This window comes from Pseudomonas synxantha BG33R (assembly GCF_000263715.2).
Lineage (GTDB): Bacteria > Pseudomonadota > Gammaproteobacteria > Pseudomonadales > Pseudomonadaceae > Aquipseudomonas > Aquipseudomonas synxantha_A.
Genome location: NZ_CM001514.1, coordinates 286467 through 401809, shown reverse-complemented (window position 1 = coordinate 401809; position 115343 = coordinate 286467). Strand labels below are relative to the sequence as shown.

102 protein-coding genes and 2 tRNA genes (2 of these 104 cut by a window edge) are annotated in these 115343 nt (G+C 59.4%); 63 read left to right on the top strand and 41 right to left on the bottom strand.

The window, feature by feature from the left end; genetic code table 11:
* From mutY to PSEBG33_RS25130, 5 genes are all read left to right on the top strand, one after another.
* A protein-coding gene (gene mutY / locus PSEBG33_RS25110) for an A/G-specific adenine glycosylase (RefSeq protein WP_005783907.1) crosses the window boundary here: on the top strand, positions 1-947 show its 3' portion. Its footprint begins 121 nt before the window's first position; the window shows 947 of its 1068 coding nt (coding positions 122-1068); its start codon lies off the left edge, out of view; it ends in the stop codon at positions 945-947.
* A complete protein-coding gene (locus PSEBG33_RS25115; protein WP_005783905.1) occupies positions 944-1216 on the top strand; it encodes an oxidative damage protection protein in 273 nt (90 codons plus the stop codon). Before mutY ends, PSEBG33_RS25115 begins: the two co-directional genes overlap by 4 nt.
* A gap of 103 nt (positions 1217-1319) precedes the next feature.
* A tRNA-Phe gene (locus tag PSEBG33_RS25120) sits at positions 1320-1395 on the top strand.
* A 232-nt stretch (positions 1396-1627) separates the two neighbouring features.
* Positions 1628-2026 (top strand): energy transducer TonB, encoded by a 399-nt coding sequence (locus PSEBG33_RS25125; protein ID WP_232289402.1) that lies wholly within the window; start codon positions 1628-1630, stop codon positions 2024-2026.
* A gap of 86 nt (positions 2027-2112) precedes the next feature.
* Entirely contained in the window at positions 2113-2784 is a 672-nt protein-coding gene (locus PSEBG33_RS25130) for a hypothetical protein (RefSeq protein ID WP_005783902.1), read from the top strand.
* Positions 2785-2820: 36 nt separating this feature from the next.
* Here PSEBG33_RS25130 and PSEBG33_RS25135 read toward each other — a convergent pair whose 3' ends face one another.
* Both PSEBG33_RS25135 and PSEBG33_RS25140 read right to left on the bottom strand, forming a co-directional pair.
* Complete coding sequence (locus tag PSEBG33_RS25135) at positions 2821-4428, bottom strand: membrane protein (RefSeq protein WP_005783901.1); 1608 nt, start codon at positions 4426-4428, stop codon at positions 2821-2823.
* 87 nt (positions 4429-4515) lie between these two features.
* A complete protein-coding gene (locus PSEBG33_RS25140) occupies positions 4516-5481 on the bottom strand; it encodes an arsenic resistance protein (RefSeq protein ID WP_005783899.1) in 966 nt (321 codons plus the stop codon).
* A 157-nt stretch (positions 5482-5638) separates the two neighbouring features.
* Here PSEBG33_RS25140 and PSEBG33_RS25145 point away from each other — a divergent pair, with 157 nt between their 5' ends.
* Complete coding sequence (locus PSEBG33_RS25145) at positions 5639-6052, top strand: hypothetical protein (RefSeq protein ID WP_005783897.1); 414 nt, start codon at positions 5639-5641, stop codon at positions 6050-6052.
* A 117-nt stretch (positions 6053-6169) separates the two neighbouring features.
* On the opposite strand, the gene gabP is transcribed toward PSEBG33_RS25145, so the two are convergent.
* Positions 6170-7561, bottom strand: a complete 1392-nt coding sequence (gene gabP, locus PSEBG33_RS25150) for a GABA permease (RefSeq protein WP_005783895.1) — start codon at positions 7559-7561, stop codon at positions 6170-6172.
* A 556-nt stretch (positions 7562-8117) separates the two neighbouring features.
* Here gabP and PSEBG33_RS25155 point away from each other — a divergent pair.
* The 7 genes from PSEBG33_RS25155 to PSEBG33_RS25185 all read left to right on the top strand — a co-directional run bounded on the left by PSEBG33_RS25155 (position 8118) and on the right by PSEBG33_RS25185 (position 14211).
* On the top strand, positions 8118-8891 hold the full coding sequence (locus tag PSEBG33_RS25155) for an ABC transporter ATP-binding protein (RefSeq protein ID WP_003187760.1): 774 nt from the start codon (positions 8118-8120) through the stop codon (positions 8889-8891).
* A gap of 13 nt (positions 8892-8904) precedes the next feature.
* Complete coding sequence (locus tag PSEBG33_RS25160; protein WP_005783892.1) at positions 8905-9657, top strand: ABC transporter substrate-binding protein; 753 nt, start codon at positions 8905-8907, stop codon at positions 9655-9657.
* 74 nt (positions 9658-9731) lie between these two features.
* Positions 9732-10427 carry an ABC transporter permease gene (locus PSEBG33_RS25165; protein WP_005783890.1) on the top strand — a complete coding sequence of 232 codons (696 nt, stop codon included), beginning with the start codon at positions 9732-9734 and terminating at the stop codon, positions 10425-10427.
* A gap of 38 nt (positions 10428-10465) precedes the next feature.
* A complete protein-coding gene (locus PSEBG33_RS25170) occupies positions 10466-11155 on the top strand; it encodes an ABC transporter permease (RefSeq protein WP_032803763.1) in 690 nt (229 codons plus the stop codon).
* Positions 11136-12323 (top strand): methyltransferase, encoded by a 1188-nt coding sequence (locus PSEBG33_RS25175; RefSeq protein WP_005783887.1) that lies wholly within the window; start codon positions 11136-11138, stop codon positions 12321-12323. The genes PSEBG33_RS25170 and PSEBG33_RS25175 overlap by 20 nt, the downstream gene beginning before the upstream one ends.
* Before the next feature lie 464 nt (positions 12324-12787).
* Positions 12788-12863, top strand: a tRNA-Thr gene (locus PSEBG33_RS25180).
* A 190-nt stretch (positions 12864-13053) separates the two neighbouring features.
* Entirely contained in the window at positions 13054-14211 is a 1158-nt protein-coding gene (locus tag PSEBG33_RS25185; RefSeq protein WP_005783885.1) for an AAA family ATPase, read from the top strand.
* A gap of 356 nt (positions 14212-14567) precedes the next feature.
* Here the strand turns inward: PSEBG33_RS25185 and PSEBG33_RS25190 are convergent, their stop codons facing one another.
* Both PSEBG33_RS25190 and PSEBG33_RS25195 read right to left on the bottom strand, forming a co-directional pair.
* Positions 14568-15521 (bottom strand): DUF2971 domain-containing protein, encoded by a 954-nt coding sequence (locus PSEBG33_RS25190; protein ID WP_005783883.1) that lies wholly within the window; start codon positions 15519-15521, stop codon positions 14568-14570.
* Between the two features lie 706 nt (positions 15522-16227).
* Positions 16228-16869, bottom strand: coding sequence for a BRCT domain-containing protein (locus PSEBG33_RS25195; RefSeq protein ID WP_005783881.1), 642 nt, complete (start codon positions 16867-16869; stop codon positions 16228-16230).
* 543 nt (positions 16870-17412) lie between these two features.
* On the opposite strand from PSEBG33_RS25195, the gene PSEBG33_RS25200 reads away from it, so the two are divergent.
* The 4 genes from PSEBG33_RS25200 (at position 17413) to PSEBG33_RS25215 (ending at position 21407) form a co-directional block, all read left to right on the top strand.
* Positions 17413-17697, top strand: a complete 285-nt coding sequence (locus PSEBG33_RS25200) for a DUF3077 domain-containing protein (protein WP_005783879.1) — start codon at positions 17413-17415, stop codon at positions 17695-17697.
* A gap of 372 nt (positions 17698-18069) precedes the next feature.
* A complete protein-coding gene (locus PSEBG33_RS25205; protein ID WP_005783877.1) occupies positions 18070-19413 on the top strand; it encodes a CHASE2 domain-containing protein in 1344 nt (447 codons plus the stop codon).
* Positions 19414-19450: 37 nt separating this feature from the next.
* Positions 19451-19816 (top strand): hypothetical protein, encoded by a 366-nt coding sequence (locus PSEBG33_RS25210; protein WP_005783876.1) that lies wholly within the window; start codon positions 19451-19453, stop codon positions 19814-19816.
* Between the two features lie 13 nt (positions 19817-19829).
* On the top strand, positions 19830-21407 hold the full coding sequence (locus tag PSEBG33_RS25215) for a M48 family metallopeptidase (RefSeq protein WP_005783874.1): 1578 nt from the start codon (positions 19830-19832) through the stop codon (positions 21405-21407).
* Between the two features lie 85 nt (positions 21408-21492).
* On the opposite strand, the gene PSEBG33_RS25220 is transcribed toward PSEBG33_RS25215, so the two are convergent.
* Positions 21493-22779 carry an OprD family porin gene (locus PSEBG33_RS25220; protein WP_005783872.1) on the bottom strand — a complete coding sequence of 429 codons (1287 nt, stop codon included), beginning with the start codon at positions 22777-22779 and terminating at the stop codon, positions 21493-21495.
* Between the two features lie 408 nt (positions 22780-23187).
* Between PSEBG33_RS25220 and PSEBG33_RS25225 the strand changes: the two genes are divergently transcribed.
* Positions 23188-25263 (top strand): TonB-dependent receptor, encoded by a 2076-nt coding sequence (locus tag PSEBG33_RS25225; protein ID WP_005783869.1) that lies wholly within the window; start codon positions 23188-23190, stop codon positions 25261-25263.
* Between the two features lie 33 nt (positions 25264-25296).
* Here the strand turns inward: PSEBG33_RS25225 and PSEBG33_RS25230 are convergent, their stop codons facing one another.
* The 3 genes from PSEBG33_RS25230 to PSEBG33_RS25240 all read right to left on the bottom strand — a co-directional run bounded on the left by PSEBG33_RS25230 (position 25297) and on the right by PSEBG33_RS25240 (position 29883).
* Complete coding sequence (locus tag PSEBG33_RS25230) at positions 25297-25512, bottom strand: hypothetical protein (protein ID WP_005783867.1); 216 nt, start codon at positions 25510-25512, stop codon at positions 25297-25299.
* Between the two features lie 234 nt (positions 25513-25746).
* Entirely contained in the window at positions 25747-26853 is a 1107-nt protein-coding gene (aguA, locus tag PSEBG33_RS25235; RefSeq protein WP_005783865.1) for an agmatine deiminase, read from the bottom strand.
* 120 nt (positions 26854-26973) lie between these two features.
* Complete coding sequence (locus PSEBG33_RS25240) at positions 26974-29883, bottom strand: aminotransferase (protein WP_005783863.1); 2910 nt, start codon at positions 29881-29883, stop codon at positions 26974-26976.
* Between the two features lie 153 nt (positions 29884-30036).
* Between PSEBG33_RS25240 and rfbB the strand changes: the two genes are divergently transcribed.
* From rfbB to PSEBG33_RS25275, 7 genes are read left to right on the top strand one after another with little or no spacing between them, the layout of a single operon-like run.
* Entirely contained in the window at positions 30037-31119 is a 1083-nt protein-coding gene (rfbB, locus tag PSEBG33_RS25245) for a dTDP-glucose 4,6-dehydratase (protein WP_005783861.1), read from the top strand.
* Positions 31116-31991, top strand: a complete 876-nt coding sequence (rfbA, locus tag PSEBG33_RS25250) for a glucose-1-phosphate thymidylyltransferase RfbA (protein WP_005783860.1) — start codon at positions 31116-31118, stop codon at positions 31989-31991. Before rfbB ends, rfbA begins: the two co-directional genes overlap by 4 nt.
* A complete protein-coding gene (gene rfbC / locus PSEBG33_RS25255) occupies positions 31988-32533 on the top strand; it encodes a dTDP-4-dehydrorhamnose 3,5-epimerase (protein WP_005783858.1) in 546 nt (181 codons plus the stop codon). The genes rfbA and rfbC overlap by 4 nt, the downstream gene beginning before the upstream one ends.
* Positions 32530-33399 carry a dTDP-4-dehydrorhamnose reductase gene (gene rfbD, locus PSEBG33_RS25260; protein WP_005783856.1) on the top strand — a complete coding sequence of 290 codons (870 nt, stop codon included), beginning with the start codon at positions 32530-32532 and terminating at the stop codon, positions 33397-33399. The genes rfbC and rfbD overlap by 4 nt, the downstream gene beginning before the upstream one ends.
* A 36-nt stretch (positions 33400-33435) precedes the next feature.
* Positions 33436-35244 (top strand): sensor histidine kinase, encoded by a 1809-nt coding sequence (locus PSEBG33_RS25265; protein WP_005783854.1) that lies wholly within the window; start codon positions 33436-33438, stop codon positions 35242-35244.
* Positions 35241-36626: a sigma-54-dependent transcriptional regulator gene (locus PSEBG33_RS25270; RefSeq protein WP_005783852.1), complete on the top strand. Its 1386-nt coding sequence runs from the start codon at positions 35241-35243 to the stop codon at positions 36624-36626. The genes PSEBG33_RS25265 and PSEBG33_RS25270 overlap by 4 nt, the downstream gene beginning before the upstream one ends.
* A gap of 25 nt (positions 36627-36651) precedes the next feature.
* Positions 36652-37107 (top strand): thioesterase domain-containing protein, encoded by a 456-nt coding sequence (locus tag PSEBG33_RS25275; RefSeq protein WP_005783849.1) that lies wholly within the window; start codon positions 36652-36654, stop codon positions 37105-37107.
* Between the two features lie 128 nt (positions 37108-37235).
* Here the strand turns inward: PSEBG33_RS25275 and cysQ are convergent, their stop codons facing one another.
* Both cysQ and nudE read right to left on the bottom strand, forming a co-directional pair.
* Positions 37236-38072 (bottom strand): 3'(2'),5'-bisphosphate nucleotidase CysQ, encoded by an 837-nt coding sequence (cysQ, locus tag PSEBG33_RS25280; protein ID WP_005783847.1) that lies wholly within the window; start codon positions 38070-38072, stop codon positions 37236-37238.
* The gene (nudE, locus tag PSEBG33_RS25285) at positions 38069-38635 is read right to left on the bottom strand and encodes an ADP compounds hydrolase NudE (RefSeq protein ID WP_005783845.1); all 567 of its coding nucleotides are present in this window, start codon (positions 38633-38635) and stop codon (positions 38069-38071) included. The genes cysQ and nudE overlap by 4 nt, the downstream gene beginning before the upstream one ends.
* An 87-nt stretch (positions 38636-38722) precedes the next feature.
* On the opposite strand from nudE, the gene yrfG reads away from it, so the two are divergent.
* The gene (gene yrfG, locus PSEBG33_RS25290) at positions 38723-39385 is read left to right on the top strand and encodes a GMP/IMP nucleotidase (RefSeq protein WP_005783843.1); all 663 of its coding nucleotides are present in this window, start codon (positions 38723-38725) and stop codon (positions 39383-39385) included.
* A 108-nt stretch (positions 39386-39493) separates the two neighbouring features.
* On the opposite strand, the gene lysM is transcribed toward yrfG, so the two are convergent.
* Positions 39494-39934 carry a peptidoglycan-binding protein LysM gene (gene lysM, locus PSEBG33_RS25295; RefSeq protein ID WP_005783841.1) on the bottom strand — a complete coding sequence of 147 codons (441 nt, stop codon included), beginning with the start codon at positions 39932-39934 and terminating at the stop codon, positions 39494-39496.
* Between the two features lie 243 nt (positions 39935-40177).
* Here lysM and fdhD point away from each other — a divergent pair, with 243 nt between their 5' ends.
* From fdhD to PSEBG33_RS25310, 3 genes are all read left to right on the top strand, one after another.
* Entirely contained in the window at positions 40178-41017 is an 840-nt protein-coding gene (gene fdhD / locus PSEBG33_RS25300) for a formate dehydrogenase accessory sulfurtransferase FdhD (RefSeq protein WP_005783839.1), read from the top strand.
* On the top strand, positions 41014-43362 hold the full coding sequence (locus tag PSEBG33_RS25305) for an FdhF/YdeP family oxidoreductase (protein WP_005783838.1): 2349 nt from the start codon (positions 41014-41016) through the stop codon (positions 43360-43362). The genes fdhD and PSEBG33_RS25305 overlap by 4 nt, the downstream gene beginning before the upstream one ends.
* Positions 43363-43711: 349 nt before the next feature.
* Positions 43712-44197, top strand: a complete 486-nt coding sequence (locus PSEBG33_RS25310; RefSeq protein WP_005783837.1) for a glycine zipper domain-containing protein — start codon at positions 43712-43714, stop codon at positions 44195-44197.
* A gap of 67 nt (positions 44198-44264) precedes the next feature.
* On the opposite strand, the gene PSEBG33_RS25315 is transcribed toward PSEBG33_RS25310, so the two are convergent.
* Together PSEBG33_RS25315 and PSEBG33_RS25320 are read right to left on the bottom strand one after the other, a co-directional pair.
* A complete protein-coding gene (locus tag PSEBG33_RS25315; RefSeq protein WP_005783835.1) occupies positions 44265-44696 on the bottom strand; it encodes an acyl-CoA thioesterase in 432 nt (143 codons plus the stop codon).
* Positions 44697-44708: 12 nt separating this feature from the next.
* On the bottom strand, positions 44709-46646 hold the full coding sequence (locus tag PSEBG33_RS25320; RefSeq protein WP_005783833.1) for a RecQ family ATP-dependent DNA helicase: 1938 nt from the start codon (positions 46644-46646) through the stop codon (positions 44709-44711).
* 267 nt (positions 46647-46913) lie between these two features.
* Here PSEBG33_RS25320 and PSEBG33_RS28330 point away from each other — a divergent pair, with 267 nt between their 5' ends.
* The 4 genes from PSEBG33_RS28330 to PSEBG33_RS25335 all read left to right on the top strand — a co-directional run bounded on the left by PSEBG33_RS28330 (position 46914) and on the right by PSEBG33_RS25335 (position 49174).
* Positions 46914-47084 carry a YhfG family protein gene (locus PSEBG33_RS28330; RefSeq protein WP_005783831.1) on the top strand — a complete coding sequence of 57 codons (171 nt, stop codon included), beginning with the start codon at positions 46914-46916 and terminating at the stop codon, positions 47082-47084.
* Positions 47084-47683: a Fic/DOC family protein gene (locus tag PSEBG33_RS25325; protein WP_005783830.1), complete on the top strand. Its 600-nt coding sequence runs from the start codon at positions 47084-47086 to the stop codon at positions 47681-47683. The genes PSEBG33_RS28330 and PSEBG33_RS25325 overlap by 1 nt, the downstream gene beginning before the upstream one ends.
* 110 nt (positions 47684-47793) lie before the next feature.
* Positions 47794-48150, top strand: a complete 357-nt coding sequence (locus tag PSEBG33_RS25330) for a DUF1493 family protein (protein ID WP_005783828.1) — start codon at positions 47794-47796, stop codon at positions 48148-48150.
* Between the two features lie 160 nt (positions 48151-48310).
* The gene (locus tag PSEBG33_RS25335) at positions 48311-49174 is read left to right on the top strand and encodes a DMT family transporter (protein WP_005783826.1); all 864 of its coding nucleotides are present in this window, start codon (positions 48311-48313) and stop codon (positions 49172-49174) included.
* A gap of 57 nt (positions 49175-49231) precedes the next feature.
* Here the strand turns inward: PSEBG33_RS25335 and PSEBG33_RS25340 are convergent, their stop codons facing one another.
* Together PSEBG33_RS25340 and hslO are read right to left on the bottom strand one after the other, a co-directional pair.
* A complete protein-coding gene (locus PSEBG33_RS25340; protein WP_005783824.1) occupies positions 49232-50773 on the bottom strand; it encodes a phosphoenolpyruvate carboxykinase in 1542 nt (513 codons plus the stop codon).
* Between the two features lie 179 nt (positions 50774-50952).
* On the bottom strand, positions 50953-51855 hold the full coding sequence (hslO, locus tag PSEBG33_RS25345) for an Hsp33 family molecular chaperone HslO (RefSeq protein WP_005783822.1): 903 nt from the start codon (positions 51853-51855) through the stop codon (positions 50953-50955).
* A gap of 124 nt (positions 51856-51979) precedes the next feature.
* Here hslO and PSEBG33_RS25350 point away from each other — a divergent pair, with 124 nt between their 5' ends.
* Positions 51980-52783, top strand: coding sequence for a phosphatase PAP2 family protein (locus tag PSEBG33_RS25350; protein ID WP_005783821.1), 804 nt, complete (start codon positions 51980-51982; stop codon positions 52781-52783).
* A gap of 193 nt (positions 52784-52976) precedes the next feature.
* Here PSEBG33_RS25350 and PSEBG33_RS25355 read toward each other — a convergent pair whose 3' ends face one another.
* The gene (locus tag PSEBG33_RS25355; RefSeq protein WP_005783819.1) at positions 52977-53384 is read right to left on the bottom strand and encodes an RNA-binding S4 domain-containing protein; all 408 of its coding nucleotides are present in this window, start codon (positions 53382-53384) and stop codon (positions 52977-52979) included.
* A gap of 116 nt (positions 53385-53500) precedes the next feature.
* Here PSEBG33_RS25355 and PSEBG33_RS25360 point away from each other — a divergent pair, with 116 nt between their 5' ends.
* From PSEBG33_RS25360 to rimK, 3 genes are read left to right on the top strand one after another with little or no spacing between them, the layout of a single operon-like run.
* Positions 53501-54280, top strand: a complete 780-nt coding sequence (locus PSEBG33_RS25360) for an EAL domain-containing protein (protein ID WP_005783817.1) — start codon at positions 53501-53503, stop codon at positions 54278-54280.
* Positions 54281-54310: 30 nt separating this feature from the next.
* Positions 54311-54775: an ATP-dependent zinc protease gene (locus PSEBG33_RS25365; protein ID WP_169986753.1), complete on the top strand. Its 465-nt coding sequence runs from the start codon at positions 54311-54313 to the stop codon at positions 54773-54775.
* Complete coding sequence (rimK, locus tag PSEBG33_RS25370; protein WP_003187674.1) at positions 54772-55677, top strand: 30S ribosomal protein S6--L-glutamate ligase; 906 nt, start codon at positions 54772-54774, stop codon at positions 55675-55677. The genes PSEBG33_RS25365 and rimK overlap by 4 nt, the downstream gene beginning before the upstream one ends.
* A 140-nt stretch (positions 55678-55817) precedes the next feature.
* Here rimK and PSEBG33_RS25375 read toward each other — a convergent pair whose 3' ends face one another.
* The gene (locus PSEBG33_RS25375; protein WP_005783812.1) at positions 55818-57131 is read right to left on the bottom strand and encodes an ATP-binding protein; all 1314 of its coding nucleotides are present in this window, start codon (positions 57129-57131) and stop codon (positions 55818-55820) included.
* A 116-nt stretch (positions 57132-57247) separates the two neighbouring features.
* Positions 57248-57988: a two-component system response regulator OmpR gene (gene ompR, locus PSEBG33_RS25380; protein ID WP_003187669.1), complete on the bottom strand. Its 741-nt coding sequence runs from the start codon at positions 57986-57988 to the stop codon at positions 57248-57250.
* A 357-nt stretch (positions 57989-58345) separates the two neighbouring features.
* Between ompR and PSEBG33_RS25385 the strand changes: the two genes are divergently transcribed.
* The 7 genes from PSEBG33_RS25385 to tauD all read left to right on the top strand — a co-directional run bounded on the left by PSEBG33_RS25385 (position 58346) and on the right by tauD (position 66563).
* Positions 58346-60670 carry a Tex family protein gene (locus PSEBG33_RS25385; protein ID WP_005783808.1) on the top strand — a complete coding sequence of 775 codons (2325 nt, stop codon included), beginning with the start codon at positions 58346-58348 and terminating at the stop codon, positions 60668-60670.
* On the top strand, positions 60670-61053 hold the full coding sequence (locus PSEBG33_RS26810) for a PaaI family thioesterase (protein ID WP_005783806.1): 384 nt from the start codon (positions 60670-60672) through the stop codon (positions 61051-61053). The genes PSEBG33_RS25385 and PSEBG33_RS26810 overlap by 1 nt, the downstream gene beginning before the upstream one ends.
* Before the next feature lie 214 nt (positions 61054-61267).
* Entirely contained in the window at positions 61268-62851 is a 1584-nt protein-coding gene (gshA, locus tag PSEBG33_RS25390) for a glutamate--cysteine ligase (protein WP_005783805.1), read from the top strand.
* 252 nt (positions 62852-63103) lie between these two features.
* Positions 63104-64081 (top strand): taurine ABC transporter substrate-binding protein, encoded by a 978-nt coding sequence (gene tauA / locus PSEBG33_RS25395; protein WP_005783803.1) that lies wholly within the window; start codon positions 63104-63106, stop codon positions 64079-64081.
* 18 nt (positions 64082-64099) lie between these two features.
* The gene (gene tauB, locus PSEBG33_RS25400) at positions 64100-64879 is read left to right on the top strand and encodes a taurine ABC transporter ATP-binding subunit (protein ID WP_005783801.1); all 780 of its coding nucleotides are present in this window, start codon (positions 64100-64102) and stop codon (positions 64877-64879) included.
* A complete protein-coding gene (gene tauC, locus PSEBG33_RS25405; protein ID WP_005783800.1) occupies positions 64876-65712 on the top strand; it encodes a taurine ABC transporter permease TauC in 837 nt (278 codons plus the stop codon). Before tauB ends, tauC begins: the two co-directional genes overlap by 4 nt.
* 14 nt (positions 65713-65726) lie before the next feature.
* Positions 65727-66563 (top strand): taurine dioxygenase, encoded by an 837-nt coding sequence (gene tauD / locus PSEBG33_RS25410; RefSeq protein WP_005783798.1) that lies wholly within the window; start codon positions 65727-65729, stop codon positions 66561-66563.
* Positions 66564-66693: 130 nt separating this feature from the next.
* Here tauD and mgrA read toward each other — a convergent pair whose 3' ends face one another.
* From mgrA to epsC, 3 genes are all read right to left on the bottom strand, one after another.
* On the bottom strand, positions 66694-67731 hold the full coding sequence (gene mgrA / locus PSEBG33_RS25415; protein WP_005783797.1) for an L-glyceraldehyde 3-phosphate reductase: 1038 nt from the start codon (positions 67729-67731) through the stop codon (positions 66694-66696).
* Between the two features lie 126 nt (positions 67732-67857).
* Positions 67858-69819, bottom strand: coding sequence for a choline BCCT transporter BetT (gene betT / locus PSEBG33_RS25420; RefSeq protein WP_198287283.1), 1962 nt, complete (start codon positions 69817-69819; stop codon positions 67858-67860).
* A gap of 308 nt (positions 69820-70127) precedes the next feature.
* The gene (epsC, locus tag PSEBG33_RS25425) at positions 70128-71054 is read right to left on the bottom strand and encodes a serine O-acetyltransferase EpsC (RefSeq protein ID WP_005783794.1); all 927 of its coding nucleotides are present in this window, start codon (positions 71052-71054) and stop codon (positions 70128-70130) included.
* A gap of 167 nt (positions 71055-71221) precedes the next feature.
* Between epsC and PSEBG33_RS25430 the strand changes: the two genes are divergently transcribed.
* The 11 genes from PSEBG33_RS25430 (at position 71222) to PSEBG33_RS25480 (ending at position 82423) form a co-directional block, all read left to right on the top strand.
* Positions 71222-72217, top strand: coding sequence for a D-cysteine desulfhydrase (locus tag PSEBG33_RS25430; protein ID WP_005783793.1), 996 nt, complete (start codon positions 71222-71224; stop codon positions 72215-72217).
* Positions 72218-72389: 172 nt separating this feature from the next.
* The gene (gene tcyJ / locus PSEBG33_RS25435) at positions 72390-73184 is read left to right on the top strand and encodes a cystine ABC transporter substrate-binding protein (RefSeq protein ID WP_005783791.1); all 795 of its coding nucleotides are present in this window, start codon (positions 72390-72392) and stop codon (positions 73182-73184) included.
* On the top strand, positions 73184-73849 hold the full coding sequence (tcyL, locus tag PSEBG33_RS25440; protein WP_005783790.1) for a cystine ABC transporter permease: 666 nt from the start codon (positions 73184-73186) through the stop codon (positions 73847-73849). Before tcyJ ends, tcyL begins: the two co-directional genes overlap by 1 nt.
* Before the next feature lie 3 nt (positions 73850-73852).
* A complete protein-coding gene (gene tcyN, locus PSEBG33_RS25445; RefSeq protein ID WP_005783788.1) occupies positions 73853-74599 on the top strand; it encodes an L-cystine ABC transporter ATP-binding protein TcyN in 747 nt (248 codons plus the stop codon).
* A 370-nt stretch (positions 74600-74969) separates the two neighbouring features.
* Positions 74970-75764 carry a hypothetical protein gene (locus PSEBG33_RS25450; protein ID WP_005783786.1) on the top strand — a complete coding sequence of 265 codons (795 nt, stop codon included), beginning with the start codon at positions 74970-74972 and terminating at the stop codon, positions 75762-75764.
* A gap of 187 nt (positions 75765-75951) precedes the next feature.
* Entirely contained in the window at positions 75952-77193 is a 1242-nt protein-coding gene (locus tag PSEBG33_RS25455; RefSeq protein ID WP_032803216.1) for an SfnB family sulfur acquisition oxidoreductase, read from the top strand.
* A 40-nt stretch (positions 77194-77233) separates the two neighbouring features.
* Positions 77234-78427 carry an SfnB family sulfur acquisition oxidoreductase gene (locus tag PSEBG33_RS25460; protein ID WP_005783783.1) on the top strand — a complete coding sequence of 398 codons (1194 nt, stop codon included), beginning with the start codon at positions 77234-77236 and terminating at the stop codon, positions 78425-78427.
* Positions 78427-79779 (top strand): LLM class flavin-dependent oxidoreductase, encoded by a 1353-nt coding sequence (locus PSEBG33_RS25465; protein ID WP_005783782.1) that lies wholly within the window; start codon positions 78427-78429, stop codon positions 79777-79779. Before PSEBG33_RS25460 ends, PSEBG33_RS25465 begins: the two co-directional genes overlap by 1 nt.
* Before the next feature lie 82 nt (positions 79780-79861).
* Positions 79862-80677, top strand: a complete 816-nt coding sequence (locus PSEBG33_RS25470; protein ID WP_005783780.1) for a MetQ/NlpA family ABC transporter substrate-binding protein — start codon at positions 79862-79864, stop codon at positions 80675-80677.
* Positions 80674-81789 (top strand): methionine ABC transporter ATP-binding protein, encoded by a 1116-nt coding sequence (locus PSEBG33_RS25475; RefSeq protein ID WP_005783779.1) that lies wholly within the window; start codon positions 80674-80676, stop codon positions 81787-81789. The genes PSEBG33_RS25470 and PSEBG33_RS25475 overlap by 4 nt, the downstream gene beginning before the upstream one ends.
* Positions 81779-82423 carry a methionine ABC transporter permease gene (locus PSEBG33_RS25480; RefSeq protein ID WP_003187635.1) on the top strand — a complete coding sequence of 215 codons (645 nt, stop codon included), beginning with the start codon at positions 81779-81781 and terminating at the stop codon, positions 82421-82423. The genes PSEBG33_RS25475 and PSEBG33_RS25480 overlap by 11 nt, the downstream gene beginning before the upstream one ends.
* 2 nt (positions 82424-82425) lie before the next feature.
* Here the strand turns inward: PSEBG33_RS25480 and PSEBG33_RS25485 are convergent, their stop codons facing one another.
* The gene (locus tag PSEBG33_RS25485; protein ID WP_005783776.1) at positions 82426-83529 is read right to left on the bottom strand and encodes a hypothetical protein; all 1104 of its coding nucleotides are present in this window, start codon (positions 83527-83529) and stop codon (positions 82426-82428) included.
* A 179-nt stretch (positions 83530-83708) separates the two neighbouring features.
* On the opposite strand from PSEBG33_RS25485, the gene PSEBG33_RS25490 reads away from it, so the two are divergent.
* Complete coding sequence (locus tag PSEBG33_RS25490) at positions 83709-84335, top strand: class I SAM-dependent methyltransferase (protein WP_005783774.1); 627 nt, start codon at positions 83709-83711, stop codon at positions 84333-84335.
* Between the two features lie 109 nt (positions 84336-84444).
* On the opposite strand, the gene PSEBG33_RS25495 is transcribed toward PSEBG33_RS25490, so the two are convergent.
* From PSEBG33_RS25495 to PSEBG33_RS25510, 4 genes are all read right to left on the bottom strand, one after another.
* Positions 84445-86634 (bottom strand): glycoside hydrolase, encoded by a 2190-nt coding sequence (locus tag PSEBG33_RS25495; protein ID WP_005783773.1) that lies wholly within the window; start codon positions 86632-86634, stop codon positions 84445-84447.
* 211 nt (positions 86635-86845) lie between these two features.
* Positions 86846-89911: an efflux RND transporter permease subunit gene (locus PSEBG33_RS25500; RefSeq protein WP_005783771.1), complete on the bottom strand. Its 3066-nt coding sequence runs from the start codon at positions 89909-89911 to the stop codon at positions 86846-86848.
* Entirely contained in the window at positions 89908-90978 is a 1071-nt protein-coding gene (locus PSEBG33_RS25505; RefSeq protein ID WP_005783770.1) for an efflux RND transporter periplasmic adaptor subunit, read from the bottom strand. The genes PSEBG33_RS25500 and PSEBG33_RS25505 overlap by 4 nt, the downstream gene beginning before the upstream one ends.
* Positions 90975-92057 (bottom strand): efflux RND transporter periplasmic adaptor subunit, encoded by a 1083-nt coding sequence (locus PSEBG33_RS25510; RefSeq protein WP_005783768.1) that lies wholly within the window; start codon positions 92055-92057, stop codon positions 90975-90977. Before PSEBG33_RS25510 ends, PSEBG33_RS25505 begins: the two co-directional genes overlap by 4 nt.
* Positions 92058-92177: 120 nt before the next feature.
* On the opposite strand from PSEBG33_RS25510, the gene PSEBG33_RS25515 reads away from it, so the two are divergent.
* Entirely contained in the window at positions 92178-93338 is a 1161-nt protein-coding gene (locus tag PSEBG33_RS25515) for an AAA family ATPase (protein WP_005783766.1), read from the top strand.
* Positions 93339-93411: 73 nt separating this feature from the next.
* Here the strand turns inward: PSEBG33_RS25515 and PSEBG33_RS25520 are convergent, their stop codons facing one another.
* The 12 genes from PSEBG33_RS25520 to PSEBG33_RS25575 all read right to left on the bottom strand — a co-directional run bounded on the left by PSEBG33_RS25520 (position 93412) and on the right by PSEBG33_RS25575 (position 105514).
* Positions 93412-94260 carry a transporter substrate-binding domain-containing protein gene (locus tag PSEBG33_RS25520; RefSeq protein ID WP_005783765.1) on the bottom strand — a complete coding sequence of 283 codons (849 nt, stop codon included), beginning with the start codon at positions 94258-94260 and terminating at the stop codon, positions 93412-93414.
* The gene (locus tag PSEBG33_RS25525) at positions 94257-95033 is read right to left on the bottom strand and encodes an amino acid ABC transporter ATP-binding protein (RefSeq protein ID WP_005783763.1); all 777 of its coding nucleotides are present in this window, start codon (positions 95031-95033) and stop codon (positions 94257-94259) included. Before PSEBG33_RS25525 ends, PSEBG33_RS25520 begins: the two co-directional genes overlap by 4 nt.
* Positions 95030-95689, bottom strand: a complete 660-nt coding sequence (locus PSEBG33_RS25530; protein WP_005783761.1) for an amino acid ABC transporter permease — start codon at positions 95687-95689, stop codon at positions 95030-95032. The genes PSEBG33_RS25525 and PSEBG33_RS25530 overlap by 4 nt, the downstream gene beginning before the upstream one ends.
* Positions 95670-96335 (bottom strand): amino acid ABC transporter permease, encoded by a 666-nt coding sequence (locus tag PSEBG33_RS25535; RefSeq protein WP_005783759.1) that lies wholly within the window; start codon positions 96333-96335, stop codon positions 95670-95672. The genes PSEBG33_RS25530 and PSEBG33_RS25535 overlap by 20 nt, the downstream gene beginning before the upstream one ends.
* 317 nt (positions 96336-96652) lie before the next feature.
* Complete coding sequence (locus PSEBG33_RS25540) at positions 96653-97435, bottom strand: MetQ/NlpA family ABC transporter substrate-binding protein (RefSeq protein WP_005783758.1); 783 nt, start codon at positions 97433-97435, stop codon at positions 96653-96655.
* 109 nt (positions 97436-97544) lie between these two features.
* Positions 97545-98471, bottom strand: a complete 927-nt coding sequence (locus PSEBG33_RS25545; protein ID WP_005783756.1) for a sigma 54-interacting transcriptional regulator — start codon at positions 98469-98471, stop codon at positions 97545-97547.
* Positions 98472-98519: 48 nt separating this feature from the next.
* Positions 98520-99101: an alpha/beta hydrolase gene (locus PSEBG33_RS25550; protein ID WP_005783755.1), complete on the bottom strand. Its 582-nt coding sequence runs from the start codon at positions 99099-99101 to the stop codon at positions 98520-98522.
* 257 nt (positions 99102-99358) lie between these two features.
* On the bottom strand, positions 99359-102247 hold the full coding sequence (locus PSEBG33_RS25555) for a glycosyltransferase family 32 protein (RefSeq protein ID WP_005783753.1): 2889 nt from the start codon (positions 102245-102247) through the stop codon (positions 99359-99361).
* Positions 102248-102434: 187 nt separating this feature from the next.
* Complete coding sequence (locus tag PSEBG33_RS25560) at positions 102435-102836, bottom strand: ExbD/TolR family protein (RefSeq protein WP_005783751.1); 402 nt, start codon at positions 102834-102836, stop codon at positions 102435-102437.
* A 1-nt stretch (position 102837) separates the two neighbouring features.
* Positions 102838-103560 carry a MotA/TolQ/ExbB proton channel family protein gene (locus PSEBG33_RS25565; protein ID WP_087945271.1) on the bottom strand — a complete coding sequence of 241 codons (723 nt, stop codon included), beginning with the start codon at positions 103558-103560 and terminating at the stop codon, positions 102838-102840.
* Positions 103561-103609: 49 nt separating this feature from the next.
* Positions 103610-104428, bottom strand: coding sequence for an energy transducer TonB (locus tag PSEBG33_RS25570; protein WP_005783747.1), 819 nt, complete (start codon positions 104426-104428; stop codon positions 103610-103612).
* Positions 104429-104662: 234 nt separating this feature from the next.
* Complete coding sequence (locus PSEBG33_RS25575; RefSeq protein ID WP_005783745.1) at positions 104663-105514, bottom strand: LysR family transcriptional regulator; 852 nt, start codon at positions 105512-105514, stop codon at positions 104663-104665.
* Positions 105515-105618: 104 nt separating this feature from the next.
* On the opposite strand from PSEBG33_RS25575, the gene PSEBG33_RS25580 reads away from it, so the two are divergent.
* Both PSEBG33_RS25580 and PSEBG33_RS25585 read left to right on the top strand, forming a co-directional pair.
* Positions 105619-106080, top strand: a complete 462-nt coding sequence (locus PSEBG33_RS25580) for a nucleoside deaminase (protein WP_005783742.1) — start codon at positions 105619-105621, stop codon at positions 106078-106080.
* Positions 106067-107254 (top strand): CynX/NimT family MFS transporter, encoded by a 1188-nt coding sequence (locus PSEBG33_RS25585; RefSeq protein ID WP_005783740.1) that lies wholly within the window; start codon positions 106067-106069, stop codon positions 107252-107254. The genes PSEBG33_RS25580 and PSEBG33_RS25585 overlap by 14 nt, the downstream gene beginning before the upstream one ends.
* Here PSEBG33_RS25585 and PSEBG33_RS25590 read toward each other — a convergent pair.
* Positions 107225-109540, bottom strand: a complete 2316-nt coding sequence (locus PSEBG33_RS25590) for a TonB-dependent receptor (RefSeq protein WP_005783739.1) — start codon at positions 109538-109540, stop codon at positions 107225-107227. The two genes, PSEBG33_RS25585 and PSEBG33_RS25590, sit on opposite strands and share 30 nt — an antisense overlap.
* Positions 109541-109695: 155 nt before the next feature.
* On the opposite strand from PSEBG33_RS25590, the gene PSEBG33_RS25595 reads away from it, so the two are divergent.
* From PSEBG33_RS25595 to PSEBG33_RS25605, 4 genes are all read left to right on the top strand, one after another.
* A complete protein-coding gene (locus PSEBG33_RS25595) occupies positions 109696-110640 on the top strand; it encodes a LysR family transcriptional regulator (protein WP_005783737.1) in 945 nt (314 codons plus the stop codon).
* 610 nt (positions 110641-111250) lie between these two features.
* A complete protein-coding gene (locus PSEBG33_RS28325) occupies positions 111251-112240 on the top strand; it encodes a HesA/MoeB/ThiF family protein (protein ID WP_087945214.1) in 990 nt (329 codons plus the stop codon).
* Positions 112240-112701: an HIT family protein gene (locus PSEBG33_RS25600; protein WP_005783736.1), complete on the top strand. Its 462-nt coding sequence runs from the start codon at positions 112240-112242 to the stop codon at positions 112699-112701. Before PSEBG33_RS28325 ends, PSEBG33_RS25600 begins: the two co-directional genes overlap by 1 nt.
* Before the next feature lie 225 nt (positions 112702-112926).
* The gene (locus PSEBG33_RS25605; RefSeq protein WP_005783734.1) at positions 112927-114534 is read left to right on the top strand and encodes an alkaline phosphatase family protein; all 1608 of its coding nucleotides are present in this window, start codon (positions 112927-112929) and stop codon (positions 114532-114534) included.
* A gap of 63 nt (positions 114535-114597) precedes the next feature.
* Here PSEBG33_RS25605 and PSEBG33_RS25610 read toward each other — a convergent pair whose 3' ends face one another.
* A protein-coding gene (locus tag PSEBG33_RS25610; RefSeq protein WP_005783732.1) for a TauD/TfdA dioxygenase family protein crosses the window boundary here: on the bottom strand, positions 114598-115343 show its 3' portion. 160 nt of this gene lie beyond the right edge of the window; 746 of the gene's 906 nt are visible here — the last part of the coding sequence; its start codon lies off the right edge, out of view; the stop codon is at positions 114598-114600.

Below are 115343 nucleotides of genomic sequence, written 5' to 3'. Positions count from 1 at the left end.
AACAGACCCAGGTCAGCACGGTGCTCAATTACTTCGACCGGTTCATGGCGTCCCTGCCGACGGTCGAAGCCCTGGCCGCCGCGCCGGAAGACGAAGTGCTGCACCTGTGGACCGGCCTGGGCTACTACACCCGCGCGCGCAACCTGCAAAAGACCGCCAGGATCGTGGTGAACGAGTACGGCGGCGAGTTTCCCCGCGATGTGGAAAAACTCACCGAGCTGCCCGGCATCGGCCTGTCCACCGCTGGCGCGATTGCCAGCCTGAGCATGGGCCTGCGCGCGCCGATCCTCGACGGCAACGTCAAGCGCGTGCTGGCGCGCTTTACCGCCCAAGAGGGTTACCCGGGCGAGCCCAAGGTGGCCAAGCAGCTGTGGGCCACCGCAGAGCGCTTTACCCCCCATACCCGCGTCAACGCCTACACCCAGGCGATGATGGACATGGGCGCCACGCTTTGCACCCGCAGCAAACCCAGCTGCCTGCTGTGTCCGCTGGAAAAAGGCTGCGAAGCCCACATGCTCGGCCTGGAGACGCGTTACCCGATCCCCAAACCGCGCAAGACCATCCCGCAAAAGCGCACGCTGATGCCCATGCTGGCGAACGCCGAGGGCGCGATCCTGCTTTACCGTCGCCCCTCCACGGGCCTGTGGGGCGGTTTGTGGAGCTTGCCGGAGCTGGATGACCTGAGCGACCTCGACCACCTGGCCAACCAGCACGCACTCGCACTGGGCAAGCATCAGGAACTGCCGGGGTTGATCCACACCTTCAGCCACTTCCAGCTGGCTATCGAACCCTGGCTGGTCCAGGTCGAGGAATCCGCCCATCACGTGGCCGAGGCCGACTGGCTCTGGTATAACCTCGCCACCCCGCCGCGCCTGGGCCTTGCCGCCCCGGTGAAAAAACTGCTGAAGCACGCGGCGCAAGCATTGAACGCAGGAGTTTCGTCATGACCCGCACCGTTATCTGCCGCAAGTACAAAGAAGAACTGCCAGCCCTGGAGCGCCCTCCGTACCCAGGTGCCAAGGGCCAGGACATTTACGACCACGTCTCCGCCAAAGCCTGGGGTGACTGGCTGAAACACCAGACTCTGCTGATCAACGAAAAACGCCTGAACATGATGAACGCCGAAGACCGCAAATACCTGGCCGGCGAAATGGACAAGTTCTTTTCCGGCGAGGAATACGCCCAGGCCGAAGGCTACGTGCCACCTGCTCAATAATTGATCAAAAACCGGGGTCGGCACGTAAGCGACGGTAATAATTAAATATTTTTTGAAAACTTGCTTGACGCCCCCCTGAAAAACCCGTTTAATGCGCCCCGTTGCCCAGATAGCTCAGTCGGTAGAGCAGGGGATTGAAAATCCCCGTGTCGGCGGTTCGATTCCGTCTCTGGGCACCAAAATACCGAGAAACCCCAAGGAACAATGTGTCCTTGGGGTTTTTTATTGCCTGCGATTTAATGGGCTCTGGATCACCCTGAACCCGGATGCCGAGCAGGAGCGCCTTGAATCAGGCAATCAGGATACCGGCACCGATCAAGTCAATCGGCAAAGCCGTCGAGGGAGTGAGCCTTCCAAGCGCCTGGATTTGAAATACTCTGTGGCGCCAGCCAGATAGTACGGACGCAAAAAATGCTCAAGGAAATATGTATGAAGTATTGCTGGATCGCACTTGCCCTGCTGCTTGGCGCCTGCGCAAGAACCCCTTCCCCAGAGCAACTGGCAGAACAGCAGCTATGGGAACAACAGTTGATAAGCCATATACAACTGTTCAAATTTTACCCGGCAAACGCTCAGGCGCAGGGGCTGGAAGGCCAGGTCAATATTGAATTCATCATCGATGCCCACGGCAATTTGTTGCGTCAGCGCGTGATCAGTCACTCAGGCTCTGAGCTTTTTGTTGCTGCCGTGCAGGCCTCTCTTCCAGCCGCATCGCCAATGCCTGCTCCGCCTGCGTCAGTTCTCAAGGATGGTGAAGTCGAGGTGCGCGCACCCTTTGTGTTTTGCCTGACCCTATCCTGCGCAGGCTAAGCTAAGCCCCAGAGCGATTGAGGCTTGTTTTTCACTGGCGTCAATCGTTCACCCTTTACCCAATTCACAGCTGTAAGGTTTCTTTCATGACACGCCTCTTGCTCTGCTCGCTATTACTGCTGACTGCACTACTCAGTGGATGCGCCACGCAAATGGACGTAGCGATCAACGCGACACCCGATCCGGACTATCACTTCGACCGCCAGGCAACCGTACTGGTGACGTCTGTCGGGGGCAGCGATGAAAACGCACTCAATGCCCGCTACTACCTGCGCGACATGGTCAGCGCCATGAAGGACCAGGGCTTTCGCAATGTCTTTACCGACACCACGCTTCCCAAGAACCATGCACCGATCAAAATGACCATCACCCTTGACGTCGAAAGCAAGCAGGTCACTTACCGCTACACCGCTACCGAGTATGGCCAGGTGGCAAACAGCACCACCACGCAGTGCAAGAAGAACAAGAAAAAGACCGATCAACTGACCTGCACCAGCACCCCGAACACCTCCTATGGCCCGGTAGGCACATCGGAACGCACCGGTTACACCACCCTCACCACCTTCCGGGCTACCGCGCGGGACGAGGCGAGCAGGCGCGCCGTGTATGTGCTTCGAGTATCGTCCTATAACGACGATTGCCAGGCGGCCAAGGTCGAAGCCTTCCTGGTGCAGCAGGGCCTGCAGAACCTGAACTTCCAGGACCGCGTGCAGCGCAATTACACGGTGACGATGCCTGAGGGGTATCGCTGCAAATAGCCAGTAGTTCAATAGGCCCTCTGTGCGAGGGCCTCTTCACCTGAGCAAAAACACCATCAACGGATTGTCATTCAACCGCCCCGCAAAGCTTGGCGCCAATTGCTCCACCGGCGAGCCCTTCAACAGCGCAGTCTCCTTGCGCGACACAATCACCCAGCATGGCCGGGGCAGCTCACTCAGTTTCTCAAGCTGGTGACGCCCGACAAACAGTGGCTGCTCATCGTGATTCAGATTCATCATGTAGCGCACCGCCCAGGTGTCCCGGGCCAGGTCGACAAATACCAAAGGGCCCGGCTGTGATTCCCGCAGCGCCTCCACCTGGCTGACAAACCGTCGGGTGTCGAATTGCAGGTCCTTGGCCGGCTCTATCACCGATACCAGCAACAACCATTGCGCCGCCAGTGCGATCACGCTGAGCCATACCAAACGCAACGGCCGGCGCCAGGCAATCAACGCCGCGAGTTGCAACACCGCCAACACACCAATCATCAGCGGCAGGGAAATATCCGGCCAGTGGCCCTGCTTGTGCCAGGCGTTGCGACACACAAACAACACAACCACGCACAACGCCGGTAACGCTGCGACAAGCCCTTCGTAACAACGGCGCACGCCCAGCAGCCAACCTTGCGCCTGGAGCAGCCCATAGGCCGCGACAGCCGCAAACATCGGCACCATCGGCAAGATGTAATAAGCGCGCTTGAAGTGCGGCACCGACAACCCGAGCAGAATCATCAAGCCACACGCCCCGAGGCGCACCAGCAGTTGCAGCTGCCCGTCGACCCAGCGCTCCGGCCAGCGATGGCGCAGCGCGACCAGGGTGGCCAACGCCAGCGGCACCACAGGGAAGTAACGGTACAAACTCAGCCGGAAATAGAAATAGAACGGCTCACCGGACTCATCCAAGCGCCCGCCGACCTGCATCTTGAACACTTCATCAGCAAAGGCATCACCGCCACTCAATCGCGCGAGCTTCATCAGCAGCCACCAGCACACTGCGAGCAGCACCAGGCCGATAACGCCGTGGATCAGCACTTGCCGGACGCGTTCGCCCGGCCTGCCCAGCGCCCAATACACGCACACCACTCCACACACCTCGATCAACCCCAGCGGGCCACGAATGGCAAAGGCCAGGACGAACAACGGGAACACCGCCAGTTGCCGCAGCCGCGACCCCAGGCGCTCACCACTGTGCAGCAGATAGAAGCTGCCGACACACAGCAGCGCAATCATCTGGTCCAGGCAGACCGAACGCGATTTTTCGAGCAACTGGGCGGTGAGCAGCGTCAGCAGCACCGTCAAAAATGCCCATGGGCGACTGAACGGCGCCAGCAGGCGGTACATCAGCGCGATCACACCGGCCGATGCAAGCGCGGTGGGCAGCACATTCGCCAGATGGTTCGGCGCATCAAACCAGCGGGCGAATACAAAACTAAAGAAGGTCGCAGTGCCTGGGTAGTCCGCGTAAGGCTGACCGTAAGTGGTGGGGAAAAAACTTGCGCCGTGGCGAAACATTTCCTGCATGAACAGCGCCCAGCGCCCATCAAAGCCCTGGGGCTGCTGATCCCAGATCCCCAACGTGAACAACAACAGGGCGATCAGAAAGAGGCCCAAGGACTCCAGGCGAAAACGATTGCGATGATCCATCGGGTGACCTGTCAGGTGGGAAGCGCTGGCGTATGGTGCCGAGCACTGCCCTGAATAGCGCCTGAACGAACCTGAACATTCACGCTTTTATCGACTTGCGGGCCACACCACTGCCGGGATCAGGCGAACGTAGACCAACTCGGCCACCAGCTCGACCAGGGTTTGCAGGATCACCGCCGCGGCAGCCAACCCGCGCATGTCCTCCGACAAGGCCAGCGCCAATGGCAATACCACCAGCGAGTTGCGCGTCGAAGCACTGAACGTCACCGCCCGTGCGCTTGGTGCAGGCAGCGCAAAAAATCGCGCAGCCAGGATCCCCATCAACGGCGCCAGCAGTACGAAGCCCAGGTAGATCGCAAGCACCGGCAGCAACAGGTCGAAGTCGCGCATCACCGATGTGATTTGCGACCCGATCACCACGAACAGCACCAGGGCCATCGCCGGCACCGGCAACCACGCCCACGCACTGCTCCATTTGTCGACCAGCCTTGATCGTCGCGCCAGGTAGGCCGTCAGCACAGCCAGCAGCATCGGCACCACGATCAACAACAGGAATGCCTCGATAAACGGGCCGATCTCAACCACCACACCCGAGTGCGCCCCCAGCATAAAACCCAGGTACACCGGCAGCAGTGCCAACTGCAACAGCAACAGCAACGGTGTGGCCGCCAGCATCAACCGCGAATCGCCCTTGCCGATGTGGGTGAACACCACCACGTAATCAATACAGGGCGTCAACAACACCAGCAAGGCCCCCACCAACAGCGCAGGATGCCCCAACAGGCCACGGGTCAGCGCCCACACCAGCAATGGCACCAGAATAAAATTGGCCAGCAACAACGCCGAGACAAAGCGAATATTGCCCAAACCCTGGCGCAGATCGAGGAAAGGAATTTGCAGGAACATCGCGTACATCAATACCGCGATGGCGGGCGTGATCAATACGCTCAAGCCGTGAGCCACTAGAGGCGCGAACACACCACAGGCAGCGGCCAGCAGGATGGCGACAAAATAGAAGGGGATCTGGTTATGCTCAAGGGCATCGCGGGTCATGAAGACGCTCTGGCAGATGACAAAGGCATAGCCTATTGATCTATGGCCTGGTGGTCGAGCGCGATCAACGACCAAACCCGCCCGGATTTCCTTGGGATTTACCCCAACCTGCGCTTCAATACTCCACCCCGATCCAGAACCCAAGGATGTTGAGCCCATGGCTTCGCCGAACAAGCAGCAAAAACGCGCCCAGCGGGCAAAGACCAAGGCCAAGCAAAACCGCACCCAGCGCGCCGTCGCGGCCAAGCCGGATGCGTTCGCCGGCGACGACAGCCGCATCGATCTTGAATCGGTGGACTTGACCGAACTGTTCGTCGAGATGCGCACCGCAGGCGAGATCAGCCAGCAGGCACTGTGCGCGGTATTCCTCGCACACCCACTGTTGGCGTTGGTACTGGAGCAGGAAGGCGAAGAGGAAGCGACCGACTTTATCCTGGCGGCGCTGATTGAATATCGGCAGTGGGCCACTGACAGCGATGACGAGGCCGCTGCGTTGGCGTGGATCGAATCGCCGCAATTCCAGGCGGACTATGTAGCAGCATCCCAGGCGCTGACAGCCTCAACAGACTGACACATATCAAAATGTGGGAGGGGGCTTGCTCCCGATGGCAGAGTCTCAGTCAACATCCAAGTGACTGACACACCGCCATCGGGGGCAAGCCCCCTCCCACATTTGCGTCACATTCCGTCAGTTGAGCACTGCTGCGCCTACCTTCTGGGCCTTGCGGCGGCTCGCCACGAACAACCCAGCCAGCACCACCAGCAAGCTCAACACTCCCGTCGCGATGATCTCGACCCGGTGCGCTTCCTGGAACAGCATGATGGTCAACGTACCGACGATAAACACCATCACGGCGTACGTCAGGCCAGGAAACAGCCACATTTTGAACACGATCTTCTCGCCCGCCGCCGCACGCTTTTGACGCATGCGCAGTTGCGACACGGCAATCACCAGATACACCAGCAACGCAATGGCGCCGGAGCTGGCCAGCAGGAATTCGAACACGGCCGCCGGGGCCACGTAGTTGGCAAATACCGCCAGGAACGCCGCACCGGTGGACAGCAACACCGCCCAATAAGGTGTACCACTTTTGTTGGTGCGCTTGGCCACCGCTGGTGCATCACCGCGACGCCCGAGGGAGAACAACATACGCGAGGCGGTGTAGAGCGCCGAGTTGAGGCAACTGGTAACAGCCACCAGCACCACCAGGTCGACGATCAGCTTGGCATTCGGGATGCCCATGCGCTCAAGTACCGTCTGGTAGGAACCTACGGCGGCCAGGGTCGGATCGTTCCAAGGCACCAGCGACACGACAATGAAGATCGACAGCAGGTAAAACAAACCAATCCGCCAGATGACCGAGTTGGTGGCCTTGGTGATTTGCTGGCCGGGGTTCTTGGATTCCGCTGCAGCGATGGTGACGATCTCAGTGCCCATGAACGAGAACATGGTGGTCAGGATCGCTGCCAGAACCGCGCCCATCCCATTAGGCATAAAGCCCTGGGTATCGAACAGGTGCGAAACACCGCTGACCTGGCTGGTGGGCAAAAAGCCGAAGATCGCGGCCAGGCCGAGGATTACAAAGCCGACGATGGCCACGACTTTAATCAACGCAAACCAGAACTCGAACTCACCGTAGTTCTTCACGCTGAACAGGTTGGTTGCAGTCAGCAACAACGTAATGACCAGGGTAAACACCCAAATCGCCACGTCGGGGAACCAGGCGTGCAGGATAGTCGCCGCCGCGTTGGCTTCCAACGGAATCACCAGCACCCAGAACCACCAGTACAACCAACCAATGGTAAACCCAGCCCAGTGACCAATTGCGCGGTCGGCATAGGTAGAGAACGAACCGGTATCGGGTGACGCCACAGCCATCTCGGCCAGCATCCGCATCACCAGCACCACCAACGTACCGGCGGCCGCGTAGGCCAGCAGCACGGCGGGGCCGGCGGCAGCAATCGCATGGCCAGAGCCGACAAACAAACCTGCGCCGATTACGCCGGCAATCGACAGCATGGTGACATGCCGCGGCTTGAGCCCCTGTTCGAGGTCATTGGAGCTTTGAGTACTACTCATTGACACACCTTTGCGAGGAATTGCGAAAACGGGTTCGCCCGGCCTGCAGCCTTTCTCGTGAAAAGAATCCAACAGGGCGTTCTTTATTTTTTACGCAAGATTTGCGCCAAAATGTAACAGAGCCGCCATTGACGCGGGCTGTAGGACAATTCATCGGCGCTCGCAAGTCTTTGAGAATCATGGCATTCCGCTATAGCGTTACCGTGCGACTCACCTTCAAGCCAATCAGACGCACCAAAAACACACACAAAAAGTACGTGACGCCCCATAAACGGGCTGATGTGGACCGTTTGCCCGGTTAACCCTTCCAACACCCGGCCAAAGCTGGCACCATCGCGCCCTTTTTTACGCGAAGCCTGTGGATCTTTCCGGTTCAAACGTCTGTAGGTTGTTGATGGCGCGACACGCTACTGCGCCGATGCGACACACTGCCGCAGACCACCAGTTAACCGTCCGCAGCGCTGTTGGCTGTCATCCAAACGCTATGCTAGCTTGGCGCCTCGCCAGGAAGGCGGCCCAACAGCGAAGATCGCAACGAACACAATGAGGACCGCACATGGCCCAGGCCACGCCCGCGCTTGAAATCCGCAACTTGCACAAACGCTATGGTGAGCTTGAGGTACTCAAGGGTATCTCGCTGACCGCTCGCGACGGCGATGTGATCTCGATCCTGGGTTCCTCCGGTTCCGGCAAGTCCACCTTCCTGCGTTGCATCAACCTGCTGGAAAACCCGCATCAGGGCCAGATCCTGGTAGCTGGCGAAGAGCTCAAGCTCAAAGCCGCAAAAAACGGCGAGCTGATGGCCGCCGACGGCAAGCAGATCAACCGCCTGCGCAGCGAAATTGGTTTTGTGTTTCAAAACTTTAACCTGTGGCCGCACATGAGCATCCTCGACAACATCATCGAGGCCCCTCGTCGCGTGCTCGGCCAAAGCAAGGCTGAAGCAATAGAAGTGGCCGAGGCCTTGCTGGCCAAGGTCGGTATTGCCGACAAGCGCCACGCGTACCCTGCACAACTCTCCGGCGGCCAGCAACAACGGGCGGCGATTGCGCGCACCCTGGCGATGCAACCTAAAGTCATCCTGTTCGATGAACCCACGTCGGCGCTTGACCCGGAAATGGTTCAGGAAGTACTTAATGTGATCCGCGCACTGGCCGAAGAAGGCCGCACCATGCTGCTGGTCACCCACGAAATGGGCTTCGCCCGCCAGGTATCCAGCGAAGTGGTGTTTTTGCACCAGGGCCTGGTCGAAGAGCAAGGATCGCCACAGCAGGTGTTTGAAAACCCGCTTTCGGCGCGCTGCAAACAATTCATGTCCAGCAACCGCTAACGGAGCAACATGCATGCAGACCTATAAGAAATTCCTTCTGGCCGCGGCCGTCTCGATGGCGTTCAGCGCCACGGCCATGGCAGAAACCTTGAAAATGGGGATCGAAGCGGCTTACCCACCGTTCAACAATAAAGACGCCAGCGGCAACGTAGTGGGCTTCGACAAGGACATCGGCGACGCCTTGTGCGCCAAGATGAAAGTCGAGAAGTGCGAAGTGTATGTGTCCGACTGGGACGGCATCATCCCGGCCTTGAACGCCAAGAAGTTCGACTTCCTGGTGTCTTCGCTGTCGATCACCGATGAGCGCAAGCAAGCGGTTGACTTCACCGACCCGTACTACTCGAACAAGCTGCAGTTCATTGCGCCAAAAGCCACAGCAGACTTCAAGACTGACGCCGCTTACCTGAAGGGCAAGGTGATCGGTGCACAGCGTGCAACGCTGGCCGGTACCTACCTGGAAGACAAGCTGCCGGACACCGAAGCCAAGCTCTACGACACCCAGGAAAACGCCTACCTCGACCTGACCTCCGGTCGCCTCGACGGCATCCTCGCCGACAAGTACGTGCAGTACGAGTGGCTCAAGAGCAAAGACGGTTCGGCCTATGAGTTCAAAGGCGATCCGGTGGTGGAAAGCGACAAGATCGGTATCGCCGTACGCAAGGGCGACCCATTGCGCGAGCGCCTGAACAAAGCCCTGGCAGAGATCAAGGCAGACGGCACCTACAAGAAGATCAACGACAAGTACTTCCCGTTCAGCATCGAATGATCTGAACGACCTGCCCGGCGCGCTCCTGTGGGCGCGTCGGCTTTTAGCAATGCCTGCCGCGATATGAAAACACCATGAATTTCGATCTCTACGGATTCGGCCCGGCCCTCGCCGCCGGCGCGCTGATGACCGTCAAACTGGCGCTCACGGCCCTGTGCCTGGGGCTGGTGCTCGGCCTTGCCGGCGCCCTGGCCAAGACTTCGCCGTACAAGCCGCTGCAATGGCTGGGCGGTGCGTATTCGACCATCGTTCGCGGTATTCCCGAATTACTGTGGGTGCTGCTGATTTACTTCGGCACCGTCAACCTGATGCGTGCCCTGGGTGAGTTTTTTGGCAACCCCGACCTGTCGCTGAGTGCCTTCGCCGCCGGCGTCATCGCCCTGGGCCTGTGCTTCGGCGCCTACGCCACCGAAGTGTTTCGCGGTGCGATCCTCGCCATTCCCAAGGGCCACCGCGAAGCCGGTGTGGCATTGGGGCTGTCGAAATTTCGGATTTTCACCCGGTTGATCATGCCGCAGATGTGGCGTATCGCCCTCCCGGGCCTGGGCAACCTATTCATGATCCTGATGAAAGACACCGCACTGGTGTCGGTGATCGGCCTTGAAGAAATCATGCGCCACGCGCAAATCGGTGTGACCGTCACCAAGCAGCCATTCACCTTCTTCATGGTCGCAGCGTTCATGTACCTGGGCCTGACCGTACTGGCGATGACCAGCATGCACTTCCTGGAAAAACGCGCCGCCCGCGGCTTTGCAAGGAGCACCCAATGAGCGGCGACTACAGCTGGCTATCGCACTTTGACCTGGGCCTGAACTGGGCCGTGATCATCAAGTGGCTGCCGAAGTTGGCCCAGGGCGCGACTTTGACCCTGGAGCTGGTGGCAATCGCCGTGATCGCCGGCCTGCTGCTGGCGATTCCACTGGGTATCGCGCGCTCTTCGCGCCGCTGGTACGTGAGCGCCCTGCCCTATGGCTACATTTTCTTCTTCCGTGGCACGCCGTTGTTGGTGCAGCTGTTCCTGGTGTATTACGGCCTGGCGCAGTTCGACGCGGTGCGCAACAGTTTCATGTGGCCGTACCTGCGCGACCCGTTCTGGTGCGCCACTGCCACCATGACCCTGCACACCGCCGCCTATATCGCCGAGATCCTGCGCGGTGCAATCCAGGCCATTCCGCCGGGCGAGATCGAAGCAGCGCGGGCATTGGGCATGTCCAAACCGAAAACGCTGTTCTACATCATCCTGCCCCGCGCCTCGCGCATCGGCCTGCCGGCCTACAGCAACGAAGTGATTCTGATGCTCAAGGCCAGCGCCCTGGCCAGTACCGTGACCCTGCTGGAACTGACCGGCATGGCGCGCACCATCATTGCCCGCACTTACCTGCCGGTAGAGATTTTCTTCGCCGCGGGCTTGTTCTACCTGCTGATGGCCTACGTGCTGGTGCGCGGTTTCAAACTGCTGGAAAAGTGGCTGCGCGTCGATGCGTGCCAAGGACGTTGAGGCACGCTTCCAGGCACTGGATGCATTCCTGATCGAGTACCAAGGGCTGTGGCGACCACGGCCCTTTACTCAGTTGCAGTTGCCCTGGGAAACCGAGCATCCCGAGTTATCCCAGTGGCTGCGTCGGCGTTCGTTGGCCGAAGCTGAAGCCAGTCACAACCAACCTTACGACCTGCCCGCGCCCGCACCTTTTCCACAGCTGGCCGCTCACGCGCTGCGCCTCAGCACTGTGGATAAGTTACCCACGCACACCCTTGAGCCTGCTCGCCATCGTTTGAATGTGGATGTGCCCGGGCGCAAGTGGCAACAGATCGAAGCCTTCGGCGCCGCACTGACTTTTGCCCAGACGCCTGCCCACTGGCTGGACTGGTGCGCCGGCAAAGGCCATCTTGGCCGCCGCCTGCTGCAACCCGGCCAACGGTTGACCTGCCTGGAATATGACCCGGCCCTGATTGCGTCCGGCCAAGCCCTGAGCGATCACCACAGCTTGCCCGCTGCCCATTGCCTGCAAGACGTGATGACCGATGTAGCGATCGACCCCGAACACACACCTGTGGCCCTGCACGCCTGCGGCGACCTGCACGTGCGCCTGCTGCAACTGGCCAGCGCCGCTGGCTGCAAACAATTGGCCCTGGCGCCCTGCTGCTACAACCGCATCAATGCCGAGCGCTACCAGGCACTGTCCGCCGCCGGGCGCGCCTCCTTGCTACCCCTGTCGATCGACGATCTGGGATTACCCCTGAGCGAAACCGTCACCGCCGGCAACCGCGTGCGCCAGCAACGGGACACCTCCATGGCGCGGCGCCTGGGCTTTGATCGACTACAGCGGCAACTGCGCGGCTGCGACGACTACCTGCCGACGCCCTCCCTGCCCACCAGTTGGCTGGATAAATCCTTCGCCGACTACTGCCGCGAGCTGGCAAACCTCAAGAATTTATCCACAGGTGAACAAGACTGGCCGGCGCTCGAAGCCCACGGCTGGCAGCGCCTGGCCGAAGTGCGAAACCTGGAGTTGGTAAGGGGTTTGTTTCGACGCCCACTGGAAATGTGGCTGGTGCTGGACCGCGCCCTGTTTTTGAGCGAACAGGGCTACAACGTCGAGGTCGGCACCTTCTGCGAACCAACACTCACCCCACGCAACCTGATGGTGCTGGCCCAGCGCGAATAAGGTGCAAAATTTCCAACACGCGCCCTGTGGATAACTCTGTTGATGGAATCTTTGCAGAGGCTGTAGCAATCGGCATTGAACGCCAAAAGCGAGGCTGGTCATTTTTTGTTCACAAAATAAAACGCACGCAAAACAGGCAGTTGCAGCGTGTTGAGAACGGCTGCACAAAATGGCCGTTTCGTGACAGCTGTTACCAACCGATTGTGCATAAGCATCAGACGTTAAACGTATAAAGCGGACTTTGCAGGGTGGTTTTTGGCGGTTTCAGCGGGCGGAGAACCTCGTTGGGCGTCGGATCGCTCAGGTGCGCGGGGTACCTGGCATGACGCCGAAGTGACGGCTTTTTACGCTGCCACGCCGTGTGGAAAACACGCTAATCGCAAGAAACCTTGGTTTTTGCAAAAATAGTCAGAATTCAGGGGTTTACAGAACCTTTCCAATCGCTATAATCGTCGCCCTAACACGCCGGTATAGCTCAGTTGGTAGAGCAACTGACTTGTAATCAGTAGGTCCCGGGTTCGACTCCTGGTGCCGGCACCATATAAAACGAAGCCTCCACAGAAATGTGGGGGCTTTGTTGTTTCTGGCGATCTATATTCCTCACCTCTGACGCCACCCTTTCAAAGCCTCTGAAATTGCGATGTGCTGTACCAGAAGTCCATTTTTTGAGCTTTATGCTAAATTATGAACTGGCAATAATTATGGCGTATCCATAAAAAGGGATAATTGCATGAGCAGCATATTTCAACGCCCTGAATTGGCTGAATCGATGGCGAACCAGCTTCTGAACCCAGGAGTGCTTGATGAAGGCTTGCGCTCAGGCCTTTTTCTGTCTGGCCTGCGCCGCACGGGTAAAACGACTTTTCTGAGAAATGACCTGATCCCAGCCCTGGAAGCAGCAGGCGCCCTGGTGATCTACGTCGACCTCTGGAGTGACACGCTGGCCAACCCGGCAACGCTCGTGCACAACGCCATCCACAAAACCCTGAAAGAACTACAAACCCCAGGCTCGTCGGCACTGGAGATGCTCAAGCGCGTCAGCAACGTTGACTTCGGTGCAGCGGGATTCAAATTCGGTTTCAAGCTCGACAGCGTCGGTAACCCAGACGGCCCGACATTGGCTCAAGCACTGACAGAGGTGGTCGACCAGGCGAAGACCGATCTAGTGCTGATCATCGACGAAGTGCAACACGCCATTTCCTCTGATGACGGGAATCAGCTGCTACTGGCACTCAAGGCTGCACGTGATGCGATCAATCCACGCCCTGATACGCCAGGGTATTTCCTCTTTATTGGTACTGGCTCTCATAGGGCGCAAGTAAGTGAGTTAACCGCCAAACGCAATCAGGCATTTTCCGGCGCCACGTCAGCTGCGTATCCGCTGCTAAAAGGTGATTACGTCGAGTTTCTGCTCAATCGTCTTGCGATGACGGTAAAGAAAGAAAAGCTCCCCTCTCTCGAAGTTGCCATCGAGGCATTCAACACCTTGGGGAATAGACCTGAGGAAATGCTAAAGGCCCTGCGCCAACTCTTGCAGCAGGAGGGTGATCCCGACCTTTTCCTCCCCGTGATTGCCAGCACATTACGCTCGGCGGCAGCGAATATTGAGCTTGAAAAAGTCGAGCAACTGGGCAGCCTGGCTCAGGCGATTTTCAACAAAATCGCCGCAACCGAAGGGGATGCCCGCGGGATATTCTCTATTGATGCAGCCGCTGAGTATTCAAAAATGGTCGGCCGCGAAGTGCGGGTTGAAGAGATTCAACCGGTAGTGATTGCACTGGTGGCGGAGAACATCATCATGCGGCGCGGGCATGGGATTTATGCGATTACGGATCAGTTTGTTCAGGAGATTTGGTTGGAGGAGCGGGCGTTGATTGGAGGGAGCTAGGGAACGCTGAAATAAATCTGTCACCTTTTAACCTAGTCACCTTTTACCCTTTAAGTTTTGCCCTAGTCTCCATCGTTAGATTGTTGAAGGTGAAAAGGCCATGGGCATTGTTACAAGGCTGTTGTGGAGATTCGGTTTCGCATCAAACGGATTTCTAATCCGACGGGCTGCTTCTGGCCAATTCCAGCTCTTCATAACGGACAACTGTCGACCCAAAGCTGACATTGGCGTACGCCAGACTCAACCGGTGGGTGCAACGCATTGGCTGAAGCTGTCCGCAAGTATTTAGTAGTTTAGCGTCTTTTGGGGACGTTCATTCAGTGTCCAGCGCCGAGGGCGCGTGAATAATTGGCTTCTTATATTTCCTCAAACTCTATACTGTAATAGTCCATGTTTCTGGTGGCTTTCCAGATATCCAAATATCCGGTAGAGCAGGCGTGCTTTCCTTGAATGTCAGCTTTGGTAAAGTTCGAATTTAAGCCTATCAAGCAATTATTTATTGAGCCAGATGATAATTTCATCAGATATATGGTCTTGGGATTTTTGCTTAACTTGGCCAACTCCATTGCTACAGCCGTACGCTCAGCGCCGTCGGCAACCTCAAATAGATTAACAATGCATGAGCGTGAATCGGTGTTTAAAACTGAATAGCTTGAGTTTTTTATCCTGTTTTGTATGTGCAAATTGCCAATAGAGCTGATGTTTGGAACTATCACTCGATCAGCTTGCTCCAGCCTAAGAATCACGCGATGCTCTTGTTCATAAATCCACTCATCACTCTTTTGTAAAAAAACCTCATATAGAACTCTATCGGCCCCCTCTGCTGAGATATTTGAATAGTCATAATCAAACTTATCGTTTCGGTATCTCAAGCCTTTTCTATAAAAAACAGGTACAGGAGCGCCATCGAATTTCGACCATTCCTCGCCCCAAGCAGAATTTATCAAGGAGTCTGCCCTAAATAGACTCTCAAAAATTGACCCCATTTCAGGGTGGTATGCTACACCAGCAACAATCCCTTTGTGTTCATTGGCATAATGTGCCCACATTAGTAAATTTTCTTTACTTTCAGTGAAACTTATCACGCCGATGTGGTGCATCCGTAAATCAACATACTGCGAAAACTTCAACTCTCCAAATTCTGGGTCCCAAGAGGTCGGTTCATCGAAGTGACTGGCCAGTTCATCTAAACTTTTACGGCAGAACGCCGCCTCAAATGGATCATTCAATACGCTTGGTTGCGAGAGACGAATAAATCCTTTTTCGAAAAAATCCCGAGGTTCGCTCATGTATTTAAAGAGCTGCTTCAATGGCGCTTCCTCTTAGCGTTCAAAAATATAAGTATAATTAAACGGCACACGTGAGTTAATATTTTACACCATTTGTGTCGCATATCATCCGTGGCTCACCTGTAACCCAAGCCCTGATTTAGCCGATGGTTCAAAGGCGACATTGGCTGAGGGAAAAAAGCGACAACAGTAGACTGGAGGTTACGAAGTCGTTGGCAACGTGTCTATAGCCTGTGCTGGTGTCAGCGAGAGACCGCTTCTGGTCGTCTGCTGCCTGTTACCGCGGGCAGCTTTCGGCGAATTTCTGCCTATTCTCTACAGAGGGGATGATCGACAATGTTTGAATTCAGGAGGTTTACCATTACGTATGCGGCTCTGAATTACTTGCAGTCCGACAAAGTGCTGACATCTAAAAAATCCCGAGTTCGATTCCACCGAACGCCATAACTAGCTGATTTATTTATAGTTGCTTGTTGGAGTACGCCGAATTTCCAAACGAACTCCAGACGTCCGAAAAATCTAGCCCCGCCGAAACATACCGTTCGTCTGGTGCCGCACCATACAAAACGAAGCCCTCGCAGAAATGTGAGGGCTTTATTGTTTCTGCACATCCACTTTACGTCCACACACGGCCACCCGTGAGGGCGAGCCTCCGAACGATGAGGACGTCAAGCCACCGATGCCCGTCTCGGTCTAGACACCGGCGACCTTTCACAATGAGTTAACCTCAACCAAAAAGCATCCTTTGCCAATGATCCTCCCCCACAATGGCAATGGAAGCTCCCGCCTCGCGTAACTCCACGGCCTTTATGATCTTCGTTCCATAAGTACTGTGGCGCCACTGCTCATTACCCACACTACCGACCACCAGGTAATGCACCTTTTTACTCACACTCCCTCCAATCAAACCGCCTCGCTCTTCGACCAGCGCCTGACATTCTTTACGCGGTCCAAAGGTCATGACCCCCGTGAATACGAACATCCGGCCGTCCCACACCAAATCAGGAGCCGGTGAATTGAAAGGAAGATCCGTCGGAGCAACGACAACGGTGCCGCCGATCTTCGGTCTTTCAATACCCATTCCAGAAAAACCACGCAGAATGTTAAGCAGCTCTAAAGATTCATCCTTGTCCAACGCATTGTCCTGAAGCATGCATGCCAAACGCGAATACAGCAGATTTATCACCGGATCGTTCAAGTGCGCGAGATTGTTCTCCAACCACTGCTTCAAAAAAACCGCTTCAGTGATGTTCACTGCACCGTCTGCGGTGATCCCAGCGGCCAACCCCACCAAGGCATCAGCAGCACGTCGATCGATTCGGTCGCGATGGAAGAATTTGCTGCTTTCAAACTCGTTGTGTAGATCCATTACGGTTATTCCTTTGAGGTGGGTACTGATTCGATATCGAAACATTAGCGGATAAATGGTGTGGCTCAAGGCTTATAGCGTACTGATTGAAGCAGAATGGCGGCCTGACCGCGTACGTGCGCGATCAGATTGGGGCGAATGCTAGGGAAGACAGAGGATCTCTTGTATCAATCCACCCTCAGCCAACGAAGCGATCCCTCGATGGAAACACATCAGTCGATCCCTGCTCTTAACCCAGCAGGCGCCTAACCAATCCATTTTCCCGATTGCTCCCCAAGCCCCACCACGCTACCCTCCCTCCTGTCGCTGCCAATTCAGCGACCGGGCCTGAGAACCCGGCAAGATGCAGGCGCACCAAGCGCCCCAAAAACCCGATTTGCAGGCGTTTTTTTCGCCTCACACTTCGTGCAATGGCGGCTGTGCGTGGGAGACCTTCGGGTCTGCCGGGTTCCTGTATCTCCGGTTTCTCAGCCTGCGCATAGCTGCCACCCATTCGCCTGAGAACGAACGTGGTAGCTCTCACTAGATACGGGAGTTTTACCGATGACCGTTACAAATGCGTCTGCGTTAACCACCCTCGGCGTCACCCCCTTTTCCTTTCACTCCGACCAACCTCTGTTCCGCGTCAACAGCGGTGTTTCCCTGCATGAAGCCTTGCATCACGTTTCTGACCTGCTCCACCTCGCCAAGCTGCTCGCGGAAGACGCGGCGATGACGCAGGACACGGACCGTTATGCCTGGGCGTCGCATTATTTGCAGGAGATGAGCAAGGCGGTGATTGATGATGTGGTGAAGGTGTTGGAGTCGCCTGGGAATGTTGAGCAATAAAGAAGTCGTGTGGTGCGCGGGCTGACGTCATCGCGGGCAAGCCCGGCTCCCACAGAGGAAAGCCCTGGCCTGAATAGGTTGGGGCTTTTTGCGAATGACGGTCCGTGCGCCCATAGCAATATGGCACTTAGCCACTTTCCCAGTTGACACCCCCTCCCCACTCCGTTAAAAACCCCGCCTTGCTTGTAATGTCGTTCAGTTAAGGCTTTTTGTAGAAGCGAGCTTGCTCGCGAAAAACCACAGGCGCCGCGTTCAATCAGGAAACACGCGTTATCGTTGACGTTTTTCGCGAGCAAGCTCGCTCCTACAGAGGGCGATGTACGCTTAACTGAACAGCATTACGCCTTGCTTGTGCCTTTAATCGAGACATGGATGTTGTCGAACCCTCCTCTGTTCAAATACCGCCGCTATTGGCTGGCGGTCATCATCGTGTTGCTGGCGATTCTTGATCCTTTCGGCCTGGCCAGTTCCAGCGACAAGGCGTCGGCGCAGTGGCTCAATCGTATGTTCGCCAGCCACTACCCGAGCCTTGGGCAGCAGCGGGTGGCGGTGGTGTTGATCGATGATGCCTACCTGATGCGCAACGACACCTCCTGGCCAATGCCCTACGGCGAGCAGAGCAAGTTGTTCAAGCGCTTGCTGGCGTACAAGCCTCGGGCGGTGTTTGTGGATTTGCTGTACAGCCATGATCACTCGTTGGGCGACCCGGCGCGGGGCAGTCAGTTGCTGGCGAATGTGTTTGAGCGTTATCAGCGCCAGGGCATCTCGCTGTGGTTGGCCAATACCGGGTTGACGCGTGCGGAGGCGGGCCAGGCCAATACGCTGGCGCCTTTTATGCAGGTGAGCCGCCCAGCACTGGTGGTGTGGGAGGGGGTGGACGACAAGTACCCGTTGGCCATGCACACACAGGCAGGGCTTTTAGAAACCCCAGCAATGGCGCTGTACCGCGAGTTTTGTGCCACGCAACATTGCAAACAGCCGCCGGTGGATGCGCAGACCGCTGCGCAGCGCCAGCCCATTGCTGTGCAATGGGGGCTGAAGCTGGCGGCGGAACAGGCGCGGATTGCCGATATCAGCCACTGCGCGCCCGCGCGGCATTTTTTGCTGGATGGGGTGGCGCAGTTCTTTCAGGCCGTGTTCTGGAAGCTTGATGACTCGGCCCAGGCGCGGTGCCCTTATACGCTGACGTTGTCGGCCAGTGACCTGGAGGTCAGCGACCCTGACGATCAGGCATTGATCGCAGAGTTGCTGCGCGACCGCCTGGTGCTGGTGGGCGCCAATATCGCGTCCACGGGGGATCTGGTTGAGTCGCCGGTACATGGCCAACTCCCCGGCGTGTACTTGCACGCCATGGCCCTGGATAACCTGATCAATTCTGGCATGGACTACGACCATGAACCGGCCGACTTTCCCCGCTTGCCCTTCAATTGGCTGGACCTGCTGGAGCTCGGGCTGCTGGCGTTGATTGCCGTGCTCAAGGCACTGCACGCACGTCGCCTGGCGGGCCAGCGCACCTGGAGCCCGTGGCGGCGCCAGGAAATCTGGTTTTTTACTTCGCCGTGCCCCTCGTGGCTGTTGGTGATGTCGATGTTGGTGGCGGTCAGTGTGTTGCTGAGCCTCAATGACATCACCCCGGTCAACGTCCTGGGCATTGTATTGCTGTCGTTGGTGTTGTTCAGCGAGCGGATCGAAGCCTTCTTCGACCGCGACCGCTGAGTGTGCCGTTTTGTCATTTGACTCAAGGAATTCAAGGATGAACAGAAGTCTCATCGTTTTGCTCACCGCCCTCTTCACCCAGGGTGCCTGGGCGGAAACTCACAGTGTCAAAGCGTTCCTGGCCGACCCTGTGACCGTACTGGACGAGCAAGGCAAGCAACAACGTGAGTTGGCGAAAAAGGATGCGCCCACCCAGCCCGTACCGGTGTTGCAGTACAACCAGGCGCTGGACCTGGTGCAGGTCGAGCTGGCGGGCCAGAAGGTCTGGTTGGACACCATGGACCTGCGCATCGAGCCGCCGCTGAACGTCGTCGACCTGCCCTGCCAGGGCCTGACCAAAAGCCAGGCCAAAGACAGCCGCAATAACTCCACCATTGGTTTTGGTGCCGGTTGCAATCAATAAAAGGAGCGGTGCGGTGAAGGGATATCTCGTGGCGGCCAGCCTATTGGCCAGTTCGGTACTCAGCGGTTGCGCGACCTTGAAGGGCGCGGACCAGGCATTCCTGAACCTGGTGGGGCCTTCGACCCAGTCCCGAGTTCAGGGCCACTACGTGGACAACACTGACGTACGCCAGTATTACAAGCTCGACCCACAACGCCAGAGCCAACAGCGCCTGAGCTACGACGGGCGGGCGGTGCCGGCTGCCGAAGCGCGTCAGCAGAACCTGGTGGATATCCCGATGCTGCAAGCCTACTTGCAGGGCATTGTCACGCGCTTGTCCAAGGGCTGGCCGGGGGAGTTGCCGCCGCTGCAGGTGAAGATTACCGACAGCTATGGGTTCGGGCCGTCGGCAGACCCTTACGGCAACCTGTTCGTGCCGCTGGGTATGCTGGACAACGTCGCCAGCGAAGACGAAATTGCGGCAATGCTCGGCCATGAAATGAGCCACGTGTTGCTGCATCACCATGACCGCATGGCTGCCTTCCAGCAGCAGAAAGACATGTTCACCACCGTCGCCTCCACGGTCGCCTTGGCCACTATGGCTGCCGATACGGGCGTCGACCGCAGCTCCGGAACGATGAAACTGTTCAGTAAAGACCCGGCCGGCACACAAAAGACCATCGGTAACACCGTGCTGTACACCGCACTGGCCAATACCTTTTCCGATCAGGTATGGAGCACCGCCTGGGGCCGCAGCCAGGAAGACCAGGCCGACCTGCTCGGCACCGACTTGATGATCCGCGCCGGTTACGCCCCGCGCGCAGCTACCCATAGCCTGGAGCGCCTCAATGATTTCCAGGGCAAGCAGAAACCCTTGCTCACGGGCTTCCTCACGGCGCGCAAGAATGCCATGCAGGATTCGCTGCAGCAGTTCAATCTCAACCAGTTCACCAAAGAGCTCGACGTGCTGGTCAAGGACGGCTTGACCACCAGCATCACCGCAACCACGCAATACTTCAACCGCTCGCACATGTCGGCGATGGACCGTGACACCGAGCTGCGCCAGTACTTGCAACGCGAATATCGCCAGGAACGCCGCGCTCGGGTCAACCCACAAAGCTGGTCGAAGATGAAGACTACGCCGCAAGTGGCGAAGGCCTTACAGGGTTATAAAGACGCGTACTTCGCCATCGATGCCCTGGAGAAAAACAAGGTGCCGGATGCCGAAGGGTTTATCCGCAAGGCCCTGGCGTCACCGGTTAAGGACCAGCCGAGCATTCGGCGCACGGCCTATACCGTGCGCCTGGCCCAGGGCAAAAACAGCGAAGCGGTGAAAGAGTTGCAGGCGATCAAGGACTGGTCCCTGGCCGGCCCCTCCACCTATGACTTGATGATCAGCTACCACCTCAAGCGGGGTGATGGGCAATCGGCTCTGGCGATGATCGACAAGGCTGAACGCAATCTGGGCTCGGAGGAGCTGTTCATCACCGAAAAGCTGTTGGCCAACCAGCAACTGCAGAATGCGCAGCAGGTGCAAACGGTGTTGCGCAAATGCGAGCAGTACCCGACACGCAAGGAAAACTGCAAGAAGCTCGCACCGGCCAAGGCCTAGGCGGCAACATTCGCACCTGGCATAAAAAAACCCCGAACCAGTCGGGGTTTTTTATTGCCTGGCATCAGGCACGACGCTCGATCAATTAGAAAACGTTGATCGGGTAGTCGGCGAACAGACGGATTTCGTTACCGCCTACGTTGTAGTTGCTGGCGTTGTTGGAAACGCGCAGCCACGAGGCGCGAGCACGCAGGCTCAGGTCTTTGGCTGGGCCGCTCTGTACGACGTACTTGAACTGGTTCCAGATTTCACGCTCGGTGCCATCGCCACGGCCGCTGCCGTCGTCGATGTTGGTGCCACGCACGTAGGCAATGTTGTAGGTCAGGCCCGGTACGCCGAAGGTGGCGAAATCGATGCCGTAACCTGCTTGCCAGGAACGCTCGTCCTTGCCGTTGAAGTCGGACCAGTAGGAGTTGGCCAGCAAGATGGTATTGCCGCCGTCGCCGATGCCGCCAGCGTTGCGGTAGCCGCCGTACAGGTAGCCAGTGTCGCCGGTGCTTCGCTGGTGAGCGAGGGTGAAGCTGTGCGCGCCAACGGCCCAGGTCGCGCCCAGGCTCCAGATCTTGTTGTCGCGCGCGTCCGCATCACCTTGGTTTTCCAGGGCGAAACTGCGATCAAGCTTGGTTTTGTAGCCGTTGAAGTCAAACGTCAGCGATTGCTTCTCTGGCAGGGCCAGCACGTAGTTGACGTTGACGTATTGCTTTTTCAGCACGTCCTGCATGTCGGAGGCATACAGGGCAGCCGACAGGCTTTCGGTGAATTTGTAGCTACCGCCGATGTAGTTGATGCTCTTCAAGCGGCCGCTGTCGCTGCCCTCGGCGCTCTTGCGAGCTTCCTTGGTGAAGTGACCGGCGTCCAGTTGCAGGCCGGCGATCTCTTTGGAAACAATCGAGGTGCCCTCATAGGTTTCCGACAGCAAGCGCGAGTTATCGTACTGCAGGACCGGTACGGCCGGCATTTGCTGACCGTATTTGATCACGGTGTTGGAGATACGCGCCTTCACGGCCGCGCCGCCTTTGGCCAGGTCGTTGGCGGCTTCACCGCTGTCACCTTGCTTGAAGAAGTCGATACCGCCAGCGCCGCTGCGGCCTTTACCACCGTCCAGACGGATAGCGTATTGGCCAATCACATCCACACCCACACCGACGGTGCCTTGGGTGAAGCCGGACTCGAACTTGCCGATGAAGCCTTGGCCCCATTCAGCTTTGTCCTGCTTGCCGTTTTTGTAGTCACGGCTGATGTAGGCGTTACGTGCGGCGATGTTCAGGTGGCTATCTTCAACAAACCCCTTGGATTGCTCCTGGTCGTTTGCCATTGCTGTCGATGCGCTCAAAATCCCCAGAGCGATCAGACTCATCCGTTGCTTCAACATATTCTTATATTCCTTATTACGGGTTGAGTACGCGCTGTGACACCAGGCTCCATGTTGCTATTTCTGGTGTCGACCTTTGCCGCAAAAAGAAAGCCCGCGGACGACTGAACTGCCGCGGGCCTTTTTTTATTGGAGTAAGTCATGGCGGTGAGCCACAGGCGTTGGGCGCAATCCTATGCGGGCGTTGAACTATGTGTCAATTTCGTGAATCGTCTGTATTTAGGCGATATTCGTCTAAGGGGCGAGCTAAAGCACTACGCTGAAAACGATTGAATGACCTACGGCAGCGGTAAAAAACACATCAAGTAACAAATCTGCCAGCGACACGACAGGGAATAGATAACACGCGCAAATGCAAAGTATTACCATTCGCGCAAATTTCCTGCCCAACTTGTTGGATACACCCCCATGCCCACCCCTTGCCTGACGCCCATCGCCCTTGGGCTCTCCATGCTGCTGTCTGCCGGTTTTGCCTGCGCGACTACCGTATTGCCCGAGACCTCGATCAATGCCGAAGCGGATGAAGACGACCCACGGGTCAAAGAGACCAACACCGCCACGCGCACCGCGACCTCCGTACGCTATGTGCCCCAGGCGATCGACTCAGTAAAAACCGACAATCTGCGGTCCTACGGCACCAACGACCTGGGCCAGGCGTTAAGCGGTATTCCCAACGTCAGCAGCGGCGCCGACACACGCTTCGACAGCCTGCGCATACGCGGTTTCGACGCCAGCAATGACTTCTATCTGGACGGCATTCGCGACGACAGCCAGTACGTGCGCGACCTGCACAACATCGAGCGTATCGAAGTGCTCAAGGGCCCGGCCGCCGTGCTGTACGGGCGAGGTGGCCAGGGCGGTATCGTCAACCGCGTAAGCAAATTGCCCACGCCGGGCCATAAGTCGAGTATCGAAGCCCAAGGTGGCAGCAACGATTTGCGCAGCCTGTATGCCGACCTGAGCGCCGACCCGAGCGACACCATCAGCCTGCGCCTGAACATGGGCAACCAGGACAACAACAGCTTTCGCGATGGCGTCAGCGGCAACCGCCAGTTGTTTGCGCCGTCGATGAGCTGGCAGCTCACGCCCGACCTGAACTGGCTGGTGCAATACGAATACAGCCGCTATAACCGCACGCCGGACCGTGGCATTCCAGGGGTCAACGGGCGCCCGGCGGATGTGAGCCGCAGCACCACTTATTTCGATCACGGCGACTACATCGACGATAAATCCCAGTCACTGCGTTCCAAGCTCGCCTACGAGCTCAACGCCAACTGGCAACTGCGCCACACCCTCGGTGTGTTCAAGCTCGACAGCGATTTCGACAACACTTACCAGACCGGCTACGACGCGAAAACCAACAGCGTCAGCCGCCAACACTGGCAGCAAGACCTGACCACCCGCAATGTTTTCAACAACCTTGAGCTGGAGGGTGGTTTCGACACATTTGGCCTGGAGCATCGCCTGCTCACCGGTATCGAGCTGGGCAGCCAGCGCCGCGATCCGAAGCTGTACTCGGCTCGGGATGCCAGGACGGTCCCCAGCCTGGACCTCAACCAACCCAATCGCCGCCTGAGCCACACCGGGAGCATGCGACTGTCGAGTTACAACCACACTGAAGTCGAAAGCAGCGCGCTGTACGTGCAGGATCAACTGCGCCTGAACGACCAGTGGCAACTATTGGGCGGGCTGCGTTATGACCGCTTTGAAGTGGACACCACCAGCAAGGTGCTCAACACCCAGGAGAACGTGAAGAGCCACAGCACCAGCCCGCGCGTCGGCCTGGTGTGGACGCCACTGGAGCATCATTCGTTCTATGCCTCGTGGAGCAAGACCTTCTCGCCAGCGGGCGGCGGCCTGATCGGGATCACGCCGAACGCCGCCGGGAACGTCAACGACCTTAGCCCGGAGCTGACCAGGCAGAAGGAAATCGGCGTGAAGAGCGACTGGTTCGACGACCGCCTGAGCACCACCCTCGCCGTGTACGAGCTGGAACTCTACAACCGCCGCACCAGCGACCCGCTGGACCGCACCATCACCCTGCTCACCGGCGAGCAACGCTCACGCGGCGTGGAGCTGACGGCCACCGGCAAGATCATCGACAACTGGTACGTACGCGGCGGTATAGGCCTGCAGGACGCCAAGGTGGAGAAGGACAACAACGGCTTTGAAGGCAAACGTATCAGCGACGTGGCCAAGCGCAATGCCAGCGTGTTCATCACCTGGAAACCGGAAATGGGCTGGTACGCCGAAACCGGTTTGACCCTGGTAGGTGATCGCTACGCCGACAACCTCAACACCGTGGTACTGCCGGGATACGGGCGCTGGGACGCGCTGGCCGGGTTCCGTCAGAAAGAGTGGGACGTGAGGGCGGCGCTGAACAATATTGCCGACAAAAATTACTACGCCTCGGCGACCAGTGCGGCGCAGATTCAACCAGGGGAGCCGCGTAGCCTGGTGGTCACCGGTACCTACAGTTTCTGATATTTCATCTGGCACACTGACTGCAGTGTGCCTTCACTTATTCATCAACTCGCATAACGCCTGCACTTCATCCTCTGTGAACAACCCCACCGGGTAGCGTTCTCTCATCACGCTGCGCAAGTCAGGCACCTGCCTGACCTGTCGCAAGCCGTTTGTCTTCAACCACAGTGCCAACGCATGGATCGCATCGCCGTTGACTCGCAAGGGGTGAAACGTGCGCGTGTTCATCAGGTCGATATCGGCATTCATTTCAGCGCTCTCTCCTGCTGCGTGAGCGGCTAACTTACTCAAGGTTTGTGACAGAACTGCGCAGTCATCGCACAGATTCACTGTGCCGACAGCGATACAAGAGCTATGCCAATGTGCCGTCCGCCTTGGCATTCAGATACAAAAAAGCCCGCGACCTGGCTGGGTCGCGGGCTTGGCTGGAACACTGCGGTTGCGCAGCGCACACGCGCCCTCAAAGCACCGTTACAACTACACTCAATTTCTGTGCGGTGCGGGCTGCTGTTGGGTCAGGCAATGAATATTGCCTCCCCCCAGTAACAGTTCGCGGCCCGGCACCATCACTACTTCGTGCTGCGGGAACAGGCTCTGCAGGATTTGTTTGGCCTGGTGGTCCAGCGGGTCATCGAAACTCGGCGCGATGATGCCGCCGTTGACGATCAGGAAGTTGACGTAGGACCCGGCCAACCGCACGCTCGGGTTACGTTCCTGGCTGCCGTCCACCGGGTCGACACCGGCGCATTCTTCCTCGGTGGCATACAGCGGTCCCGGGATCGGCATTTTATGCACGATGAACGCGCGTCCCTTGGCGTCGGTGCTGTTTTGCAGCACATCCATGGCTGCGTGGCAGCGTGGGTAGTTCGGATCTTGCGGGTCATCGGTCCAGGCCAGCAACACTTCGCCCGGGCGCACATAGCAGCAGAAGTTATCCACATGGCCATCGGTTTCGTCGTTGAACAGGCCATCCGGCAACCAGATGATCTTATCCACCGCGAGGTGATCAGCCAGTACAGCTTCAATGGCCGCACGATCCAGGTGCGGGTTGCGATTGCGGTTCAACAGGCACTCTTCGGTGGTGATCAGGGTGCCTTCGCCATCCACATGAATCGAACCCCCTTCAAGCACGAAGCCTTGGGTGCGATAGCGCGGCGCGCGCTCGATCTCGAGGATCTTGCCGCCTACCTGGGAGTCACGGTTCCATGGTGCATACAGGCCGCCGTCAAAACCACCCCAGGCATTGAAATCCCAATTCACGCCCCGCACCTCGCCGCTGTCGTTGATCACGAACGTGGGGCCCGTATCGCGGACCCAGGCATCGTCGGAAGACATTTCCACCAAGCGAATATTGGGTACATCCAGGCGCGCACGGGCGTTCTCGTACTGGCCGGCGGAAACCGCAACGGTCACGGGCTCAAAGCGGGCGATGGCCTTGGCCACAGCCACGTGGGCGGCCTGCGCAGGCTTACCGCCCAGACGCCAGTTGTCGGGGCGCTCGGGCCAGATCATCCAGGTTTGGGTTTGTGGCGCCCATTCGGCAGGCATATGGAAGCCATCGGCGCGAGGTGTGCTGTGCAGGGTGGTCATGGCGTTCAAAACTCCGAATGGGGTGAAGACCGACTTGATATGGATAAAAATCGGCTTTGGAAGCGCTTAACGATTACAGATCCCGAATATTACACAAAATAGCCGATAACAATCGATCTATCACAGCTGCTCATCCAGTACTTTCGACAACATGTCGACAAAGAAGTCCACGCTTTGCCGGGTGGTCACCATCGGCGGTTTGATCTTGAGAATATTCAGGTAGTCACCCGTAGGCTGCATGAAAATCCCTAATTCCCGAAGACGATCACATAACAGCGCCGTCTCTTGCGTCGCTGGCTCCAGGGTGTGTCGGTCGCGCACCAGTTCCAGGCCCAGATAGAAGCCCGAACCGTGTACCGCTCCGACCAGCGGATGGCGGTCGATCAGCGCTTGCAGCCGAGCCTTGAAATGCCCCCCAACCACCTGGGCGTTTTCCCAGAGTTTCTCTTCTTCCATCACGTCCAGCACCGCCATGCCGATTTGACAACTGACCGGGCTGCCCCCCGATGACGAGAAGAAATACCCTTCGGCCTCCAGCGCCTCGGCAATTTCTCGACGGGTGATCACCGCCCCCAAAGGCTGGCCGTTGCCCATGCCTTTGGCCATGGTGATGATGTCGGGCACCACGCCCTGCTCTTCAAAGCCCCAGAAGAAGTGGCCCATGCGGCCGTACCCTACCTGCACCTCATCGGCGATGCACACGCCCCCCTGGGCACGGACCAAGCCATACACCTGCTGTAAATAACCCGGCGGCAGAGAGATGCCCCCGGCATTGCCGTATACCGGCTCACAGATAAATCCGGCCAACTGGCGCTGGCTTGCGGCAATTTTCGCCAGGTTGTGTTCCACGCTTCGCACGTAGTCCGGTGCGCTGTCCGGCCCGCGGAATTCGCCGCGGTAGGTATTGGGTGCTGTCACCGGGTGCACCCAGTCCGGGCGGCTGCTCAATGCCTGGGGGTTATCGGCAATTGATGTGGATACGGCGTCTGCCGCCACCGACCAGCCGTGGTACGCCTCCAGCACGCTGAGCATGTCGCGCCCGCCGCTGTAGGCCCAGGCCAGGCGAATCGCCAGGTCATTGGCTTCGGTGCCGCTGTTGACCAGGAACACGCGGTCCATGCCCTTGGGCGCCAGCGCCAGCAACCGTTCGGAAAACTCGGCAATCGCGGCATAGTGAAACCGCGAGTTGGTGTTGAGCAGTGACCACTGGCGCGCTGCCACCGCGGCCATGCGCGGGTGACCATGGCCCAGCACGGCTACGTTGTTGAGCATGTCCAGGTAGGATCGGCCCTGCATGTCGATCAGGTGGTTGCGCCAGCCTCGCTCGATACGTGGCGGGTCCACGTAGTAATGCTTCTGGGAGCGGGCGAAGCTGGCATCACGCCGGGCCAGCAGGGCCTGCGGGTCCAGTTCCGGCTCGGCATCGCAGGCCAGCCCCAACAGCGCCGCCGGTGACGGGCACAACGCCTGCCAGGCCGAGGCTCGGGAGGGCGTGCAGAACAGTGGCGGCTCAAGGTCGGCGCTGCATAACTGCACAATCAACGGCGCGTGAACCTCACCCATTACTTGCCCTTTCACCACCAACGCTCCAGGCGTGAGTGACGTTTTTAAGCCCCACACACGCAGGCTCAGCCTAGGGTCGTGCAAGCACAGCAAGCCATCGGCGCCTTCACGCAGCGTGCCTGCAAAGGGGGCTTGCAGCACGCTGCCGTGGGGCAGGTGCAGTTCGACATGGAGGGGGAAGGTCTGCGGCTCTACCGCGCTGTCGGCACAGGTACGCGACAAGCGGTATTGCCCATACCGGCTGGCCGCCAGCCCATGTACTGCCGCTGCTTCAGCCAGCAACCGCCGATCTGTTCCCGGGGTTTCCCAATTACCGGCCTCCCAATGCGGGCTGAGTACGCCCAGGTCGATCAGCGCGAACTCGCGGCCCACCAGGCCCGGCAACAAGGGTGCAAAGTCATGGCTGGCAACCGGTGGCAACGTCTCGCCAACGCCAGTGAGAATCGCCGCTTGCATCAGCGCAAACGGCACCGCCGTCGCAACATGGAAAATTTCCCACTCGTGCTCAGCGTTTTTCTTTAAATACGTGTTATCCGGGTCCAGGCGTTGCTGCTGTTCACCGCTGAGCACCAGCACCGCCGCACGTGCGACGATCAGCGGCCACAACACCTCCAACTCTTCGCGCTGTAACGGCATCACCGCGTGACAGGCCTGGATTGCCGGCAGAATCGCAAACGGGTCACCGTGGGCGTGGTGCAACAGGGACGCGCAGGTTACCGACAGGTCAGCAATCCGCCAGGTGTGCACCAAATCGCCGAAATCAATCACGCCGTGGATACGCCAGCGCCGCTGGGCATCACGCTGGCACACCACATTGTCATCGGTGATGTCCAGATGTACCGCTTGCCACGGCAGGCGTGGTGCCAAAGGTTGGACATACGCCTCGACCTGCGTGGCTACGCGCTCCAATACGGCGCGTTGCGGCAGGTCAGGCAAGGTTGCCAGCAGATGAGTGATCAACGCCTGCGCATGGCGCGGATCCCACTGCAGGGTGCGCGCAAGGCCCGGATGCTCGAAACCTTGCAGCGCGAGGCTCATCTGCGCGCACATCTCACCGAAGCCTGCGATCACATCGCGGCCCAGGTGCGGTAAATGCGTGAGGGGCTGGCCGTCGATGTACTCCAGTAGCCGCAGGTGCAGGGTGTGCCCGTCGACGCTTACCGTCAGCAGCTCATTACCATCCAACGCTTGAATCACCTTGGGCACGCGCAGATGGTCATGTGCTTGCAGACTATTGAGGGCCGCGTGTTGGGCCTCGAGTTCAACGGCGGCGTAGTCACCGCGGCAGATTTTGAGAACAAAACGGCCCTGGGCGTTGTCAATCTTATAGTTGAGGTCTTGTTGACTGCCCAACGCTTGCAGCACACCGCTCATCCCATAATGCCGCTCGAGCAGGCTTGCCGCCTGGTCGGGGCTTACTTGTGGGCAAGGTAAACTGGCGCGGTGGGTCAATGTGGCTAACGACATTGTGACGACCTTTGTTTTTTCAGTCGTCTATATCGCCATTGTTCCGGGTCACAAGGCAACCCCCAGTAAACGCCGGACTTGCACCACCCGGCCCTCACAACTCAAGCTATGCTTCATTCGCTTAATGTCCATCTAAGGAAAGGGCCCTCCGATATGCGCATTCTCGTTACTGGCGGCGCTGGCTTTATCGGCTCAGCCCTGATCCGCTATTTGATTCAAGATACCGAACATGAAGTGCTCAATCTGGACAAGCTCACCTATGCCGGCAACCTGGAGTCGCTGACCAGCATCGCGTCCAACAGCCGCTATGAGTTTGTCCAGGCCGATATCATCGACCAGGCCGCCGTCAGCGCCGTACTCGCACGCTTTGAACCTGATGCGATCATGCACTTGGCGGCCGAGTCCCACGTTGACCGCTCCATTGACGGTCCGTCGGATTTTATCCAGACCAACATCGTCGGCACCTACAGCCTGCTGGAAGCCACACGGGCTTACTGGCAGAAGCTGGCAGAACCGGCCAAAAGCGCGTTCCGCTTCCACCACATTTCCACTGACGAGGTGTATGGCGACCTGCACGGCGTAGACGACCTCTTCACCGAAACCACCCCTTACGCGCCCAGCTCTCCCTACTCCGCGAGCAAGGCGGCATCCGACCACCTGGTACGCGCCTGGCAGCGTACATACGGCCTGCCGGTACTGCTGACCAATTGCTCGAACAACTACGGGCCATTCCACTTCCCCGAAAAATTGATCCCGCTGGTTATTCTCAACGCCTTGGCGGGCAAGCCACTGCCTGTCTACGGCGATGGTTTGCAGGTACGTGACTGGCTGTTCGTCGAGGATCATGCCCGTGCACTGCTCAAAGTGGTCACCACTGGGGTGGTGGGCGAGACCTACAACATCGGTGGTCATAACGAGCAGAAGAACATCGACGTGGTACGTGGCATTTGCGGCCTGCTGGAAGAGCTGGCGCCGCAGCGCCCCGCCGGCGTGGCAAAATTCACTGACCTGATCACCTTCGTCAAGGATCGCCCTGGCCACGACCAGCGCTACGCCATCGACGCCAGCAAGATCGAACGCGAACTGGGCTGGGTCCCGGAAGAAACCTTTGAGACAGGACTGCGCAAAACCGTGCAGTGGTACCTCGATAACCTGGAATGGTGCCGCAGGGTCCAGGACGGTAGTTATCAGGGCGAACGATTGGGCAACACCGACTTGAAGGATCTAATCGCATGATGAAGGGCATCGTATTGGCTGGCGGCTCCGGCACCCGCTTGCACCCCATTACTCTGGGAGTGTCCAAACAGCTGTTGCCGGTGTACGACAAACCCATGATCTACTACCCGATATCCGTGCTGATGCTTGCCGGGATCAAGGACATCCTGGTGATCTCCACGCCGGTAGACTTGCCACAGTACCGAAACCTGCTGGGAGATGGCAGCCAGTTTGGCGTGCATTTCACCTATGCCGAACAGCCGTCTCCAGACGGGTTGGCTCAAGCATTTATCATTGGCGAAGAGTTCATCGGTGATGACGCCGTGTGCCTGATTCTGGGGGACAACATCTTCCACGGCCAACATTTTAGTGATCAATTACGCACTGCAGCCGAGCGTTCATCGGGCGCTACGGTATTCGGCTACTGGGTAAAAGACCCGGAGCGCTTCGGTGTGATTGATTTCGACAAAGAGGGCCGCGCCCTGTCCATTGAAGAAAAACCGGCGAAGCCCAAGTCACCCTATGCCGTCACCGGCCTGTATTTCTACGATAACGACGTGATCAAGATCGCCAAGGCCGTCAAGCCTTCGCCGCGCGGCGAGTTGGAAATCACCGACGTCAACAACGCCTATCTTCAGCGCGGCGACCTGCATGTAGAACGCTTCGGTCGCGGCTTTGCCTGGCTCGACACCGGCACCCATGACAGCCTGCTGGAGGCCTCGACTTACGTGCAGACCATCGAGCACCGCCAGGGCTTGAAAGTGGCTTGCCTGGAAGAGATCGCCTACGAAAACGGCTGGATCGACCGCGACTATCTGCTGGAACGCGCCAAATACTTTGGCAAGACCGGCTATGGCCAGTACCTGTATTCCCTCGCCGGAGAGACCCAGTGAACGTAGTTGAAACCACACTACCCGGCGTGCTGATCCTCGAGCCAAAGGTATTCGGTGACGAGCGCGGTTTCTTCTACGAAAGCTTCAACGCCCGCGCTTTTGAAGCAGCTACCGGGCTCAAGCGTGATTTTGTGCAGGACAACCACTCGCGCTCGCAAAAAGGCGTACTACGGGGCTTGCACTATCAGCTTGAGCACACTCAAGGCAAGCTGGTGCGTGTCACTCACGGCGAAGTGCTGGATGTAGCCGTCGACATCCGTCGCAGCTCCCCAAACTTCGGAAACTGGGTGGGTGTACGCCTGTCGGCACAGAACCATCGTCAATTGTGGGTGCCAGAAGGTTTTGCACATGGTTTCGTGGTGTTGAGCGACCACGCAGAGTTCCTGTACAAAACCACCGATTACTACCAGCCAAGCGCCGAGCGCAGCATTCTCTGGAATGACCCAACGCTGGCTATCGACTGGGAGCTGGCCGAACCGCCGCAATTGTCTGCCAAAGACCAGGTCGGAAAACTGCTGATGGAAGCCGACCTGTTCCCATGAAAATATTAATCACCGGCCAACACGGCCAAGTCTCCCTGGAGCTGCAACAGCGGCTCCAGGGTCTTGGCGAACTCGTCATCCTGGGCCGCGACCAGCTTGACCTGGCCGACGCTGACCTCATCCGCCAACAGGTACGCGCCCACCGCCCTGGCCTGATCATCAACGCGGCAGCCCACACTGCCGTCGATCTGGCCGAGAGCGAACCGGACGCAGCCTTTGCGATCAACGCCATCGCCCCCGGCATCCTCGCCGAGGAAGCCAAGGCACTGGGCATCCCGCTGATTCATTACTCGACCGACTACGTGTTCGATGGCAGCAAACCTGCCCCTTACATCGAAAGCGACACACCCAACCCTTTGGGTGTCTATGGTCAGAGCAAACTGGCGGGTGAACAGGCGATTGCTGCCGTAGGTGGCGAACACCTGATCTTGCGCACCAGTTGGGTGTACTCGAGCCATGGCAAGAATTTCCTGCTGACCATGCAGCGCCTGCTGCAGGAAAAACCGCAGATGCGCATCGTCGCCGACCAGATCGGTGCGCCGACCTGGGCCGGGACCATCGCCAGCAGCACCCGCGCGCTGATTCAGCAGTGGCAGGCTGGCAAGGCCGGGGACTGGGGCGTTTACCACCTCACCGCACAAGGTGAGACCTCGTGGTTCGGCTTTGCCCAAGCCATTGGCGAGCAATTGCGGATCGAAGGCAAAGCCTGCGCCGAACTGGAGCCGATCCCTTCCAGTGCCTACCCCACCCCCGCCAAGCGCCCGCTGAACTCGCGCCTGGATTGCTCGCGTCTGCAACAGCAATGGCACGTCAGCCAGCCCCATTGGCAAGATGCATTGCACGAGTGTCTTGCCAGGCAGCACTAGGCATAATGCGCCTGTACCCACAGGCGCACACTCCCCATGACTCCACCCCTTCCGCGAAGACCCCGCTGGCGCAGCCTCGCCCTGCTGGCATTGTGCTTGGCACCGCTGTTATGGCCGCTGGAGCATTTGGCCGAGCGCTACTATCGCAGCGAATTGGCCGGGCAAAACCGCCAGACTCTCGACCTGTATGTCGCCAACCTGTTGGGCACCCTGCACCGCTACGAAGTGTTGCCGCAAATCCTCGGCGATTTGCCGGCCCTGCGCATCGCCCTGGACGCACCTCACGTCAGTACCAACCTGGCCAATGCCAACCTGTTGCTCAAGGATGTCGCCGACCAGGCGGGCGTAGAAGTGATGTACCTGATGGACACCACCGGCAAGACCCTTGCCGCTTCCAACTGGGACAAACAAGACAGCTTCGTCGGGCGCAATTTCTCCTTTCGCCCCTATTTCAGCGAAGCCATGGCCGGGCGCCTGGGTCGGTTTTTCGGCCTGGGCACCACCTCAGCCAAGCGCGGATACTTCTTCGCCGCCGCGGTGCGTGACGGCGACACCATCATCGGCGTGCTGGTGGTCAAGGTCGACCTTGATCACACCGAAAGCCTGTGGGGCAATACCCCGGAACAACTGCTGGTCACCGACCACAACGGCGTGGTGATCCTCACCTCGCGCCCGCAATGGCGATTCCGCGCCACACGGCCACTGACCGCCGAAGAACGCCAGGCCATCATCGCCATCCAGCCCTACCCCACCCGCGACCCGCAGCCGCTGAGCCTGAGCAGCAGCGCCTGGCTGCGCCAATCCACGGCCATCGCCGAAACCGGCTGGAATGTGGAAATCCTGGCGCCACGCTCGCTGATCAACCGTCCGGTGCGCACGGTTGTCGCCGTGGGCGGTGCCACGTTGTTGGTGCTGATGCTGTTGCTGGGATTGCTGATGCAGCGCCGTCGGCACTATCTGGAACGCATCGCCTTCGAAGCCAAGGCCCGCCGTGAGCTGGAAATGCGCGTGGCCGAGCGTACCAGCGACCTGGAGGGCCTGAACCGGCGCCTGAAACAGGAAGTGTTGGAGCGCGAACACGCCCAGCAGGAACTGGTGCGCGCCCAGGACGACCTGGTCCAGGCCGGTAAACTCTCCGCCTTGGGCACCATGTCAGCGAGTATCAGCCATGAGCTGAACCAACCGTTGGCGGCGATTCGCAGCTATGCAGAAAACGCCGAAATCCTCCTCGACCATGAGCGCACCAGCGATGCCCGCGGCAACCTCAAACTGATCAGCGAGCTGACCGGGCGCATGGCCTCGATCATCGCCCATTTGCGTGCATTCGCTCGCCGTGATCGTCACGCGCCGGAGAGCGTAGCCTTGCAACCGGCCCTGGATGACGCCCTGGCGTTGCTGGCCAAACGGCGGCGCTCGATGGAAGTGGAATTGATCCGCGACCTGCCGGAGGCAACCCTGTGGGTGCAGGCCGGCGAAACCCGTCTGCGCCAGGTACTGGGTAACTTGCTGGCCAACGCCCTGGACGCCCTCACCGAAAAAGGCCCGCCGCGCAAACTCTGGCTGAGTGCCGAAACCACGCCCCAGGGCGTCAACCTGTACATTCGCGACAACGGCCCAGGCTTTTGCATGGAAGCCCTGGGCCGCGCCAGCGAGCCGTTCTACACCACTAAGACGCGCACCCAGGGCCTGGGCCTGGGCCTGGCAATCTGCGACACCCTGATGCGCGCCTTTGGTGGCGAACTGTTGTTCGCCAACCACAAGGAAGGCGGCGCGCTGTTAACCTTGAAATTGCGTGCCGGCTCGCCGGGCGTCAGTCTGCAACCGTCCGAGGACCGCAGTGTATGAGCATCGACAACCAGATTCAGGTGGTGTTGATCGACGACGATCCACACCTGCGCCAAGCCCTGTGCCAAACCCTGGACCTGGCCGGACTCAAAGTCCTGCCCCTGGGCGAAGCCACCGGCCTCACCGCACGCCTGTCCCGCGACTGGCCTGGCGTGGTGGTCAGCGACATCCGTATGCCCGGCATAGACGGCCTGGAGCTGCTGGCCGAACTGCATGGCCAGGACCCGGACCTGCCGGTGCTGCTGATCACCGGCCACGGCGACGTGCCGTTGGCGGTACAGGCCATGCGTGCCGGCGCGTATGACTTTCTGGAAAAACCCTTCGCCAGCGACGCACTGCTCGACAGCGTGCGCCGCGCCCTGGCCTTGCGTCGCCTGGTGCTGGACAACCGCAGCCTGCGCCTGGCCCTCAGCGATCGTCAGCAACTGAGCACGCGCCTGGTGGGGCACTCCCCGCAAATGTTGCGCCTGCGCGAGCAGATTGGCGCCTTGGCCGCGACCAAGGCCGATGTGCTGATCCTTGGCGAAACCGGTGCTGGCAAAGAAGTCGTCGCCCGCGCCCTGCATGACCTTTCAAGCCGCCGCAGTGGCCCATTTGTGGCGATCAACGCCGGGGCGCTGGCCGAATCGGTGGTCGAAAGCGAACTGTTCGGCCATGAGCCGGGGGCGTTCACCGGCGCGCAGAAACGCCGCATCGGCAAGTTCGAGTTCGCCAATGGCGGCACGCTGTTTCTCGATGAAATCGAAAGCATGAGCCTGGATGTGCAGGTCAAGTTGCTGCGCCTGTTGCAGGAGCGCGTGGTGGAGCGCTTGGGTGGCAATCAGCTGATCCCGCTGGATATCCGCATTATCGCCGCCACCAAGGAAGACCTGCGCCAAGCCGCCGACCAGGGCCGTTTCCGTGCCGACTTGTATTACCGCCTCAACGTCGCACCGCTACGCATCCCGCCCCTGCGCGAGCGTGGTGAAGATGCATTGATGCTGTTCCAGCACTTCGCCGACGAGGCCAGCAGCCGCCACGGCCTGCCCCTGCATGAGCTGCAACCGGGCCAACGCGCGCTGTTATTGCGCCACAGCTGGCCGGGCAATGTGCGGGAACTGCAAAACGCCGCCGAGCGTTTCGCCCTGGGCCTGGAGTTGGCGCTCGATAGCGCCCAGGACAATCCCGCCGCGGGCGTGCTGACGTCCACGCTCGGCGGCTTGAGCGAGCAAGTCGAGCAGTTCGAAAAAAGCTTGATCGCCGCCGAACTCACCCGCCCTCACAGCTCCGTGCGCAGCCTCGCCGAAGCGTTGGGCGTGCCGCGCAAGACCTTGCACGACAAGTTACGCAAACACGGTCTGAACTTCGCCGACAGCACCAGCCACAGCGCCGACGACGAATGAACCCGCCTACCACCAAGAGACCGCTATGAGCCGCGACAGCCGTTACCTGGAAGCCGTCCTTCACCAAGACATTCCCCTCACCCGGGAGATGGGTCTGAAGGTGCTCGACTGGCGACACGACCAACTGCAGCTGCACCTGCCCTTGCAAGCCAATATCAACCACAAAAGCACCATGTTCGGTGGCAGCCTCTACTGTGGCGCCGTACTGGCAGGCTGGGGTTGGCTGCACCTGAAGCTGCGCGAAGCGGGGATAGAAGACGGTCATATCGTGATTCAGGAAGGGCAGATCAGCTATCCGCTGCCGGTGACGCAGGATGCAACGGCCATTTGCGCGGCGCCGGAAGAAAAAGTGTGGAAGCGTTTCCTGGCGACGTACAAGCGTTATGGACGGGCGCGGTTGGCGCTGGAGACATGGATTGTGAATGAAGGCAGTGAGGAGCGTGCAGTGGCCTTTACCGGCCAGTACGTCCTGCACCGCTAGCAGCCATTACATAAAATAAAAGTGGGAGCTGGCTTGCCTGCGATAGCGGTGGATCAGCCAATACCTGTATGACTGACACTCCGTCATCGCGGGCAAGCGATGCTCCCACATTTTGCTCTGCAGTGATCTTAAGATCTGGCCAGGGTCAACAGGCGCTCACGCCATGCGGCCTTGGCTGGCAGCGCCAGAAAGAACGGGTTCAATAGCGATTCCCGCGCCGGGTAGCTGAACGGCTGACCATTCAACTCCAACACTTCACCTCCCGCGCCTTCCAGTACGCCCTGTGCCGCAGCGGTATCCCACTGTGAGGTCGGTGCCAGGCGCGGATAGCAGTCAGCACTGCCTTCGGCCAGCAGGCAAAACTTCAACGAGCTGCCGATATTCGCCAGCTTCAGCGCGCCCAAACCTTCGCTCAAGCCATCCAGCAGGCGTTCCTGCTCAGGGCTGGTATGCCGACGACTGGCGACCACAGTAAAGGCTTCGCCCACGGCCGGGGTCTGGCGTACCTGGATCTGCTTGGGTGCGGCCTTCACATCTGAACGCCATGCCCCAAGGCCCGCGCCACCGAAGTAGCAACGGCCAGTGGTCGGCATCGACACTACGCCGAACACCACGCGGCCCTGTTCGATCAAGGCAATATTGACAGTGAATTCTTCGCTGCCGGAAATGAATTCCTTGGTGCCATCCAATGGGTCCACCAACCACCAGCGCTGCCACTGGGCACGCACGCTCAGATCGATATCGGCGTCTTCTTCGGAGAGTACCGGAATACTCGGATCAAGCGCGGTCAGGCCCGCGAGAATCAGATGGTGAGCGGCCAGATCGGCAGCCGTCACCGGCGAATCATCCGCTTTGGAGGTCACGGCTACATTGGCGCGCCAGTAGGGCAGGATAGCTTCGCCGGCCTGGCGGGCCAGCTCAATCACGGGGGCGATAAACGGGTGGCCTAAAAACAGTTCGCTCATGCGTTGAACGCTCCACGCTGGGTCAACAGATCGCGTACCAGGTACAGCGCGGCAAGCGCTCGGCCCTCGCTGAATTGCTCGTTTTGCGCAAGCGCCGAAAGCTCCCGCAGGTTGACCCTGTCCACGCGCATCGGCTCAGGCTCATCGCCCTCCAGGCGCTCTTCGTAAAGGTCGGTGGCCAGTACTACCTGAATTTTCTGGCTCATATAGCCCGGCGATAACGACAGCTCGGTGATGTGCTCCAACTGCCGTGCGCCATAGCCAGCTTCTTCCTTGAGCTCGCGGTCCGCCGCCGCCAGCACGTCCTCGCCGGGCTCGATCAAGCCTTTGGGCAAGGACAATTCATATTCGTCAGTGCCACCGCAGTACTCTTCGACCAGCAATGCATGATCCTCGTCGATCATCGCCACAATCATCACCGCGCCGTAGCCCGCGCCGCGCCCCACCAGGCGCTCGTAGGTCCGTTCAACGCCATTGGAAAAGCGCAACTGCACTTCCTCCACGCGGAACAAACGGCTACTGGCGACTATTTCGCGGGCGAGGACGGTGGGTTTCTGGCGCATAAGCGGCTCCTTGGCGTGATCGGGTTACTATACCGTGGCTTTTCCGATTGTCTGTGTCGGATATCTTTACTTACATGAGAACGCACCATGCCCTCTTTGCCCTGGCACGCCATCGACACCGTCCTGCTGGACATGGACGGCACCCTGCTCGACCTGCATTACGACAACCATTTCTGGATGGAACACCTGCCCCACCGCTACGCCGAACTGCACGGCGTGAGCCGGGCCATGGCCGAAATGGAGTTGCAGCCTTTGTTTGAGCGTAACGCCGGACAGTTGCAATGGTATTGCCTGGATTTCTGGAGCACTGAACTGGCGATCCCGGTGCGCGAACTCAAGTTGGAAACCGCCCACCTGATCGCCCTGCGCCCGGATGCCGATACTTTTCTGAAGGCGATCAAACAGGCCGGCAAGCGCGTGATCATGATCACCAACGCTCATCGTGATTCGCTGTCATTGAAGTTGGAACGCATTGAACTGGCGCCGTATTTCGAGCGATTGATCAGCTCCCATGACTACGGTTTTCCCAAGGAAAACCCACAGTTCTGGGAAGCGTTGCAAGCCGATATCCACTTTGACCCGGCCCGTAGTCTGTTTATCGATGACACCTTGCCGATCCTGCGCAGTGCCAGGGATTTCGGCGTGGGGCATTTGCTGGCGGTGAAAGAGCCGGATAGCAAGAAAGGCCCGAAGGACACCGCAGAGTTCGCGGCAGGAGAGGATTACCGCGATCTCATTGTCGGGCTCTGAACCCATGTGGGAGGGGGCTTGCTCCCGATGGCGGTGTATCAGCCAAGTATCAGGTGACTGAACCACCGCCATCGGGAGCAAGCCCCCTCCCACATTTTGTCCTGCGTATTACTCAGGGATACGCAGTGTCTGGCCTGGATAGATTTTGTCCGGGTGCGACAGCAGCGGCTTGTTGGCCTCGAAAATCTTGTTGTACTGGTTGGCGTTACCGTACACCGCGAGAGAAATCGCGCTGAGTGTGTCGCCCTTTTTCACCACAACGAAGCGAGCAGCGGCCACGGTTGGACCGGTTACAGTGATCTGGTCGTCTACGCTTGCCACGCCGGCAATGTTACCCAGCGCCAAAAGGATCTTTTCTTTCTCTTCCTGGCTCGCCACTTCACCAGTCACAGTGACCTTGTCGCCGTCCACCGTGGTCTGCACGTTTGGATTACCCAGGCCCACCTTGCTCACATGTTCCTTCAGCTGCTCACTGGCATTCGCATTACCCGGCGTCAACAGGTCGACAATCTTTTCGCCGGCTTCTTTGATAAAGCTAAAAATACTCATGGTGCGCTCTCCTTGGGATTTAATTTCCAGATGCCCAAGACTAGACCAGTCCAGCAGACTTGGGTTCCAAACCGGCTAAAGACTCAAAAGTATCCAGATCCGCCGTCCCTGGAATAAGCCCCCGGCGAAATGGGCGGGAACCTTGATCGACGCCATCTATCAATACATCAATACTGGCAATTAGACGCGACCCTTTGTCGCGCCTAGTCTGAACACTGATCAATCCGTCGGTGGTACTGCCCCATGAACGCCAAGCGCCCAACCTGCGCGGCGCCCGCCCTTGAAACGCCCGCGCCCGCCGCCAGCCAGAGCTACCAATACTGCAATCTTGAACACACTGAAGTCGGCAGCACTGCGTTGGCCGAAGAGGTGGCGTTGGCCATTGCCTATAACGACATCAGTCAGGCGGTCATGCTGGTCACACCAACCGACCTGGAAGACTTTATCGTCGGCTTCAGCCTCGGCAGCGGGATTATTGCCGACGTTAGCGACATTTATGATCTCAAAATCAGCGGCGCGGGCTCCGCTCAGTATGCTCAGGTACAGATTTCCAGCCGCGCCTTCTGGAACCTCAAGCAGCAGCGCCGCCAATTGGCGGGCACCAGCGGCTGCGGCCTGTGCGGTGTAGAAGCGGTTGAACAGGCCCTGCCCGACCTTCAAGTGCTGCCCGGCGCGCCCTTGCCGCCCGCGCAATGGCTCGACGGCCTGCGCCAGCGCATCAGTGCGTTCCAACCGTTGGGCCAGTACAGCGGCGCAGTGCACGCGGCGGTGTTTATGAACGATCAAGGCGAATTGCTGTTGGGCCGTGAAGACATCGGCCGGCATAACGCCTTGGATAAATTGATCGGCGCTTTGATCCGCCAAAAGATTCCGACCGACGGCGGCCTGGCGATTGTTACCAGCCGCTGCAGCCTTGAATTGATCCAGAAAGTCTTGCGTGCAGGCATCCAAACCCTGGTCAGCCTGTCGTCGCCCACCGGCCTGGCCTTGCAATGGGCGCGCCGGCACAACCTCAATCTCATCCACCTGCCGCAGAAAAGCGCGCCACGGGTCTACAGCCCAGCGATGGAGCACCAGCCATGAGCCTTCACCACCAAGCCGACCAAACCCCGACTCCGCGCTACAAGCCTTATAAAGGCCCGGCCGGCGGCTGGGGCGCGCTGATCAGCGTGGCGCAAGCCTGGCTGACCAGCGATAACGCGCTTAAAAACCTGCGCATGATGCTCAAGACCAACCAGAACGGCGGCTTCGACTGCCCGGGCTGCGCCTGGGGCGACTCGCCGGAAAGCGGCATGGTCAAGTTCTGCGAAAACGGCGCCAAGGCGGTCAACTGGGAAGCCACCAAGCGCCGCGTCGATGCAGCCTTCTTCGCCAAGCACAGCGTCACGGCATTGCTGGAGCAAAGCGACTATTGGCTGGAATACCAGGGCCGCCTGACTGAGCCGATGCGCTATGACGCCGAAACCGACCGCTACACCCCCATCAGCTGGGATGCGGCATTTGACCTGGTCGGCAAGCACCTCAACGCGTTGCCCAGCCCGAACATGGCCGAGTTCTATACCTCGGGTCGCGCCAGCAACGAAGCCGCCTACCTGTATCAGCTGTTTGTGCGCGCCTACGGCACCAACAATTTCCCGGACTGCTCGAACATGTGCCACGAGGCCAGCGGCGTAGCCCTGGCGCAGAGTGTGGGCGTGGGCAAAGGCACCGTGACCTTTGACGACTTCGAACATGCCGACGCTATTTTCGTCTGGGGCCAGAACCCCGGCACCAACCACCCGCGCATGCTTGAACCGTTGCGCGAAGCGGTGAAGCGCGGCGCCCAGGTGGTGTGCATCAACCCCCTGAAAGAGCGCGGCCTGGAGCGCTTCCAGCACCCGCAACATCCGCTGGAAATGCTCACTAACGGCGACAAGCCGACCAACACTGCCTACTTCCGCCCTGCCCTGGGCGGCGACATGGCGATTCTGCGCGGCATGGCCAAGTTCCTGCTGCTGTGGGAACGCCAAGCGCTGGCCGAAGGCAAGGAAGCGGTGTTCGACCATGACTTTCTCAATGAGCACACCGCCAACGTACTGGAGTATCTGGGCCAGATCGACGACACCTCATGGGAAGAAATCGTCGAGCAATCCGGCCTGACCCTGGTCGAGATCGAGCAAGCGGCGCGCATGTACGCCAAAGGCAAAAACGTGATCATGTGCTGGGCAATGGGGATTACCCAGCACCGTCACTCGGTGCCGACCATCCAGGAAATCGCCAACCTGATGCTGTTGCGTGGCAATATCGGCCGCCCTGGTGCCGGCCTGTGCCCCGTGCGCGGTCACAGCAACGTGCAGGGCGATCGAACCATGGGCATCAACGAGCGCCCACCGGTGGCGTTCCTTGACGCGCTGGAGCGTCGATTCCAGTTTCAGGTGCCGCGAGACAATGGTCACAACGTGGTGGAAGCGATTCACGCCATGCTCGAAGGCCGCTCCAAGGTGTTTATCGGCCTGGGCGGCAACTTCGCCCAAGCCACGCCAGACAGCCCGCGTACCTTCGAAGCCCTGCGCAATTGCGACCTCACCGTGCAAATCAGCACCAAGCTCAACCGCAGCCACCTGATGCACGGTAAAGACGCACTGATCCTGCCGTGCCTGGGCCGTACTGATATCGACATCCAGGCCGACGGCCCGCAAGCGGTGACGGTGGAAGATTCGTTCAGCATGGTCCATGGCTCCAATGGCCAACTGCAACCGCTGTCGGCGCTGATGAAGTCCGAGCCGGCGATCCTGGCAGGCATTGCTGCCGCCACTTTGGGCAGCACGCCCGTGGATTGGAACTGGCTGGTGGCCGACTACGGACGCATCCGCGACCTGATCGCCGACACCATCCCTGGTTTCAAGGACTTCAACGAGAAGATCAAACATCCAGGTGGGTTTTACCTGGGCAACTCCGCCGGCGCACGCCGTTGGAACACACCGTCGGGCCGCGCCAATTTCCGCCCTAACATCCTGCCCAAAGACCTGATCCACGAACGCACCCACGCCACGGGCCGGGTACCAGACCTGATCATGCAGTCGATGCGCTCCCACGATCAGTACAACACCACCATTTACGGCCTGGACGACCGTTACCGTGGCGTCAAGGGCCAGCGTGACGTGCTGTTCGTCAACGAAGCCGACATCATCCGCCTGGGCTTCAAGCCAGGGCAGAAGGCCGACATTGTGTCGCTGTGGGAGGACGGACGTGAGCGCCGGGTGAAGGGCTTTACGCTGCTGGCATTCGATATTCCGGCGGGGCAGGCGGCGGCTTACTACCCGGAAGTGAACCCATTGGTGCCATTGGAAAGCACTGGCGACGGTAGCCATACGCCAACATCGAAGTTTGTTGCGATTCGCTTGGAAGCGGCGAGTGACAGTGGGTTGATCATGGCGCGCTCGGCCTGACTTGATCCGAGATATGTGTTGCTTGAACTACTGCTTTCGCGGGCAAGCCCGCTCCCACACTGGGATGGGTTCACCATTGAGACTGTGTGGACCGATCTAATGTGGGAGCGGGCTTGCCCGCGAAGAGGCCAGCACAAGCACCGCACATTCTACAGGCACAAAAAAGGCCGCTTTTGCATAAAAGCGGCCGTTCCGAAGTAACTAAAGACCTGTAAAAACAACTTAAGTTCCCCATACAAAACAGCAACTTAGCAAATTGTATACAACCTCTGCCGCCGGTCGGATTTCGATTGTCAGCGACCCGATACAACCTCAGGATCGCGCCGTCATCCCCTTGAGGTTTCCCTGAATGAAGTTCTCCTCGATTCTCTTGTTGTCCCTTGGCCTGGTCAGTGGCGCAGCCATGGCCGGTGGCACCACCGAAGCCGGTGTAGGCGGCGCATTGGGCGGGGTTCTAGGTTCTGTTGTCGGCCAGCAGCTGGGCGGCAATACCGGTTCGACCATCGGCGCGGCCCTGGGCGGCGCGGGTGGTAGTGCGGTCGGCGCCGACAAGCGCAGCCGTGGCGAAGCCGCCATTGGCGGCGCACTGGGCGCAGCCGGCGGCAACGTCGTGGGCCGCAGTGTCGGCGGCAGTACCGGCGCACTGATCGGCTCGGCGGCCGGCGGTGGCGCGGGCGGTGCACTGGGCAACTACATGGGTAACGAAAGTGACCGCGACGACCGCCGTTATCGCGACCGCGACCGTGACGACCGTCGCTACTACCGCGATGGCCATCCGGGCCGTGGTCATGCCTATGGGCATCGCAAGAACAAGCACCACTACCGTCATCGGTAAGCTCTGAAGAGCACCGCAGTAGTAATGTGGGAGGAGCAAGCCCCCTCCCACATGGGGTGCCGCAAGGTCAGACCACCAGTCGCTGCAACGCCTCGCGCAACATCCCCGGTATCGGCACAGGCTGGTTCGAGGCCCGATCCACAAACACATGCACAAAGCGCCCCGCCGCACGGGCCTCTTCTTCGCCTGCCTTGAACACCGCCAGCTCATACTGCACCGAACTGTTGCCCAACTTGCCCACCCGTAGCCCGACTTCAATGCGTTCGGGAAAAGCGATCGAGGCAAAATAGTCACAGGCCGAACTCACTACAAACCCCACCACTTCACCGTCATGAATATCCAACCCGCCCTGTTCGATCAGGTAGGTATTCACCGCCGTATCGAAAAAGCTGTAGTAGGTGACGTTGTTCACATGGCCGTAGGCATCGTTGTCGTGCCAGCGTGTGGTGATCGGCTGGAAATAGCGGTAATCGGCGCGCAAGGGCGTTGAGTCAGGCATCGGCAAGTCTCTTCAGAGTAGGTCTAATTGAGCGCGGGCCCATTCGCGCACTTCGGCGTAGGGGTAGTCCTCCAGCGCGGCGAAACCGGGAATGCCCCGCGCCTTCAACTTGGTAAACAACGGCACGCTGATACCGCCAAGAAACCGCGTCAGCCGCTCGGCACTGGGTAGCTCGCCAGTGTGCTCATGATGCCTGTGGATAAAATCGCCGCACAGCCCCATGAAGCTTTTATCCACAAGCGGCGGCAGGCTTGGCGGAGGCGGCAGATACGCGACATGGCCGTGGCACACCGAACAATGTCCACAACGCTGGGGAGCGTTTTCATCACCAAAGTACTGCGCCAGGCGCTGCCCCAGGCAGTGCTCGGTGGCGAACAGGTCGAGCATGGCGTGAATCCGCGCTACCTCCGTCACCTCGTGTTGCTTGAAGCCTGTGTATAACTCAGCGCTCAAGGTTTGTGGTTCGAAATCGGTGTCGAGCAAACTGTAGACCTCGGTCATCTGCTTGCTTTCCAGCTCGATCAGGCCCTGCTCCTGGAAATAATCCAGCGCCTTTACCACACGGCTGCGCTCGGCATTGTGCTGTTGATACAGCGCGTCGAAATCCACCGTTGCCCAGGTTTTCGCACGCTTGCACACCTGGATGATTGCCGCGACGAACTGCTGCCGCTCGCCGGAAAAACGTGCGAGCAAAGCGTCGGGCTCGACCAGGTACTTGAAACGGTATTCGGCATAAAACGCGTAGCGCGGCGCGATCACACCCTTGAGTTCCAACTGCACCAGCAGCGTCTTGAGTGGCAACTCGCGAATATTGCTGTGATCGGACAACGACCTGAGCAGGAACTCCCACTGCCCTTCACTGCGTGCGGTCTGCAACTCCTCGAGGACACGGCCAATGCCCTCTTGCTCCGGCGTGTCGCCGTAGACGAAATTTTCCAGCACATTGAGGCTGTCGCGATTGGCCAACACCAGGCAATCCGACGGCTGCCCGTCACGCCCTGCACGGCCGATTTCCTGGCTGTAGTTCTCGATGGACTTTGGCAGGTCGAAGTGCACCACATTGCGGATATCGCTTTTATCGATGCCCATGCCGAACGCGATCGTCGCGACAATGCAATTGGAGCGCCCACCCATGAACCGCTGCTGGATGCCCTCGCGTTTATCGTGGGGCAAGCCCGCGTGGTAGGCCTCGGCCTGAATACCATGGCGATTCAGATGCTCGGCAATCTGCTCGGCGGTTTTCTGCAAGGTGACGTAGACAATGCTCGGCTGGTCGGGCCGCTCTCTCATCCACTCCACCAGCCGGCGACGCTTGTCCTGGCCGCTGACCGGCTCCACCAGCAGGTTGAGGTTGGGCCGGTAGAAGCCTGTGGTGACCACGTCACCCGGAGCAATCGCGAACTTGGCCTGCATGTCGGCAATCACCTTGGGCGTGGCCGTAGCTGTCAGCAGCAACGCTTGCGGGATATTGAACTGGCGCTGGTAGTCCGGCAGCTTCAAATAGTCCGGGCGGAAGTTGTGGCCCCATTCGGAGATACAGTGCGCCTCGTCCACCACCAGCAGCGAGATCTGCACGCTGTGCAAAAAGTTACGAAAGCGCTCGTTCTTCAAGCGCTCCACCGAAATCATCAGGATTTTCAACTCGCCCGAACGCGCACGGGCCATCACATCGTTGGCCTCATCACGGCTCTGGGCCGAATCGATACTGCCCGCCGAAATGCCATGGCGCTGCAGGAACCCCAATTGATCCTGCATCAACGCCAACAAGGGTGAGACCACCAACGTCAGGTGCGGCAGCAGCACCGCCGACAGCTGGTAGCACAAAGATTTACCCGACCCCGTAGGGAAAATTGCTGCTGCCGAACGCCCGGCCAGGACGGCGCTCACCGTCTCTTCCTGGCCCAGGCGAAACTGTGGATAACCAAAGACCTGCTGGAGGGTGTCGTGCATAAGGCTGTCACTCCATTGACCGCTGAACGTGGCTTAAAAACGTAGCCCAGTAAGTTCGGCGAATCGAGAAAGGTCGCAAGAAAATAAGAGACAGGATGATACACAGGCAGGGGATGGCCCAGGGCCGACGGGGAATATTGCGAAAACTCACATTGAATTAAGATCTTCGGCGGGTTTTTGATACAGGTTACGACTTGGTTTTTATCCTGCCTTCCCCCTGATGCATTGCGCTACAATCAAAGCCTTGCTAACCAGGAGTACGCTGCAATGAGCGAACTGACGTTTGAGCAAAAACAGGATCACTATCACAAGATCCGCCGCTCCAATTATCTGGCCAGCCTGCGCCTGGAAGGGTTCGATACCCAACCGGCCGATGTCGACAAGCCCCTGCCGACCCGCGAAGCCGTCCTTGCCAAGTACCGCAACACCTCGCGCTGATGCTCGACAAATACGGGGTGGGCCAGGACCCGCACTGCTACCCCGGTAGCAGCGTCCTGCGCAACCGCCTCGATTTGCTCGATGAACACCGCCTGCACGAGGCAGAGCGGGAGTTATCCGAGATTGCAGTAGGCAATCTTCCGCTGTTTCCGCCGCCCTACGACCTCGAACGTCTGCAACACATCCACCGCATCCTGTTCGGTGACATCTACGATTGGGCCGGTGAACTGCGCAGCGTCAACATCCAGAAAGGTGAGACGCTGTTCTGCACCCCGGAGCGCATCCCGCCGGAAGCGGCGAAGATCATTCGGCATATGCAGGAATCCAATTGGTATACCGGCGCGTCCCAGGCCGATCTCGTTCACCACATCGCTGAAGCTTATGGCGATCTGAATGTCATCCATCCCTTCCGTGAAGGCAATGGACGGGCTCAGCGGATCCTGTTTGAACAGATCATCGTGAATGCGGGATTTTCGGTGAATTGGTGGCTGGTGAAACACGCGGCATGGATACCCGCGAATATTGATGCGGTGGCGTGTGATTATCGGGGATTGGAGGCGATTTTTGGGCGGTGTATCAGTAAGCCTCTCAGTGTCTGATCGAAGCGCGAACGATTAAACTATCTGTTTATTGCCCGATAACAAACTCACTTCTAAGCCACTGACCACCTGAACGCGACAGCCCCCTCACCCACTCCTACGTACCCACCATGAACCTGGCCCCCAACTTCCCCGAAGATCCTGTCATGCAGCAACTCCTGCAATTGCTGCATGAAGAATTCACTCTGCCGAAACACAAGACCATCAGCCTGCAAACCTCGCTCAACTTCGACCTTGCTTGCGATGGCGTTGAGGCCAAGCAATTCATGGAGGCGCTGGAACAGGATTTCGGGGTAGACCTAAGCGACTACGACGCTTATCGTTACTTTCAGCCGCCGGTATTCGACGTATTCTTGAAGCGACGCGCCAAAGGCCGTGGCGACAAAATACCGCTGACCATCGGCATGCTCTACCTGGCGAGCAAGACCCTCAGGTGGGACACGCAGACCTTGGAAAACCTGAGCTGATCCCAAGAGCACTGAGATACCAATGTGGGAGGGGGCTTGCTCCCGATCGCGGTGAATCAGTCAGCTTATCTATAGCTGACCCACCGCTATCGGGAGCAAGCCCCCTCCCACATTGGTTCTGCGCTAATCTGGCGAGCAGTGTGCATAACAGGGATCTTACATGGACGTACTAATGGGCCTGCTGGCCGCCCTGCTCTGGGGTGGCACGGACTTTCTGGTGGGCCTCAACGCTCGCGCCGTTGGCGTTAAACGCGCGGTGTATTTTGGCCAGGCCCTTGGCTTTCTGATCATGACTCTGCTGCTGGTCATTTTCCCGGCCTTCCTGTTCAAATCCATCGATGCGCCGTTGAGCGTCTGGCTCCTGGGCATCGCAGCGGCCCTGCTGACCGTCTCTGGAGCCCTCGCGCTGTCCAAGGCTTTCGCCCTGGGCAAAGCCGCCATCGTCGCGCCATTGGTCACGTCCTATGGCGTGGTGACCACCCTGCTGTCCTGGGCCAGCGGTGAGCACATCAGCCTGATACAACTGGGCTGCATCGCCCTGTGCGTGATCGGCGTGATCCTGTCCAGCATCCACAAGGACAACGGCACGCCCCACAACAACCCGCGCCTGTCCATCGCCTACGCCATGCTCGCAGCAACGCTGTACGGCACCAGTTTCTGGCTGCAAGGTCGCTACACCCTGCCGGCACTGGGGCCGATCACCATGTTGTGGTTGGGGTACCTGGTGGGCCTGTGCGTGCTGGTGGTGATGGTGCTGAAGATCAAGGACGGCCTGAAGATCCCACCGCTGAAAAATTGCGCGACGTTGACCGGTGCGAGCCTGATGAACCTCGGCGGGTTCTCGGCGTTTTCGTGGGGTGCGATGGCAGGGTCGGTATCGGTGGTGACGGTGATCAGTACGCTATCGGGCGGTATTGCGGCGATCCTGGGGTTTGTGTTTTTCAAGGAGCGCTTGTCGGCGGTACAGGTGCTCGGGGTTGTGCTGGTGCTGGTCGGCGCGGTGCTGCTGCACATCGCCCACTAACCCTGCGCGCACAAAAAAGCCGCCTACAGGAGGCGGCTTTTTCACAACAGCTGAGTCTTACAACTTAGGACCCGCAGCCTTGATCGCATCGCTCACTTCAAACTTCTTGAAGTTCTCGATGAACAGGCCCGCCAGCGCTTTCGCAGCTTCGTCGTAGGCGGCTTTGTCAGCCCAGGTGTTACGTGGGTTCAACAGGCCGGTCTCAACGCCCGGTACGGCCAATGGAACGTCGAGGTTGATAGTGTCGAGGTGTTCAGTTTGCGCACCGATCAACGCGCCGCTCTGGATCGCGGCGATCACGCCGCGAGTAGTCGGGATGTTGAAGCGCTTGCCAACGCCGTAGCCGCCACCGGTCCAGCCGGTGTTGACCAGGTAGACCTTGGAGCCGAAACCACGGATGCGTTTGATCAAAAGCTCAGCGTATTCGCCGGCCGGACGCGGGAAGAACGGCGCGCCGAAGCAGGTGGAGAAGGTCGACTTGATACCGCTGCCGGAACCCATTTCAGTCGAGCCCACCAACGCGGTGTAGCCAGACAGGAAGTGGTAGGCCGCTTGTTCTTCGCTGAGGATCGACACGGGCGGCAGTACGCCGGTCAGGTCGCAGGTCAGGAAGATCACTGCGTTTGGCTCGCCGCCCAGGTTTTTCTCGGAACGCTTGGCAACGTGCTCCAGCGGGTAGGCGGCACGGCTGTTCTGGGTGAGGCTGACATCAGCGTAGTCGGCGTGCTTGGCCTCGTCGATAACGACGTTTTCCAGCACGGCGCCGTGCTTGATGGCTTTCCAGATAACCGGCTCGTTCTTCTCCGACAGGTCGATGCACTTGGCATAGCAACCGCCTTCGATGTTGAACACCACGCCTTCGCCCCAGCCGTGTTCGTCGTCACCGATCAGGTAACGGCTTTCGTCGGCCGACAGGGTGGTCTTGCCGGTGCCGGACAGGCCGAAGAACAGGGTCACGTCGCCTGCTTCGCCAATGTTGGCGGCGCAGTGCATCGGCAGTACGTCGGCGGCCGGCAGCAGGAAGTTCTGCACCGAGAACATGGCTTTTTTCATTTCACCGGCGTAACGCATACCGGCGATCAGCACTTTTTTCTGCGCGAAGTTGAGGATCACGCAACCGTCGGAGTTGGTGCCGTCACGCTCTGGCACGCACTCGAAGTTGGCCACGTTGAGCACTTGCCACTCTTCACGACCGGCCGGGTTGTACTGGGCCGGGTTGATGAACAGGCAACGACCGAACAGGTTCTGCCAGGCAGTCTGGGTGGTCATTTTCACGGCCAGGTAGTGGTCTTCTGCGGCCCCTACGTGAACATGGGAAACGAAATGCTCTTGCGCGTTGTTGAACGCCTCGACGCGAGCCCACAGGGCATCAAACTTGTCGGCCGGGAACTTGCGGTTGATTGGGCCCCAGGCAATGGCGTCCTGGGTGGAAGGCTCTTCAACGATAAAACGGTCGACCGGCGAACGACCGGTGCGGTGACCGGTTTCGACAACCAGCGCACCAGTATCGGCAAGCACGCCTTCACCGCGCTGCAGGGCTTCTTTGACCAGATCGTCAACACTCAGATCGGTGTATACGGCGTTATTGGCTTGCGTCATGAGGTTCCCCGTCGGCCTATGGCCGAGTGCTCCAAACGTTTTGTAGTAGAAAGTTGCGCACTACTACCGCGAAAAAAGTGGGCCGGATTATGCCAGAAAAGCCCAAAAAGAGTAGGGCCCTCCCGTCAGAACACCTCTAATCCGGCGTTTGTCAGGTGATTTACCTGTGCTTAAACGTTTTAGTGGCGGGTGTCGGAAGGGGTGTCGATGCCCGCTCCGGCGAACAATTGGGCTACATCAGCGGCATCGAACAGGTAGCGCTGGTTGCAGAACTGGCAATCGATCTCGATATGGCCGCCGTGTTCCACCACCAGATTTTGCGCATCTTCCAGGCCCAGGCTGACCAAGGCGTTGCCCGAACGCTCGCGCGAACAGCTGCAATGAAAGTGCAAGGCTTGCGAGTCAAACAGCCGCACAGCCTCTTCATGGTAAAGGCGGTGCAGGATGGTTTCGTTGTCCAGGCCCAGCAGTTCTTCGGCCTTCAACGTGTCAGCCAAGGCGATGATATGCCGCCAGCTTTCGGCACGATCATCCTCATCCTTGATGCGATCGGCCGGCAATTGTTGCACCAGCAAACCACGGGCACGTTTGCCGTCGGCGTTAAGCCAGAACTTGGTGCCCACCTGCTGGGACATTACGAAGTAGTTGGTGAAGCACTCCGACAGGGTTTGGCCATCGAGGTCGACAATGCCCTGGTAGCGTTGGCCTTCGGTCGGGTCGACGGTGAGTGCCAGGACGCCATTGGGCATCAGGTCGGCCAAGGTGGCGTCCGCGGCGATCTGGTCGGCTTCATAACGGGCCAGGCCACGGATTTCGCGCTCGCTGGAGCACTCGATCATCAACATGGGCACCGGCCCTTCAGAACGGGCCTGCAAGATCAGCAACCCGTCGAACTTCATGGTGCCAACCAGCAGCGCCGCGGCGGCCATCAGCTCGCCGAGCAATTGCGCGACCGGCTCCGGGTAGGCGTGCTTGGCAAGGACTTCGGCATAGCTGAGCTCCAACGACACCATCTCGCCGCGGGCATCGCTCTCATCGAAGATGAAGCGTTGGGTGAAGTCGGTATCCGGTAGATCAGTCATAGGTCTGGGTATCTGAAGTGATGACAAAATGATTACAAGGTTTATAAAATTAAACGCTTTAGCACCATCTTGGTGCGACTTCTCCTGAATTCAAGGAGCTGAATAGAGCGATGAGGGACAGTTTATGAACAATCCGGGTTTGTTCCAAGCCAACTGGAACCTCCGGCGATGGGCTCTTTGCAATCTACTCGCTATCGGACTGCTGTGTTTTTGGCTGTGGCCCACGGGCCAGATGCTGTGTGTGATTTTCGACGAGTGGCTGTTTCATCTGCTCAATGGCCCGCTGGCCACCCATTCGACCTGGCTGCATGTGTGGGCCGTGGCCAGTCTGCGGCCGTTTGATGCAGTGGTCGGCGTTATTTTGCTGACGCTGCTGATCCGCGGTGACTGGGTGTTCAAGGCCGTGCAGGTGCGCCAGGCGTTTTTTGGTTTTCTCGGCATTCTGCTGCTGTTGCTGTTTATTCGAATGTTGTTCTCCAAACTCGCGGCGCATATGGGCTGGCAGCACAGCAGCCCATCCATGGTGATCAGCGGCGCGATTCAGATGAGTGATTTTTTCCCGGGGCTGGAGAAAACCTGGGAGTTGAAGGACCGTTCCAGCCAGAGCTTCCCGGGCGACCATGCCTCGGTGCTGTTGATCTGGGGGATGTTCATGACCGTATTTGCCAAGCGCATCGGCCAGGTGCTGGTGATCTGGGGCCTGGCGCTGCTGTTCATGATGCCGCGCCTGGTTGCGGGCGCGCACTGGGGTCAGGACGATTACATCGGTGGCGTACTGCTGGCGCTGTTGGCGCTGGGGTGGGGGTATTACACGCCGTTTGCGGCGAAGGTGTCGGGGTTCCTGTTGCGGGTAACCGCGCCGGTGTTCGGGTTGCTTGGAAAACTGCCGGTGATCGGGCGATTGAGCGTCATACGCACCGCGCCTTAAATGCGCGGGTTAAATGTGGGAGGGGGCTTGCCCTATTTTGTAGGAGCGAGCTTGCTCGCGAAAAACTCATAGGCGCCGCGTTCATTCAGCAAGCACGCGTTATCGTTGAGGTTTTTCGCGAGCAAGCTCGCTCCTACAGAGGGCTTGCCCTCTCCCACATTTTTGATCTCCTTCAAGCTGGAGACTTGTATCATCAATCGTCGTTGCCGCTGCCGCGGAACTTGAATAGATCGCGGCGCTGCTTCTTGCTTGGCTTGCCATCGGTGGTCATGCCGGTCGCTCCGGCCTTGCGCATGGCCGCTGCGTTTTCGCGCTTGGCGATACTCGCTTCGGTCTCGGTGTACAGCGCCTGCGCTTCGGGTGCCCCGCGGCGCACGACAGAAAGCGCCTGCACCACGACGGTCTTTTCATCAAATCCTGTACGAATCTGAAACTCATCACCGATACGTGGCTCTTTGCCCGGTTTGCAGCGCTCGCCGCGATGATGAACCTTCCCGCTTTCGATTGCGGCCTTGGCCAGGGCACGGGTTTTGTAGAACCGCGCGGCCCACAACCACTTGTCCAGTCGGACCTTTTCTTCCTCTTCCTGTTTTTGACCCACTTGAATTCCTCGCTCTGAAAAATGTCGCAACCTTACCGTTGAAACCCTTCGACGCATAAACCCCAAGGCTCACCTAAGATACGCCAGGTAGCACCCTGTTTTCGCGAGGATACGCTGTGACCGACTTCCCCCTTTCACTCACCTCGCCCAACCAGCGGTGCGTGGGTTGCCAGCAAAGCGAGCCTCTGGGGTTCGACTTTGCGTTCGCCTACCAGCCTATCGTAGACCTGCGTGACCACTCGATATTCGCCAATGAAGCCTTGGTGCGCGGTACCCAGGGAGAAGGCGCGCTGTCGGTGCTGGCCCAGGTCAACGAAACCAATCGCTACCACTTCGACCAGCGCTGCCGAACCAAGGCCATCGCCGGTGCCGCAGCGCTGGGCATGCAGACTCACCTTTCCATCAATTTCATGCCCAATGCCGTATATCGCCCGGAACTGTGTATTCGCAGCACCCTGGAGGCCGCCCGGGCGCACAATTTCCCGCTGGACCGGCTGATTTTCGAGACGCTGGAAAGCGAGCATGTAGATAACTATCGCCATTTGACGAATATTCTGCGTGAATATCGCGAATTCGGCTTCAAGACCGCCATCGACGACTTCGGTGCGGGCTATTCGGGGCTGAACCTGCTGGCCGATTTCCAACCCGACCTGATCAAACTCGACATGGCGTTGATTCGCGATGTCGATCAAGACCGTGTCCGTCAGGTGATCGTCCGGGGGATTGTCACAATCTGTGAGCAGTTGGGAGTTACTGTCATCGCCGAAGGCATCGAAAGTGCTGGCGAGCGGGATTTCCTCGCCGACTGTGGAATATTTCTGATGCAGGGTTTTTGGTTCGCCAAACCTGCATTCAATGCCCTGGCCAAGGTTTCTCCTCAAGCCTGGGCAAATTGACCGGTACCCATATTGAAGACATTTGACCATTTGACCGTTGTAGGTCTGCGTGAATGGGTGGCACTTCCCGACCTGGGAGTGGCGGGCCTGCGCGCGAAGATCGACACCGGTGCCAGCACCTCAAGCCTGCACGCCACCGATATCGAGCCGTTTGAGCGCGACGGTGAAAAGTGGGTGCGCTTTACCGCGCACCTGGGCAGCGTGGTGCAACTGCGTCACCGTCGCTGCGAAGCGCCCCTGGTGACGATGAAAACCATCAAGAGCTCCAATGGCCATGCGCAGGTGCGCTACGTGATCAGCACCACCCTGGCGCTGGGTGACCGGGTATGGCGGGTGGAATTCACCCTCGCCTGTCGCAAAGCCATGCGTTACCGCCTGTTACTGGGCTCCAAGGCGTTGATTGACGGCCAGTTGGTCGTCAATCCAGGCGTCAAGTACGTTCAAGACAAGCCGGTGTTCCCGGTCTCCACTATTTCTGCCCCAGGTGCTGCATGAAGATTGCTGTGCTGTCGCGAAACCCGCGTCTGTATTCCACCCGCCGCCTGGTCGAGGCCGGCACTGAACGTGGCCATGAAATGGTGGTGATCGACACGTTGCGTGCCTACATGAACATTGCCAGCCACAAGCCGCAGATTCACTACCGGGGCAAACCCTTGGAAGGCTTTGATGCGGTGATCCCGCGTATCGGCGCTTCGGTGACGTTTTATGGCTGCGCGGTGTTGCGTCAGTTTGAAATGATGGGGGTGTTTCCTCTCAACGAATCCGTGGCCATTGCCCGCTCGCGGGACAAACTGCGTTCGCTGCAGTTGCTGTCACGCCGGGGTATCGGCTTGCCGGTCACAGGCTTTGCACACTCCCCGGATGACATCCCTGACCTGATCGAGATGGTCAATGGTGCACCGCTGGTGATCAAGGTACTGGAAGGCACCCAAGGCATCGGTGTGGTGCTGTGTGAAACGGCGACGGCAGCTGAATCGGTGATCGAGGCGTTCATGGGCCTCAAGCAGAACATCATGGTGCAGGAGTACATCAAGGAAGCCGGCGGCGCGGATATTCGCTGCTTCGTGGTGGGCGACAAAGTGATCGCGGCGATGAAGCGCCAGGCCAAGCCCGGTGAGTTCCGCTCCAACCTGCACCGTGGCGGCAGCGCCAGCCTGATCAAGATCACACCGGAAGAACGCATGACCGCACTGCGGGCAGCCAAGGTGATGGGCTTGAGCGTGGCAGGCGTGGATATCCTGCGCTCCAATCATGGGCCGCTGGTGATGGAAGTGAACTCATCGCCGGGCCTGGAAGGGATCGAGACCACCACCGGCAAGGACGTGGCGGGGATCATCATTCAGCATCTGGAAAAGAATGGTGGGCCGAATATGACTCGGACCAAGGGCAAAGGCTAAAAGCCTATTTTAATCCCGACATGAAACCAATGTGGGAGGGGGCTTGCTCCCGATAGCGGTGTCACAGTCACTGAACTTCTTGACTGAAAGACCGCCATCGGGAGCAAGCCCCCTCCCACATTTTTGATATTTGTTGTTTGTCAGACCGCATCTCTAGGCAGCATCAACCCAAGCGGCAAGCGCACCCGCGCCTCCAACCCGCCTTCTTCCCGGTTACGCAACTCGACATTTCCGCCATGCATCGAGGCGATTCGTCGCACGATCGCCAACCCCAACCCGGTGCCCTTGCCACCTCGGGCTCGGTCGCCACGGGTGAACGGGTTGAAGATACCCTCAAGCTCGGCAGGGTCGATCCCCGTGCCACGGTCCATCACGCTCAGCACCACGTAAGGCGCGGCACTGTCACCGGAGACATACGCCGCCACCTCAACATCGGAACCGGCATGATGCAAGGCGTTGCCGATCAGGTTGTTCAGCAGGCGCTTCATCGAGACCCGGCGCAATGCAAACGGCTGGATCGGCTCCAGGCGCATGCGCACCTGCTCACCGTTCTGGTTATAGGGCGCAACCACCTCACGCACGAGGTCCGTGAGGTCCACCTCCTCAACCACTTCATCACGCCCGTCGCGGATGAAGGCCAGGAACTGGTCCAGGATAGCGTCCATGTCCTCGATATCGCGCACCATGTCATCGGTGAGGTCGGTATGGTCCCCCATCAGCTCCAGGGACAGGCGCAATCGCGTCAACGGTGTGCGCAAGTCATGGGACACGCCTGCCAGCATCAGCTCGCGCTCGCGCCCGGCCTGCTCGACGTCTTCCGCCATCTGGTTGAACGCGCCGTACACCTCGGTCATCTCACTGGGCGTGTCGCTGACCGGCAGGCGCACACTGCGCCCCTGGCCCAATTGGCGAGCGGCAAATACCAGGCGCTTGAGTGGTTGGTTGAGCTGACGGACGAAGATCCACGCGGAGGCCGTTGAAAGCAAGCCGATGGCCAGGAACCAGCCCAGCACGTTCCAGATTTTCTGCCCGCGCAGCGGGTGCGGATAAAGCGGCACCTTGATCCAGGCATCGCCCAGGCTAGGTGCCCGCACCCATAACGCCGGTGAAACATGCATGCGCAGCCTCACCTCGGTGTCGGCGCCCAGTTCGGCCTGCATCTGGCGCTGATAGATCTCGCTGTAAGGCCAATGCTGCTCGCCTTCAGGCACGCCGGCCCCATCAACCCGAGTCAAGGTCGACGCCTTGGCCACCTTTTCTCGGTTCTCAGGGTCTACGGCCCAATAGCCCCGCAACGTCAGGGCCACACCGTGGCTGTACTGCCGATCCACCAGCACGTCTTCGTTCATCAACAGATAAACCAGCGTGAGCGCCTTGGAAAACAGAACGACAATAAGCACCAGCCAAAGGGTGCGAGAGAAGAAACTTTGTGGGAACCACAGCGGGGTTTTCATAGATGAAAGCTGCACACCTTGCAGGAACGAGCGGTGCTCGCAGAATTGCAGACGCCGGGCATCCCGTCGACTCTCATGGAGTCAAACGCCGGATACCCGCCCCTGCAAATCATCGGTCACTTGGTTGCGGTGCCATCCGGCACAAACACATAACCCACGCCCCACACCGTCTGGATATACCGCGGCTTGGAGGGGTCCGGCTCAATCATCCGGCGCAGTCGGGAAATCTGCACGTCGATGGAGCGCTCCAGGGCGTCCCATTCACGGCCACGGGCCAGGTTCATCAGCTTGTCACGGGTCAGCGGCTGACGGGCGTTCATCACCAGAGCCTTGAGCACCGCGAATTCGCCGGTGGTAAGCATGTGCACTTCTTCGCCACGCTTGAGCTCACGGGTGGCCAACGACAGTTCGTAGTCGCCAAAGGTGACGCTTTCGTCTTCGCTGCCCGGTGCGCCCGGCACGGCCGGTGCCTGGCGACGCAATACGGCCTTGACCCGCGCCATCAGCTCATCAGGGTTGAACGGCTTGGCCAGGTAGTCATCAGCGCCCAGTTCAAGGCCCTTGATGCGGCTCAGCTCATCGCCCTTGGCGGTGAGCATGATGATTGGAATCTGGTTGTTGGCACCACGCAGGCGCTTGCAGGCGGTAAGGCCGTCTTCGCCGGGCAGCATCAGATCGAGCACGACCAGGTTGAACACTTCACGCCCCAACAGGCGGTCCATTTGCTCGGTGTTCGGCACCGCGCGGGCACGGTAGCCCTTGGAGTTGAAAAAACGCTCCAGCAGGCTGCTCAGCCCCGGATCGTCATCAACGATGAGAATTTTTTCGCCTTCAGCAGTTTGTGCGGTGCTGCTCATTGGATGCTCCTCTTATCTCGGCGCGCATTATGGCGTAGCTGCCGTTATACGCACCGTGTGCATTGTTAGCAGATTTTTCATCTACTGCCAGCGAACCCACGCCCTACAACCTCCGGCGCAGTACCCCCCAATAGCAGAACGCTGGTTATAATGCGGCGCCTCCGTGCAGGGCAACGTCAGATCGTTACCGTTTGCTGCCGGGCTTTTTTTACCCGCTTGTCGTGAATTTTTCGATTTCGAGGGTCAATAGGCAGCCTCTTGACCCAGGCAGCGGCGCCAGTCGGGCCGCTCAACCAGCCTCGCCGGGCCTTGTTTTTACGGGCCGGCGCGCTGATTTTAAGAATTTCAGGTGGTTTTATGGACAGCATCAACAGCCGCATCGCCGAGGAACTCGGTGTACGCCCACAACAGGTCGAAGCGGCCGTCGCTCTACTGGATGAAGGCTCCACGGTGCCTTTCATCGCCCGTTACCGAAAAGAAGTGACCGGCAGCCTCGACGACACTCAACTGCGTCACCTGGAAGAGCGCCTGCGCTACCTGCGAGAACTCGACGAACGGCGTATCAGCATCCTCGCCAGCATCGAGGAACAGGGCAAGTTGACCCCTCAACTGGAGCGCGACATCAAACTCGCGGACACCAAGACCCGCCTCGAAGACCTTTACCTGCCGTACAAACAGAAACGTCGTACAAAGGGCCAGATCGCCCTGGAAGCCGGCCTGGGCGATTTGGCCGATGGCCTGTTCAACGACCCGTCGTTGACGCCGGAAACCGAGGCCGCCCGTTTCATCGATGCTGAAAAAGGCGTCGCCGACGTCAAGGCTGCCCTCGAAGGCGCCAAGTACATCCTGATGGAGCGCTTCGCCGAAAACGCCAGCCTCCTGGAAAAACTGCGCACCTACTTGAAGCAGGAGGCCATCCTCAGCGCCCGCGTCATCGCCGGCAAAGAGGAGGAAGGCGCCAAATTCCGCGACTACTTCGAACACGACGAGCCGCTCAAAAGCATGCCGTCCCACCGCGCCCTGGCGATTTTCCGTGGCCGCAACGAAGGCATTCTCAGCTCCGCGCTGAAGGTCGGCGACGAGCTGCCGGGCACCATGCACCCGTGCGAAGGCATGATCGGTCAACAATTCGGCATCCAGAATCAGAATCGCCCTGCGGACAAGTGGCTCGGTGAAGTCGTGCGCTGGACCTGGAAGGTCAAGCTCTACACCCATCTGGAAACCGACCTGCTGGGCGAGTTGCGCGACGGCGCCGAAACCGAGGCGATCAACGTGTTCGCCCACAACCTGCACGACCTGCTGCTGGCCGCACCGGCCGGCCCGCGTGCCACCCTGGGCCTCGACCCGGGCCTGCGCACCGGTTGCAAGGTCGCGGTGGTCGACGCCACCGGCAAGCTGCTGGACCACGCCACCGTGTACCCGCACGTGCCGCACAACAAATGGGACCAGACCCTGGCGATCCTTGCCGCCCTGTGCGCCAAGCACGCGGTAGACCTGATCGCCATCGGCAACGGCACTGCCAGCCGCGAAACCGATAAGCTGGCCGCCGAGCTGATCAAAAAATACCCGGCCATGAAGATGACCAAGGTCATGGTCTCCGAGGCGGGTGCTTCGGTGTACTCGGCTTCGGAGCTGGCGTCCAAGGAGTTCCCGGACCTCGACGTGTCGATCCGTGGCGCCGTTTCCATCGCCCGTCGCCTGCAAGATCCGCTGGCCGAGCTGGTGAAGATCGATCCTAAGTCCATCGGCGTCGGCCAATACCAGCACGACGTATCGCAGCTTAAACTGGCACGCGGCCTGGATGCGGTGGTGGAAGACTGCGTAAACGCCGTGGGCGTAGACGTGAACACCGCTTCCGTAGCGCTGCTGGCGCGAATCTCGGGCCTCAACGCGACCCTGGCGCAGAACATCGTCAGCCATCGCGACGAAAATGGTGCGTTCAAAACCCGTGCTGCGCTGAAAAAAGTCGCACGCCTGGGTGAAAAAACCTTTGAACAAGCGGCCGGCTTCCTACGCGTGATGAATGGCGATAACCCGCTCGACGCCTCGGCGGTTCACCCGGAAGCCTACCCGCTGGTGCAACGCATTGCCGCCGAGACCGACCGTGATATCCGCTCGCTGATCGGCGACGCCGCCTTCCTCAAGCGTCTGGATCCAAAGAAGTACACCGACGAAACCTTCGGTGTGCCGACCATCACCGACATCCTGCAAGAGCTGGAAAAACCTGGCCGCGACCCACGTCCCGAGTTCAAGACCGCCGAGTTCCAGGACGGCGTCGAAGACCTCAAGGATCTGCAACCGGGCATGATCCTCGAAGGTGTAGTGACCAACGTGACCAACTTTGGCGCCTTCGTGGATATTGGCGTGCATCAGGACGGTTTGGTGCATATCTCCGCGCTTTCGGAGAAGTTCATCAAGGACCCGCGTGAAGCGGTCAAAGCCGGTGACGTGGTCAAGGTCAAGGTCATGGAAGTCGATATCCCGCGTAAACGCGTGGGCCTGTCGATGCGCATGAGCGATACCCCGGGCGAGAAGATCGACGGTGCTCGTGGCGCTCGCCCAGGTTCGGCACCGCGCCAGTCGCAGAACACCGCGCCGCGCAAGGAAGCTACGACTGCCGCGCCGAGCAACAACGCCATGGCATCGCTGTTCGCCAATGCCAAACAGTTGAAGAAGCGTTGATGGAGATCCCGGCTGGCTTGACCCAGAGCGCGTTCAGCGAGCTGATCGGCTGCCGCCTGCAGCGCCTGGATGAAGGCGTTGCCGAGGTGGCCCTGACCCTGGAGCCGCACCTGCGCAACCGTGCAGGCAAGCTCCATGGCGGGGCGATTTTCAGCCTGGTGGACATCACGATGGGCCTGGCCTGTTCCAGCGCCCATGGTTTCGACCAGCAGAGCGCCACCATCGAATGCAAGATCAACTATATTCGCGCCGTCGAAGACGGTGACGTGCTGTGCACCAGCCGGGTAATCCACGCCGGCCGGCGCACGTTGGTGGTCGAAGCCGACGTGTACCAGGGCGAAAGACTTGTCGCAAAAGCGCAGGGCACGTTCGCTGCCCTATAGCTCCCCACCCTCGATTTGAGTTAATTTCGGCGCTGCGATAACAGCGTCGGAATTTTCTCGCTGCGCTGTAGCCCAATTCATGGAGTGAAGTCGGCATTTTCAGAGCGGGTCAAATCGACTCAGAACCAGGCGATCACGCCAGTTTCCACTTCACCCTTGTAGACCGTCCTGCCCACCCCCATATTGGGGCGACTGACGCGTGAAGGAATCCAACTTGAGCGAACTTCTCAACCGCCGCCTGGCCCTGCTCGGCAAGCGCGAACACCTCTCCCTGCTAGAGCAGTGCTTGCACGGCATCGAGCGCGAATGCCTGCGCGTCACCAGCGAGGGTCGCCTGGCGCAAACGCCGCACCCTGAAGCCCTGGGCGCTGCGTTGACCAACGAACAGATCACCACTGACTATTCGGAATCGCTGCTGGAGTTCATCACCCCAGCCCTGCCCAACCCGGCCGAGACCCTGGGCAGCCTGGACAAGATCCATCGCTTTGCCTACTCCAAGCTGGGCAGCGAATACCTGTGGAGCCCCTCGATGCCGTGCCCGTTACCGGCCGAGGAAGATATTCCGATCGCCTACTACGGCACCTCCAATATCGGCCAGCTCAAGTATGTGTACCGCAAGGGCCTGGCCCTGCGCTACGGCAAGACCATGCAGTGCATCGCCGGCATCCACTACAACTTTTCGCTGCCGGAACAGCTGTGGCCGTTGCTCAAGGAAGCCGAAGGCTTTGTCGGTACCGACCGTGACTATCAGTCCACGGCCTATATCGCGCTGATCCGTAATTTCCGTCGCTACAGCTGGCTGTTGATGTACCTCTTTGGTGCCTCGCCAGCCTTGGACGCAGGCTTTCTGCGTGGGCGCTCGCACCAGCTGGAAGCGCTCGACGCCGACACCCTGTACCTGCCCTACGCCACCAGCCTGCGCATGAGCGACCTGGGTTACCAGAGCAACGCCCAGGCTGGCCTGACGCCGTGCTACAACGACCTGGCCAGCTACACCGACAGCCTGCGCGAAGCGGTGGCAACGCCCTACGCGCCGTATGTTGAAGTCGGCACGCACAAGGATGGTGAGTGGGTGCAGCTCAACACCAACATCCTGCAGATCGAAAACGAGTACTACTCCAATATCCGCCCCAAGCGTGTGACCTACACCGGCGAGCGGCCGATCCAGGCGCTGATGGCCCGTGGCATCCAGTACATCGAAGTGCGTTGCCTGGACATCAACCCGTTCCTGCCGATGGGGATCGACTTGCCGGAGTCGCGATTCCTCGACGCATTCCTGCTGTATTGCGCGCTGAACGACAGCCCGCTGTTCGCCAACAACGAGTGCGGCAACGCCACCTCCAACTTCCTCAGCGTGGTCAAGGAAGGTCGGCGTCCGGGCCTGCAATTGCAGCGTGACGGCCAGCCGGTGGACATGAAGGAATGGGCTGCGCAGTTGCTGGAGAAGATTGCACCATTGGCTGCCTTGCTCGACGAGAGCCAAGGTATTACCGAACACAGTGAAGCGCTGGATGCCCAACTGGCCAAGGTCAAGGACCCGTCCCTGACGCCGTCGGCCCAGGTGTTGGCGGCCATGGCTGAACGCAAGGAGAGCTTCGCGCAGTTCTCCCTGCATCAGAGCGAGGTCCATGCCGAGTACTTCCGCAAACAGCCCCTGGCTGCTGAAGAACAAGCGCACTTCGAAGAACTGGCGCGTGCTTCGCTGGCGCAACAGGTGGAGCTGGAGCAGAACGAAGTGGGCGATTTCGATGTGTTTGTCGGGTCGTACCAGGCAAGCATCCTGGCCATCAGCAACTAACCGGAGCTCTACTTAGTTCAAATGTGGGAGGGGGCTTGCTCCCGATAGCAGTGGGTCAGCCAACCGATGCAGTGGCTGACACTCAGCAATCGGGAGCAAGCCCCCTCCCACATTTGGTCATCACCGGTACAAAGATTTGCTTCAACCTTTCTACTCATAAGCTAATTCGAAAAGGTTATTTATTTTCGAGTTCTTAGATCATTTAGTCTCCTCACACGCCGACTCTCGGCCGCCTGATTGAGGAGCTTCCCCTTGAAACTGCTGACCCCTCTGCGCTTGCTGGCCGCGTTGTCCCTGGCCGGTGCCAGTCTGTTTGCCCAGGCGGCGGACGTGACTATCGCTTATCAGACCACCGTCGACCCGGCCAAAGTCGCCCAGGCTGACGGGGCCTATGAAAAAGCTACCAACGCCAAAATCGACTGGCGCAAATTCGACAATGGCGCCGACATCATCGCCGCCATTGCCTCCGGCGACGTGCAGATCGGCTACCTCGGTTCCAGCCCGCTGACCGCTGCGGTAACCCGCAAAGTCCCAGTAGAAACCTTCCTCGTTGCCACCCAGATCGGCGGGGCTGAAGCCCTGGTGGCGCGCAATGGGTCGGGGATCAACAGCCCGCAGGACCTGGTCGGCAAAAAAATCGCCGTACCCTTCGTCTCCACCGGCCACTACAGCCTGCTTGCCGCGCTGAAACACTGGAACATCGACCCGGCCAAAGTCACCATTCTCAACCTGGCGCCTCCGGCCATCATCGCCGCGTGGAAGCGCGGTGATATCGACGCCACCTACGTGTGGGACCCGGCTCTGGGTGTAGCCAAGGAAAACGGCAAGGTGTTGATCACCTCCGGCGAGCTGGCCAAGTTCGGCGCGCCAACATTCGATGCCTGGATCGTGCGCAAGGATTTTGCCGAGAAGCACCCGGACATCGTTACCGCCTTCGCCAAGGTCACCCTGGATGCCTACGCCGCCTACCGCAAAGACCCACAAGCCTGGCTCGCCGACACCGGCAACGTCGACAAGCTGGTGAAACTCTCCGGCGCCAAGGCCAGCGATATTCCCTTGCTGCTGCAAGGCAACGTCTACCCGCTGGCCGCTGACCAGGTGACCCTGCTGGGCGCGCCGACCACCAAGGCAGTCACCGACACTGCTGTGTTCCTCAAGGAACAAGGCAAGGTCGATGCCGTACTGCCCGACTACGCCCCTTACGTCAGCGCCAAGTTCATTTCTAACTGATCCAAGGAGTTCATCGCGATGGCCTTGCTACAGCTGGAGCGCATCAGCGCACAGTACCCAGGCGCCCCGGAACCGGTACTGTCCGATATTTCACTGGACCTTGGGCCCCAGCAATTGCTGGTCGCCCTGGGCCCCTCCGGCAGTGGCAAGACATCGCTGTTGAACCTGATTGCCGGTTTCGTCGAGCCTTCTGCCGGGCGTATCACCCTCGACGGTGTGCCGGTCAAAGGGCCCAGCGCCGAACGCGGTGTGGTGTTCCAGGACGACGCCCTGCTGCCCTGGCAGGACGTGCTGGCCAACGTCGCCTTCGGCCTGGAACTGGCCGGCGTGCCCAAGGCGCAGCGCGAAGTACGCGCCCGCGAAATGCTCGCTCTGGTGGACCTGGCCGGTTTCGACAGCCGGCGCATCTGGCAACTCTCCGGCGGCCAGAAGCAACGCGTTGGCCTCGCCCGCGCCCTGGCGGCCGACCCTCGCGTATTACTGATGGACGAACCCTTCGGTGCGCTGGATGCCTTCACCCGCGAACAAATGCAGGAGTTGCTGCTGCAAGTGTGGCGGCGCACGGCCAAGCCGGTGTTCCTGATTACCCATGACATTGAAGAAGCGGTGTTCCTGGCCACGGACCTGATCCTGCTGGCGCCCAACCCCGGCCAGATCGTCGAACGCCTGCAGCTGGATTTCGGCCAACGTTACGCTGCCGGTGAATCAGCCCGCGCAATCAAGTCCAACCCGCGCTTTATCGAAACCCGCGAGCACGTGCTGGGCAAAGTGTTCTCCCAACGGCAGGTGTACGCATGAGCAGCTACGAACTTCCCGCCACGGCCAGCAAGCCGGTGGCACCTGCCGTTATCCCGGTACGCCGCAGCCTGAGCACGCGCTGGATCAGCGTACTGACCCTGGTCGCTCTGCTTGCCCTGTGGTGGGCGGTGACCGCCACCGGTTTGATCGAACCTTTGTTCCTGCCACCACCGTCCGCCGTGTTGCAAAAAGGCTGGCTGCTGGCGACCACCGGCTACATGGATTCCACCTTGTGGCAGCACCTGGGCGCGAGCCTGAGCCGCATCGGCTTGGGCCTGGGTTTTGCGGTGCTGACCGCCGTGCCGGTGGGGATTGCCATCGGTGCCAACCGCATTGCCCGAGGCATTTTCGATCCGTTGATCGAGTTCTACCGGCCGATTCCGCCGCTGGCCTACCTGCCGCTGATCGTGATCTGGTGCGGCATTGGCGAGCTGTCCAAGGTGCTACTGATTTACCTGGCGATTTTCGCCCCGATCGCCATCGCCACCGCAACCGGGGTGCGCACCGTCGACCCGGCCAAGCTGCGGGCTGCGCAGTCGTTGGGCGCCACCCGTGCGCAACTGATTCGCCATGTGATCCTGCCCAGCGCCCTGCCCGATATCCTCACCGGTGTGCGTATCGGCCTGGGTGTGGGCTGGTCGACCCTGGTCGCCGCCGAGTTGATTGCCGCCACCAGTGGCCTGGGCTTCATGGTGCAGTCGGCGGCGCAGTTTCTGGTCACCGATGTGGTGGTGCTGGGGATCCTGGTGATCGCCCTGATCGCCTTCGCCATGGAAATGGGCCTGCGCGCCCTGCAGCGTAAATTAGTGCCCTGGCATGGCCAGGCACACTGAGTGAAGAATCTACAATGAGCAGCCTGACCGTTACCCCATTAAGTACCGCCCTGGGCGCCCAGATCAGTGGCGTCGACATTACTCAGCCGCTGGCCCCTGAACAGCGCGACGCCATTGAACAGGCGTTGCTCGACTATTCGGTGCTGTTCTTCCGTGATCAGCCAATCACCCCGCAACAACAGGCACGGTTCGCGGCCAATTTTGGCGACCTGCACATCCATCCGATCTACCCCAACGTGCCGGAACAGCCCGAAGTGCTGATCCTCGATACCGCGGTCACCGACGTGCGTGACAACGCCGTTTGGCACACCGACGTGACCTTTCTGCCCACGCCTGCTTTGGGCGCTGTGCTCAGCGCCAAGCTGCTGCCGGCGTTTGGCGGCGATACGCTGTGGGCCAGTGGTATTGCGGCGTATGAGGCGCTTTCCGAACCGTTGAAGGTATTGCTCAACGGGCTCACCGCCACCCACGATTTCACCAAATCTTTTCCTTTGGAGCGTTTTGGCAATACCGCCGAAGACTTGCTGCGCTGGGAGCAAACCCGCCGCAAGAACCCACCGTTGTCGCATCCGGTGGTGCGTACCCATCCCGTCAGTGGGCGTAAATCGCTGTTCGTCAGCGACGGCTTCACCACCAGAATCAACGAACTGGAGCCGGCCGAAAGCGAGGCGATTCTCAAACTGCTGTTCGCGCACGCAACGCGCCCGGAATTCACCATCCGCTGGCGCTGGCAGGCAAATGATGTGGCGTTCTGGGATAACCGCGTGACCCAGCATTACGCCGTGGATGACTACCGGCCACAGCGGCGGGTGATGCACCGGGCGACGATTCTTGGGGATGTGCCGTTCTAGTCGCCACACTGAAAACCAAATGTGGGAGGGGGCTTGCTCCCGATGGCGGTGGTTCAGTCAGCTCATCTGTAGCTGACCCACTGCTATCGGGAGCAAGCCCCCTCCCACATTTTTGATCCCGTTGTGTCAGTTATTCAGCAGTGGACGGCTTTTCCCACAGGTTGATCCCGCCTTCCTGCGCAAACCGATCAATCTCCGCCAGTTCTTCTGCACTGAAGCTCAAGTTCTTCAACGCCCCAACGTTTTCAATAATCTGCTCCGGCCGGCTCGCACCGATCAGCGCACTGGTGACCCGTGGATCACGCAGGGTCCAGGCCAGCGCTAATTGCGCCAGGCTCTGGCCGCGACGCTGGGCGATTTCATTCAGGCCGCGCACATGAGCGATGTTGGCTTCGGACAGGTGTTGGGCCTGCAACGAACCGCCACCCGGACGATTGACCCGTGCATCGGCCGGTATGCCATTGAGGTACTTGTCGGTGAGCAAACCCTGGGCCAGCGGCGTGAAGGCGATAACCCCGGCGCCAAGTTCTTCGGTGGTGTCGAGCAGGTCCTTTTCCACCCAGCGGTTGAGCAGGTTGTAAGCCGGTTGGTGAATCAACAGCGGGACTTTCCACTCTTTGAGCAAGGCTGCGATTTCGCGGGTTTTCACCCCGGAATAGGACGATATACCGATGTACAACGCCTTGCCTTGTTGCACGGCGGTGGCGAGGGCGCTGGCGGTTTCTTCCAGGGGCGTGTCGGGGTCAAAACGGTGGGAGTAGAAAATATCCACGTAGTCGACGCCCAGGCGTTGCAGGCTCTGGTCCAGGCTCGCCAGGATGTATTTGCGCGAGCCACCGCCCTGGCCGTAGGGGCCGGGCCACATGTCCCAACCGGCTTTGCTGGAGATGATCAATTCGTCGCGGTAGTGCTTGAAGTCTTCGCGCAGCAAACGGCCGAAATTGATCTCGGCGCTGCCATAGGGCGGGCCGTAGTTGTTGGCCAGGTCGAAGTGGTTGATACCCAGGTCGAACGCCGTGCGCAGCAAAGCGCGCTGGGTATCGATCGGGGTGCTGTCGCCAAAGTTGTGCCACAACCCCAGGGACAGTGCCGGCAGCACCAACCCACTGCGGCCTACGCGGCGATAGGGAATAGATTCATAGCGGTTTTCGGCAGCAATGTACGTCATCGAATCCTCTCTGGACTGAGGGTTAAAAGGCCCGGGAATAAGGTTATTCCCAAGCCTTTTAACCCGCTGAATCGCTTAAGTCTGCCTCTTCCTTTTACAGCAAAGACCTACTTGAGAGGAACGGTATCAGCGCACCAAATGCAGGAACTGCAGATGGCGCTCGTACTGGTCGAGGATGTCGTTGATGATCTGCTCCTTGGTATAGCCCACCAGGTCATAGTCCTGGCTGCCCTCACTCAAGTGCACCTCCGCACGATAGTAACGGCGGTTGTTGATCTCTTTGGAACCCATGCCACCGCGGGCAAACGACGGCGTGAAATAGCCGCGCATCTGCACCTGGTAGATGAATGGGTGCTCCTCGCCATGGCCGATTTCCAGGCTGACGCTGTCGTTGGACGGGTCTGGCTGAGTGACCACATTCAGGCCCTTTTCGACAAACACCGCCGTCACTTCTTCGATCGCCGGGCGCACCGTCGATTCAAGGAAGCGATACACCTCATCACGTGACGGGAAATGCACCGCCTGGCTCAAGCGCTGGCGCCAGCCGCCACGGCCTTTGCGTGAAGCCGATATTGGCGCCAGGGAATGCAACTGCGCGATCTGCTTTTGCGACTCCAGGTAAAACGCCTTGTGCAGCCCCCACATCATCAGCAGCAGAATCAGCGAGAACGGCAGCGAGGTCAGCACCACCGCCGATTTGAGCGAGTCGATACTGCCGGCGAATAGCAACGCACTGGTCACCAGCGCCGTCATTGCACCCCAGAACACCCGCAGCCACTTCGGCCCGTCTTCATCAGCGTTGCCGCCTTTGGACGACAGGGTGGACAGCACCACAGTGCCTGAGTCCGCCGAGGTCACAAAGAACACAAAGCTGATAAACACCGTGACCGCAATCACCGTCTTGCTCCACGGATAGGTTTCCAGCAGCAGGTAGAGGCTCATCGACGGGTCATCGATGGCCGACTGGCCCAGCGCAGCCATGCCATGGTTGAGCACTTGGTCGATGGCGCTGTTACCGAAGATCGACATCCACGCCAGGGTAAAGCCCAGCGGAATCAACAGCACCCCAAACACGAATTCGCGGATGGTGCGGCCACGGGAGATACGCGCAATAAACAGACCTACAAACGGCGACCATGCGATCCACCAGGCCCAGTAGAACACTGTCCAGCCACCCAGCCAGTCGCTTGGCTTGTCGTAGGCGTACACATCGAAACTCTTGGTCGGCAGCGCGCCCAGGTAGTCACCGATGTTCTGGATCAAGGTGTTGAGCAAGTGCTGGGTAGGCCCGGCGAACAACACAAACAGCAGCAACGCACAGGCCAGCAGCATGTTGATGTCGGACATCACCCGTACGCCTTTGTCGACGCCGGCTACCGCAACAATGATCGCCGCGCCCATCATCAACGTGATCAGGCCCACCTGGATCCACTGGGTGTGAGCAATGCCAAACAGGTAGTCCAGGCCGGAATTGAGGTGCAACACGCCAAAACCCATGTCAGCGCCAAGGCCGAACACCGTCGCGATGATACCGAAGCCATCCACCGCATAACCGATAGGGCCATTGATGCGCTTGCCGATCAGCGGGTACAGCGCCGAACGCAATGCCAGCGGCAGGTTATGCCGGTAGGCGAAATACGCCAGGGCCATGCCCACGAACGCGAACACACCCCAGCCATGCAGGCCCCAGTGCAGGAACAGCACCTGCATGGCCTGGCGCGCTGCATCGGCGTTCATCGCTTTGCCCTGGGGCGGCTGCACCAGGTGCGTCAACGGCTCCGAGACGCAGAAGAAGAACAGCGTGATGCTGATTCCGGCGGCGAACAACATGCCGGCCCATGACAGGTAGCTGAATTCGGGCTCGTCGTGGTCGGCACCGAGTTTTATCTTGCCGTAGCCCGATAGCGCGGTGACCACCACGAAGACCAGATACAGGGTCATCGCCAGCATGTAGTACCAGCCGACCGTATTGGCCGCCCAGTTTTGCGCCGCCAGCAGCCAGGCTCCGGCCTGTTGCGGGATAGCGATGACCGTGATGCCAAACAGCAGGATGAAGGTGGCGGCAAAGTAGAAAACGGGCGCATTCATGCGCACCATGCCGCTGGAAGGGGTGGACGATGCACTCATGAACGATGCACCTCAAGGTTGCGGGATATGGCTGTAAATAACGGACTCAGCAAAGGTAAGCCTCCTGTTGTGAGCGGGCAGCGAACCACCGGGTTTAACTTGAACGAACGTTCAAGTTAAACATGAATAGGCGGTCTGGGACTAATCGCAGGGCTGAGTGGTAGATGATTCCTACACTAGCTCAAGGATTGGTATGACGGATGAAGAAGGCAAATCGTTCAGCGACCCCACGTTGAAATACATACGAAATGTGGGAGCTGGCTCAGGTATTACTTTTGCGCCCCATCGTCATGCTGCAAGTTCGCCTGGGTGATATTCGCCCCCGCCGGCACGCTGCGGGTCAGCCACACATTGCCGCCAATGGTCGAACCCTGGCCGATGGTGATCCGCCCCAAAATCGTCGCCCCGGCGTAGATCACCACATCATTCTCAACAATGGGGTGCCGCGGATGGCCTTTTTGCAACTGCCCGTCCTCATCGGCTGGGAAGCGCTTGGCGCCCAGTGTCACCGCCTGGTAGATACGCACGCGCTCGCCGATGATCGCCGTCTCGCCAATCACTACGCCAGTCCCGTGGTCGATGAAGAAACTCGGGCCGATCTGCGCGCCGGGGTGGATATCGATGCCAGTGGCCGAGTGGGCGATTTCCGCACTGATGCGCGCCAACAGCGGCAAGCCTGCGCGGTACAGGTGGTGGGCCAGGCGATGGTGGATCACCGCCAGGATGCCCGGGTAGCACAGCAGCACTTCATCCACACTGCGTGCAGCCGGGTCGCCGTGGTAGGCGGCCAGTACGTCGGTATCCAAGAGGCTGCGCAGGGCTGGCAATGCCAGGGCAAAATCCTGGATCAGCCGAATGGCATGGGCATCCACACCGCTGTCATCTTCGCCGCCCTGGCGTGCGGCGTAGCGCAACTCCAGGCGCGCCTGGGCGAGCAAGGCGTTGAGCGCTACGTCGAGGGTATGCCCCACGTAGAAGTCTTCGCTTTCTTCACGCAGGTCCACCGGACCCAGGCGCATGGGGAATAGCGCACCGCACAAGGCTTCGAGGATCTGCGCCACCGCCTCGCGGGACGGCAATTCACGGCCACCGTGCTCGCCGCTCAAGCGACCATTGCGCGTTCGCCACTGGTCCCGCGCGCCGCGCAGCTGGCTGACGATGGTCTGCAATTGCCAATGACTGGAACGCTCACTCACGGTATTCACTCCTGACGAAATGGCCATCACTTTACGGTATGCACCCTGGCAGCTCTTAAGAACCAATGGTGTGGTCGTAAGAACTATTGTTCATAAGCGATTGACGGTTGCCCGATGAAAAGTGCCTGCCTATAGTCCTCCCCATCATTCAGTCACCGTGCGTAGCCATGATCAAACAACAGCTCGAGCGCTTTAACCGTCTGGAACTACTGAGCGGTGCCACCGCTCTGGAAAAACTTGAACGGCTGTCGGCCTGGCTGGGCAGGGACATTTACGTCAAGCGCGACGACACCACGCCCCTGGCCATGGGTGGCAACAAGCTGCGCAAACTCGAATACCTGGCGGCCGACGCCATTGCCCAGGGCGCCGACACCTTGGTCACCGCCGGCGCGATCCAGTCCAACCACGTCCGCCAGACCGCCGCACTGGCCGCCAAACTCGGCCTGGGCTGCGTTGCTCTGCTGGAAAACCCTACTGGCACCGAAGACGCCAACTACCTGGCCAATGGCAACCGCCTGCTGCTGGAGTTGTTTGACGCCAAAGTGGAGCTGGTGGAAAACCTCGACAACGCCGATGCCCAACTCGCCGCCCTCGCCGACCGCCTGCGCAGCAATGGCAAGAAACCCTACCTGGTGCCTATCGGCGGCTCCAATGCACTCGGCGCTTTGGGTTACGTGCGCGCAGGGCTGGAACTGGCCGCGCAGATTGAAGACAGCGGGATTGAGTTTGCCGCCGTGGTGCTCGCCTCAGGCAGTGCCGGCACGCACAGCGGCCTGGCCCTGGCCTTGAGCGAAGTACTGCCGCAGTTGCCGGTGATCGGCATCACCGTGTCGCGCACCGAGCAAGCGCAGTTGCCCAAAGTGCAAAGCCTGGCAGAACGCACTGCCGAGTTGCTTGGAGTGGCTATTCCCGACGCCTTTAAAGTGATCCTGTGGGACGAGTATTTCGGCCCCCGTTATGGCGAACCGAATGCCGGCACCCTTTCCGCGATCAAACTTTTGGCCAGCCAGGAAGGTCTGCTGCTGGACCCGGTCTATACCGGCAAGGCCATGGCCGGTTTGCTGGACGGCATCGGGCGCCAGCGGTTTGAAGAGGGGCCGATCATTTTCCTGCATACCGGTGGGGCGCCGGCATTGTTTGCCTATGACTCAGTATTCAATTGATTGAATACCCATATATTCTTAAAAGAAATATGAAATTGTTTTTTTATTATTTTCAAGCCTTAAAAACCCGCTTTATCATCGCGCCGAAGGCGAAGACGCGCTTCGCGCTTTAAGGCAGGATACGACTACTGCGTCACCTGCTTCGCTCACCATAAAAACACAGGGGCTCTTCATGACTATTTCTGTATTGCGTCGCACTCTGCTGGTCAGCACTTTGGGCCTGGCGCTTGGCGCCGGTTGGCTGGGCCAGGCGGTTGCCGGCGAGCAGTTGAACACCATCAAGAAGGCCGGCGAGATCAAGATCGGTCTGGAAGGCACCTACCCACCGTTCAGCTTCGTCGACGAAAGCGGCAAGCTCAGCGGTTTCGAAGTGGAACTGTCCGAAGCACTGGCCAAGGAGCTGGGCGTCAAGGTCAAGCTGCAAGCTACTCCGTGGGACGGCATTCTCGCCGCGCTGGAATCCAAGCGCCTGGACGCCGTGGTCAACCAGGTGACCATCTCTGAAGAACGTAAGAAAAAGTACGATTTCTCCAAGCCCTACACCGTGTCCGGCATCCAGGCACTGGTGCTGAAAAAGAACGTCGACTCGATCACGAATGCCGACGACCTGGCCGGTAAAAAAGTCGGCGTGGGCCTGGGCACCAACTACGAACAATGGCTCAAGGACAATCAACCCAAAGCCATTATCAAGACCTACAACGACGACCCAACCAAGTTCCAGGACCTGCGCATCGGCCGTATCGACGCGATCCTGATCGACCGCCTGGCCGCCCTCGAATACGCCAAGAAAGCCCCCGACACTGCCGCTGCCGGCGACGCCTTCTCCCGTCAGGAAGCCGGTATCGCCCTGCGCAAAGGCGAGCCTGAACTGCTCGACGCGGTCAACACGGCCCTCGACAAACTGCGCGCCGACGGCACCTTGAAGAAGCTGTCCGAGAAGTACTTCAACGCTGACGTCACTCAATAATGGAAGCAGGTTTTCAACTCGCGCTGGACTCCGCGCCCTTTCTGCTCAAGGGCGCGTACTACACGGTAATCCTCAGCCTGGGCGGGATGTTTTTCGGCTTGCTGCTGGGCTTCGGCCTGGCCTTGATGCGCCTGTCGCGCTTCAAGTTGCTGAGCTGGACGGCCCGGGTCTATGTATCGTTCTTTCGCGGTACGCCGTTGCTGGTGCAGCTGTTCCTGATCTACTACGGCTTGCCGCAAGTGGGCATCGAGCTGGATCCGATCCCGGCGGCCATGATCGGCTTTTCGCTGAACATGGCCGCTTATGCGTGTGAAATCCTGCGGGCCGCCATCGCCTCCATCGAGCGTGGCCAGTGGGAAGCCGCCGCCAGTATTGGCATGACCCGTGCGCAAACCCTGCGCCGGGCCATTCTGCCGCAAGCGATGCGCACGGCATTGCCGCCCCTGGGCAACAGCTTCATTTCGCTGGTCAAGGACACTGCGCTGGCCGCCACCATCCAGGTGCCCGAGCTGTTCCGTCAGGCCCAACTGGTATCGGCGCGTACCTTCGAAATTTTCACCATGTATCTGTCCGCAGCCCTTCTCTACTGGATCCTGGCGAGCATCCTGGCGCATCTGCAAAATCGTCTGGAAGACCGGGTCAACCGGCATGACCTGGAGTCCTGAAGCATGATCGTGGTTGAAAAACTGACCAAACAATTCAACGGTCAAGTGGTGCTTGACGGCATCGACCTTGAGGTCAAGGAAGGCGAAGTGGTCGCCATCATCGGCCCCAGCGGTTCCGGCAAGACCACCTTCCTGCGCTGCCTGAATTTCCTCGAAGAACCCACCAGCGGCCGCATCAAGGTGGGGGATATCCAGATCGACGGCAGCAAGCCGCTCAACCAGCAACAGGGGCTGGTACGGCGTCTGCGCCAGCACGTGGGCTTTGTGTTCCAGAACTTCAACCTGTTCCCCCACCGCACTGCGCTGGAAAACGTCATCGAAGGCCCGATTGTGGTCAAGAAGATGCCACGGGAAGCGGCCACCGAACTGGGGCGCAAGCTGTTGGCCAGGGTCGGCCTGGCGGGCAAGGAGGCGTCCTACCCAAGGCGACTGTCCGGCGGCCAGCAACAGCGTGTGGCGATTGCCCGTGCGTTGGCCATGGAGCCGGAGGTGATTCTGTTCGACGAACCCACCTCGGCTCTCGACCCGGAACTGGTGGGCGAAGTGCTGGCGACCATTCGCAGCCTGGCCGAAGAAAACCGCACCATGGTCATCGTGACCCACGAAATGAGCTTTGCTCGGGACGTGGCCAACCGGGTGATCTTTTTCGACAAGGGCGTGATCGTTGAACAGGGTGAAGCCAAAGCGTTGTTCGCCAACCCCAGGGAAGAACGCACCCGGCAGTTTCTGAGCAAATTCCTCGCCCACTGACCCACCCTCTGTAGGAGCGAGCTTGCTCGCGAAAAACGCCCAGGCAACTCGGTCGATCTGAATTACCGCGTTACCGTTTACGTTCTTCGCGAGCAAGCTCGCTCCTACAACGGGTTACCATTTCAGCGCATAAAATCCCCCGCCGTACCCCCCTTAAAACCCCCCTCCCCGTCAGACCCTTCTGAATATCCTCAAACCCGCCGTTTAGCCTTTTGCCTCCATTGACGCTCCCCGGCCAACCCTCTTATCTAGCGCCTTAAGGATTGGATCCCATCCCGGCTACTGACTGAATCGTTCCTTTCGAATCGCCCTGTGCCTTTGCGCCGAAGGTTCGGAACGATGACTGCTGGCTGCAACAAGGAGATTACTTATGACACACACTCAAACCCTGGCCATGCTGCCTGCCCCGAAGCTGCCCCAGGCGGTAGGAAACGGCATCAGCGCCCTGGCCTCCACCCATCTGCAGGTCGACATATCCCCCTACTCGGGCATGGAGGAAGGCGACCTGATCGAACTGTTCTGGAACAACTGCTTTGCCGCCTCGCGCAAGGTGACGGCGTGCAAGATCGGCACGTTCACTCATCTGTGGGTACCGGAAAGTTTCGTGCAAGACGGGCCGGCACGCGTCCACTACCAGGTCCTGCAAATCGGCCATGGTCCGATGCGCTCGGCCGTCACCCTGGTGCGGGTCAAGACCAACTACCCCGGAGGCCAGCCTGAGCCATGCCTCAACCACGAAAGTGATGAAAACCAGAATCTCGCCCCCGTGGGTTTGCCCGAGACGATCCGCCGCCATGGCGTCAACCGCAACCAGGTTCGGCGCGGCATTCCGCTGACCATCGAACCTTACTTGAACATGAGTGCCGGCGATGCCATCACCCTGCGCTGGGGTGATGTGCGCCTGGACCTGCCGAAAATCCAGGCCAAAAACGTTGGCCTGGCAGTGCAGGTGTGGGTACCGTCCCAGATCATTGTCGAAGCGGGCGACGACTGCCGATTGGAAGTCACGTACTGCATTCTCGATCGCGTGGGCAATAATTCACGCTGGGCACCGGCCCGCACGCTACGTATCGCCGCCTGCACGCCAGTCTTGCCAACCCCGCCTGCCTCGCCCGCGCCGGGCTATCAACCGCGTCGCTTCGGCTCACCCTGTGAACCGGGGTGACAGCCCTTCTATGCATATTCCTAAAAGTTAGTTTATTTAAAGAATTAACACGCTTAGGGTATATGCACCGGACCACCGGACATTCCTGATTTTTCTGTTTTTATTTCATTGAATGCGAGGTCGGTATGGTCAGAATTACCCCGGTGCATAACGCCAGGGCATTGCGTGCAGCCAAGGAGCGGCGCTGATGTCTAACTTGGCTCTAACACCCCCCCAGAGTGATCTGGACGTAGCCCCCCTGTTGTTGCCCGCCACGGTGCTGCGCAACGACGCCCAGGCACTGAGTGCGGCTCATGAGCTGGCCCAGGCTGCGCGCCTGCAGGCCGCTACGCGCGACCAGCAGCGCAAACTGCCGTGGGCGCAACTCGAACAATTCACCCGCAGTGGCCTGGGCAGTATTTCCATTCCCCGCGAATACGGCGGCCCACAGGTGTCGTTTGTGACCCTGGCCGAAGTCTTCGCGATCATCAGCGCAGCCGACCCGGCCCTCGGGCAGATCCCGCAGAACCATTTCGGCATCCTGCACGTGTTGCAGGGAACCGCGACCGAGCGCCAGAAAAAGCAGCTGTTCCAAAGCGTGCTCGACGGGTGGCGCATCGGCAACGGCGGCCCGGAACGCGGTACCAAAAACACGCTGGAGCTCAAGGCACGCCTCACGGCCGAAGGCGATGGGTTCGTGGTCAGCGGCCAGAAGTTCTACTCCACCGGCGCATTGTTTGCCCACTGGGTCGCGATAAAGGCGTTGAACGATGACGGCAAGCAAGTCATGGCCTTTGTGCGGCGCGGCAGCGAGGGGTTGCGCATCGTCGATGACTGGTCCGGTTTTGGCCAACGCACCACCGCCAGCGGCACCGTGCTGCTTGACCGGGTGGCGGTAGACCCGGAGTTGGTCATCGACAACTGGCGCCTGGGCGAAAGCCCGAATATCCAGGGTGCCGTGTCGCAACTGATCCAGGCAGCCATTGACGCCGGCATCGCCCGTGGCGCCCTCGACGACACTATCGCCTTTGTACGCGAGCGTTCACGCCCCTGGATCGACGCCAAGGTCGAGCGGGCCAGCGATGACCTGTATGTGATCGCCGATATCGGCAAGTTGAAGATCGAACTGCACGCTGCCGAGGCACTGTTGCGCAAGGCCGGTCAGGTACTGGACCAGGTCAGCGCGGCACCGATCACCGCGCAGTCCGCCGCGCGCGCCTCGATTGCCGTGGCCGAGGCCAAGGTGCTCACCACCGAAGTGGCATTGCAGGTCACCGAAAAGCTCTTCGAACTGGCCGGCAGCCGCGCCACCCTCGCCGAATTCAACCTTGACCGTCACTGGCGCAACGCGCGGGTGCATACCCTGCACGATCCGGTGCGCTGGAAGTATCACGCCATCGGCGCCTATCGACTGAACGGCACCTTACCTGCTCGTCATTCCTGGATTTAACCGACCAGAACACTTTTTCCACGAGCTTCTGGAGAAACTCATGACCCTTTCTCACCACGTCGCGGTTATCACCAGCGATGAGCAAGCCCTTATTGTCGCCAGCGACCTCGCTGAAGATTTGCGCCGCGACAGCGCCCAGCGCGACCGCGAACGCCGCCTGCCGTGGCCCGAGCTGGACGTGTTTTCGCGCTCCGGCCTGTGGGGTATCACGGTGCCTAAGGCATTCGGTGGCGCGGGCGTGTCCAACGTCACCCTGGCCAAGGTGATTGCACTGATTTCCCAGGCCGATGGCTCCTTGGGTCAGATCCCGCAAAATCATTTTTATGCCCTTGAAGTGCTGCGCGTAAACGGCAACCCCGAGCAGCAAAAGCGCCTGTACGCCGAGGTGCTGGCCGGCCAGCGCTTTGGTAACGCGTTGGCGGAACTGGGCACCAAGACCGCCCATGACCGCGTGACCAGCCTCACCCGCGACGGCGACGGTTTTCGCATCAACGGGCGCAAGTTCTACGCCACCGGCGCGATCTATGCCCAACGCATTCCCACCTCGGTGGTGGATGAAAACGGCATCCAGCAACTGGCGTTCGTACCCCGTGACAGCGAGGGCCTGACGGTCATCGACGACTGGAGCGGCTTCGGCCAGCGCACCACCGGCAGCGGCTCGGTGGTGTTCGATAACGTGTGGGTCGCAGCGCAGGACGTGATCCCATTCCAGAGCGCCTTCGAACGCCCGACCACCGTGGGGCCTTTGGCGCAGATCCTTCACGCCGCCATCGACACCGGCATCGCCCGCGCAGCCTTTGAAGATGCGTTGCATTTTGTGCGCACCAAGACCCGCCCGTGGATCGATTCCGGCAACGACAAGGCCACCGAAGACCCGCTGACTCTAAAGAGCTTCGGCCACCTGAGCATTCGCTTGCACGCCGCCGAGGCGTTGCTGGAGCGCTCCGGCGAATTCCTCGACCGCGCCCAGGCCGACAGCAATGCCCAGACCGTCGCCGCCGCGTCCATCGCCGTGGCCGAAGTGCGCGCCCTGAGCACCGAGATTTCCCTCGCGGCGGGCAGCACCTTGTTCGAACTGGCCGGCAGCCAGGCGACTTTGGCCGAGCATGGCCTGGACCGCCACTGGCGCAACGCCCGGGTGCACACCCTGCATGATCCGGTGCGCTGGAAATACCATGCGGTAGGCAACTATTACCTCAACGATGAAAACCCGCCGCTGCGGGGGACCATCTGATGAGCAAGAAAAAGATCCTGCTCAATGCCTTCAACATGAACTGCATCGGGCATATCAACCACGGTTTGTGGACTCACCCACGGGACAACTCGACCGAGTACAAGAGCCTCGAATACTGGACCGAACTGGCGCAGATTCTTGAGCGTGGGTTGTTCGATGGTTTGTTTATCGCCGATATCGTCGGCGTCTATGACGTGTACCAGAACTCGATTGACGTGCCGCTCAAGGAGTCCATCCAACTACCGGTCAACGACCCGTTGCTGCTGGTCTCGGCCATGGCCGCCGTCACCCGGCACCTTGGCTTCGGCCTTACCGCCAACCTGACCTACGAGCCGCCCTATCTGTTCGCCCGGCGCATGTCCACGCTCGATCACCTGAGCCGTGGCCGCGTCGGCTGGAACATCGTCACCGGCTATCTCGACAGCGCCGCCAAAGCCATGGGCCTCACCGAACAGGTCGAACATGACCGGCGCTACGACCAGGCCGATGAATACCTGGAGGTGTTGTACAAACTCTGGGAAGGCAGCTGGGAAGACGACGCGGTGCTCAACGACCCGCAAACTCGTGTGTATGCGCAACCGGGCAAAGTGCACAAGGTGGAGCACCACGGTGAGTTTTATCAGGTAGAGGGTTATCACCTGTGCGAGCCATCGCCGCAGCGTACGCCAGTGCTGTTCCAGGCCGGCAGTTCCGAGCGCGGGCTGCTGTTCGCCGGGCGCCACGCCGAGTGCGTGTTCATCAGCGGGCAGAACAAGGCCGCGACCAGGCTACAGGTGGACAAGGTACGCGCCAGCGCAGTGGAGGCTGGGCGCAACCCGGATGACATCAAGGTGTTCATGGGCCTCAACGTGATCGTGGGCGCCACCGAGGAGCTTGCATGGGCCAAGCACGCCGAGTACCTGAGCTATGCCAGTGCGGAAGCCGGCGTGGCGCACTTTTCGGCGTCCACGGCGATTGATTTTTCTGCCTACGAACTGGACGAACCGATCCAGTACGTGAAGAGCAACGCGATCCAGTCGGCCACCAAGAACCTGCAAAACAACGACTGGACCCGGCGCAAATTGCTCGAACAGCACGCCCTGGGCGGACGCTATATCACCCTGGTGGGCTCGCCTGAACAGGTTGCCGACGAATTGGAATCCTGGATCAGCGAAACCGGGCTGGATGGTTTCAACCTGACGCGCATTGTGACGCCGGAGAGCTATGTGGATTTCATTGACCTGGTGATACCGGAACTACAACGACGTGGGTCGTACAAGACCGCCTATGAGCAGGGCACGTTGCGGGAAAAAGTTTTCCGCGGCACCGCTCGCTTACCCGAACAACACACCGGCTCCAGCTACCGACACTGATCAGGAATGTGGGAGGGGGCTTGCTCCCTCCCACATTGGATCTCCATTGTTTGTGCCTATACCTTATGACTGGAAATTGATGATGAAAAAGACCCTGCTCACCCACCCAGTCAAAGCACTGGCCCTGGCCTTCGGCTTATTCAGCACAGCGGTCTTCGCCGCCGACCCACCACTGAAAATCGGCACCACCGCCGCCTTCGCCATTGCGCTGGAAGCGGCCGTTGAAGAGGCCGGCAAACAGGGCCTGAAAGTCGAACTGGTCGAGTTCAGCGACTGGATCGCCCCCAACGTCAGCCTCGCCGCCGGCGATATCGACGTGAACTACTTCCAGCACATTCCCTTCCTGGAAAACGCCAAGGCCGCCGCCGGGTTTGACCTGGTGTCTTACGCACCGGGCATCATCAACAACGTCGGCCTGTATTCGAAGCAATACAAAAGCTTCAACGACCTGCCCGAAGGCGCCAGCGTGGCCATTGCCAACGACCCGATCAACAGCGGGCGCGGCCTGCAACTGCTGGCCAAGGCCGGGTTGATTACCCTCAAGCCGGGCGTGGGCTACAAGGCCACCGAAGAAGACATCGTCAGCAACCCCAAAAAGCTCAAGATCCTGCAGGTGGAAGCGGTGCAACTGGTACGCGCCTACGACGACGCTGACCTGGTGCAGGGCTACCCGGCGTATATCCGCCTGTCCAAGACCTTCGATGCGCAATCGGCGCTGCTGTTCGATGGCCTCGACCACCCGGAGTACGTGATCCAGTTCGTGATTCAGCCCAAGAGCAAGACCGACCCACGAGTGATCAAGTTCGTCGACATCTACCAGCACTCGCCGGTGGTACGTGCCGCATTGGATAAATCCCTGGGCAAGCTCTACCAAGTCGGCTGGGAAGATAAAAAATGACCGCCGCCAACGCCCAACTGCGTGACCTGGGCCGTGCGCCCAGGGACGCCGAGCAGACTGAACTGCACCCGGACCTCAATCGCGCCCACGTGCGTTTTATCAACCTGGGCAAAACCTATGGCGGCACCGTGCACGCCCTGCAAGGCATCGACCTGGCGATCCAGCGTGGCGAAGTGTTCGGCATCATCGGCCGCAGCGGCGCCGGCAAGTCGTCGCTGATCCGCACCATTAACCGCCTGGAACAACCCAGCAGCGGGCGGGTGCTGATCGATCAGGTGGACATCGGCGGCTTCGATGAAGACCACCTGGTAGCGCTGCGCCGGCGCATCGGCATGATCTTCCAGCACTTCAACCTGATGTCGGCCAAGACCGTGTGGCAGAACGTCGAGCTGCCTCTCAAGGTCGCCGGGGTGACCCAGGCACAACGCGTGCGTAAGGTGCATGAACTGCTGGAGCTGGTAGGTCTGCAGGACAAACACAAGGCGTATCCGGCGCAGCTTTCCGGAGGGCAGAAACAGCGTGTCGGCATCGCCCGCGCGCTGGTGCACGACCCCGAGATTCTGCTGTGCGACGAGGCCACCTCGGCCCTCGATCCGGAGACCACCCAGTCGATCCTCGGCCTGCTGCGTGAGATCAACCAGCGCCTGGGCCTGACCATCGTATTGATCACCCATGAGATGGCGGTGATCCGCGAAATCTGCGACCGCGTGGTGGTGCTGGAACACGGGCGCATCGTCGAGCAAGGCCCGGTGTGGCAAGTGTTCGGCAACCCGCAGCATGAGGTCAGCAAAACCCTGCTCGCACCGCTGCAACACGGCCTGCCGCCCGAATTGCAAAGCCGCCTGCAACCGACACAAACCTCGGCTGATGCGGCGCTGGTGCTGCGCTTGCAGTTCACCGGCAGCGATACCGATGAGCCGGACCTGGCCGCACTGTTCAGCGCCCTCGGCGGCCGCGTGCGTTTGCTGCAAGGCGGTGTGGAACGTATCCAGGGGCACGCTTTGGGGCAATTACTGCTGGCGGTGAATGGCTCGCCGCACAATGCCGAAGAGCTGCGTAACCGCGCCGGCAATTGGGCACAACGGGTGGAGGTGCTGGGCTATGTGGTTTGATCGTTTAGTACAGGGCGCTATCGACACCTTGTTGATGGTCGGTGTGTCGTCGCTGATTGCATTACTGGTGGGCATTCCGCTGGCGGTGTTCCTGGTCACCAGCGACAAGGGCGGTATCTACCAGGCGCCGGCGCTTAACCGCGTGCTGGGGGCGTTTGTGAATTTGTTCCGCTCCATTCCGTTCCTGATCCTGATGGTGGCGTTGATCCCGTTTACTCGGCTGATTGTCGGCACCACCTATGGCGTATGGGCGGCCGTGGTGCCGCTGACCATCGCCGCCACACCGTTCTTTGCACGCATCGCTGAAGTCAGCCTGCGCGAGGTCGATCATGGCCTGATCGAAGCCGCGCAGGCCATGGGTTGCCGGCGCTGGCACATCATCTGGCATGTGCTGCTGCCGGAAGCCCTGCCGGGGATCGTCGGCGGGTTCACCATCACGCTGGTCACCATGATCAACTCATCGGCCATGGCCGGGGCGATTGGCGCCGGTGGCCTGGGCGACATTGCCTACCGCTATGGCTATCAGCGCTTTGACACCCAGATCATGCTGACGGTGATTGTGTTGTTGGTGGTGCTGGTGGCGGTAATTCAACTGAGTGGGGATCGCTTGGCGCGGGTATTGAACAAACGCTGAACTCACGGGCATTCGTCCAACTGCGCGACGCTGGCATGGGGCACGAAGCTGACGGTTTTTTCCTTGGCCTGCCAGGGGCGCACGATGTAGCTGCCGTCCGAGTCTGCCATTACCCGCAGTTTCACGCTGCGCTGCGGGTTGTCGGCGTCTACCAGCACGCGAAGAACCTTGGCGTCGTCCGACCAGGTCATCAGCGTACACACGCGCCCTCCGGAGGCGGAGCCTTGCAATGGCAACCCACCCAGCTTCGACCCGCTTGCCGGGATCAGCCCGAGGAAGACGATGAGCGCAAAGGCCGCCATTGAGGCGAATGCCACCGGGTTTTTATGATCCCTCATGCACACCACAAGACAAGCGGCACATCCCTGGACCAGGAACAGCACCACCAGTTCGGCAAACATGAACGGCGCAAAAAGCACCGCACTGTCGGAATACTCGCGAAAGGCCCGGGAGACCGGCACCGTCACCATGAGGATTACCAGCATTTGAACGGCACCTGCACCGACACTGGCCAGCCAGAATTCGCCGGACAGGTCACGCAGTGCAATATGGGCGGGACGGGCGCGAAGGATGATGCCAACGTAGACTACAACCGCCAGCACGACCGCCACTATCCAGCTGATGGTCAGTAGAGGCCCGCTCTGGGCATTCACGGACAGGTAAACAGCGGACATCCAAAAGATACCCATGACGACCAGACTGGCGGCCCAGTGCAGCAACAAACGGCGATGTTGCGCCGTCACCTGCGGCGATGCCGGGCTGAGATTGAGCTGATCACTCAGGCGCACACCCGTGCCGTTCAGGCGTGTGAACAAGATGAACGTGGGCACTAGGATCGACGCGCCCATCATGCCGATCACAAACACCAGCATGGCGAACATCGCCGGCAGCGCAGTGAATGCGGCGGCCGACAAAATACTCAGGGGTACTTTTTCCACCTGGATGTACTGGTACAAATACAAGCCTGCCACCGACAGGATCCCCACCGTCAGCGGCCAGGCGCGTTCATTGAGCCAGAACAGGCCGCTGCTGAGTTTCGTGGCGTATTGGTCGACTTTGTTACGAGTGGTTTTTTCACCAGTGGTTGGACGTTTTTCCGGTTCCATGGATGTACAAGCCTCTTCAAGTAAAGCCCGATGTTAACCAGAATCCTGCCGTGCGGTATGTCAGATGCTGACAGCACAAACACCGCGAACCGTCCTACAGCAGGCAAACGTCTTTCAACTGCATCGGACGCGTCCTGGGGTATAGTCCAACGACCTCAACCGCAGCAGTGCGCCACGCCATGAAACTCGCCCCCGACGACCTCAACCAGATCACCTCCACCACCCTGGGCCATTACAACAAGGTGGCCGAAGACTTTCGTGAAGGCACACGCGATCACGATGTGAGCCAGAACATCGACGCGCTGCTGCGGCATATCCAGGGCCCCGCGCCGTTTACCGTGCTGGATTTCGGCTGTGGGCCGGGGCGGGATTTGCAGACTTTTACGCGCATGGGGCATATAGCCGTGGGGCTGGATGGCTCCGAGCGGTTTGCGCAGATGGCGCGGGACGACAGCGGCTGTGAGGTGTTGCAACAGGATTTTCTCAAGCTGGACCTGCCACCCGAGCGCTTCGATGGCGTGTTTGCCAATGCGGTGCTGTTTCATATTCCCAAGCAGGAATTGCCGCGGGTTCTCAAGCAGCTGCATGGCACGTTGAAGCCTGGAGGCGTGCTGTTCAGCTCCAACCCACGGGGTGAGAACCAGGAGGGTTGGAATGGGCCGCGGTATGGCTCTTATCACGACCTGGAAGCGTGGCGGGGCTTGCTGACCGAGGCCGGATTTGAAGAGCTGGAGCACTACTACCGGCCGGCCGGGTTGCCGCGGGAGCAGCAGCCTTGGTTGGCGAGTGTGTGGCGTAAAATTTAGTGCCGCATCGCCTGTACCGACCTCATCGCAGGCAAGCCAGCTCCCACATTCGGAATGCATTTCACTGTGGGAGCCGGGCTTGCCCGCGATGGCGCCGTAACGGGCAGCGTTATTTCACCTGATACACCACCGGCTTCTCCCCCTCCACCAGCGCCGTCACACTGCGCCCGGCATACCCATCTTTCTGCGCGTCCGAAAAATTCGCCACCAACCGCGTCCCATCGGCGAAGGTGGTTTGCTGCAACAGTTTGTCCGCTGTCAGCCAGTGAAACTCAGTCATTGCCTGAGTCCCCAACCGTTGATGCAGCGGCCGAAAGAACCGGTCCTGGCGCTGAATCACCGGCAGCCTGTCCTTGAGTGTCGCCGCGCTCAGGTGATACAGCGGCGGTACGTTGTAGAGCAGTTGGGCCAGTTCATTTTCAGCCCGTACATTGCTCAGCTTGAGGTTGTCGAACAGCCAGTGATGGGTGGTGATCACCGAGCCATGGAACACCGCCTGATACAACGGCAGCCGCATCGTCGGGTCGAAATACACCGTGCGCAGCGACGCTTTCAACGGCACAGGCTTGAAGAACACCGACGGCTGCTCCGCCGGGTACCAGTTGCCGACGTAATAGGGCGACTGCCGGTCGCGGGTCATTTCCCGATCACCCCAGCCGATCACCGGAGTTTGCATACCATGGGCAAACATGATGCCTTGAGCGGTGATGGCGTTGCCGTCTTCGGAGCCTGCGGGCAGTTTTAGCGAAGTGTTGAGCCAGCGCGAGGCGTCGATATTGCCCTGGGCATTCTGCACCTGACTCATGGAGGCGCCGTCGCGGTAGCTGTCAAAGACCATGCTGGTGGCGTACGCATCGAGGAACCAGGCATTGAAACCGGCTGCGGCCTGCACCGCTTTTACCCGTGCTTCCAGCAACGGTCGCACACAGCGCGGGTCAGTGTAGTGGCCGGATTGCTGGAAGCCGGTTTTCGGCTGGCCGTTCTTCAATATGATTGCGCAGTCGCGGTACGCCTTGCCGCCCAGGTGGGCGGTGGCCCAATCCGGATTTTCGCTGGCCGACAGCGCCGTTTCATACGAATCGTAAGGCGCCATCAGGTACCCGGCATCCACGCCTGCGCGAATCTTTTCGGGATGCCAGAGCCCGCCTTCCCAGCCATCACCCAGGGTCAACAGCAGACGCGAGAGCCCCGCGTCACGCAAGGCTTGGATAGTCGAATGCCCCCAGGTTTCGGGGCGATCACTCAAGGCTGAGGCGAAATCCACGGCCAGTTCGCTACGCAACTCGCCGTAGCGAGTGGCAAGGCGACTCATGTCGGGCTCTTCCACTTGCCAGGCTTGTCGGGCCTTCTGGTTGATGGCCGCATTGAGGCCGCGCAGCAGCACGGTTTGCTCATAACGATTCAATGCGGTTGTCTGTGCGAGCACCTTGACAGACTCTTTGTCCAGCAGCCTGCCAAGCTCATGGGTGCGCAGCCGTTTGATCAACGTTGGCCAATCACGGACATCATCCAGCGTCAGCAAGCCGTTGCCCCAGAGGTAAACGTGGCTGGCGCCGAGCAATTTTACCGCCTCAGGGGTTTGCCGCAGCTTGTCCGCCAGCGGCTCGTAAAGGCCCTGCTCCACCAACCATTGGCGATAACGCTTGGCGCCGGCCAATGGGTCGGCATCGCCCAGGTACAGGCGTAGCGTCATCGGCGCATCGGGGGCAAGGGTGGTGAATTCATGGACCGCTGACAGCGCCAGGCCCTGGCCGTCCGCTTGCCATTCAAGGCGATTGTTGTAGGGGTTGGTCAGCAGCCAGTTAAGCGTGAAGCGCCCGTGATCCAGGCCCCACAAGGGCAAGCTCAGGTCCTGGGTGGTATTGACTTCGCCGTGCTCAAGCAGGAACGCCTTCCACACGGGGTTATCAAAGGGCACATAATGCCCTTCAGCCAACGGCCAGATCAGCGCCTGGCCCATAGCCGTGGCCGGCTGGCGCAGCAGGGCCAATTCACCCGGCTCGCGAGCACTGATAGACAGGGACAGTTCGCGCTGTTCAAGCCGGGCCGTCAGGCGGTAGGCGCCGCTGTCCCATTGCCAGGAGACCTGTGCGGCATCAGCTTGCAACGCACTGACAGCGTGCACGGCGACACCGCTGGAGGCTTGTACCGGGGCCTCCCCCGCTGGCGTGACACGCAGCGCCAGGGTTGCAGGGTCGAGGTCAACGCGCCACAGGGCGTTTTCCAGCACGGTGGAGGCAAAGACTGAGGGCGCAAGAACAAGCGCACAGAGCACAAAGACGAGGCGCAGGCACTGCATGGGAATCGACCTGGACGGAGAAGTTAGGTCGAGAGGGTAAAACATGCAGACAGTGGCCGGGGCAACAAGTGGATCTTTCGGAAGCTTCCCACAGCCTCAAGCGAGATGAAGATCCAAATGTGGGAGGGGGCTTGCTCCCGATGGCGATGGGCCAGATACAGATGCACTGACTGAACCATCGCCATCGGGAGCAAGCCCCCCTCCCAAATTTTTAACCGCGTTGTTCCTGATGCTCTTGTTTGGGTTCGCGGATTTTGTACCAGGCCACATACAGCGCCGGCAAAAACAGCAGCGTCAGCAACGTGGCGATGATAATCCCGCCAATCATCGCGTAGGCCATCGGCCCCCAGAACACTTCCCGGGCAATCGGGATCATGCCCAGGCTCGCCGCTGCCGCCGTAAGCAGAATCGGCCGACGTCGATGCTCGGTGGCTTCCACCACCGCATCCCACGGTGTGTAGCCGGCCACTTCATACTCATGAATCTGCGTCACCAAAATCACCGAGTTACGAATGATGATGCCGATCAGCGCCAGGATCCCCAGGATCGCTACGAAGCCCATCGGCGTACCGGTGGGGATCAACGCCAGCACCACGCCGATCAACCCCAGCGGTGCAACGCTGGCCACCAGGAACATTTTCTGCACGCTGTGCAACTGGATCATCAGGAACGTGGCCATCAGGAACAGCATCAATGGCACCACACTCGCAATCGGCCCCTGGGCCTTGCCGCTTTCCTCCACGGTACCGCCGGTAGCGACTTTGTAGCCCACCGGCAAGCCGTCACTGAATTTCTGGATGGTCGGCGCCAGTTGCTTGACCAGGTCGGTCGGCTGCATCTCATCGCGCACCGCGGCCTTGATGGTAATCGTCGGCTTGCGGTCACGACGCCACACCAGCGGCTGCTCCAACTCGTAACGCACCGTGGCAAATGCGAGCAACGGGATCGAGGTGCCGTTGGGCGTAACGATCTGCAGGTTCTGCAAGGTTTCCGGCGTACCGCGCTCGGCATCTTCGGCGCGACCGACCACATTGATCAGGTAGATATCGTCGTGCACCTGGGTCACCGCCGCGCCGCTGACCACGCTGTTCATCAACTGCGCCACGTCTTCCGACGACAGCCCCAGTTGCCGCGCCTTGTCCTGGGCGATATCAACGCGCAGCACTTTGCCCGGTTCGTTCCAGTCGTAGATGATCTCGCCCAGGTGGGTGTTCTGGTCCAGCAAGGTCGCCAGTTCGATGGCGTGCTTGCGCACCTGGTCGGTGTCTTTGCCGGACACGCGGTACTGGATCGGCCGCCCGACTGGCGGGCCCATTTCCAGCGGCTGTACATAGCTGCCGATACCGACAAAATCATCGCGCAGGCGTTTCTGCAATCGCGCAATCAAGGCGCTGCGCTCTTCCAGGCCCTTGCTGACGATCACCAACTGCGCGTAGTACGGGTTCTCCAGTTGTTGGTCCAACGGCAAGTAGAAGCGGATCGCGCCCTGGCCGATGTAGGTGCTCCAGCGAGCGATATCCGGATCGTCCTTGATGATCGCTTCGAGGCGGTCAACCGCCTTGCGCGTCTCGTTGATCGAGGCGTTCTGCGGCAGGTTCAGATCAACCAGGATTTCCGGGCGATCCGATGACGGGAAAAACTGGTTCTGCACAAACTGCATGGAAAACACCGAGGCCACAAACAGCGCCACGGTGATACCGATGGCCCACCAGCGGTTGCGCATGGCCCAGAGCATACCGCCATTGAACGCGCGGCCGATGCGCCCAGGCTCGGCGTTATGCGGTTTCACATTGGCGCTGAGAATATGCACACCGATCACCGGCGCAAACAGTACCGCCACCACCCACGACACCAGCATCGCCACGGCGATCACCGCGAACAGAGTAAAGGTGTACTCGCCCGCCGAGCTGGCATTGAGGCCAATCGGCACGAAACCGGCCACGGTCACCAGCGTACCGGTGAGCATCGGGAACGCCGTGGAGGTATAGGCGTAGGTAGCGGCCTGCTCCTTGGTTTCACCTTTTTCCAGGCGCGTGATCATCATCTCCACGGTGATCATCGCATCGTCCACCAACAGGCCGAGGGCGATGATCAACGCACCCAACGACACCCGCTGCATGGTGATGCCGCTGTATTCCATGAACACGAACACCAGCGCCAGCACCAGCGGAATCGAGCACGCCACCACCAGCCCGGCGCGCATACCGAGGCTGATAAAGCTCACCACCAGCACGATGATCACGGCTTCGAACAACGCGCTGGTAAAGCCGCCGACAGCCTCTTCCACCACTTCGGCCTGGTCAGACACCTTGTGCACACCGACGCCCACCGGCAGGTCGGCAGTCAGCTCGTCCATGCGCCCGTGCAGCGCCTTGCCGAACGACTGGATATTGCCGCCCTTTTGCATGGCAATGGCCAAGCCGATGGCGGGCTTACCATTGAAGCGGAACATCGGCCGCGCCGGGTCGACATAGCCACGGCTGATGTCAGCGATATCCGCCAGCCGATAGAAGCGGTCATTGAGGCGCAGGTTGACGTTGGCCAGGTCTTTCTCCGAAGCGAACTGCCCGGAGGTGCGCACCGAAATCCGCTCCGGCCCGGCCTCGATCACCCCGGCAGGCGTTACCGCATTCTGCGATTGCAGGCTTTGCACGACCTGACGTTGATCAATGCCCAATGCCGCCAGTTTGCGCGTGGAGAAGTTCAGGTAAATCACTTCGTCCTGCTGGCCGATCATCTCGACCTTGCCCAGCCCCGGCACCGAGCGGATTTCGGCGCGCACCTGCTCCACGTAGTCGCGCAACTGACGCATCGACAAGCCGTCGCCAGTAAAGGCGTACACCGAGCCGAACACATCACCGAACTCATCGTTGAACGACGGCCCCTGCAAACCCTGGGGGAAGGTGCCGCGAATATCATCGATCTTCTTGCGAACCTGGTACCAGATCTCCGGAATGGCCTTGGCGCTGGTGGTGTCCTTGAGGAACACGAACACCGTGGACTCACCCGGTCGCGTATAACTTTTCACGTAATCAAGGGAGTCGAGTTCTTCGAGTTTTTTCTCGATGCGATCGGTGACCTGCTTGAGGGTTTCCTCCTGGGTAGCGCCCGGCCAGCGGGTCTGGATCACCATGGTCTTGATGGTGAACGAGGGGTCTTCCTCGCGGCCCAGGTTCATATACGAGAACACGCCCATCAGCAGCGCGACGAACATCAGGTACCAGACGAAGGACTGATGCTTGAGGGCCCAGTCGGATAAGTTGAAGCTCCCTTTCATCGTGGGCTGTCCTCGTCGATTTTGACTTTTTGCCCGGGTTTCAGGCTGTTCACGCCGGCGGTGACGATGCGTTCACCGGCTTTGATGCCGCCATTGACCAAGGCGCTGTCAGCATCCCGGCTGACCACACTGACGTCGCGTGGCTGCACAGTCTGGCTCTGGGTATCAAGCAGCCAGATGCGCGTCTTGCCGTCGACTTCCTGCAAGGCGCTCAAGGGCAATTCGATACGCGGCGTAATGGCGCTGCTCAAGGTCACGCTGATGGCGGTGCCCAGGCGGAACGCAGCGGGGGTGTCGGTCAGGCTCAGGCGTGCGCGGCGGGTGCGCGTGGCGCTTTGGGCCTGGGGTTCGATCTCGCGCACGACGGCGGTGGTATGCACGCTGGGGTCCAGTTGCCCGGCGACCAGAAACACCACATCCGTCGGCAGGCGCTCGGCCAGGCCGGCAGGCAGGTCGATCACTGCCTCCTTGATGTCCGGGCGAGCCAGGGTCACCACCTGCTGCCCCGCGCTGACTACCTGGCCAGCCTCGGCATTCCAGGCGGTGACGATACCGGCGTGGTCGGTGTGCAGTTCGGCGTAATTGAGTTGGTCCTTGGCCTGATTGACCGAGGCGCGGGCCTGATCAAGGGTGGCCTGGGTGGTTTTCAGGTCAGTCTGCGCCACATCCAACTGAGCCTGGGCGCCGACGCCCCGGTTGAACAGCTCCTGCTGGCGACGGGCATTGGCCTGGGCATTGATGAACTGTGCCTGCACGCGGGCGAGGTCGCCCTGGGCGGCACGCAGTTGGTTCTGCTGGTCGGTGGGGTCGAGCACGGCAAGCAAGGCGCCCTTCTCCACCTCGGCGCCCACGTCGACGGCGCGACGGGCGATGCGGCCCGGCACCCGGAAACCCAGGTTGCTTTCATAGCGGGCCTGGATAGTGCCGGCGAAGCGGCCGAGGTTTTCCTGATCTTCAGCCTTCACTTGCATGGACAACACCGGGCGCACAGGCTCAGGCGGCGCCTCTTCCTTGGAGCAAGCCATCAGCAACAGGCTGGCGGCGACGATAACCGTCAGTTGCTTCATGGCTGGGCTCCTTGCCGGGCGATCTCGACCACCATGCCGGGGTGCAGCAATTGCCCACCGGCCACTACGACTTTTTCGCCGCCTTTAAGGCCCTCGCCAATAATCACCTTGCCGGTGAGGTAACGGGCCACCTTGACCTTGTGCAACTGCGCCTTGCCGTCGGCATCCACCAGCCATACGGCGGGCTCGCTGAGGTCTTTGGTCAAGGCCGCCCAGGGTAATTCGATGCTGGCCTTGGCCGGGCCGTTGGCGGTGGCGCTCACCACCGAGCCCAGCTCCATGCCTTTGGGCAGGTTTTGCAGGGCGATCTTCACTTGTATGGTGCCGGTATTGGCCGCCACTGCCGGGGTCACTTCACGCACCTTGCCCACGGCTTTGATGCTCGGGTTTTCCAGCAGGCTGACGGTAATCGGCGCATCCGGCGGCGGCTCCACCAGCAGGGATTCATACACATTGAACACCGCGTCACGTTCGCCATCACGGGCCAGGCTGAAGATCGGTACGGTGGCTTGAACCACTTGGCCGACTTCGGCCTGGCGCGCCGTGATGATCCCCGGTGCATCGGCGACCAGCGCCGTGTAGCCAAGTTGCTCACGGGCGTTGGCCAATTGCGCCTGCGCGGCGGCCAGGGCACTTTGGCTGCTGCGCAATGCGGCCTGAGCAGCGTCGTATTCGCTGCGACTGGTGTAGCCCTTGGGCAAGAGTTTTTCCTGGCGCACGAAGGCGGCGGCGGTCTGCTTGACCCGCGCCTGTTCGGCCACAACCTGGGCCTGGGCGGAATCGACGTTGGTTTGCAGGTCCTTGGGGTCAAGCTTGGCCAGTACTTGCTTGGCCGTTACTCGGTCGCCCACGTCCACCATGCGCTGAATGATCTTGCCACCCACGCGAAAGGACAAATCGGTCTGCACCCGCGCCTGGATATCGCCCGTCAGCGTGACCGCCGCGGCAAAATCCGCCGGCTGCACGGTTTGCACAAATACCCGTGAATGCTGCTTGGGCTCGGCTTTGTCTTGGCCACAGCCGCTCAGCAGCGCCAGGAGGCCAAGGCTGAAAATAAATGTCGAAGTGCGACCGCCCATGCAGGCTCCTTTTGCGTGACGCAAGGTACAAGTGTGTATGCGACTGTGAGCTTAGATCAGGGTTCCTTATCTGCATGGAGGATCCCATACTCCAATGGTTCCCCAGCCGATTAAATGCATATGCTCAAAACCCTCGCGGTGGCCAATTACCGCTCGATCAATAAATTGGTAGTGCCGCTGGACCGCTTGAACCTGATCACCGGGCCCAATGGCAGCGGCAAGTCCAACTTGTACCGGGCCCTGCGCCTGCTGGCAGAAACCGCCCAGGGCGGAGTGATCAATGCCCTGGCCCGTGAAGGCGGGCTGGACTCGAGCTTCTGGGCCGGGCCGGAAACCATCAGCCGGCGTATGCGCACTGGTGAAGTACCGATCGAATCCAATGTGCGCCAAGGCGTCAAACGCCTGCGCCTGGGGTTTGCCGCCGAAGATTTCAGCTACGCAATCTCTCTGGGATTGCCGGAAAAAACCTCGTCGTTCTTCAGCCTCGACCCCGAAGTGAAGAAGGAATGCATCTGGGCCGGCCACATCTACCGCCCGGCCAGCCTGTTGGTGCAGCGCTCAGGTGCCATGGTGCGTGCCCGCGAAGGCCGTGCCTGGGATGTACTGGCGCAGCACACACCCAACTACCACAGCCTGTTCGATCAGGTCGGCAGCCTGCGCGGCTCGCCGGAAGTGCTGCTGTTGCGTGAAAGCATTCGTGGCTGGCGCTTTTATGATCACTTTCGCAGCGACGTGGACGCGCCAGTGCGCCAGCCCCAGTTGGGCACGCGTACGCCGGTGTTGCATCACGATGGCCGCGATCTGGCGGCCGCGTTGCAGACCATCCGCGAGATCGGCGACCCCGAGGCGTTGCAACGTGCAGTCAGCGATGCATTCCCGGGTGCGCGCCTGAACATTGAACCGTTGCAAGGCGGACGCTTTGCCATTGAGTTCTATCAGGAAGGCTTGCTGCGGCCGTTGTCGGCGGCGGAGCTGTCGGACGGGACCTTGCGCTACTTGTTGTTGATCGCCGCACTGCTGACGCCACGGCCGCCAACCATGATGGTGCTGAACGAACCTGAGACCAGCCTGCACCCGGACCTGTTGCCGGCATTGGCGCGCTTGATTATCCAGGCGTCGAAGCAATGTCAGGTGTGGGTGGTGTCCCATGCCAGCCGCTTGATTGCGGCGTTGCAGCAGGATGAGGGGTGCAATTCGATTGTGCTGGAGAAGGTGTTGGGGGAAACGCGGATCGTGGGGCAAGGGATTCTGGATGGGCCGGCCTGGCATTGGCCGGAGTAGGTGGTGACTGTACCGGCCTCATCGGGAGCAAGCCCCCGATGAGGCCGGTGCAGCCAACACAAAAAGTCAGGTTTCAGCCCTGCCACTTCCCGCCTTCAACAATCACACTTTCAGGCTTGGTGTCATCGCTCAGTTCTTTGCGCACATATTGGTCATAGAGCTTGAGCAGGAACTTCTCCTCGCCCAGCTTTGCCAGCTCGGCATTCACCCAGCCACGCAGTTCGGTATTGCCCTTCTTCACCGCCGGGGCAATCGGTGCTTCATCACCCAGCTTTTCTGCCAGCACACGGTAGCCCGGGTTCTGCTTGGCCCAGCTGAACAGCACCAGGTTGTCCTGGGCATAAGCATCGCCACGCCCGGCCGACAGCGCTTGCAGCGACTCGGAGTTTTTCTCGAACTTGAGCAGCTTCCAGTCAGGGTGGTTTTTGGTCAGCCAGATGTCGGCGGTGGTGCCGGTGGTGACAATGGTGGTGCGAGTGGCCAGGTCATCCAGGCTTTTTACCGTGCTGTCATTCGGTACAAGGGCCTGCACCGCGACTTTCAGGTTGGGGTTGGTGAAGTCCACCGCTTCCTTGCGCTCAGGCGTCACCGTCATGTTGGCGAGGATCAGGTCGACCTTGTCGCTTTGCAGGAACGGAATGCGGCTGGCGGGCTCAACGGCGACAAACTCCACCTTGTTTTCGTCGCCCAGCAGGTCCTTGGCGAATTGACGGCCAATGTCGGTATCGAAGCCGACGTAGCGGCCAGCCTCGTCGACAAAGCCAAACGGTGGCTTGTCGGTGAAGACGCCAACGATCAGCTTGTCCCGCGCTTTTATTTTGTCGATGTAGCTGACAGCCGCGGGTTTTACAGGCTCTTCGGCCTTTTTATCGCAACCGGCCAGCAAGGCGACGGCAAACAGTGGCAGCAGTAGTTTTTTCATATCAGCTCCAGTTCCTTGATCTTTTTGGGCAGTGTTGAAACGAAGGAGAACTTCTCCAGGAACTGCTGCGCGCGTGCGGTCTGCGGGTTCGTAAAGAATGCCTCGGGGGTGTTGTGTTCGAGGATGCGACCGGCCTCCATGAACACCACGCGGTCAGCGACGGCGCGGGCGAAGGCCATCTCGTGGGTGACGATCAGCAGGGTCATGCCATCGCGGGCCAGGCCCTGGATCACTTCCAGCACTTCCTTGACCATCTCCGGGTCAAGGGCCGCCGTGACCTCATCAAAGAGCATGACCTGGGGGTTCATGCACAACGAACGCACGATGGCGATGCGTTGCTGCTGGCCGCCGGAGAGCTGGCGCGGGAACGCGTCGCGCTTGTCGGCCAGGCCCACGCGCTCCAGCAGTTTTTGCGCCTGCTCACGGGCCTCGCGGGGGTCACGTTTTTGCACTTTCAGCGGGCCGAGCAGGATGTTGTCGAGCACGCTCATGTGCGGGAACAGGTGGTAGCTCTGGAACACCATGCCGATGTCCTGGCGCACCTGGCGCCAGTCGGTGTTTTTATCCAGCAGCTCAACGCCTGCAAACCGCAGGCTGCCGCTGTGCGCGACTTCCAGCCCATTGAGGCAGCGCAGCAAGGTGCTTTTGCCACAGCCGCTGGGGCCGAGGATCACCACCACTTCGCCGCTTTGCACGCTCAGGTCGATACCCTTGAGCACCTGCGCCTGGCCAAAGAATTTGTTGAAACCCTGGAACTCGATCAATGCACTCATGCTTGGGCCCAGCGCCGTTCCAGCACCTTGGAGGCGGCCGACAACGGGTAGCAGATAAAGAAGAAAAACAGGAACAGCGCGCCGTAGATCAATACCGACTCGTAGGTACGCTCGATGATTTGCTGGCCGACCTTGATCACATCCACCACGCCGATCAGCACCGCAAGGGAACTGGTCTTGATGATGCGCGTGTAGACGTTGATGGTCGGCGGCGTCATGCGTTTAAGGGCCTGGGGCAGCAGCACGTAGCCGTACAACTGCGGGTCGGACAGGCCAATCGACAAGCCCGCTTCACGCTGGCCACGCGGCAGAGAATGCAATGCACCGCGCACCACCTCGCCGACTTCGCTGGCGCCCCATAGCGACAACACCAGTACTGCGCACCAGAAGCTCGGCAGGCTCACACCAAAGAAAATCGGCAGGCCGAAAAACAGCAGGTACAACCACACCAGCACCGGAATCGCCCGGAACAGCTCCAGGTAGATGCGCAGCACGCCGTCGATCACCTTGTTATTCAAGGTGCGCAGCACGCCATACAGCACGCCGCCGACCGTACTGAAAGCGATGCTCAAAAACGAAATCGACAGGGTTTGCGCAGCGCCTTTGCCCAGTTGTGGCAACGACACCCACAGCAACTCAAGACCCGAACTGGCCATGCTGGAGCCTCCTTTCCAAACGGCTGAGCAGCAACGACAACGGCAAAAACAGCAGCACGCAAATCAGCGTCAGCACGGCGAGCATCTCGTAGGTCTTGTAGTAGAGGGCGATGTAGCTCTTGGTGGTGTAGAGAATCTCCGGCACCGCCACTGCGGAAACCACCGTGGTTTCCTTGAGCAGAAAGATGAAATTGGCGAACAGCGCCGGCAGGCTGAGGATGCCGGCCTGGGGCAGAATCACATGGCGCAGCAACTGCCAGTCGGACAGGCCAATGGACTTGCCCGACTCGATCTGCGCCAGCGGCACCGCTTCCACACCGGCGCGCAACACTTCAGTGAGGTAGGCGCCGCCGAGAAAGGTCATGGTGATGATTGCCGCCCAGAACCCGGAGATATTCAAACCCAGGGCCGGCAGTGCGAAGTAGACGAAAAACAGTTGGATCAACAGCGGCGTGTTCCGCGCCAGCTCCACATACAGCGCTACCAGCCGTGACAGGTACGGCGTGCGAAACACCAACAAGGCTGCATTGATCAGCGCCACCAGCAAGGAGGTGCCGATGGCGATCAGGCCCACTTGCAGGGTTACGCCCACCGCTTGCAGGAACGCCGGCAAGGTGCTGAGGATAAAAGCGAAATCGAAGGTCATGTGCAGTCCATATCGCCGCATGGGTAATGCTGCGAGCGCAATCCGTTCCGGCGTGGATAACGTCGGGTAGTGCGAACTTTAAAGGTATAAAAAGCAAAATTTAAATACCGAAATAGCATATTGATATCACCCAAAAAACTAACCTCTGTGGGAGCTGGCTTGCGTGCGATAGCGGTCTGTCAGATACAGCAGTGATACTGACCCACCGCTATCGCAGGCAAGCCAGCTCCCACAGTTTTGACCGTATTTCAGATAAAAAAACGCCGACGCTGTAGTAGCCGTCGGCGTTGAAACCTTGAAGGGGGTTTTGAGTTACATCAGAACGCCGGCACGACTGCGCCGTTGTACTTCTTCTCGATGAAAGCTTTGACTTCCGGGCTGGTCAGGGCCTTGGACAGTTTCTGGATAGCGTCGCTGTCCTTGTTGTCAGGGCGCGCTACCAGGAAGTTCACGTAAGGGGATTTGGCATCTTCGATGATCAACGCGTCCTTGGCCGGGTTCAGGCCGGCTTCGAGGGCGTAGTTGGTGTTGATCACATCCAGATCAACCTGATCCAGCACACGTGGCAGCAGGGCCGATTCCAGCTCTTTGAATTTGAGGTTTTTCGGGTTGTCCTTGATGTCTTTTGGCGTAGACAACGCGTTGGTCGGGTCTTTCAGGGTGATCAGCCCGCTCTTCTGCAGTAGCAACAGAGCGCGTCCACTGTTGGAGCCTTCGTTCGGGATGGCCACGGTCGCGCCGTCTTTCAGATCTTCAATTTTCTTGATCTTTTTCGAGTAGCCGCCGATGGGTTCAACATGCACACCGACTACCGTGACCAGGTTGGTGCCCTTGCCTTTGTTGAAGTTTTCCAGGTACGGCAGGGTCTGGAAGTAGTTGGCGTCCAGGCGCTTCTCAGCGACTTGCACGTTTGGCTGCACGTAATCGGTGAAGACTTTGATCTGCAGGTCCACGCCTTCCTTGGCCAGGGTCGGCTTGATCAACTCCAGGATCTCAGCGTGCGGAATCGGCGTGGCCGCGACCACCAGCTTTTCGTTGGCCTGGGCGAAGCCGGCAGTCAGGGCAGCCGCCAGGGCGGTAAACAACAGAACCTTTTTCATGCAGTGTCCTTTTCTAACGACCATTTTTTATGTGAGGTGCCAGCGAAATGCTATCGCGGCGTAGGAAGGACAATACCTAGATTTTTTATTCCCGAACAATATCTTTTATTCACGTTGATATTCCATTTTGTTCATACAGGAAGGTACGCAGCGATTCGCGCTCGGACGCGCTGGCGCTGGCAAAAATTCGTCGTACTTGCTCCAGCGGCGAGCCGGCCACCGGCAGGTTCAAATGCTCGGGCAAGATTTCATCGCCACTGCTCACCAGCAAGGCAAAGTGAATGACGTTTTCCAGTTCGCGGGTATTGCCCGGCCAGGTGTGACGCTCCAGTACCTGTTGAGCGGCGTCGCTGATAAGTGGCACCGGCAGGTCCAGGCGCTGGCTGTAGATGCCGAGGAAATACTCGGCCAAGGACAAAATATCCCCTACCCGCTCGCGCAACGCCGGCAGGTCCAGCCGGCCTTCGCTCAAGTAATGAAACAGGCGCTCGTGAAACTTGCCCACGGCCACGGCCTGGGCCAGGTCGATGCTGGTAGCGGCGACCAGACGTACGTCTACCGGGCTGGGCTGATGGGCACCGACGCGGGTGACCTCATGATTTTCAAGGGCCGAGAGCAATTTCACCTGGATCGGCAGCGGCAAGTCACCAATCTCGTCCAGGTACAAGGTGCCGCCGTTGGCGGAGCCAAACCAGCCAGCCCGACTGCTCGCTGCGCCGCTGTGGCTGCCGGCGGCATAGCCAAACAACTCGGCATCCGCATAGGTGGGGCTGATGGCACCACAGTTGACCGAGACAAACAGGCCAGTACGGTCACTGCCACGGTGGATGTGTCGCGCCAGCAGTTCTTTACCACTGCCGGTTTCACCGCGGATCAATACGGGTAAGGCGCGCGGCGCAAGGCTTTCCAATTCTTCACGCAGTTGGCGTGAGCGTGGGTCGACGAACACCAACGCCTTGGCGCGGATGCTCAGTGGGCTCTTTTCGGCATCGGGAAAGGTCAGCAAAGGCTGGCCGTAGGTTTCATGCAGACTCATGGCAGGCTCCCGCCCCAATCCACTCAGGGACGGGGCGTTGAAAAAATATTAGGCGCTACGCCGAGCATGGTGCTCGAGGCGATGTTGCAGGCGATAAAGGTAAGCAAAACCTTGTTCCCAGCGCCGGTGGCCGGACTTCACATTGATATGCCCGGCACCCGAGAGGATGCCGGCCTCGGCGCCCCATTGACGCGCCAACTCCAAAGCCCTGGAGGCGCTGACGGCACTGTCGTTGTCGGAGCTGACCACTTGGCTGGGGAATGGCAACAAATCGGCAGGAATCGGTGCGAAATTGCGCAGTGCCGGTGCACACGCCGGGCGTTCGACATCTGCCGGAGCCACCAGCAACGCACCGCGTACCTGTCGCAAGAAATGCACGGGGGCGGTGGCGGCCCAATGGGCCACGGTGATGCAACCCAGGCTATGGGCGATCAGGATGACCGGCGTGCTGTCGGCAGCAATGGCCTCGGCCAGTGCGGCTACCCAATCCTCGCGACGCGGCGTCAGCCAATCGGCCTGCTCCACGCGAGCGCTGTTGGGCAAGCTGTGCTGCCAATGGGTTTGCCAATGATCTTCTGGCGATCCTTGCCAGCCCGGCACGATCAGATAACGAATCGACTCGCTGTGCATGGGTGTGCCCTCCTGCAGCGTTTAACGTTCTGGTCAGTATAGAGGCGTCAAAACAATCAAATAAGGAATAAAAAGGAATTTATTAATAACCAAAAAATCATAACGTTACTTTTTTCGAAACCTGCTCCTCCGTCATTCATGCAACCCAAACCATTGGCCCCCCAACACCAAGGCGTCAGGGGGCGATGGCTGTAATGCCGTCAGTCGTTGAGTTGTATAACCCAGCTCTCAACAACGACGACGACCGCTTTGCCGATTCAACGAGAGTGATGCATAGAGTGCTCTGAGCCGATAGTTACCCCAAACTTACTGTGCATTGGCATATAAAAACTCTGTGCTTCTGCGTATGTATTTCTATAGCCTTCGGGAAGTACAAAACGCGTACCAATTAGCTCGTTAACTTCATCAATCATCGGAAAAAAACCATAATCTTCTTGCACCATTACATCACCAAACATTCTCGGCCCGGTCACCTCGAAAATTTTCGTTTCGTACTCTTTATAGGCTTGCCGTTCTATATCAGTCGAGCTGTCGTGCTGGAAAGGACGATGGGTGTTAAACCACGGTTCGTTGGCTTTGTATCGCTGATACGACTCCTCCAGAATCTTATCGAATAACGGATTACCTGGATGACTTGCAAAATTACTTGTATTGAACCCGCTGAAATCCGCACCTGCATACGTGACGGGCGAGCTCATCAATACATCATGTTGCGTAGCGTTCAGCGTGACCTCCCCCACGTTAAACGTCAGCGCATCATCTGTATCCAGATATATTCCACCGTACTTTTTTATCAATGCCACGCGCATCACGTCCGATGAGGCTGCCAAATTCTGCCCCTGGCCTGAGCGAAAGTACTGATACATTTCTCCATATTTACTATCGTTCAGTTCTCGAAAAGCCTCATCCTCTTTTAGATCATGCACTTCCAGCCCACCCACTTTGTGATCCAGCGCAGACTTTATTTTCTGAAAAGCATTCGCGTTATTTGCATCCACATGAACAATGGACTTGTATCCTGGACTGTTTCTGGAGTTTTCCGCAATATTTTCGATCAAGTGTTCTGGCATCTCGTTGCCGGCCCAAAAATAGTGAATAACTTTAGGTACCGGCGTAGCACCCGACGGTAGCGGCGGTAACTTCGGCAGCGTCAGCGTTTTATTGATAACCGAAGCAGGTGAGCTTTTACTACCTGCAAGCGCTTCAGACTCGGTACCACTCAGCCATTCCCCTTGACTATTACGCCAATAAAATATGTCTGCCGCCGCCTCACCGTCATCGGTAAGCCCACGCCAGAGGCCTGCCCCTACGTCATACGTAACTGGAACAAGGTATTCGTTAAAATAAATCATATTCCATCCCTTGAACGCTGATTGCACACCGTCCATGGGTATCGTGAACTCTTCGCGGATCACCGGCGGTGAAACAGGCCCCATCGGGTAGCCGATATGGCCATTGACTCGTCGTGGCGGATTGAAGAATGGACGCCCTTGTTCGGGCACTTGAGCGGGCACCCGAGTTGTAGCATCAACCCCGGCTGCAATGCCCTCGCTGGACACTCTCCCTGTCATCACTTTCGCCAGTGGAGCCCCCGCATGGGTGGCTAAGGGCGGTACAGCATTCAATACCCCGAAAACGATCCGGTCAGAGGCCGTCGCTTTACCTTTGACGGCATCATCAATACCGATACCTGTTTGAGTGGCCCCGGCAGCCATGAAGAAAACATCCAGGCCTATCGCGACTTCCGGCATGACCAACGCGAGAGGCGTCATGAACATCGCGACCTTCGTGGCCTCTTCCACGCCTTGCAACACTTTGTTCTTGGTGTAGTCGCCATCGCTGACGATCGCGTTTTCCGCATCCGAATATGACCGCGCCTTTTGTCGAACCTTGACCGCTTCAAAAGGATCGTTGCGCAAAGGGTCAACCGTGATAAAGCGATCAGGTACCCAGCCATTGAGCCCTGAAAGGAAAGCGCTCCCTGACGCCTGCGCATTGGACCAATTTGCCATCCCTTCCAGGGATTGACGCACACCATCTGAAAACGACTTGTCGGCTTGGTCCTTGAGAGAGAAATGGGTTAGCAGTGAGGCGCGCTTTACTGGATCGGTGGCCTGCTCAGCCAACCAGGTTTTCATTTTCTGAGGGTTATCGAAACGATGTATCGGCGAGGAGTTACCAGGGATGTACAGCAACGTCAGTTGGGTTCTGCGATCGGTCACACACATCAAGTCGGTTGACTGCAAGCCATTGATGCTCAGCAACCCAATATCCACATTAGGATCCTTTATGCGAGGCGCTGAAAAATCCTGCACCGTCAGCTCCGACCATTCCTTTTGCGCAATAGGCCCTAACGCCCGCTGGGCAAGTGCCGCCTCGACAGGGCCAAGCGTCCCTTCCAAGCGCTGTAGATGGATCGCTTTAAGATAGGATATTTTACTCAATGAAGCGTATGAACCGCTGTGCTTGTCCCAAAACCCGTCCAGCGTATTCTTGTAAAGTTGGGTTCGGTCTGTATCCCAGACCAAGGCTTTGAAGTCCTCAACAGGAATGGCCACTTGAGTGGCCGCGCTATAGAGCGCAGCACCTGGAGACCCTGGCTGCCGATAAATACCCTGTCGGCTGTGTGCTTCCTCCACCCAGCCTTCAATCTTATTGGTTATATAAACTGCCGGTGAAAAAAACTTGGCGATTTTTCGAAACCACCCCTCATCATCTTCAATTTTTACATCTTGCCTATTTTTCAAAGCCGCCTGGGTCAGCGTTACTTTCTCTACAACATCCTTTTCATCAGTACCATTAGGTTTAAACGTAACCAGATACGTGGTGTCAGGATCAATATCCACCCCCCAATGCTGCTTTATCTTGGCGGACAAAATAGTCGAAATTTCTTTTTCAGGCGAAATGAAATCGGATGCGTGCGTGCTGATATAAGCATCTATTTCAGGATTAGGCTTGAGCACTTTTGAAGTGGTACTTTCCCGAGAGCCGACATGACTTGACGATCGTTGCGCTAAAGGGTGTTGCGGACCGGGTCTATCAGGCCGTGAAAAAACCCCGACGGGGTTTTTTTCTTCAGGTTGAGGGGTCGTTACTTGCGGGTTCACGAATGCACTTACTGAATGAATAGGAAAACGTACGTTCATGCAACTGCTCCTTTAATTAAATTACTCCGTGCACCGACCAGAATAATCATACCGTTGCGAATTGCACGCCTGGAAACATTCAAAAACGTGTAAATTCTTTTCTCCTATAAACGTCATAACGCTTAAATAAAAAAAGGCCGCACCCTGCCAAGGAAAGCGGCCCAAAAACTGTGGAGACTTTTTGAAACTAACGTGCGGTGATCACCGACAACTTGGTTATGCCCGCACGCTCAATCGACGCCATGGCTCGCGCCACCTCGCCGTAGTTCACTCCATCGTCAGCCTGCAGTTGCACACGCACATCGGGGTCCTTGGCCTTGGCCGACTGCAGGTTGAATTCCAGCAGGTCCGGCTGGATTTCGTCCTTGTTGATAAACAGTTTGCCAGCACCGTCGATGCTCACCACCAATGGATCCTTCTGCTCAACCGGTGCCACGGCCTGGGTCTTGGGCAGGTTGATCGGGATCGAGTTGGTCAACAGCGGCGCGGTGACGATAAACACCACCAGCAGCACCAGCATCACGTCCACCAACGGCGTGACGTTGATCTCGCTCAGCACCTCATCACTGTCTTGCGTGGAGAAGGCCATGTCAGGACGCCTCCTTCACTTTCTGCGGGCTGCCGACGCTGGCCTTGGCCAGTGTTGGGTGCAGCAGCACACGGAACGAATTTTTCTGCGCCAGGCTGTAGAAGTCGTGGGCAAAGTCGTCCAGGTCCGCCGCCGTCAGTTTCAGGCGGCGCAGGAAGTAGTTGTAGACAAGCACCGCAGGCACCGCGACGGCGATCCCCACACCGGTCGCGACCAACGCCGCACCAATCGGCCCCGCCACGGTTTCCAGGCTGGCGGACCCGGCGGCGCTGATCCCCTTCAGCGCTTCCATGATGCCCCACACGGTGCCGAACAGGCCGATAAACGGCGAGGTGCTGCCGATACTGGCAACCACAGCCAGGCCGGTCTCCAGGGAGCGGCGCTCGCGCACGATTTGCTGGCGCAAGGCGCGTTCGAGGCGGTCCTGATGATTGATCGCCTGGCTTAGATCCGCAGCGTGAGGGGTATCGCCCACCTGGATTGCGGCATAGCCGGCCTGGGCCACACGCGCGGCGGCGCCGGGCTGGGTTTCGGCGAGTTCGGCGGCTGAATCGAGGCTCGATGCCGCCCAGAACTGTTTGTGGAACTTGCGATCCTGCGCCTTGAGGCGACCGAACTGCACACCCTTGAGCAACGCCAGGCCCCAGGTGGCGACCGAAAAGATCACCAGCAGCCAGATCACCGCGCTTTCGATGGATTCAAGTGGAGACGCTAATGCCATGATGTTTTCCCTCTTGTGCAGGTCGCGGCGTGTGCACACCGCGGCCGAATAATTAATGAATCTTGAAGTCGATCGGTACGCTGACCCAGCCGTCCTGAGCCACATCACCCTGCTTGGCCGGTACGAAGCTCCAGCGCTTTACGGCGGCCAGTGCGGCGTCATCGAGTTGCTGGCGCCCGCTGCTTTTCTGCACCTGAATCTCACCCGGCTTACCGCTGGCCAGCACATGCACCCGCAACAGCACCGTGCCTTCCCAACCGCGACGCTGAGCCAGTGACGGGTACTCCGGTGCCGGGTTTTTCAGGTACGCGGCGTTGGCCGAAGCCGGCGTCACCGGCGCTGGCGCTGGCGCCGCAGGTGCGGGCGGAGCAGGTGGGGCTGGCGTCGGTGGCGCAGGCGGCTGCTCGACGGCTTTGGGGGCCGGCTTGGGCTCAGGTTTCGGCGCGGGCTTGGGTTTGGGTTTCGCAATGGGTTTGGGCGGCGCCGGCTTGGCCGCTAACTCATCCACCACCGGCGGCGGTGGCTCGACTACAGGTGGCGGCGGTGGTGGCGGTACAGGTGGTGGCGGTTCAACCACCGGCGGCGCCGGCTGGGAAAACTCGATGGTCATCGGCGGAATTTCCGGCGGCACAATCGGCAGCACCGGCGTGGGTTTCTGGCTCACCCAATAGATCACTGCGCCGTGCAGCGCCAACACCAGCAACCCGAGCAAAATACCTTCGCGGTGGCTGGAAAAACGCTTCGGGGTCTTCTGCAGGCGCAATTGCCCCAACGGCGCGCGATGCGGCCGGCCAAGGTCGACCAACTCACCACTCGGTGCCTGGCGCCATTGCGCCTCGGGTGCACTGGCGGCGGTCTGGACATTGCCCATTGATTCACTCCCTACGGTTTTGAAAAACCGACGGGCCAGCGTGCAGCCCCGTCGAGGGCTGAATCATCGGGGCCAGACACTTATCTCTTAAAGTAATCTTTAAAGTTATAGATAGAACAAAATCGCATAAATACAACAGTCGCTGACGTCAAAGCCACGTGGCTCGGGGCCTGGCGCCAAACCCTTGTTTTTCAATGCTTTAAAGGCATACAAAATATTCAGCAAAGGTATGGCTCAGTGCGGGTTTCCACTGCACAACGCCAGCAATTCTCCCAGCAAACTCTGGCCCGCTGCGCCCAAACCACTGCGGCCATACAGGGCCAATCGCACGCCATGAACAGGCGGCAAGCCACTCTCCGGGCCGAGTATGCGATGGCCCGGTTGCAACACCCGCTCCGGCAACAGGCTGATGCCCAAGCCTGCCGCCACCGCTGAACACACGCTGGCCAGGCTGGCACTGGAGTAGCCGATGCGCCAACGCCAGCCGGCCCGCTCAAGATGGTGAAGCATGTCGTTGCGGTACAAGCCGCCCACCGGGAAAGCCACCAGCGGCAGCGGATCGCGGCCCAGCGCCGGGGTGCTCAGGCTGTCGACCCAATACAAGGGCTCCGGCCACGACGCTACACAGTCGTCGCTGTCGCCCATCTGCTTGACCAGCAACACATCGAATTCACCGCCCCGGTACTGGCGCTGCAATTCAGGGCCCAGACCGCTGGTGACTTCCAGCCGCACCCGTGGATAGGCCACGACAAACGCTGAAAGCAGCGGCATCAGGCGCTCGGCGGCAAAGTCCTCCGGCACGCCAAGGCGCAACACACCGTCGCTCTGCTGGTTGATCAGCACGTCGGCGGCTTCTTCGTGCAGTGCGAGAATGCGGCGCGCATACGCGAGCAGACGCTCACCCTCGGCGGTAGCCACCACGCGGCGCTGGTCGCGGTCCAGTAACTGACAAGCCACTGCGTCTTCAAGCCGGCGGATCTGCTGGCTGACAGTGGACTGGGTCAAATGCAGGCGCTCGGCGGCGCGGGTGAAATTGCCGCAGTCCACCACGGCGACAAAACTGCGCAACAACACGGGATCGAACAACGTCATCACCATTGCGTTTGCCACTGATTGGCATGTTTATATTTAATTTCAGCATACCCCGCTGCCTGACCATACTTCACCTTTCATCGCGCCCGGGGGCTTGTATGACCAACGATCAACCACACCTGCAACGCGCTATCGCCTTGGCCCGCGCCAACGTCGTCCAAGGCGGCCGACCCTTCGGCGCGGTGCTGACGCGCAGCGGTGAAGTGCTGGTGGAAGCCGTGAATGAGATCCACCTGACCCAGGACCCTACCGCCCACGCCGAGCTGCTGGCGATCCGTGCAGCGAGCCGCCAACTGGGTGCACGCCTGGACGGCTGCGTGATCTACACCAGCGGCCAGCCTTGCCCGATGTGCCTGAGCGCCATGTACCTGTGCGGTGTAGAACGGGTGGTGTTTGCCGCCAGTAACGAAATGGCCGAGCCGTTCGGCCTGTCGACCGCAGCCATCAGCCAACAGGTTGGCTTGCCCATCGGTGCGCAACGCCTGCCCATCCAGTACCTGCCCGACAGCGCAATGACAGCGTTGTATCACCAGTGGAAAACCCTGCATGACCCTGAATAAATCCCTCGCTGGCTGGGGCCTGCTGGTGGTGCTCGGCCTGAACCTGCGCCCGATCCTCAGCTCCATCAGCCCGCTGCTCGGCGAGATTCGCCAGGTCACCGGGCTGAGCTTCCAGAGCAGCGCCTTGCTCACCAGCCTGCCGGTGATCTGCATGGGGCTGGTGGCACTGGTCGGCGTGCGCGTGGAAGCGCGCTTGGGTGAACGTCGCGGCATCGCCCTGGGCTTGTTGATGATTTTGCTGGCGTGCCTGACGCGCTGGCTGATGGGCCAGGCTTCGGCGCTGCTGGTTACCGCACTGCTCGGTGGCGCGGGCGTGGCGTTGATCCAGGCGCTGGTGCCAGCGATGATCAAGCGCGAATTTCATCACCGCGTGCCGGTGGCGATGGGCGTGTATTCGGCCTCGCTGATGGCCGGTGGTGGGCTGGCGGCGCTGCTTAGCCCTGTGGTGGCCATGCATTTCCAGCAATGGCAGGCGGGCCTGGGGGTGTGGTTGTTGCCGGCGCTGGGGGCATTGCTGCTATGGGCCTGGCTGCCGCTGGGTGCCGCGCGAAATCCACAACAGGCACCTGCGTTCAAAGGGTTGCGCAACCGGCGTGCCTGGCTGCTGGCGCTGTATTTCGGCCTGGTCAATTGTGGCTACATGAGCATGGTCGCGTGGCTGCCCGCCTACTATCAACAACTGGGTTGGGGCGTGCTGCCCAGCGGGTCGTTGCTGGCGTTCATGACCATCTTCCAGGTGATCGCCGCATTGCTGATGCCGGTGCTGGCACAGCGCGGCATTGACCGGCGCCCGTTGCTGAGCATCAGCCTGCTGGCGCAAACGGTCGGCTACCTCGGCCTGCTGATGGCGCCACAGCAATTCCCGCACCTGTGGGTGGCGCTGATCGGCTTCGGCCTGGGCGCATGTTTCGCCCTGAGCCTGCTGCTGACCCTCGACCACCACCGCGACCCACGCCAAGCCGGGCAGCTGGCGGCGTTCGTGCAAGGCGTGGGGTTTCTGATCAATGCACTTTCGCCGTGGCTGACCGGCTGGTTGCGCGAACTCACCGGCAACTTCGTCAGCGCCTGGGTGGTGCTGACGGTGACCGTGGTGGCGATGCTGCTGGTGACGCGGGTGTTCAGCCCGGCCACCTATCGCACTGACCTAGAAGTCGTAGCGCCCAGTCACGCCTAGGGTGCGCGGCGTGCCCAACAGGCCCTCGTAACCGCCGTTTCCGCCGGTCCACAGGGTGGTGTAGTAGGTTTTGTCGAAGGCGTTTTTCAGCCACAGCGACACGTCCCACTGCCCTTGGTCATAATTGCCGCGCAGGCCGGTCGACAGGTTGACCACCGCGTACGCCGGGATCTGCCCATAGTCGGAATCTTCCACCGTGCCCACCGCCTTGGAACGGAACGCGTAGCTGCCGGTGACGTAGGGTTCCAAACCGTTAGCCAGGTTCCATTTGTATTCGCCGTTGGCGTTGGCGATCCACTTGGACGCGCCCACTACTTGATGGCCCGTGAGGTCGCAGGACGCCGGTGCACCAGGGCGCAAGCTGGTTTCGGGTGGGCACGGCGCATCCTTGTACGACAGGTAGCTCACATCGTTGAACGAGCCGTTGATATTCAGGGTCAGGCCCTTGATCGGCACCAGGGTGCTTTCCACTTCCACGCCCCGCGAACGCACGGAACCGGCGTTGGTCAGGTACTGCACGCGGTTGTCCTGGTCGTAGGCGTTGGTCTGGTAGCCGTTGACCTGGGTCCAGAACAGGTTGGCGTTGAGTTGCAGGCGGCGGTCCCACAACGTGCTCTTGAAACCCAGCTCGGCGTTGTTGGCGCGCTCGGTGCCGATCAGTAACGAGTCGGCCCCGGCCGTTGGCGCAGACCCCACTGCCAGGTTGACCCCACCAGACTTCTCGCCGTGGGACAGCGTCGCGTAGCCCAGCAGGTTGTCATTGAAGTGATAACTGAGGTTGAGCAGCCCCGAAGGGGTGGCGCTGTACTGCGTCAGGTCGCCCGAGTCATACGCCCCGGTGCGCCCACGCCGTGCAGTGGCAGCCGCACCGCTCACCGCAGCGCCGCCCAGCGGGGCATTGCGCGTGACCCAGGCGCTTTTTTCTTCGTAGGTGCCGCGCAGGCCGGCAGTGAAATCCAGACGCTCGGTGAGGTGCCAGGTGCCTTGGGCGAACAACGCAAAACTATCGGTGCGGATATGCCCGTTGCCGACGCTGCTCACATTGCTCAAAGCGCCGGCTGGCGTGCCGTTCCAGATATCGGCCTTGGGGCCGTAATAAGCGAAGGATTTGTTGTCCAGGTCGGAGCCGAAGTAATAGGCGCCGAGCACGTAATCGAAGAAGCCGCCGGTAGGCGATGCCAGGCGGAACTCCTGGGACCACTGTTTATCTTCCACCGAAACCCCGGCGTTATACGACGCCGGTACGTTGAGGCCGTCATCATTGCGTGGGGTGAAATTCCACCACCGATAGGCACTCACCGACGTCAGGGTGAAGTCGCTTGGCAGCGTCCAGTTGGCCTCCAGCGAGGTACCACCCTGGAACACGGTGACATGCTGGTCGTTGTCCAGGTTGACCTTGCGATGGGTGCCATCCACCAGGGTCGCCCCCGCTGCGTTGGCCCGGGATTGATACAGGTTGGTGCCATTGATGGTCGGCCCGGTGCTGTACAACACGCGGGTGCCGGCGCTGGAATCTTCTTCGTTGTAGTCACCGATCCAGCGCAGGTTGAACGCCTCGTTGGGCTTGTACAACAGTTGCCCGCGAAAGCCCTGGCGCGAACCGCCGTTAAGCTCATGGCCGTCGTGCTCGTTCTTGATGTCGCCGTCGCTGCGGGTGCGATAGGCCGAGAAGCGTCCTGCCAGGTCCTCGGTGAGTGGGCCGGAGATCGTGCCCTTGGTCTGGAAATAACCGTCCTCGCCCAGAGAGGTTTCGATGCTGCGCTCCGGGGTAAAGCTCGGTGCGCGAGTACTGATGTTGATGACCCCGGCGGTGGTGTTCTTGCCGAACAACGTCCCTTGCGGGCCACGCAGTACTTCAAGCTGCTCGATGTCCATCAGGTCGAACACCGCCATGCCCGGGCGCCCGAGGTAGACGTTGTCGATATACAACCCCACGCTGCCTTCCAGGCCATCGCTGGCCGGGTTGTTGCCCAGGCCGCGAATCGACACGCTGGACTGGCGCGCGTGCATGTAGGCGACGTTGACGCTGGGCACCAGTTGCTGCAAATCCTGGATGCGGTACACCCGCTGGGTTTCCAGCGCCTGCCCACCGACCACGCTCATGGGCGTCGGCACGGCCTGGGCACTTTCGGTACGCCGCCGGGCGGTCACGGTGACGGTTTCCAGTTGGCCACTGGCGCTTTCGCCCTTGCCGGCAGGCGCGGGTGTTTCAGCGGCCTGGGAAGGCGACCAACTGCTGCTACCGGCCACCAGCATCGCCAGCGGCAAGGACTTGAACAGACTCATAAGCGGCTCCAGAACCCGGAGATATCCGTCGCCAGATATTCCTAAAGGTTATTTATTTATGTTTTTACGAACATTTACTGCATAAGAGATAGCCTTTATAAGGAGTCGACCTAATGCATAGCCAATGCATTTCCCGGATATTTTTGATGTGAAAAATGCATATCGATCTGCGCCAGCTTCGCCACTTCATCGCCCTCGCCGAGCAACGCAGTTTTGTCGCGGCAGCCTTGGCCGTGAACCTGTCGCAGTCGGCGTTCAGTCGCAGCATCCAGGCCCTTGAACACAGTGCCGGCTGCCAGCTGGTAGACCGTGGCCGCAAGGACCTGGCGCCCACCAAGCAAGGTCAGGTACTGCTTGAACATGCCCGGCGCCTGGTCAGCGGCGCCCAACAATTGGCCAACGAGATCAGCCAGTTCAACGGCCTGGAAGCCGGCGAACTGCGCTTCGGCTGCGGCCCGGCCCCGGCAGGTGGGTTGATCCCGCGCGCCATCGGCAGTTTCATCGGGCGCTACCCCAAGGCCCGCGTGCAGTTCCAGGTGGATGACTGGCAAAGCCTGGGCAAACGCCTGCTCAGCGAAGAGTTCGAATTCTTCGTCGCCGACACTCGCCACTTCGAAGCCAACCCCGACTACCACACCCACCGCCTGCGCCCACGCCGCTGGTATTTCTGCTGCCGCGCCGGCCACCCCCTGGCCGGCCGCGAAAGCATCCGCGCCGATGAACTGATGAGTTATCCGCTGGCGGTCACCATTCGCCCGCCGAACCTGCGCAAGGTCATCGTCGACCTCAGCGGCCGGCCCGATTACCAACCCAATGTGGAGTGCGAAAACGGCTATAGCCTGATGGGTGTGGTGCTGCGCTCGGACGCCATTGGCATCGTCAGCGCCAACAGCGATGTGCTGCACATGGCGCGGGGCGAACTGGTGTGTTTGAAGATCGATGGCCTGGATGAAAACCTGGAGGAGCGTTACACCCGCTACGGGATTGTCAGCCGTGGGGGGTATCGTTTGTCGCCGTTGGCGGAGGCGATGATTGAGCAGATCAAGGAGATTGATGAGAGGGACGAGGATGCTTATGCGTTGGAAAATATTGCGATTTAAACGGAAAATTCGAATTCGTTTCCCCTAGCCAAAATCTCAGCAAACATATAATCCATGCCAGCAATAAGAACTTAACAAAGAATAAATAAAAACCCAATAAATTCTTCATACTTGTTCGCCCCCACAAAACATAAAGCCACCTAGAACCTTAAAACTGAAAGACGCCAAACAACTATGCTGTATGATTTTTTCCAAAAGCAGGATGTTTCCTTCACAAAAAAAGACTTCCTAGGAAATTTCGGAAAATTTCTTTTTCTTTTGACGATGGACAAGTATTGGACTTAGATTAGTTACGCAACACATCCTTCAGTGAAAAAAGGAAACATACAATGAACACTAGCAAGACAAGTATCTTCGGAATTGCCACGGTACTTCTGGGCGTTTCAGCGGCTGTGCAAGCAAATGTGATAACTGACTCTTCACGTGCGGTGTCTCAACCGCCTATTGCCCAGTCCGCTCAACAAAACATTTTCCCTCTTGCAGTACAGTTTTTTGATGGTGGATGCGACGGCGGAGTGATTTCGAGGAATAGTCCACGCTGCAATTAAGCTTCATAACAGCGGTGGCGCTTCACGAGCGCCATCGCCTGACTAATTAAAGAGCTACAAAAATGCACAACACCAATCAAGACTTTCGTTTTTATGACAACTCAGGAAATGCCGTTGGCGTTGTTATACCCTCGCTCTTTCATTCATTAGTCGATGGACATACCGTGATCAACGGACCTGCTGGTGCTTATCAGATCAATGAGCAAACGGTAGTTGCTCTTGAACAAGGACTACATCAAGCAGCAGCATTAGTTCCCGGCGCAGCAGATGAAGTGGATACAGTGTGCAACTTGCTGAAAAATCCAGTCACAAGTCGCACAACCAGCTTCCTTCTTTGCAAAGCTAAATCGTGCGCCGATTTAATTAACGATACCGCAGCAATAAAATCCTCTAAGGTTCTTGTCATCGGATGTGGAGGAATTGGCAGTAGCGTCGCGTTGCTGCTCGCTGGTGCTGGCGTTGAACACTTAACGTTAGTAGACCCAGACATTATTGAAAGTAGCAATCTGAATCGGCAGCTATTTTGGAGAAAAAACGATATTGGTAACACCAAAGTCGCCACGCTGCAACGAGAGATAAACGACCGGTTCGACAATATAAAAATCCAATCTCCAGAATTGGAAATGAACTATGACGACATTGTTGAACTGTTAAACACCGGGTGTTTTTCTGCAATCGCAATTACCGCAGACAACCCTCCTACTCTGGTATCTAGAGCCAGTGATTTGGCAGTTACAGCTGGAATACCTGTAGTAAGCGGCGGTTATCTACACAGCCATTGCATCGCCAACTTTTTCTCAGGAAAAGACAGGCAGCATTCGACACTCAGTCCGGATAGCAGCACGCACTGGCTGAGGCTCCCTCAATCAATAATGCCGAGTTTTGGCCCTTTAAATTTCAATATTGCTGCGCTTATGGCCTCCGGAATAATAACCTCCATCGCGTCTAATCTCTTTGGCGAACAACGATCGCACTATATTGAATGGGATGCCGCCCAGTGGCCTTTGGGATACACAACCCGATATTTTGACGACAATGAGGCAGGTGTTTAATGGCGTGTATCTTTTGCAGCATTGCCCGCGGTACTGCAACCTCCCACCTCCTGTGGGAAGACCAGACCCACATGGCCTTTCTCTCCATATTTCCCAATACGCCGGGGTTCAGTGTGGTTATCCCCAAAACCCATCACGGCAGCTATGCGTTTGCCGAACCGGACGCCGTGCTGTGTGACTTGGTCATCGCAGCCAAGAAGACGGCGAAGCTTTTGGACGAAGCGCTAAAAGGTGTGGCTAGAACGGGCATGATTCTGGAGGGTTACGGCGTCGATCATCTGCACGCCAAATTATTCCCGATGCACGGGACCGGGGAAGACAGCGCCTTCAAAAAAATCAGTTCGACCCAGGACAAATATTTTGAGCGTTATGAAGGCTATGTCTCCTCCCATGACGCTGCCAGGGCAGATGATAAAGCGCTGGCAGAGCTGGCTGCTCACATCAGGTCCTTCGCCGGGTAAGCCTGCTCCCACAGTTGGATCGCGGGGAGTCAGGTAGAGGGGCGTCGGCTGGCAGGCCGGTTTCCACATTTGAAATGCATTCCCCTGTGGGAGCTGGCTTGCCTGCGATGGCGCCAGCAGGCACACCCATGCACTCACTGCATAAAATCCAGACCTCAAATGCACTTGCCAGCACCCCCTGCGAACGGCGAAAAAACGCTCCTGTCCTTCGTCCGGTGAACCTCCATGTCTGAACCAAAACCCGTGCGCAACGTGCTCTACATCATGTGCGACCAACTGCGCCGCGATTACCTGTCGTGCTACGGCCATGCCCATCTGCACACGCCGAATATCGACCGCCTGGCCGCCGCTGGCGTGCGTTTCAGTCGGGCCTATACACAGGGCACCATCTGCGGCCCGTCGCGCATGTCGGCCTACACCGGGCGCTATGTCAGCAGCCATCAGGTGGCGTGGAATGCAGTGCCGCTGCCGCTCGAAGAGCTGACGATCGGCGACTACCTGCGACCCCACGGCATCCGCACCGCCCTGGTGGGCAAGACCCACGCCACGCCGAACCTTGAGGCGTTGCAGCGCCTGCAGATAGACCCCGACAGTGCCCAGGCCGAGCCGCTCAATGAGGTGGGTTTCGACGCGTATCTGCGTCACGACGGCATCTATCCCGACAGCCCGCTGTTCGAGGATAAGCGCGAGTCCGCGCCCTACACCCAATACTTGCGTGATCACGGCTACAACGGCAGCAACCCTTGGCATGAATGGGCCAACGCCGCTGAAGGTGAAAACGGCGAAGTGCTCAGCGGCTGGCATATGCGCAACGCCGGCAAACCCGCACGAGTGGCCGAAGAACATTCGGAGACCGTCTACACCACCGACCGCGCCATCGACTTTATCCGCGAGCAGGCCGAACAGCCGTGGTGCCTGCACCTGTCGTATATCAAGCCGCACTGGCCCTACATCGCGCCGGCGCCTTATCACGCCCTGTACGGTACCGAGCATGTGCAGGCGCCGATTCAACCTGAGCACACCAGCGATCACCCGGTGTACCAGGCATTTCGCCAACACCAGGAGAGCCTGAACTTTTCCCGTGACGAGGTGCGCCTCACGGTGATTCCGACCTACATGGGCCTGATCAAACAGATCGACGATCAACTCGGGCGGCTGTTTGATTTTCTGCAAAGCAACGACCGCTGGGACGACACCCTGATCGTGTTCACCAGCGATCATGGCGACTTCCTCGGCGATCATTACCTCGGTGAAAAAGAGTTTTTGCTGGAGCCTGCGGTGGGTGTTCCCTTGATCGTGCGCGACCCACGGGCCAGTGCCGATGTCAGCCGTGGCAGCGTGGACGCACGCCTGGTGGAAACCATCGACGCCCTGCCAACGTTTCTCGATGCGTTGGGCTTACCAGCGGCAGAGCATCGCCTCGAAGGCCGCTCGCTGATCCCACTGCTGCACGGCGAGCAACCCACCTGGCGCCACTACGCCATTGCCGAATACGACTACGCCTTCCAGGCCCCGGCCCGGGCACGCCTGGCGCAGCCCATCGACCGTTGCCGCATGACCATGGTGCGCAGTGAGCGCTGGAAGTACCTGGCCTATGACGGCTTTCGCCCGCAGCTGTTCGACCTGGAAAACGACCCGCAGGAAATCCACGACCTGGGCAGCGATCCCGCCTATGCACAGGTGCGCGAGACTCACTTGGGTTATCTGTTCGAATGGCTGCGCGGGTTGAAGCGGCGTACCACCATCAGCCACACCGAGATCGAAGTGCGCGGGCAATGGTTTCGCTATGGGGAGCCGGAGGCGGAAAAAGTCGTGCAAATCGGGGTCTGGTAGAACGACACAGGTTTAAATGTGGGAGGGGGCTTGCTCCCTCCCACATTTTGATCTCCAACTGGCTTAGAGTCCTTTGGTGGTCTGACTGCGCTGCCCCTGCACACCCACCGGCACATCACCCTTGAGCGTGACCCGGCGCACGATGCGCTCTTGGGTGCCATAGTCGTCCACCGCGTAATGCTGGGTGGCGCGGTTATCCCAGATCGCCACGTCCCCGGTATTCCAGCGCCAGCGTACGGTGTTTTCCAGGCGGGTGACGTGACCTTGCAACAGGTTGAACAACTGTGCCGACTCCGCCTGGGAATAGCCTTTCAGGCGCTTGACGAAGTGCCCCAGCAGCAAGGTTTTCTCACCGCTGACCGGGTGCACCCGCACTACCGGGTGTTCGGTTTCGTACACCGTGGAAGTGAAGACCTTGCGGTATTCCTCCAGCTTCTCCACCGCCACATCCGGCTTGCGTGCGGCGTAGTCGTATTCGTTGCTGTGCACTGCCCATAGGTGATCAGCCAATGCACGCAGCTCGACGCTGAGGTCGTTGTATGCGGCAGCTGTGTTGGCCCAGACGGTGTCGCCACCGGACGCTGGCGCCAGCACCGAACGCAGGATCGAGGCCTTTGGGTAGGCGTCGACGAAGGTCACGTCGGTATGCCAAGAGTTGGCGCGCTGGCCACGGTTGCCATCCAACTCCATCAGAAAGCGCGTACCGTCGCGCACCGGCACCGTAGGGTGTGCAATCGGCTCACCAAGCAGGTGGGCGAAGGCTTCCTGGCTCTGGTCATCGAGATGGGTTTGCTCGCGGAAGAAAATGA

What these genes read in the sequence shown, in the direction of transcription:
- PSEBG33_RS25115 (WP_005783905.1), top strand. Translation starts at nt 944, where the DNA reads ATGACCCGCACCGTTATCTGCCGCAAGTACAAAGAAGAACTGCCAGCC.
- PSEBG33_RS25125 (WP_232289402.1), top strand. Translation starts at nt 1,628, where the DNA reads ATGCTCAAGGAAATATGTATGAAGTATTGCTGGATCGCACTTGCCCTG.
- PSEBG33_RS25130 (WP_005783902.1), top strand. Translation starts at nt 2,113, where the DNA reads ATGACACGCCTCTTGCTCTGCTCGCTATTACTGCTGACTGCACTACTC.
- PSEBG33_RS25135 (WP_005783901.1), bottom strand. Translation starts at nt 4,428, where the DNA reads ATGGATCATCGCAATCGTTTTCGCCTGGAGTCCTTGGGCCTCTTTCTG.
- PSEBG33_RS25140 (WP_005783899.1), bottom strand. Translation starts at nt 5,481, where the DNA reads ATGACCCGCGATGCCCTTGAGCATAACCAGATCCCCTTCTATTTTGTC.
- PSEBG33_RS25145 (WP_005783897.1), top strand. Translation starts at nt 5,639, where the DNA reads ATGGCTTCGCCGAACAAGCAGCAAAAACGCGCCCAGCGGGCAAAGACC.
- gabP (WP_005783895.1), bottom strand. Translation starts at nt 7,561, where the DNA reads ATGAGTAGTACTCAAAGCTCCAATGACCTCGAACAGGGGCTCAAGCCG.
- PSEBG33_RS25155 (WP_003187760.1), top strand. Translation starts at nt 8,118, where the DNA reads ATGGCCCAGGCCACGCCCGCGCTTGAAATCCGCAACTTGCACAAACGC.
- PSEBG33_RS25160 (WP_005783892.1), top strand. Translation starts at nt 8,905, where the DNA reads ATGCAGACCTATAAGAAATTCCTTCTGGCCGCGGCCGTCTCGATGGCG.
- PSEBG33_RS25165 (WP_005783890.1), top strand. Translation starts at nt 9,732, where the DNA reads ATGAATTTCGATCTCTACGGATTCGGCCCGGCCCTCGCCGCCGGCGCG.
- PSEBG33_RS25175 (WP_005783887.1), top strand. Translation starts at nt 11,136, where the DNA reads ATGCGTGCCAAGGACGTTGAGGCACGCTTCCAGGCACTGGATGCATTC.
- PSEBG33_RS25185 (WP_005783885.1), top strand. Translation starts at nt 13,054, where the DNA reads ATGAGCAGCATATTTCAACGCCCTGAATTGGCTGAATCGATGGCGAAC.
- PSEBG33_RS25195 (WP_005783881.1), bottom strand. Translation starts at nt 16,869, where the DNA reads ATGGATCTACACAACGAGTTTGAAAGCAGCAAATTCTTCCATCGCGAC.
- PSEBG33_RS25200 (WP_005783879.1), top strand. Translation starts at nt 17,413, where the DNA reads ATGACCGTTACAAATGCGTCTGCGTTAACCACCCTCGGCGTCACCCCC.
- PSEBG33_RS25205 (WP_005783877.1), top strand. Translation starts at nt 18,070, where the DNA reads ATGTTGTCGAACCCTCCTCTGTTCAAATACCGCCGCTATTGGCTGGCG.
- PSEBG33_RS25210 (WP_005783876.1), top strand. Translation starts at nt 19,451, where the DNA reads ATGAACAGAAGTCTCATCGTTTTGCTCACCGCCCTCTTCACCCAGGGT.
- PSEBG33_RS25220 (WP_005783872.1), bottom strand. Translation starts at nt 22,779, where the DNA reads ATGTTGAAGCAACGGATGAGTCTGATCGCTCTGGGGATTTTGAGCGCA.
- PSEBG33_RS25225 (WP_005783869.1), top strand. Translation starts at nt 23,188, where the DNA reads ATGCCCACCCCTTGCCTGACGCCCATCGCCCTTGGGCTCTCCATGCTG.
- PSEBG33_RS25230 (WP_005783867.1), bottom strand. Translation starts at nt 25,512, where the DNA reads ATGAATGCCGATATCGACCTGATGAACACGCGCACGTTTCACCCCTTG.
- aguA (WP_005783865.1), bottom strand. Translation starts at nt 26,853, where the DNA reads ATGACCACCCTGCACAGCACACCTCGCGCCGATGGCTTCCATATGCCT.
- PSEBG33_RS25240 (WP_005783863.1), bottom strand. Translation starts at nt 29,883, where the DNA reads ATGTCGTTAGCCACATTGACCCACCGCGCCAGTTTACCTTGCCCACAA.
- rfbB (WP_005783861.1), top strand. Translation starts at nt 30,037, where the DNA reads ATGCGCATTCTCGTTACTGGCGGCGCTGGCTTTATCGGCTCAGCCCTG.
- rfbA (WP_005783860.1), top strand. Translation starts at nt 31,116, where the DNA reads ATGATGAAGGGCATCGTATTGGCTGGCGGCTCCGGCACCCGCTTGCAC.
- rfbD (WP_005783856.1), top strand. Translation starts at nt 32,530, where the DNA reads ATGAAAATATTAATCACCGGCCAACACGGCCAAGTCTCCCTGGAGCTG.
- PSEBG33_RS25265 (WP_005783854.1), top strand. Translation starts at nt 33,436, where the DNA reads ATGACTCCACCCCTTCCGCGAAGACCCCGCTGGCGCAGCCTCGCCCTG.
- PSEBG33_RS25270 (WP_005783852.1), top strand. Translation starts at nt 35,241, where the DNA reads ATGAGCATCGACAACCAGATTCAGGTGGTGTTGATCGACGACGATCCA.
- PSEBG33_RS25275 (WP_005783849.1), top strand. Translation starts at nt 36,652, where the DNA reads ATGAGCCGCGACAGCCGTTACCTGGAAGCCGTCCTTCACCAAGACATT.
- cysQ (WP_005783847.1), bottom strand. Translation starts at nt 38,072, where the DNA reads ATGAGCGAACTGTTTTTAGGCCACCCGTTTATCGCCCCCGTGATTGAG.
- nudE (WP_005783845.1), bottom strand. Translation starts at nt 38,635, where the DNA reads ATGCGCCAGAAACCCACCGTCCTCGCCCGCGAAATAGTCGCCAGTAGC.
- yrfG (WP_005783843.1), top strand. Translation starts at nt 38,723, where the DNA reads ATGCCCTCTTTGCCCTGGCACGCCATCGACACCGTCCTGCTGGACATG.
- lysM (WP_005783841.1), bottom strand. Translation starts at nt 39,934, where the DNA reads ATGAGTATTTTTAGCTTTATCAAAGAAGCCGGCGAAAAGATTGTCGAC.
- fdhD (WP_005783839.1), top strand. Translation starts at nt 40,178, where the DNA reads ATGAACGCCAAGCGCCCAACCTGCGCGGCGCCCGCCCTTGAAACGCCC.
- PSEBG33_RS25305 (WP_005783838.1), top strand. Translation starts at nt 41,014, where the DNA reads ATGAGCCTTCACCACCAAGCCGACCAAACCCCGACTCCGCGCTACAAG.
- PSEBG33_RS25310 (WP_005783837.1), top strand. Translation starts at nt 43,712, where the DNA reads ATGAAGTTCTCCTCGATTCTCTTGTTGTCCCTTGGCCTGGTCAGTGGC.
- PSEBG33_RS25315 (WP_005783835.1), bottom strand. Translation starts at nt 44,696, where the DNA reads ATGCCTGACTCAACGCCCTTGCGCGCCGATTACCGCTATTTCCAGCCG.
- PSEBG33_RS25320 (WP_005783833.1), bottom strand. Translation starts at nt 46,646, where the DNA reads ATGCACGACACCCTCCAGCAGGTCTTTGGTTATCCACAGTTTCGCCTG.
- PSEBG33_RS28330 (WP_005783831.1), top strand. Translation starts at nt 46,914, where the DNA reads ATGAGCGAACTGACGTTTGAGCAAAAACAGGATCACTATCACAAGATC.
- PSEBG33_RS25325 (WP_005783830.1), top strand. Translation starts at nt 47,084, where the DNA reads ATGCTCGACAAATACGGGGTGGGCCAGGACCCGCACTGCTACCCCGGT.
- PSEBG33_RS25330 (WP_005783828.1), top strand. Translation starts at nt 47,794, where the DNA reads ATGAACCTGGCCCCCAACTTCCCCGAAGATCCTGTCATGCAGCAACTC.
- PSEBG33_RS25335 (WP_005783826.1), top strand. Translation starts at nt 48,311, where the DNA reads ATGGACGTACTAATGGGCCTGCTGGCCGCCCTGCTCTGGGGTGGCACG.
- PSEBG33_RS25340 (WP_005783824.1), bottom strand. Translation starts at nt 50,773, where the DNA reads ATGACGCAAGCCAATAACGCCGTATACACCGATCTGAGTGTTGACGAT.
- hslO (WP_005783822.1), bottom strand. Translation starts at nt 51,855, where the DNA reads ATGACTGATCTACCGGATACCGACTTCACCCAACGCTTCATCTTCGAT.
- PSEBG33_RS25350 (WP_005783821.1), top strand. Translation starts at nt 51,980, where the DNA reads ATGAACAATCCGGGTTTGTTCCAAGCCAACTGGAACCTCCGGCGATGG.
- rimK (WP_003187674.1), top strand. Translation starts at nt 54,772, where the DNA reads ATGAAGATTGCTGTGCTGTCGCGAAACCCGCGTCTGTATTCCACCCGC.
- PSEBG33_RS25375 (WP_005783812.1), bottom strand. Translation starts at nt 57,131, where the DNA reads ATGAAAACCCCGCTGTGGTTCCCACAAAGTTTCTTCTCTCGCACCCTT.
- ompR (WP_003187669.1), bottom strand. Translation starts at nt 57,988, where the DNA reads ATGAGCAGCACCGCACAAACTGCTGAAGGCGAAAAAATTCTCATCGTT.
- PSEBG33_RS25385 (WP_005783808.1), top strand. Translation starts at nt 58,346, where the DNA reads ATGGACAGCATCAACAGCCGCATCGCCGAGGAACTCGGTGTACGCCCA.
- PSEBG33_RS26810 (WP_005783806.1), top strand. Translation starts at nt 60,670, where the DNA reads ATGGAGATCCCGGCTGGCTTGACCCAGAGCGCGTTCAGCGAGCTGATC.
- tauB (WP_005783801.1), top strand. Translation starts at nt 64,100, where the DNA reads ATGGCCTTGCTACAGCTGGAGCGCATCAGCGCACAGTACCCAGGCGCC.
- tauC (WP_005783800.1), top strand. Translation starts at nt 64,876, where the DNA reads ATGAGCAGCTACGAACTTCCCGCCACGGCCAGCAAGCCGGTGGCACCT.
- tauD (WP_005783798.1), top strand. Translation starts at nt 65,727, where the DNA reads ATGAGCAGCCTGACCGTTACCCCATTAAGTACCGCCCTGGGCGCCCAG.
- mgrA (WP_005783797.1), bottom strand. Translation starts at nt 67,731, where the DNA reads ATGACGTACATTGCTGCCGAAAACCGCTATGAATCTATTCCCTATCGC.
- betT (WP_198287283.1), bottom strand. Translation starts at nt 69,819, where the DNA reads ATGAATGCGCCCGTTTTCTACTTTGCCGCCACCTTCATCCTGCTGTTT.
- PSEBG33_RS25430 (WP_005783793.1), top strand. Translation starts at nt 71,222, where the DNA reads ATGATCAAACAACAGCTCGAGCGCTTTAACCGTCTGGAACTACTGAGC.
- tcyJ (WP_005783791.1), top strand. Translation starts at nt 72,390, where the DNA reads ATGACTATTTCTGTATTGCGTCGCACTCTGCTGGTCAGCACTTTGGGC.
- tcyL (WP_005783790.1), top strand. Translation starts at nt 73,184, where the DNA reads ATGGAAGCAGGTTTTCAACTCGCGCTGGACTCCGCGCCCTTTCTGCTC.
- tcyN (WP_005783788.1), top strand. Translation starts at nt 73,853, where the DNA reads ATGATCGTGGTTGAAAAACTGACCAAACAATTCAACGGTCAAGTGGTG.
- PSEBG33_RS25450 (WP_005783786.1), top strand. Translation starts at nt 74,970, where the DNA reads ATGACACACACTCAAACCCTGGCCATGCTGCCTGCCCCGAAGCTGCCC.
- PSEBG33_RS25455 (WP_032803216.1), top strand. Translation starts at nt 75,952, where the DNA reads ATGTCTAACTTGGCTCTAACACCCCCCCAGAGTGATCTGGACGTAGCC.
- PSEBG33_RS25460 (WP_005783783.1), top strand. Translation starts at nt 77,234, where the DNA reads ATGACCCTTTCTCACCACGTCGCGGTTATCACCAGCGATGAGCAAGCC.
- PSEBG33_RS25465 (WP_005783782.1), top strand. Translation starts at nt 78,427, where the DNA reads ATGAGCAAGAAAAAGATCCTGCTCAATGCCTTCAACATGAACTGCATC.
- PSEBG33_RS25470 (WP_005783780.1), top strand. Translation starts at nt 79,862, where the DNA reads ATGAAAAAGACCCTGCTCACCCACCCAGTCAAAGCACTGGCCCTGGCC.
- PSEBG33_RS25475 (WP_005783779.1), top strand. Translation starts at nt 80,674, where the DNA reads ATGACCGCCGCCAACGCCCAACTGCGTGACCTGGGCCGTGCGCCCAGG.
- PSEBG33_RS25480 (WP_003187635.1), top strand. Translation starts at nt 81,779, where the DNA reads ATGTGGTTTGATCGTTTAGTACAGGGCGCTATCGACACCTTGTTGATG.
- PSEBG33_RS25485 (WP_005783776.1), bottom strand. Translation starts at nt 83,529, where the DNA reads ATGGAACCGGAAAAACGTCCAACCACTGGTGAAAAAACCACTCGTAAC.
- PSEBG33_RS25490 (WP_005783774.1), top strand. Translation starts at nt 83,709, where the DNA reads ATGAAACTCGCCCCCGACGACCTCAACCAGATCACCTCCACCACCCTG.
- PSEBG33_RS25495 (WP_005783773.1), bottom strand. Translation starts at nt 86,634, where the DNA reads ATGCAGTGCCTGCGCCTCGTCTTTGTGCTCTGTGCGCTTGTTCTTGCG.
- PSEBG33_RS25500 (WP_005783771.1), bottom strand. Translation starts at nt 89,911, where the DNA reads ATGAAAGGGAGCTTCAACTTATCCGACTGGGCCCTCAAGCATCAGTCC.
- PSEBG33_RS25505 (WP_005783770.1), bottom strand. Translation starts at nt 90,978, where the DNA reads ATGAAGCAACTGACGGTTATCGTCGCCGCCAGCCTGTTGCTGATGGCT.
- PSEBG33_RS25510 (WP_005783768.1), bottom strand. Translation starts at nt 92,057, where the DNA reads ATGGGCGGTCGCACTTCGACATTTATTTTCAGCCTTGGCCTCCTGGCG.
- PSEBG33_RS25515 (WP_005783766.1), top strand. Translation starts at nt 92,178, where the DNA reads ATGCTCAAAACCCTCGCGGTGGCCAATTACCGCTCGATCAATAAATTG.
- PSEBG33_RS25520 (WP_005783765.1), bottom strand. Translation starts at nt 94,260, where the DNA reads ATGAAAAAACTACTGCTGCCACTGTTTGCCGTCGCCTTGCTGGCCGGT.
- PSEBG33_RS25525 (WP_005783763.1), bottom strand. Translation starts at nt 95,033, where the DNA reads ATGAGTGCATTGATCGAGTTCCAGGGTTTCAACAAATTCTTTGGCCAG.
- PSEBG33_RS25530 (WP_005783761.1), bottom strand. Translation starts at nt 95,689, where the DNA reads ATGGCCAGTTCGGGTCTTGAGTTGCTGTGGGTGTCGTTGCCACAACTG.
- PSEBG33_RS25535 (WP_005783759.1), bottom strand. Translation starts at nt 96,335, where the DNA reads ATGACCTTCGATTTCGCTTTTATCCTCAGCACCTTGCCGGCGTTCCTG.
- PSEBG33_RS25540 (WP_005783758.1), bottom strand. Translation starts at nt 97,435, where the DNA reads ATGAAAAAGGTTCTGTTGTTTACCGCCCTGGCGGCTGCCCTGACTGCC.
- PSEBG33_RS25545 (WP_005783756.1), bottom strand. Translation starts at nt 98,471, where the DNA reads ATGAGTCTGCATGAAACCTACGGCCAGCCTTTGCTGACCTTTCCCGAT.
- PSEBG33_RS25550 (WP_005783755.1), bottom strand. Translation starts at nt 99,101, where the DNA reads ATGCACAGCGAGTCGATTCGTTATCTGATCGTGCCGGGCTGGCAAGGA.
- PSEBG33_RS25555 (WP_005783753.1), bottom strand. Translation starts at nt 102,247, where the DNA reads ATGAACGTACGTTTTCCTATTCATTCAGTAAGTGCATTCGTGAACCCG.
- PSEBG33_RS25560 (WP_005783751.1), bottom strand. Translation starts at nt 102,836, where the DNA reads ATGGCCTTCTCCACGCAAGACAGTGATGAGGTGCTGAGCGAGATCAAC.
- PSEBG33_RS25570 (WP_005783747.1), bottom strand. Translation starts at nt 104,428, where the DNA reads ATGGGCAATGTCCAGACCGCCGCCAGTGCACCCGAGGCGCAATGGCGC.
- PSEBG33_RS25580 (WP_005783742.1), top strand. Translation starts at nt 105,619, where the DNA reads ATGACCAACGATCAACCACACCTGCAACGCGCTATCGCCTTGGCCCGC.
- PSEBG33_RS25585 (WP_005783740.1), top strand. Translation starts at nt 106,067, where the DNA reads ATGACCCTGAATAAATCCCTCGCTGGCTGGGGCCTGCTGGTGGTGCTC.
- PSEBG33_RS25590 (WP_005783739.1), bottom strand. Translation starts at nt 109,540, where the DNA reads ATGAGTCTGTTCAAGTCCTTGCCGCTGGCGATGCTGGTGGCCGGTAGC.
- PSEBG33_RS25595 (WP_005783737.1), top strand. Translation starts at nt 109,696, where the DNA reads ATGCATATCGATCTGCGCCAGCTTCGCCACTTCATCGCCCTCGCCGAG.
- PSEBG33_RS28325 (WP_087945214.1), top strand. Translation starts at nt 111,251, where the DNA reads ATGCACAACACCAATCAAGACTTTCGTTTTTATGACAACTCAGGAAAT.
- PSEBG33_RS25600 (WP_005783736.1), top strand. Translation starts at nt 112,240, where the DNA reads ATGGCGTGTATCTTTTGCAGCATTGCCCGCGGTACTGCAACCTCCCAC.
- PSEBG33_RS25605 (WP_005783734.1), top strand. Translation starts at nt 112,927, where the DNA reads ATGTCTGAACCAAAACCCGTGCGCAACGTGCTCTACATCATGTGCGAC.